Source organism: Alteromonas sp. KUL17, assembly GCF_006538305.1.
GTDB lineage: Bacteria > Pseudomonadota > Gammaproteobacteria > Enterobacterales > Alteromonadaceae > Alteromonas > Alteromonas macleodii.
Genome location: NZ_BJKJ01000014.1, coordinates 1 through 115,343 on the forward strand (window position 1 = coordinate 1; position 115,343 = coordinate 115,343).

General features: G+C 44.7%; 102 protein-coding genes (1 of these 102 running past the window's edge). 41 read left to right on the top strand and 61 right to left on the bottom strand.

All coding sequences use genetic code 11. The features are described 5' to 3' along the window. Window positions 1-115 precede the first annotated feature (115 nt). On the bottom strand, window positions 116-1,312 hold the full coding sequence (locus KUL49_RS12950; protein WP_131137549.1) for an Nramp family divalent metal transporter: 1,197 nt from the start codon (window positions 1,310-1,312) through the stop codon (window positions 116-118). A 253-nt stretch (window positions 1,313-1,565) separates the two neighbouring features. On the opposite strand from KUL49_RS12950, the gene KUL49_RS12955 reads away from it, so the two are divergent. Beyond that, window positions 1,566-2,267, top strand: a complete 702-nt coding sequence (locus KUL49_RS12955; protein ID WP_131137550.1) for a UPF0149 family protein — start codon at window positions 1,566-1,568, stop codon at window positions 2,265-2,267. 61 nt (window positions 2,268-2,328) lie between these two features. Here the strand turns inward: KUL49_RS12955 and KUL49_RS12960 are convergent, their stop codons facing one another. The 3 genes from KUL49_RS12960 to KUL49_RS12970 all read right to left on the bottom strand — a co-directional run bounded on the left by KUL49_RS12960 (window position 2,329) and on the right by KUL49_RS12970 (window position 4,823). Further along, window positions 2,329-2,520: a hypothetical protein gene (locus KUL49_RS12960; RefSeq protein WP_014950582.1), complete on the bottom strand. Its 192-nt coding sequence runs from the start codon at window positions 2,518-2,520 to the stop codon at window positions 2,329-2,331. Between the two features lie 196 nt (window positions 2,521-2,716). Continuing rightward, window positions 2,717-3,145: a CopD family protein gene (locus KUL49_RS12965; RefSeq protein ID WP_014950581.1), complete on the bottom strand. Its 429-nt coding sequence runs from the start codon at window positions 3,143-3,145 to the stop codon at window positions 2,717-2,719. A gap of 1 nt (window position 3,146) precedes the next feature. Then, the gene (locus KUL49_RS12970) at window positions 3,147-4,823 is read right to left on the bottom strand and encodes a chloride channel protein (protein ID WP_131137551.1); all 1,677 of its coding nucleotides are present in this window, start codon (window positions 4,821-4,823) and stop codon (window positions 3,147-3,149) included. 106 nt (window positions 4,824-4,929) lie between these two features. Between KUL49_RS12970 and KUL49_RS12975 the strand changes: the two genes are divergently transcribed. Then, window positions 4,930-5,637 carry a DUF6776 family protein gene (locus KUL49_RS12975; protein WP_131137552.1) on the top strand — a complete coding sequence of 236 codons (708 nt, stop codon included), beginning with the start codon at window positions 4,930-4,932 and terminating at the stop codon, window positions 5,635-5,637. A gap of 58 nt (window positions 5,638-5,695) precedes the next feature. Here KUL49_RS12975 and KUL49_RS12980 read toward each other — a convergent pair whose 3' ends face one another. Next, entirely contained in the window at window positions 5,696-6,931 is a 1,236-nt protein-coding gene (locus KUL49_RS12980; protein ID WP_131137553.1) for a putative manganese transporter, read from the bottom strand. Between the two features lie 76 nt (window positions 6,932-7,007). Continuing rightward, window positions 7,008-7,457, bottom strand: a complete 450-nt coding sequence (gene azu / locus KUL49_RS12985; protein WP_131137554.1) for an azurin — start codon at window positions 7,455-7,457, stop codon at window positions 7,008-7,010. Window positions 7,458-7,647: 190 nt separating this feature from the next. Here azu and KUL49_RS12990 point away from each other — a divergent pair, with 190 nt between their 5' ends. From KUL49_RS12990 to minE, 5 genes are all read left to right on the top strand, one after another. Then, window positions 7,648-7,986, top strand: a complete 339-nt coding sequence (locus tag KUL49_RS12990) for a hypothetical protein (RefSeq protein ID WP_131137555.1) — start codon at window positions 7,648-7,650, stop codon at window positions 7,984-7,986. A gap of 152 nt (window positions 7,987-8,138) precedes the next feature. After that, complete coding sequence (locus tag KUL49_RS12995; protein ID WP_131137556.1) at window positions 8,139-9,512, top strand: lyase family protein; 1,374 nt, start codon at window positions 8,139-8,141, stop codon at window positions 9,510-9,512. A gap of 352 nt (window positions 9,513-9,864) precedes the next feature. After that, window positions 9,865-10,647 (top strand): septum site-determining protein MinC, encoded by a 783-nt coding sequence (gene minC, locus KUL49_RS13000; protein WP_039235299.1) that lies wholly within the window; start codon window positions 9,865-9,867, stop codon window positions 10,645-10,647. A 30-nt stretch (window positions 10,648-10,677) separates the two neighbouring features. Further along, window positions 10,678-11,487, top strand: a complete 810-nt coding sequence (gene minD, locus KUL49_RS13005) for a septum site-determining protein MinD (RefSeq protein ID WP_014977272.1) — start codon at window positions 10,678-10,680, stop codon at window positions 11,485-11,487. Further along, a complete protein-coding gene (gene minE / locus KUL49_RS13010; RefSeq protein ID WP_014950572.1) occupies window positions 11,487-11,747 on the top strand; it encodes a cell division topological specificity factor MinE in 261 nt (86 codons plus the stop codon). The genes minD and minE overlap by 1 nt, the downstream gene beginning before the upstream one ends. Before the next feature lie 48 nt (window positions 11,748-11,795). On the opposite strand, the gene KUL49_RS13015 is transcribed toward minE, so the two are convergent. After that, the gene (locus KUL49_RS13015; protein WP_131137557.1) at window positions 11,796-12,629 is read right to left on the bottom strand and encodes a polyphosphate kinase 2 family protein; all 834 of its coding nucleotides are present in this window, start codon (window positions 12,627-12,629) and stop codon (window positions 11,796-11,798) included. Between the two features lie 248 nt (window positions 12,630-12,877). Here KUL49_RS13015 and erpA point away from each other — a divergent pair, with 248 nt between their 5' ends. Beyond that, on the top strand, window positions 12,878-13,222 hold the full coding sequence (gene erpA, locus KUL49_RS13020; RefSeq protein WP_014950570.1) for an iron-sulfur cluster insertion protein ErpA: 345 nt from the start codon (window positions 12,878-12,880) through the stop codon (window positions 13,220-13,222). A gap of 191 nt (window positions 13,223-13,413) precedes the next feature. After that, a complete protein-coding gene (locus KUL49_RS13025; protein WP_014950569.1) occupies window positions 13,414-13,986 on the top strand; it encodes a glutathione S-transferase family protein in 573 nt (190 codons plus the stop codon). A gap of 72 nt (window positions 13,987-14,058) precedes the next feature. On the opposite strand, the gene KUL49_RS13030 is transcribed toward KUL49_RS13025, so the two are convergent. Beyond that, window positions 14,059-15,051 carry a D-2-hydroxyacid dehydrogenase gene (locus KUL49_RS13030; protein ID WP_131137558.1) on the bottom strand — a complete coding sequence of 331 codons (993 nt, stop codon included), beginning with the start codon at window positions 15,049-15,051 and terminating at the stop codon, window positions 14,059-14,061. Between the two features lie 155 nt (window positions 15,052-15,206). On the opposite strand from KUL49_RS13030, the gene KUL49_RS13035 reads away from it, so the two are divergent. Then, a complete protein-coding gene (locus KUL49_RS13035; protein WP_041449864.1) occupies window positions 15,207-17,018 on the top strand; it encodes a PLP-dependent aspartate aminotransferase family protein in 1,812 nt (603 codons plus the stop codon). 200 nt (window positions 17,019-17,218) lie between these two features. Next, window positions 17,219-17,665 (top strand): SRPBCC domain-containing protein, encoded by a 447-nt coding sequence (locus KUL49_RS13040; RefSeq protein ID WP_014950566.1) that lies wholly within the window; start codon window positions 17,219-17,221, stop codon window positions 17,663-17,665. Between the two features lie 100 nt (window positions 17,666-17,765). Here the strand turns inward: KUL49_RS13040 and KUL49_RS13045 are convergent, their stop codons facing one another. The 5 genes from KUL49_RS13045 to KUL49_RS13065 form a co-directional block, all read right to left on the bottom strand. Then, complete coding sequence (locus tag KUL49_RS13045) at window positions 17,766-18,887, bottom strand: alkene reductase (RefSeq protein ID WP_131137559.1); 1,122 nt, start codon at window positions 18,885-18,887, stop codon at window positions 17,766-17,768. 164 nt (window positions 18,888-19,051) lie between these two features. Then, on the bottom strand, window positions 19,052-19,690 hold the full coding sequence (locus KUL49_RS13050; RefSeq protein WP_131137560.1) for an Hpt domain-containing protein: 639 nt from the start codon (window positions 19,688-19,690) through the stop codon (window positions 19,052-19,054). Window positions 19,691-19,698: 8 nt separating this feature from the next. After that, window positions 19,699-24,273, bottom strand: a complete 4,575-nt coding sequence (locus tag KUL49_RS13055) for a response regulator (RefSeq protein ID WP_131137561.1) — start codon at window positions 24,271-24,273, stop codon at window positions 19,699-19,701. Further along, entirely contained in the window at window positions 24,236-25,264 is a 1,029-nt protein-coding gene (locus KUL49_RS13060) for a two-component system response regulator (RefSeq protein WP_207308458.1), read from the bottom strand. Before KUL49_RS13060 ends, KUL49_RS13055 begins: the two co-directional genes overlap by 38 nt. A 350-nt stretch (window positions 25,265-25,614) precedes the next feature. Continuing rightward, window positions 25,615-26,928: a carbohydrate porin gene (locus KUL49_RS13065; protein ID WP_373995658.1), complete on the bottom strand. Its 1,314-nt coding sequence runs from the start codon at window positions 26,926-26,928 to the stop codon at window positions 25,615-25,617. A gap of 502 nt (window positions 26,929-27,430) precedes the next feature. On the opposite strand from KUL49_RS13065, the gene fucP reads away from it, so the two are divergent. Next, complete coding sequence (gene fucP / locus KUL49_RS13070; RefSeq protein WP_131137564.1) at window positions 27,431-28,768, top strand: L-fucose:H+ symporter permease; 1,338 nt, start codon at window positions 27,431-27,433, stop codon at window positions 28,766-28,768. Window positions 28,769-29,014: 246 nt separating this feature from the next. Continuing rightward, complete coding sequence (locus KUL49_RS13075) at window positions 29,015-30,268, top strand: SLC13 family permease (RefSeq protein ID WP_131137565.1); 1,254 nt, start codon at window positions 29,015-29,017, stop codon at window positions 30,266-30,268. Between the two features lie 63 nt (window positions 30,269-30,331). On the opposite strand, the gene KUL49_RS13080 is transcribed toward KUL49_RS13075, so the two are convergent. Together KUL49_RS13080 and KUL49_RS13085 are read right to left on the bottom strand one after the other, a co-directional pair. Further along, window positions 30,332-31,534, bottom strand: coding sequence for an anhydro-N-acetylmuramic acid kinase (locus KUL49_RS13080; RefSeq protein WP_131137566.1), 1,203 nt, complete (start codon window positions 31,532-31,534; stop codon window positions 30,332-30,334). A gap of 7 nt (window positions 31,535-31,541) precedes the next feature. Next, the gene (locus KUL49_RS13085) at window positions 31,542-32,867 is read right to left on the bottom strand and encodes an OapA family protein (RefSeq protein ID WP_131137567.1); all 1,326 of its coding nucleotides are present in this window, start codon (window positions 32,865-32,867) and stop codon (window positions 31,542-31,544) included. A gap of 316 nt (window positions 32,868-33,183) precedes the next feature. Here KUL49_RS13085 and tyrS point away from each other — a divergent pair, with 316 nt between their 5' ends. The 4 genes from tyrS to KUL49_RS13105 all read left to right on the top strand — a co-directional run bounded on the left by tyrS (window position 33,184) and on the right by KUL49_RS13105 (window position 36,704). Beyond that, window positions 33,184-34,383, top strand: coding sequence for a tyrosine--tRNA ligase (gene tyrS / locus KUL49_RS13090; protein ID WP_069944833.1), 1,200 nt, complete (start codon window positions 33,184-33,186; stop codon window positions 34,381-34,383). A gap of 371 nt (window positions 34,384-34,754) precedes the next feature. After that, complete coding sequence (locus KUL49_RS13095; RefSeq protein ID WP_131137568.1) at window positions 34,755-35,462, top strand: hypothetical protein; 708 nt, start codon at window positions 34,755-34,757, stop codon at window positions 35,460-35,462. Window positions 35,463-35,532: 70 nt separating this feature from the next. Beyond that, window positions 35,533-36,060: an RNA polymerase sigma factor gene (locus KUL49_RS13100; protein WP_131137569.1), complete on the top strand. Its 528-nt coding sequence runs from the start codon at window positions 35,533-35,535 to the stop codon at window positions 36,058-36,060. Then, window positions 36,057-36,704: a hypothetical protein gene (locus KUL49_RS13105; protein WP_242633830.1), complete on the top strand. Its 648-nt coding sequence runs from the start codon at window positions 36,057-36,059 to the stop codon at window positions 36,702-36,704. Before KUL49_RS13100 ends, KUL49_RS13105 begins: the two co-directional genes overlap by 4 nt. Before the next feature lie 15 nt (window positions 36,705-36,719). Here the strand turns inward: KUL49_RS13105 and KUL49_RS13110 are convergent, their stop codons facing one another. The 12 genes from KUL49_RS13110 to gltB all read right to left on the bottom strand — a co-directional run bounded on the left by KUL49_RS13110 (window position 36,720) and on the right by gltB (window position 50,316). After that, window positions 36,720-37,073, bottom strand: coding sequence for a DUF1428 domain-containing protein (locus KUL49_RS13110; protein WP_014980153.1), 354 nt, complete (start codon window positions 37,071-37,073; stop codon window positions 36,720-36,722). Window positions 37,074-37,170: 97 nt separating this feature from the next. Further along, window positions 37,171-38,529, bottom strand: coding sequence for an FAD-dependent oxidoreductase (locus KUL49_RS13115; RefSeq protein ID WP_131137570.1), 1,359 nt, complete (start codon window positions 38,527-38,529; stop codon window positions 37,171-37,173). Window positions 38,530-38,559: 30 nt separating this feature from the next. After that, window positions 38,560-39,165: a GNAT family N-acetyltransferase gene (locus tag KUL49_RS13120; RefSeq protein ID WP_131137571.1), complete on the bottom strand. Its 606-nt coding sequence runs from the start codon at window positions 39,163-39,165 to the stop codon at window positions 38,560-38,562. Beyond that, a complete protein-coding gene (locus tag KUL49_RS13125; protein ID WP_014950552.1) occupies window positions 39,162-39,563 on the bottom strand; it encodes a DUF2721 domain-containing protein in 402 nt (133 codons plus the stop codon). The genes KUL49_RS13120 and KUL49_RS13125 overlap by 4 nt, the downstream gene beginning before the upstream one ends. A 136-nt stretch (window positions 39,564-39,699) precedes the next feature. Further along, entirely contained in the window at window positions 39,700-40,104 is a 405-nt protein-coding gene (locus tag KUL49_RS13130; RefSeq protein ID WP_014950551.1) for a rhodanese-like domain-containing protein, read from the bottom strand. Window positions 40,105-40,237: 133 nt separating this feature from the next. Continuing rightward, window positions 40,238-41,161, bottom strand: coding sequence for a cobalamin-binding protein (locus KUL49_RS13135; RefSeq protein ID WP_181412773.1), 924 nt, complete (start codon window positions 41,159-41,161; stop codon window positions 40,238-40,240). Next, complete coding sequence (locus KUL49_RS13140) at window positions 41,161-42,105, bottom strand: cobalamin biosynthesis protein (RefSeq protein ID WP_061095782.1); 945 nt, start codon at window positions 42,103-42,105, stop codon at window positions 41,161-41,163. The genes KUL49_RS13135 and KUL49_RS13140 overlap by 1 nt, the downstream gene beginning before the upstream one ends. A 1-nt stretch (window position 42,106) precedes the next feature. Further along, window positions 42,107-42,808: a 5'-methylthioadenosine/adenosylhomocysteine nucleosidase gene (locus tag KUL49_RS13145; RefSeq protein ID WP_014950548.1), complete on the bottom strand. Its 702-nt coding sequence runs from the start codon at window positions 42,806-42,808 to the stop codon at window positions 42,107-42,109. A gap of 164 nt (window positions 42,809-42,972) precedes the next feature. Further along, window positions 42,973-43,560: a DUF2726 domain-containing protein gene (locus tag KUL49_RS13150; RefSeq protein ID WP_131137572.1), complete on the bottom strand. Its 588-nt coding sequence runs from the start codon at window positions 43,558-43,560 to the stop codon at window positions 42,973-42,975. A gap of 209 nt (window positions 43,561-43,769) precedes the next feature. Further along, the gene (locus tag KUL49_RS13155) at window positions 43,770-44,219 is read right to left on the bottom strand and encodes a hypothetical protein (protein ID WP_131137573.1); all 450 of its coding nucleotides are present in this window, start codon (window positions 44,217-44,219) and stop codon (window positions 43,770-43,772) included. Between the two features lie 201 nt (window positions 44,220-44,420). After that, complete coding sequence (locus KUL49_RS13160; protein WP_131137574.1) at window positions 44,421-45,836, bottom strand: FAD-dependent oxidoreductase; 1,416 nt, start codon at window positions 45,834-45,836, stop codon at window positions 44,421-44,423. Between the two features lie 13 nt (window positions 45,837-45,849). Beyond that, window positions 45,850-50,316 carry a glutamate synthase large subunit gene (gltB, locus tag KUL49_RS13165; RefSeq protein ID WP_131137575.1) on the bottom strand — a complete coding sequence of 1,489 codons (4,467 nt, stop codon included), beginning with the start codon at window positions 50,314-50,316 and terminating at the stop codon, window positions 45,850-45,852. Window positions 50,317-50,974: 658 nt separating this feature from the next. Here gltB and KUL49_RS13170 point away from each other — a divergent pair. From KUL49_RS13170 to KUL49_RS13190, 5 genes are all read left to right on the top strand, one after another. Beyond that, entirely contained in the window at window positions 50,975-51,910 is a 936-nt protein-coding gene (locus KUL49_RS13170; RefSeq protein ID WP_131137576.1) for an N-acetylmuramoyl-L-alanine amidase, read from the top strand. 99 nt (window positions 51,911-52,009) lie between these two features. Continuing rightward, the gene (arcB, locus tag KUL49_RS13175; protein ID WP_131137577.1) at window positions 52,010-54,364 is read left to right on the top strand and encodes an aerobic respiration two-component sensor histidine kinase ArcB; all 2,355 of its coding nucleotides are present in this window, start codon (window positions 52,010-52,012) and stop codon (window positions 54,362-54,364) included. A gap of 173 nt (window positions 54,365-54,537) precedes the next feature. Further along, complete coding sequence (locus tag KUL49_RS13180) at window positions 54,538-55,092, top strand: PH domain-containing protein (protein WP_131137578.1); 555 nt, start codon at window positions 54,538-54,540, stop codon at window positions 55,090-55,092. After that, window positions 55,092-56,798, top strand: coding sequence for a PH domain-containing protein (locus KUL49_RS13185; RefSeq protein ID WP_131137579.1), 1,707 nt, complete (start codon window positions 55,092-55,094; stop codon window positions 56,796-56,798). The genes KUL49_RS13180 and KUL49_RS13185 overlap by 1 nt, the downstream gene beginning before the upstream one ends. A gap of 101 nt (window positions 56,799-56,899) precedes the next feature. Further along, window positions 56,900-58,477 (top strand): sodium/solute symporter, encoded by a 1,578-nt coding sequence (locus KUL49_RS13190; protein ID WP_131137580.1) that lies wholly within the window; start codon window positions 56,900-56,902, stop codon window positions 58,475-58,477. Window positions 58,478-58,487: 10 nt separating this feature from the next. On the opposite strand, the gene KUL49_RS13195 is transcribed toward KUL49_RS13190, so the two are convergent. The 6 genes from KUL49_RS13195 to KUL49_RS13220 form a co-directional block, all read right to left on the bottom strand. Beyond that, entirely contained in the window at window positions 58,488-59,744 is a 1,257-nt protein-coding gene (locus KUL49_RS13195; RefSeq protein ID WP_014950537.1) for a response regulator, read from the bottom strand. A 121-nt stretch (window positions 59,745-59,865) separates the two neighbouring features. Beyond that, the gene (gene prpF / locus KUL49_RS13200; protein ID WP_101565673.1) at window positions 59,866-61,047 is read right to left on the bottom strand and encodes a 2-methylaconitate cis-trans isomerase PrpF; all 1,182 of its coding nucleotides are present in this window, start codon (window positions 61,045-61,047) and stop codon (window positions 59,866-59,868) included. 623 nt (window positions 61,048-61,670) lie between these two features. Continuing rightward, window positions 61,671-64,262 carry a Fe/S-dependent 2-methylisocitrate dehydratase AcnD gene (acnD, locus tag KUL49_RS13205; protein WP_131137581.1) on the bottom strand — a complete coding sequence of 864 codons (2,592 nt, stop codon included), beginning with the start codon at window positions 64,260-64,262 and terminating at the stop codon, window positions 61,671-61,673. 17 nt (window positions 64,263-64,279) lie between these two features. Continuing rightward, window positions 64,280-65,404, bottom strand: coding sequence for a 2-methylcitrate synthase (prpC, locus tag KUL49_RS13210; RefSeq protein WP_061486459.1), 1,125 nt, complete (start codon window positions 65,402-65,404; stop codon window positions 64,280-64,282). A 234-nt stretch (window positions 65,405-65,638) separates the two neighbouring features. Further along, entirely contained in the window at window positions 65,639-66,517 is an 879-nt protein-coding gene (gene prpB, locus KUL49_RS13215) for a methylisocitrate lyase (RefSeq protein WP_131137582.1), read from the bottom strand. Window positions 66,518-66,582: 65 nt separating this feature from the next. Continuing rightward, complete coding sequence (locus tag KUL49_RS13220) at window positions 66,583-67,245, bottom strand: GntR family transcriptional regulator (protein ID WP_131137583.1); 663 nt, start codon at window positions 67,243-67,245, stop codon at window positions 66,583-66,585. A 784-nt stretch (window positions 67,246-68,029) separates the two neighbouring features. Between KUL49_RS13220 and KUL49_RS13225 the strand changes: the two genes are divergently transcribed. Continuing rightward, window positions 68,030-70,348: a TonB-dependent receptor gene (locus KUL49_RS13225; RefSeq protein ID WP_131137584.1), complete on the top strand. Its 2,319-nt coding sequence runs from the start codon at window positions 68,030-68,032 to the stop codon at window positions 70,346-70,348. A 125-nt stretch (window positions 70,349-70,473) separates the two neighbouring features. Beyond that, window positions 70,474-70,746, top strand: coding sequence for a hypothetical protein (locus tag KUL49_RS13230; protein ID WP_039226219.1), 273 nt, complete (start codon window positions 70,474-70,476; stop codon window positions 70,744-70,746). A 390-nt stretch (window positions 70,747-71,136) separates the two neighbouring features. Here KUL49_RS13230 and KUL49_RS13240 read toward each other — a convergent pair whose 3' ends face one another. From KUL49_RS13240 to KUL49_RS13285, 10 genes are all read right to left on the bottom strand, one after another. After that, window positions 71,137-71,757, bottom strand: coding sequence for a DNA-binding response regulator (locus tag KUL49_RS13240; protein ID WP_014950528.1), 621 nt, complete (start codon window positions 71,755-71,757; stop codon window positions 71,137-71,139). Continuing rightward, window positions 71,754-72,944, bottom strand: coding sequence for a sensor histidine kinase (locus tag KUL49_RS13245; RefSeq protein WP_131137585.1), 1,191 nt, complete (start codon window positions 72,942-72,944; stop codon window positions 71,754-71,756). Before KUL49_RS13245 ends, KUL49_RS13240 begins: the two co-directional genes overlap by 4 nt. A gap of 16 nt (window positions 72,945-72,960) precedes the next feature. Further along, the gene (locus KUL49_RS13250) at window positions 72,961-73,290 is read right to left on the bottom strand and encodes a multidrug efflux SMR transporter (RefSeq protein ID WP_014950526.1); all 330 of its coding nucleotides are present in this window, start codon (window positions 73,288-73,290) and stop codon (window positions 72,961-72,963) included. 28 nt (window positions 73,291-73,318) lie between these two features. Next, on the bottom strand, window positions 73,319-73,915 hold the full coding sequence (locus tag KUL49_RS13255) for a hypothetical protein (RefSeq protein WP_075176855.1): 597 nt from the start codon (window positions 73,913-73,915) through the stop codon (window positions 73,319-73,321). A 125-nt stretch (window positions 73,916-74,040) separates the two neighbouring features. Continuing rightward, window positions 74,041-75,423 carry an MFS transporter gene (locus tag KUL49_RS13260; RefSeq protein ID WP_347400301.1) on the bottom strand — a complete coding sequence of 461 codons (1,383 nt, stop codon included), beginning with the start codon at window positions 75,421-75,423 and terminating at the stop codon, window positions 74,041-74,043. 19 nt (window positions 75,424-75,442) lie between these two features. After that, window positions 75,443-76,018 carry a BON domain-containing protein gene (locus KUL49_RS13265; RefSeq protein WP_014950523.1) on the bottom strand — a complete coding sequence of 192 codons (576 nt, stop codon included), beginning with the start codon at window positions 76,016-76,018 and terminating at the stop codon, window positions 75,443-75,445. A 289-nt stretch (window positions 76,019-76,307) separates the two neighbouring features. Further along, on the bottom strand, window positions 76,308-76,904 hold the full coding sequence (locus KUL49_RS13270) for a phosphoheptose isomerase (RefSeq protein ID WP_014950522.1): 597 nt from the start codon (window positions 76,902-76,904) through the stop codon (window positions 76,308-76,310). Between the two features lie 177 nt (window positions 76,905-77,081). Further along, window positions 77,082-78,170 carry a glycosyltransferase family 4 protein gene (locus KUL49_RS13275; protein ID WP_131137587.1) on the bottom strand — a complete coding sequence of 363 codons (1,089 nt, stop codon included), beginning with the start codon at window positions 78,168-78,170 and terminating at the stop codon, window positions 77,082-77,084. A 182-nt stretch (window positions 78,171-78,352) separates the two neighbouring features. Next, on the bottom strand, window positions 78,353-78,694 hold the full coding sequence (locus KUL49_RS13280) for a YraN family protein (RefSeq protein WP_131137588.1): 342 nt from the start codon (window positions 78,692-78,694) through the stop codon (window positions 78,353-78,355). Between the two features lie 4 nt (window positions 78,695-78,698). After that, complete coding sequence (locus KUL49_RS13285) at window positions 78,699-80,699, bottom strand: penicillin-binding protein activator (RefSeq protein WP_131137589.1); 2,001 nt, start codon at window positions 80,697-80,699, stop codon at window positions 78,699-78,701. Window positions 80,700-80,840: 141 nt separating this feature from the next. On the opposite strand from KUL49_RS13285, the gene rsmI reads away from it, so the two are divergent. From rsmI to KUL49_RS21205, 4 genes are all read left to right on the top strand, one after another. Beyond that, on the top strand, window positions 80,841-81,677 hold the full coding sequence (gene rsmI / locus KUL49_RS13290) for a 16S rRNA (cytidine(1402)-2'-O)-methyltransferase (RefSeq protein WP_014950518.1): 837 nt from the start codon (window positions 80,841-80,843) through the stop codon (window positions 81,675-81,677). Between the two features lie 98 nt (window positions 81,678-81,775). Then, window positions 81,776-82,039: a hypothetical protein gene (locus KUL49_RS13295; protein ID WP_014950517.1), complete on the top strand. Its 264-nt coding sequence runs from the start codon at window positions 81,776-81,778 to the stop codon at window positions 82,037-82,039. 271 nt (window positions 82,040-82,310) lie between these two features. Further along, window positions 82,311-82,616, top strand: coding sequence for a putative rhamnosyl transferase (locus tag KUL49_RS21200; RefSeq protein WP_258312649.1), 306 nt, complete (start codon window positions 82,311-82,313; stop codon window positions 82,614-82,616). A 26-nt stretch (window positions 82,617-82,642) separates the two neighbouring features. Continuing rightward, a complete protein-coding gene (locus tag KUL49_RS21205) occupies window positions 82,643-83,146 on the top strand; it encodes a putative rhamnosyl transferase (RefSeq protein ID WP_258312651.1) in 504 nt (167 codons plus the stop codon). Window positions 83,147-83,375: 229 nt separating this feature from the next. On the opposite strand, the gene nspC is transcribed toward KUL49_RS21205, so the two are convergent. The 4 genes from nspC to KUL49_RS13320 form a co-directional block, all read right to left on the bottom strand. Beyond that, the gene (gene nspC / locus KUL49_RS13305) at window positions 83,376-84,506 is read right to left on the bottom strand and encodes a carboxynorspermidine decarboxylase (protein ID WP_131137590.1); all 1,131 of its coding nucleotides are present in this window, start codon (window positions 84,504-84,506) and stop codon (window positions 83,376-83,378) included. 176 nt (window positions 84,507-84,682) lie between these two features. Continuing rightward, window positions 84,683-85,885 (bottom strand): saccharopine dehydrogenase family protein, encoded by a 1,203-nt coding sequence (locus KUL49_RS13310; protein WP_131137591.1) that lies wholly within the window; start codon window positions 85,883-85,885, stop codon window positions 84,683-84,685. 300 nt (window positions 85,886-86,185) lie between these two features. Then, window positions 86,186-86,596 carry a hypothetical protein gene (locus tag KUL49_RS13315; protein ID WP_014999348.1) on the bottom strand — a complete coding sequence of 137 codons (411 nt, stop codon included), beginning with the start codon at window positions 86,594-86,596 and terminating at the stop codon, window positions 86,186-86,188. 458 nt (window positions 86,597-87,054) lie between these two features. Next, a complete protein-coding gene (locus tag KUL49_RS13320) occupies window positions 87,055-88,095 on the bottom strand; it encodes an AraC family transcriptional regulator (protein ID WP_242633831.1) in 1,041 nt (346 codons plus the stop codon). 99 nt (window positions 88,096-88,194) lie between these two features. Between KUL49_RS13320 and KUL49_RS13325 the strand changes: the two genes are divergently transcribed. Continuing rightward, window positions 88,195-88,623 carry an SRPBCC family protein gene (locus KUL49_RS13325; protein WP_131137592.1) on the top strand — a complete coding sequence of 143 codons (429 nt, stop codon included), beginning with the start codon at window positions 88,195-88,197 and terminating at the stop codon, window positions 88,621-88,623. Further along, entirely contained in the window at window positions 88,610-89,422 is an 813-nt protein-coding gene (locus KUL49_RS13330; RefSeq protein WP_131137593.1) for a sterol desaturase family protein, read from the top strand. Before KUL49_RS13325 ends, KUL49_RS13330 begins: the two co-directional genes overlap by 14 nt. A 77-nt stretch (window positions 89,423-89,499) precedes the next feature. Here the strand turns inward: KUL49_RS13330 and KUL49_RS13335 are convergent, their stop codons facing one another. Together KUL49_RS13335 and KUL49_RS13340 are read right to left on the bottom strand one after the other, a co-directional pair. After that, window positions 89,500-89,745 carry a DUF4282 domain-containing protein gene (locus KUL49_RS13335; protein ID WP_014950508.1) on the bottom strand — a complete coding sequence of 82 codons (246 nt, stop codon included), beginning with the start codon at window positions 89,743-89,745 and terminating at the stop codon, window positions 89,500-89,502. 171 nt (window positions 89,746-89,916) lie between these two features. Then, window positions 89,917-90,846, bottom strand: a complete 930-nt coding sequence (locus tag KUL49_RS13340; RefSeq protein ID WP_131137594.1) for a 1-aminocyclopropane-1-carboxylate deaminase/D-cysteine desulfhydrase — start codon at window positions 90,844-90,846, stop codon at window positions 89,917-89,919. Window positions 90,847-90,953: 107 nt separating this feature from the next. Between KUL49_RS13340 and KUL49_RS13345 the strand changes: the two genes are divergently transcribed. The 3 genes from KUL49_RS13345 to KUL49_RS13355 all read left to right on the top strand — a co-directional run bounded on the left by KUL49_RS13345 (window position 90,954) and on the right by KUL49_RS13355 (window position 93,082). Next, the gene (locus KUL49_RS13345; RefSeq protein ID WP_131137595.1) at window positions 90,954-91,610 is read left to right on the top strand and encodes a chalcone isomerase family protein; all 657 of its coding nucleotides are present in this window, start codon (window positions 90,954-90,956) and stop codon (window positions 91,608-91,610) included. Between the two features lie 60 nt (window positions 91,611-91,670). Continuing rightward, window positions 91,671-92,231: a DUF3833 domain-containing protein gene (locus tag KUL49_RS13350; protein ID WP_014950505.1), complete on the top strand. Its 561-nt coding sequence runs from the start codon at window positions 91,671-91,673 to the stop codon at window positions 92,229-92,231. 212 nt (window positions 92,232-92,443) lie between these two features. Next, window positions 92,444-93,082: an RpiB/LacA/LacB family sugar-phosphate isomerase gene (locus tag KUL49_RS13355; protein ID WP_131137596.1), complete on the top strand. Its 639-nt coding sequence runs from the start codon at window positions 92,444-92,446 to the stop codon at window positions 93,080-93,082. A gap of 108 nt (window positions 93,083-93,190) precedes the next feature. Here KUL49_RS13355 and KUL49_RS13360 read toward each other — a convergent pair whose 3' ends face one another. The 3 genes from KUL49_RS13360 to aceK all read right to left on the bottom strand — a co-directional run bounded on the left by KUL49_RS13360 (window position 93,191) and on the right by aceK (window position 97,298). Next, entirely contained in the window at window positions 93,191-94,591 is a 1,401-nt protein-coding gene (locus KUL49_RS13360; RefSeq protein WP_131137597.1) for a HAMP domain-containing sensor histidine kinase, read from the bottom strand. Beyond that, a complete protein-coding gene (locus KUL49_RS13365) occupies window positions 94,588-95,268 on the bottom strand; it encodes a response regulator transcription factor (RefSeq protein WP_131137598.1) in 681 nt (226 codons plus the stop codon). Before KUL49_RS13365 ends, KUL49_RS13360 begins: the two co-directional genes overlap by 4 nt. A gap of 299 nt (window positions 95,269-95,567) precedes the next feature. After that, window positions 95,568-97,298 (bottom strand): bifunctional isocitrate dehydrogenase kinase/phosphatase, encoded by a 1,731-nt coding sequence (aceK, locus tag KUL49_RS13370; protein ID WP_131137599.1) that lies wholly within the window; start codon window positions 97,296-97,298, stop codon window positions 95,568-95,570. Window positions 97,299-97,477: 179 nt separating this feature from the next. On the opposite strand from aceK, the gene KUL49_RS13375 reads away from it, so the two are divergent. After that, window positions 97,478-97,876, top strand: coding sequence for a response regulator (locus KUL49_RS13375; RefSeq protein WP_131137600.1), 399 nt, complete (start codon window positions 97,478-97,480; stop codon window positions 97,874-97,876). A 104-nt stretch (window positions 97,877-97,980) separates the two neighbouring features. On the opposite strand, the gene arsB is transcribed toward KUL49_RS13375, so the two are convergent. The 6 genes from arsB to KUL49_RS13405 all read right to left on the bottom strand — a co-directional run bounded on the left by arsB (window position 97,981) and on the right by KUL49_RS13405 (window position 102,565). Then, window positions 97,981-99,021 carry an ACR3 family arsenite efflux transporter gene (arsB, locus tag KUL49_RS13380; RefSeq protein WP_131137601.1) on the bottom strand — a complete coding sequence of 347 codons (1,041 nt, stop codon included), beginning with the start codon at window positions 99,019-99,021 and terminating at the stop codon, window positions 97,981-97,983. Between the two features lie 23 nt (window positions 99,022-99,044). Beyond that, window positions 99,045-99,812 carry an arsenical resistance protein ArsH gene (arsH, locus tag KUL49_RS13385; protein ID WP_131137602.1) on the bottom strand — a complete coding sequence of 256 codons (768 nt, stop codon included), beginning with the start codon at window positions 99,810-99,812 and terminating at the stop codon, window positions 99,045-99,047. Beyond that, entirely contained in the window at window positions 99,812-100,279 is a 468-nt protein-coding gene (locus KUL49_RS13390; protein WP_131137603.1) for an arsenate reductase ArsC, read from the bottom strand. Before KUL49_RS13390 ends, arsH begins: the two co-directional genes overlap by 1 nt. 171 nt (window positions 100,280-100,450) lie before the next feature. Then, window positions 100,451-100,795 (bottom strand): metalloregulator ArsR/SmtB family transcription factor, encoded by a 345-nt coding sequence (locus KUL49_RS13395; protein ID WP_039226273.1) that lies wholly within the window; start codon window positions 100,793-100,795, stop codon window positions 100,451-100,453. Window positions 100,796-100,937: 142 nt separating this feature from the next. Beyond that, complete coding sequence (locus tag KUL49_RS13400) at window positions 100,938-101,627, bottom strand: hypothetical protein (RefSeq protein WP_131137604.1); 690 nt, start codon at window positions 101,625-101,627, stop codon at window positions 100,938-100,940. Window positions 101,628-101,797: 170 nt separating this feature from the next. Then, complete coding sequence (locus KUL49_RS13405) at window positions 101,798-102,565, bottom strand: hypothetical protein (protein ID WP_131137605.1); 768 nt, start codon at window positions 102,563-102,565, stop codon at window positions 101,798-101,800. Window positions 102,566-102,738: 173 nt separating this feature from the next. Here KUL49_RS13405 and KUL49_RS13410 point away from each other — a divergent pair, with 173 nt between their 5' ends. Both KUL49_RS13410 and KUL49_RS13415 read left to right on the top strand, forming a co-directional pair. Beyond that, the gene (locus KUL49_RS13410) at window positions 102,739-104,037 is read left to right on the top strand and encodes a sensor histidine kinase (protein ID WP_131137606.1); all 1,299 of its coding nucleotides are present in this window, start codon (window positions 102,739-102,741) and stop codon (window positions 104,035-104,037) included. Next, complete coding sequence (locus tag KUL49_RS13415; protein ID WP_131137607.1) at window positions 104,034-104,678, top strand: response regulator transcription factor; 645 nt, start codon at window positions 104,034-104,036, stop codon at window positions 104,676-104,678. Before KUL49_RS13410 ends, KUL49_RS13415 begins: the two co-directional genes overlap by 4 nt. Before the next feature lie 54 nt (window positions 104,679-104,732). On the opposite strand, the gene KUL49_RS13420 is transcribed toward KUL49_RS13415, so the two are convergent. After that, window positions 104,733-105,890 (bottom strand): S-(hydroxymethyl)glutathione dehydrogenase/class III alcohol dehydrogenase, encoded by a 1,158-nt coding sequence (locus tag KUL49_RS13420; protein ID WP_014950490.1) that lies wholly within the window; start codon window positions 105,888-105,890, stop codon window positions 104,733-104,735. A gap of 188 nt (window positions 105,891-106,078) precedes the next feature. Between KUL49_RS13420 and KUL49_RS13425 the strand changes: the two genes are divergently transcribed. From KUL49_RS13425 to ung, 5 genes are all read left to right on the top strand, one after another. Then, a complete protein-coding gene (locus KUL49_RS13425) occupies window positions 106,079-106,957 on the top strand; it encodes a LysR substrate-binding domain-containing protein (RefSeq protein WP_110288208.1) in 879 nt (292 codons plus the stop codon). Window positions 106,958-107,250: 293 nt separating this feature from the next. Continuing rightward, on the top strand, window positions 107,251-109,716 hold the full coding sequence (gene thrA / locus KUL49_RS13430) for a bifunctional aspartate kinase/homoserine dehydrogenase I (protein WP_131137608.1): 2,466 nt from the start codon (window positions 107,251-107,253) through the stop codon (window positions 109,714-109,716). Between the two features lie 170 nt (window positions 109,717-109,886). Next, on the top strand, window positions 109,887-110,831 hold the full coding sequence (gene thrB, locus KUL49_RS13435; protein ID WP_131137609.1) for a homoserine kinase: 945 nt from the start codon (window positions 109,887-109,889) through the stop codon (window positions 110,829-110,831). Window positions 110,832-110,949: 118 nt separating this feature from the next. After that, on the top strand, window positions 110,950-112,233 hold the full coding sequence (gene thrC, locus KUL49_RS13440; RefSeq protein WP_131137610.1) for a threonine synthase: 1,284 nt from the start codon (window positions 110,950-110,952) through the stop codon (window positions 112,231-112,233). Next, a complete protein-coding gene (gene ung, locus KUL49_RS13445; protein ID WP_131137611.1) occupies window positions 112,233-112,904 on the top strand; it encodes a uracil-DNA glycosylase in 672 nt (223 codons plus the stop codon). Before thrC ends, ung begins: the two co-directional genes overlap by 1 nt. A 253-nt stretch (window positions 112,905-113,157) precedes the next feature. Here the strand turns inward: ung and KUL49_RS13450 are convergent, their stop codons facing one another. Together KUL49_RS13450 and pgi are read right to left on the bottom strand one after the other, a co-directional pair. After that, window positions 113,158-113,334, bottom strand: coding sequence for a DUF3545 family protein (locus KUL49_RS13450; protein WP_012519516.1), 177 nt, complete (start codon window positions 113,332-113,334; stop codon window positions 113,158-113,160). A 362-nt stretch (window positions 113,335-113,696) separates the two neighbouring features. Then, window positions 113,697-115,343, bottom strand: the 3' portion of a protein-coding gene (pgi, locus tag KUL49_RS13455; RefSeq protein ID WP_131137612.1) for a glucose-6-phosphate isomerase. It continues 3 nt past the right edge of the window; 1,647 of the gene's 1,650 nt are visible here — the last part of the coding sequence; its start codon lies beyond the right edge, outside the window; it ends in the stop codon at window positions 113,697-113,699.

Consider the following 115,343-nt stretch of genomic DNA (forward strand, 5'->3'; position numbering starts at 1 on the left):
GCTCAAATGGTACAGCTCCATAGTTGACGCAGCCTGGGCCGGAGGCATATGAAATTAAATTCGTGGGGATCCCTCAGGGTCAGAGTCATGACTCTGACCCCCTAATTTGGGGCTGTTAGCTAAATACGCCGATTAGTTTATACAGGCCTAAACCAATCACAGTACCCACTACTAGAAAGCCTGCCAGGTTACTTTTCCATGTGTTTCTAAATTCACCCAGTGCGGTGCTTTTATTCATAACGACCAATAGGAAAATGGCTATAATTGGCAGTAAAAGAGCATTAGTCGCTTGAGCAAACAAGATGGCGGGTAGGGGCTTAAAGCCAAGTGCTGCAACGCTGACACCCACTACAATGATGATAAACCATACCGCTTTAAAGCTCTTGCTTTGCATATCGTCAGAAAGCCCCAGAGCTCCTGTTACCGCATAAGCGGCTGCTAGCGGCGCAGTGATAGCACTGGTTAAGCCTGCGGCGAATAACCCTAGTGCAAAGAACCACTGAGCTTTGTCACCTAAAACCGGTTTAAGCTGTTCGCCCATGTTTGAAGCGTCCATAGTGGCAGCTTGATTGAAGAACGCCATCATTGCTGTTGCCATTACGATAAGCGTAATAAGCCCACCCATACTAATAGCTCTAGCAGACTGGTTTCGGCACGCGACGACCGCGTCTTGTTTATCTTGGCCTTTCGATGATTTTGCAACTAGGCTCGCGTGAAGAAACAAGTTGTAAGGCACGATGGTGGTACCAATAAGCGCCAGCACCGTGGTAATGGCGTCAGCGTCCAGCCGCGGAGACATTAACTGACTAAACATCGCGGCGATATCAGGTTTGGCTACTAACAGCGTGATAAGAAATACGCCAGCCATAATAAAGACGAGATAAACCAGTACTGTCTCTATCCACTTGTAGCTGCCCGACCAGAGTAAAACTATAGCGATCGTGCCCAAAATACTGGCCCAGGGGCCAATGCCTATACTGATAAATGCGTCTAGGCCGATTGCTGCGCCGGTTAGGTTGCCCGATTCATAGGCTGCGTTGCCAATGCCGATAGCACTGACAATAAGCACGATAAAAAGATTCTTTAGCCATGGCTTGTAAGCCATGTTTTTCATTGCACTGGCTAGGCCTTGGCCGCTGGCCACACCTAAACGCGCAGCCATGTCTTGCAATACTATGGTTGCGAATATGGAGAAAAGGAGCGCCCATACTAGGTGAAAGCCAAAGCTTGCACCTGCCAGACTTGCCGTAGTTACTGTTCCAGGGCCAATAAAGGCGGCCGCGATGATGTATCCTGATTTATCTTTTGCCATTGCAACGACTCTTAGTTAAGTTTTGCTATCATGACAATAGGTAGGCGAGCACGCAACAGTACCGCTAAACCAATACAGTAACAGATTGGTTTTAAACCTATTGTCGCGTACCCAGAGTAGAAGTTTGTTGTTTACTCTTTACCTTATTCCCCATTATTTTGGGTAGATAAAAGGTTACAAAACATGCCCTCTACAAAGTGGCCGCGCAGACTACCGTTTCATAAAAGAGAACGCAAATTAAAATAGGATGGTAATGGTGAAAGATGGGTTTCCAATAAAAACAATCAGCGGTATTGTTTCGCTTCCCAGTTTCGAGAATGTGCTTCCGAATGCTTATTATGTAGATGGAATGATCTTTGCCGTTGCCTCCGCACCAGAAATTCCCATGCCCGAACAGTGGATGCCGTGGCTCATACAGTCTAGTGACAGCCAGCTTGTAGACAAAGACGTAGATAAGCTTGCTGATACATTAATGAATGGCCTGCGGGCGCATTTGGATTTTATGCGTCAGGAAAAGTCGCCCATGCCTAATGAATTAACCGTTGCGATAGAGGTGCAAGGAACGACGAGGCCTTCGAAAGAGCTCGAAAGCTGGCTAAATGGGCTTTTACACGTGCACAAGCAATTAGAACCTGTGTGGCAAAATGCGTGGAACCATTGGGAAAAGCATTTAGAAAAAAGTAAGGCGAACAAGAAAGACTGTGACAGTAAAGAGCCTGAGGAAAAAGAACCTGCAGAAGCTCGCCTGTCTCGATGTTTAAAGCTTTTCTCAACGCTTGCTAATATTGAATTAGCTTTGTCTTACAGAAACGACAAACAAGCTGCTCAGCTTGAAAGTAATATAAATATGCTTGTTAAACAGCTTCCTTCGGTGCTGGCAGATTACACTAAATTGTCAGGGGAGCTAGCAGGCGCGTTACCCAATCAATTTGAAACTTTTAACAAAGTAACCTAGGGGCAAGTTTCATAGCTGGGAGCTACAGGAGAAGCAAAAAACAAAAAGCGCTAATTCAAAACTAGCGCTGTCTTTGTTGTTGATGTCGTTGATTCAACGTGTGTTTAAGCGAAGCGGTATAACTGTCTAGTTCAAGCTTTGCCTTTTCGTATTGCTCGTTAAGAAGCCGTGAAGCAGGCTCCCTCATAAGCGCCTTAAAGGCAATGTCTGTCTGCTTGAGCAAATGCTTGAGGTGTTGATTACTGTCATCCATGTAAAGAATTCCGTTAAAAACAATTCGTTAAACCCGAGAAACAGCAGGTTCTGGGCGACTATGTGCAATGCTTACAACACTCTCAACAACAAGCTTAAAATTACTTATAACACTACACAGCAGTACTGGTTCCTTGAGTACTGACTTTTCAATAGCTTTGTACGTGCGCCTTTACTATTTAGTTTGGCTGAAACTTTTATAAAGGTTTTACCACAGCCAGGCAAACGATGGCGAGAATAATAAGCACCGGCGCTTCATTTAAAAAGCGATAAAAGCGCGGAGAGTGTCTATTTTCGTCGCGTGCAAATTGCTTCATTAACTTAAACAAATAGAAGTGATAGCCGTAAATAGCAAGCAGCAGCAGCAACTTTATGTGAAGCCACCCCGACATTTTAAACCAAGTTCCACCATAGCTGACAATAAGCGCAACGCCGAATGCCAGAGTTAACAAGGCGAATGGAGTAACAAAGAACCATAGGCGACGTTCCATGACCTTAAATTCGTCTTTTACCACTTGAGATTTCGTTGTCGCGTGATAAACGAAAAGTCGCGGTAAATAGAAAAGTCCTGCCATCCAAGCCAGCATGAAAAAGATGTGCAGCGCTTTAAACCATAAAATGTACATACTAATAATGAGCCTTTTGTAAGAAGCTTTGTAAGATATTCCACGTTACTACGCCAATAATATCGTTTAGCTCCTGATCGTAAATATAAACTGCGCCAGAGCGCGAGTTTTTAAGGTGTTCGTATACTTCGTGCAGCGTAGACTGCGCGCTAATACCTTCCATTTCGTAATAGTTTAACGCTGTTGCATCGTGTTCCAAACTCACATTGTATTGGACCAGCTTATACTGCACATCTATTTCAAATTTTAACTTCTGAATGACAATTTTTGTTGGATCGCTTTCTAAGTAGTTAATTAACGCTTGCTCTGGCGCATCGTGAAATAGCTTGTAATCTGTATTCATCGCCGCAAGCACACCTGTCTTTTCAAGGGCTTCGCGAATAGATGAGATAGCGTAAGGGAGATTTTGATAATCAAGCTGGCGTATGAAAATAGAGCGGTTGCCAAAGAACTGCGTTGAAGTCACATAAGCAGGCACGATGACCAGCATGGCTGGTAGAATAATTTGTGGGCTGTACGATAGCTCCATAACCGCGGAAAGCGCTGCAAGAGGCGCGTGTAATACAGCGGTCAACATGCCCGCTATACCTAACAGGGCGAAGCTGTTGGTAAATTCGGGTACGTCAATAAAGTACGACAGTGGCAATAAAAGTACGGCGCCAGCGAGCATGCCAATAACCATCACTGGGCCAATGATCCCTCCTGGAATACCGAGGCCAATAGCAAATACCGCCAAGATAACTTTAAACACTAAAGTAGAAACCAACAGCAGCGCGCCGGGGGAGCTATCAAATAAGTGCTCAACATCAATAAAGTTGGCGCCAAGGGCTTCAGGTATAAACATACCAATAGTACCGGTAATTAGCGCCGCAAGTATTAAACGCCACACCATGGAAACCGGCCTGAACCACGTCATCACCCGCATAAGCTGGCTATTGAATAAAACTGCCAGCATGCCTAACAGAATGCCTAGTAGCACCAAGTAAAAATACATCCACTGGCTAAATGCATTAAACGATAAAAACGAAAGCTCGTTTACTTCCCCAAATACAATGCGAGTGAGCACAGAGCCACAGGCAGCAGCCAGCATGACAGGGACAAAAATATGTATTTTGTATTCCCTAAGTACCACTTCCATCACGAATATTACGGCAGCAAACGGGGTGTTGAATGATGCCGAGATCCCTGCCGCAATGCCGCAGCCTGCAAGTATTCGAATACTGTTATAAGGTAAGCGAAGCCATTGCCCTAAGAAACTACTGCCTGACGCGCCTAAATGAACGGAAGGGCCTTCTCGACCAACAACGAAACCGCCGGCCAGGGCTAGCATGCCCCCAAAGAACTGGTTAATGGTGGTTCTAAATGGAATATGACCGTAATAGTACTTCACTCGATGAATAACAAAGGGAATACCTAATCGGTAGTGCTTGAAGCCCGTAAGAAAGGCAATAAATAGAATTAATCCTACACTGGTAAATGGCATGATAAGCCAAACCAACCAGTCATAGGTAAGCACCGACTGAAGCGACGAAACGCCTGTTTCTTGTAGCCATTCTACGCACAGCCGAAACAGTATAATGATAAGCGCCGCACAGGTTCCCCCTACAATGCCCAGCATGCACAACTGAATGGATGTGCGTGGATGAGCTACTTCCTCTCTTAAAGCCTGCAAGCGCATGTTGTGGTACAGTAGATTAACGTGAAAAGAAGCTTACCATAAACACCTAAAATTCATAATGTTTAGAGCGCCTTAGCGCACGGTGTTTTTTGTTGATGTAGATATTATGACGACAGATCAGTTAAAAGAAGTTTTAGGCAACTACAAGTGGACACTGTTAGTGGCGCTTATTATGTTTGCGATGATTGGTTTCGGCTATAAGCTAGCGCGAATTATTGACGAAGGCGACAGCAAGAAAGTACAGGCTCAGCAAGAAACGATTGCCTTATTATCAGAAGAAAATAATGCGTTAACCACAAAAGTAAATCAGCTTGAAGTCGCCATGGAGCTTTCCAAACTTGAAGCAGAGAACATTACTAATTCGTTAAGTGAACAGAAAAAAGAGCTTGAGGCCCAGCAAGAGCTTTTAAGTTTCTACGAAAGGGTCATGGCACCAGAGAAAACCGACGACGGCTTTGCTATTGAAGGGGTAGAGGTCTTTAAATTAAGCGAAAATACTTATCAACTCAGGTTGGTTTTACTGCAGTCTAAACAGAAAAAAGCAGTGATAAACGGCAGTTTAGAAATTGCCGTAGTCGGTCAGCGAAACGGTGAAGCGATCACGCTGAAATCGGGCGAATCGAGCCTGCTGGCAGAAGATATCAAATACCGCTTTCGCTTTTTCCAAGCCGTTAACGTAACTCTCACTATCGAGGAAGATGTAAATCCCGAAACCATTAGTTTTTCTACAACGGTCTATCAATATAAAACTCGTAAAGGGAACTATGAGATAAGCGTGCCGTGGAATGAAGCGCTTTCTGTCGAAATAGAGTAATCGCTGTAGGGCAGCGCTATCCTAGCCGTTAATTCAACCTTTTAACGCATCGAAAGCTCTATTCAAACAAATACCAGTAGCCATAACCCACAAGAAACGCAGGAATAGCAGAGTATACTGTGGCAATAAGCGCTGCTTTGGGTGAGAGCGCAATGGCGGGAAACAACGCGTCGCCGTCATTACTTATTGCATTGCCAAGTTTTGCGGAAAATGGAACTGCGCCATTAAGGTATAAGCTGGTTACCAATATCTGTGGACCGCAACCAGGTAAGAAACCAATGACAATGGCTAGCCCAACTAAGCCGGGACCCATGGATTGAAGCAGCCCAGCAATGTCTAGCCCAAACCAGACAACAGACAGCTCGAACATAAGAAAAGCGAGTACTACCCATGCCAATACAAACTGTGTGTCTAATGCGGCTTTCTCTCGCCATTTAGGCGGAGGCGGAATTAAATCCTCTTTTGTAATCGAAGCGTACCCGCTTCCCGAACCACACAAGGACCATAGTCCAAGGCTCGAAATACATAACGCTGCGCCAATCAGCGTTAGGGTGCGTTCACTGATAGCAAGGTAGCTATGTACAGGAAGTTGAAACGCCAAGCCAAGCGCAATCGCCAACGAGGGTAAGCTCGCAATCATCCAGAATACTTTAGAAAGTGATATGGCTTTGTGGCTTACTGTTTTGGGTTTATCACAGTTTTGCGATTGTTGGAGCGCACCATCGGCTTCAGGAGCTTGGTAATTATGAAATTTATTGACCACCAGCCCCGTCATTGCACCCACCGTGACGCTGACGGCCATTACGGTTAAAGCATCTAACGGCGCTTGGGCGAGTAACAGAAATGCGGCATCGCCCATCGTGCTGGTTAGCACTGCCACCACGGCTCCAAAGCTTGTCACACCTCGTGTGTACTGAGTGACAACGATGATAGCACCACCGCAGCCTGGCAGAGCACCAAGTAGGGCAGATAATCCTACCTCATGTACAGGGTGCGCTTTCATATAATTACCAATAGCATCGGCTGAAACGCGCAACGTGGCGACGTAATAAAGCGCAAGCGATGCATATACAAACGCTGCCACTTGAAAAAATGCATCTGACAATACCGACAAGGTAACTGCCCGGGTGCTGTTATAAGTAAGAAGAATGGCTATAAACAGCGGCATCAACAGCCGTTTGTTTGCTAAGTGAGGAATAATCCTGTTTCGTGATAGGGCGTCAGAAAAAGAAGGTAAGTGCTTATACCGGACCACCGCCTTAGCGCTTTTTGATGTGTGAGACGCCGTATTCATTGCAACTACACCCTCGACTTACTGTTATCCATGTTTAAGGCGTGCCGAAAACGACACGCCTTGGTATTTCAACGCCCTAGCTTGAAAGGGTAACCGTGCCTTTCATGACGCCGATGTGGCCGGGGAATGAACAGAAGAACATGTATTCTTCATCTTTGCTTAACCCTTCAACAGAAAAGGTCGTAGAAGTCTGTTCACCGCCGCCAATAATGTCAGTCGCGCCAATTACACGCTCATCGTCTGGCTTAACGTAATTGTTGTCTAAACCTGCACTCATACCGTCTGTTGCCACTGCTTGTCCGTTGGCTTTTGTTGTCATTACCCAGTTATGGCCCATGGCTTGTTTAGGCAACTGACCTGTGTGCTTCAAAGTCACGGTAAACTCGCTACAACTCGCCGGGATAACAACGTTCGACGTGTTGAACTGCATGGCATCGTTTGATTCCACAGTCACTTCGCATTCGTTAGCAAGTGCACTTGAGGCCATAAGGAAAAGGGTGGCGCCACCAAGTAACTTCTTGATCATAAAAAATGTCCTTTGAATGTTGATTAACTTTACCTGCAGGAGGTATTAGATGATTCAATTTTCATTACGAAAAAGAATAGCACTGGATCATTGTAAATGCTAACGATTATCATTTATATTAAATTATTGTGTAGAACAAGCTCTTTTGTATTTATCGAGCTTTTTATTTTTAGATGCATGAGGAATGCATATGTCTTCGATACGACATACAGCTCAACGCGTTCGAATTGGATACAAGGACGATGTGCTGAACACTGTGTTTTTAAAAAATTATCTAGATGGCGTGACTTGTGTTGCCAATTTATTGCTACGCGATAGAGATAAATTTTCGGTCTATAAAAATGCGGTTGAGGTGCTTTATGAAACCGTGTGCGATCCGCTGGTCAGTCAGCAATGGCGGCATAGTTGTTTAGATCATTTGTACAAGCCGTTGCTTAAAGCCGAATGCTACGCGCATAACGAGAGTGATCGAATTGCGCTTGCGAGAATAAAAATAGATATGAATACGCGAAGGCCTGTTGACCTTTGATGTTCAGCAAAGAGCAACAGGCCCTAGTACCCATTCTTTATAATTCACTGTCTAGGGTGCAGTGTTTTAATGCCATCAGCCTTAACAGGGCTCTGATAAAAGCGTGGCAACCACGCCGAAAAACTAGCTATATCAACACAAGGATACGAGTCATGACAGCAACACGCACAGAACGCGACAGTATGGGCGAGCTACAGGTCCCCGAAAATGCACTCTACGGCGCGCAAACTCAGCGTGCCATTCAAAACTTCCCTGTAAGCGGGCAGCGCATGCCCGAAGCCTTCGTACGCGCGTTGATTACAGTAAAAAAAGCCGCAGCACAAGCCAACATGAAACTCAAAGTGCTGGATAAAGATCGCGGCCAAGCCATAGTTAAAGCCTGTGATGAGCTGTTGGCACTTGATGATGTGATGCAGCATTTTCCCGTTGATATATTTCAGACTGGTTCAGGCACCAGCACAAACATGAACGCCAACGAGGTCATTGCTCGCTTAGCCTCTCGTTATTCTAGCGAAGAGGTTCATCCGAATGATCATGTAAATTACGGGCAAAGTTCAAATGATGTGATCCCTACCACCATTCATGTTAGCGCGGCTATTGCATTGTCAAACGAGCTTATACCGGCCGTTGAAAGTTTAGTTCGTACTATTGAAGTTAAAGCAAAGTCGGTAGCGCAATACTGCAAAACCGGACGCACTCATCTCATGGATGCGATGCCTGTAGGCATGGATCAAAGCTTACTGGCTTGGGCTTCTCAGCTTAAGCAGCAGATTAAAACCCTGCGCGCTGTGCAGCCAGCTATTCAAACCCTTGCCCAAGGAGGCACTGCCGTGGGAACAGGTGTAAACGCCCATGCGGATTTTGCTACGACATTTTCAGATGCGCTAGGGGAGCTGACCGACATTGCGTTTAAGCCCGCTGACAATTTCTTTGCATTGATTGGCTCTCAAGACACAGCAGTGACGCTTTCCGGTGCGACAAAAAGTTTAGCCGTCACCCTCATGAAAATTGCTAATGACTTGCGCTGGATGAATTCTGGGCCTTTGGCTGGTTTAGGTGAGATTGCGCTGTCTGCGCTACAGCCAGGTTCATCGATTATGCCCGGCAAGGTAAACCCGGTTATTCCGGAAGCAGTGGCGATGGCTTCAGCACAGGTAATAGGTAACGATACGGCGATTACCGTAGGTGGGCAGTCTGGGAATTTTGAGTTAAATGTAATGCTACCAATGATTGCCAGCAATTTGCTTTCAAGTCTGTCGCTAATGACCAACAGTGCGACGCTAATCGGCGAGCAGGCGATCGAGGGCTTTACTGTAAATCAAGATAACATTGAAGCTGCGCTTTACAGAAACCCCGTGCTCGTCACCGCGCTCAACCCTGTTATTGGCTATGCTAAAGCCGCAGAAATAGCAAAAACAGCCTACAAAGAAAACAAGCCTGTTATTGATGTGGCTGAAGCGATGACAGATATCCCCAGAGGCGAGCTAGAATCACTACTAGACCCGAAAAAACTTACCACACCTTAAGCGCTGTGAGAAAACGAAGATGATAAAAAGTGCGATCTACGATCGTACTTTTTTTGTGGTGAAAGAGACGTTTGTATACAAACAGGACGCACTAAAAACTCGCATAATTTACGCTTGATTAAAAACTGCTCAACGATTGGCACGTTCTTGGCTTGTTCTAGGGTTATTATCAGGGTAAAACGTGTTTTAACCGGTATACAGTTGCTGTATGCGAACGGGATTTTTGATACAGTGACGCAATAAATAAATTGTATAGCTGCGTAAGACAGCAACAGACACTAGCGCTAATAGGTTTTGCTTATTGTCATGGCTAATTGCTATGAGGAAAGTGACGCCTTTTCGGGAAGAAAAAATGACAGAAACTTGCTTTCGCATGAAGGGCACTACGCTCACCAGTATTGTGTTAGAAGTAATAGATTTTGAGCCAGATAATTTTGAAGCTCAGTTATCTCAGAAGGTCGCGAGCGCGCCGCAGTTCTTTACCCGTTCCTCACTGATTTTACATTTGATAAAGCCTTTATCTGCTACAGAGTTCGAGCTGCTGGTGGCGCTATGTCGTCGACTGCAATTGCAGCCCATGGCCGTGAAAGGTGAGGTGGCAGAGCTGAAGCCCACTATCAATGATTTGGGGTTAGCCGATGTAAGCCAAAGCAAATTTACAGACAGTGCCCTTCGTTCGCACAAAGCGAATGGTAGTGAAAACAATAACGGAAGCGGCGAAAACCCGTCTCAAACCGCACAACAAGATCAAACCGTTTCAGCGCCGCCAAAAAGTGAACCGGCTCCTGCAGCCGCAACCACGCTCAAACCTGCCAAAGTAATTAACCGTCCGGTACGTTCTGGTCAGCAAGTCTATGCCGAAGGCGGAGACTTGGTGGTAACGGCTTCTGTAAGCGAGGGGGCTGAACTGCTTGCCGATGGTAATATTCATGTTTACGGCACCCTGCGCGGCCGCGCGCTGGCAGGCGTAAAAGGCAATACGGGAGCCCGTGTATTTTGCCAGTCGTTAGACGCGGAGCTTATTTCAATTGCAGGGCAATTCATTATGCACGAAACCGTGAAAGGTGAATGCTGGAAGAAACCTGCACAAGTATATTTAGAAGAAGAAACATTACGTATAGAGCCGTTGGCTTAATGCTTTGTACGCACTAATAGGAAAGAATAGATGGCAAAGATTATCGTAGTAACCTCAGGAAAAGGTGGTGTAGGCAAAACTACATCGAGTGCAGCAATAAGTACGGGACTTGCGTTAGCAGGCCATAAAACGGTAGTGATCGACTTCGATGTGGGCTTGCGAAACCTTGACCTTATCATGGGATGTGAACGCCGCGTTGTTTACGATTTTGTAAACGTCATTAATAAAGAGGCCTCACTTAAACAGGCACTAATTAAAGACAAAAGAACGGAAAACCTTTTCATTCTTCCGGCATCACAAACTCGCGATAAAGACGCGCTTACCGTTGATGGTGTGCAGGCCGTATTAGATGAGCTTAAGAAAGACTTTGAGTTTATTATCTGTGATTCGCCAGCGGGGATTGAGCAAGGCGCACAGATGGCGTTGTATTTCGCTGATGAAGCCATTGTGGTTACTAACCCTGAAGTGTCGTCTGTACGTGATTCAGATCGTATTTTGGGTATTCTTCAAAGTAAATCGATGCGCGCAGAAAAGGGCGAACCGGTTAAAGAACACCTTTTATTAACCCGATACAACCCAAGTCGTGTTGAAAGTGCTGAAATGCTAAGTGTTGCAGACGTTGAAGAAATTTTGGCGATTCCACTATTGGGTGTTATTCCAGAATCTGAATCGGTGCTGAAAGCATCTAACCAAGGTCAGCCGGTTATTCTTGACGAAGAAGCTAATGCAGGACAAGCTTATGCTGACGCTGTAAAACGTCTGCTAGGCGAAACTGTTCCACATCGTTTCCTAGAAGCAGAGAAGAAAGGGTTCTTTAAGCGTCTGCTAGGAGGGAAGTAATGGGAATTTTCGACCTGCTCAAAAAGAAGCAAAAGCCAAGCACCGCAGCGGTCGCCAAAGAGCGGTTACAAATCATTGTTGCGCACGAACGTAAAAAGCGGACAGAGCCTGATTACTTGCCAATGATGCAGCAGGAAATTATTCAGGTAATTCGCAAATACGTGACGATTGCTGACGATCAAGTATCAGTACAGCTAGACAATAACGATGATTGCAGCGTACTTGAATTGAACGTGACTTTGCCAGACAGCAATAACTAAGGCTTAATCGCTTAATTAGTTATGGCTGCCTGCCAGCGTTCTTTCACCTTAGCCGCTCATTAGATCTTCATCGACATCTAGTTGTTTGGAGGCTAGCGCGATTAAACGCTCATCAAGTGGAGGCGGAGAGATATCTACGCCTTCACTGAGTTTGTCGATAACGGCGTCAAGTACGTTAACCCTTGCTTGCCACTTAAACTCTCCGTTAATTACATGCCATGGCGCATAACGCGTGTGGGTGTGCTTGAACATGTCATTTGTAGCTTCTACGTAGGCGTTTCGCATCTTGCGGTTATGCAAGTCTTCTTCGGTTAACTTCCAGCGCTTGAAAGGATTATGCAGCCGCTCTTCAAATCGCTCGCGCTGTTCCCTTGACGAAATATGCATAAAGAGTTTGATAATACGAACCCCGCTGTCACTGAGCGTTTTCTCAAATGCGTTTATTTCTTCATAACCGCGCTGCCATACCTCTTCATCAACCAACTTATCTACTCTTTCTACAAGCACTCTTCCGTAATGTGAGCGGTCAAATATTTTAAGTGTGCCAGGGGAGGGGATGTGTTGCCAAAAGCGATAGAGAAAGTGTTTGTCTTGGTCTTCTTTTGCGGGCTTTGCCACAGGAAATACACTCACGCCACGAGGGTCTAATTTCTCAGTAATACGCCTTATAGCGCCGCCTTTCCCTGACGCATCCCATCCTTCAAACACAATAAGTGCTCGTTTTTTCTGATGAAAGTAAGATTGCTGAACGTGAAAGAGTTTTTCTTGCTGTTTCACTAACGAGTCTTTGTATTCTTCTTTGCTCGTAAAGCGAGACTGTCCGAAATCGTCAAACAGCACTGGGGTAGAAGAAGGTAATTGGGAGTTGTCGGTTGTACTCATATGCCGCCCCTTTATTCGTGTATCGTCAATATTTTAGATACGTTGACCACACTGCTATTTTCTATCTGTTAGTGTTAACTAGTTTACTTAACTTTTCTATCTCAACGTGTCACTTAACAGAAATGCCGTTAATGTGCAGTAACTTGAATCGTTAAGTTTTGCCCCAATTATTGCTAACTATCCGCAAGTATTAGATAATTGCGACCAAGCACAAAGTGCGAAAGCACGAGGTTAATGTAGAGGTGGGTATGTCTGTAGAAACGGCGTTGCCAATTGAGTTTTCAGACGCTGCAGCAGCGAAAGTGAAAGCCCTTGTTTCAGAAGAAGAAAATCCTGATTTGAAATTACGTGTTTACGTAACAGGTGGTGGTTGTTCTGGCTTCCAATATGGTTTCACGTTCGATGAGAAGGTGAACGAAGGCGATATGACCATTGAAAAAGACAGCGTAACTATGGTTGTCGACCCGATGAGCTTACAATACTTGGTCGGTGGCATTGTCGATTATGTAGATGGTCTGGAAGGTTCACGGTTTTTAGTTCAAAACCCAAATGCCACGACGACTTGTGGCTGTGGTGCAAGCTTTAGCGTTTAAGGGCTTAAGCTATACACTACTACGCTTTTTAAGCGTTGAACGTTCAGCTTTGAGCGCTTGATGTTAATACGATAGGCATACATCGCATCATTTTGTATGCCTGTCGGTTGTCTTGTTCTTAACACTTCCTTTTATTTTCAAATTCCGGCTACACTGATTTCATAGAACGACTACGGTTTAGGACAGCGTTTATGAAATTATATGGCTCCACCACTTCTCCCTACGTGCGCCGCATTCGCATCGTACTTGCGTCTACAGAACATGAATTTCTTAATCTTCAAATTTTTTCAGGTGAAGATCGCGAGTTGCTCGCCTCTCGCAACCCTACGCTTAAAGTGCCTTGTCTTGAAGATGACGGCCAAATGATTTTCGACTCTCGCATTATTTATAACTACCTTGCCGATAAGCTTGATCACGAAGGGTTAAGTTGGGAAGAAGAGAATCAACTAACCCTGATTGATGCAGCTAACGACTCCTTTGTTCAGCTTATGCTGCTGAAACGTTCAGACTTTGATATTAGCGAAGACAAAATGTATTACCGTCTTCAAAACGAGCGAATTGAAGCTGTGTTAGATGCGCTGTCAAACCAGCTTGATGCGGGTGGATTTAGTGGTTGGACTTATCCCGAAATCTGTTTGTACAGCATGATTGACTGGGTACTTTTCCGTGAGCTACACAGCATGAAGGATTATCCTCAGCTGTTATCGTTTCATGAAAAGCACCATGATCGCATTGAGATAACGGCAACTGACCCTAGAATTTAAGCGTCAGCGTAACTAGCTACAGACAGGCTGTATTTTAGCCTTGAATGGATGACGAGAAGGGCTATTTAAACACTAATAGCCCTTTGCAAAATCAAACTGATAATTAAGCGATTCACCGTTGATGTAACGCAGCGCATTCTCTAAAAACACGTCGGCTACGTCGCTTGGCTGTGATTCCGCTGCAGTGTGAGCGGTTACTGAAATACGAGGGTGCTGCCAAAACGAATGAGCGGGGTCGAGAGGCTCGTTACGAAAGACGTCCAATACTGCATGGGCCAATGCGCCGTTGTCTAAAGCTTGCAAGAGCGCATCGTCGTCAACCGCACTGCCTCGCCCTGCGTTAATAAATACACTGTGGGGTTTCAGCGCACTAAAAAATTCGTGAGAAAGCATGTTTTGCGTAGATGGCGTGTCGGGCATTAAATTCACCACGTGGTCACATGCTCTGGCAAACGCTTCGATAGTGTCGGGTGTATAAACAGCATCGGCACCTTTCACTGCTTGCCCGCTTCGGGTTAAACCCACAACGCTCATACCCAATGCGTGAGCAACGGGAATCAATGCTTGCCCAATACTGCCCAGTCCAGCAATGCCAAGTGTTTGTCCATTTAGCGGCATACGCTTTGATGCTTCCCAAATTGGCTGGGCGGCACGCTGGTTTTGCTCAAAAGCCTTTACGTTTCTGGCATGCCCAAGCAAGTAAGCAAAAACATATTCCCGCATTAGCTTACCAAAAATTCCCTTTAGTCCGGTAAGTATGTAGTTCTTCTTATCGGCATTTAGAAGGGGAGCATTGCCTGCCCAGGTAGACTGACACCAGGTGAGTGCTGAACATGTATCAATGATTCGAGACGCAAGGTCGGGGTCTGCAAGCAGTACCGTAACGGTTTCTGGATTTACATCTCCTGGGCATTGAGCAATTTTTTTAAGCGTTAAAAGCGGGAGACCATCAGCGCCTATGAAGTCGTTATTATCTGCTATTCTTTGGCGAATCGCTTCGGCAATATCATTCGACTCATCGCTCAAAATAGTCAGTTCAATCCTCTTTGAACTCCTTGCTGTCATTTGCTTAACACTCCTAAAGTAAACTTTTCTTTCCTCTGTCTGACTGCATAATCGTAATGCCAATTGTTCTAAAAATGTGATTTAGGTTTTACATTTTTGTAAACAGTGTTGGTGTCATGTACATGCACCTGAAGTCAATTTGCAACGGAATCGCTATGCAGTCAGAAAACAAATTCCAAAACTCAACAGATGTTGATGTAACGCACGCTAAGGTGCTTTCACCTAAGCGTAACACGACCCAAGCCGAAACAACGCAGGCTTTAGTTGAGGAACAATTATCTCATTTCGGTATAAATGCTGAGAGCGACTACGGTAGGGCACTCGCCAACACCGCTCATCACTTATATGGTGCTCAAGCAAGCGTTATGCAGCTATGGGATATTACGAGTAATACGCTACAAGGACTTGATAAAGAAGACAGACTGGCTTATTTCAACGCTAAAAAGTTTCTGTCTTTTCAAATTGCCAAGATACTGGATACGTTGCAAAACCCATTTCGTGCCACGTACCAAAGTTTGTCGAGTGGCAATGGCTCGCAAGGGCACTATCCACTGTTCGACAATGTCACGGCACTTTTTTCTGCAACACCGGTGGTGGTAAGAACAGCGACTTATGTGTATGCCTGTACTGAATGGGTCGACGACGCGTTTCAAGGCAAAGAATTTACTCACCAAATTTATTCACGTCTGTTGAACCCAACGAATATTTCCCTTGCTAACGCCATTGTGGATATGGAAGCGGGTCCTTACGCTGCCGAATATCTAGCCTGGAACTTCAACTCGGGCATGGCTGCCATTGATGCGTGTTTATCAAATGTTCTTAGTCATGGCGATGTACTGATTGTTTCGAGGAACGTGTACGGCGGAGTGTACCAGCTACTTCATGATTATTTCGCCCGCAGCAACCGAATGGACATACAGATTGCGTGGTTTGACGGTTATGACGCACAGAGCTTTGCAGAGTTCATGCAGCAAACTAAAACTGAACATGCGTCGCGTTTAAGCAATGGTGCGAAAATGCACGTGTATTTAGAGTCGCCTTGTAACCCACATGGTTACGTATTGGATGTGCCTGGGATCTGTGAATTAGCGCATGCACAAGATGCGTTGGTAATGTTGGACTCCACCCTTGCGACACCTGTACTGCACCAGCCACTTCAGCATAAAAACAAAGCTGCACGACCTGACTATGTGATCCACAGCTACACTAAAGATTTGTGTGGTAGCGGTGCTACCACTGCAGGCGTAGTTATTGGCGAAGGGCACCGCATGTTCCAGCCAAAAGGCAGTTCAGCAAATGGTGTTGATTGGTCACAGACCATGTTTTGGGATGTGTACTACATCAAAGGTGCGTTCTTAGATTCTGAAAAGGCCTTTGATGTATTAAACGGCATGAAGACCTTAGAGCAGCGCATGATGACCAAGGTCATCAATACGCAAGTGTTTACTGCATTTTTGAATGCCCACGATCAAATTCGCGTTAACTGTCACGCACTGCCTGAACACAGTAATGCCGGTTTGCGTGAAAAGCAGCATACACACGGCTGGCCGTGTACTTTATTCACGGTTGATATGGCGCCGGCAAACCTTCCTCGCGATGTATTTGTGCGGTTCTTCGATGCCTTAGAGCCTGCATTCAGCCACCAAGTGAGTATTGGCCAGAATAATACGATAATTTTATGCCCGGCGCTGACCTCTCACTCTGAGCTCAGCTCAGACGAGCAGAAGAAAGCAGGGATAGAACTGACGACTATGCGTATCGCCATGGGTACCGACAACGTTAAACAGCTCATTGCCCACTTTATGCTAGCCGCCAAACATTTTATCGAGCCTCATGTTCCAGGATTTTGTGAAAAGTTTATGGCAAATGCCGACATCGACAATCTGTATTTGTCGGTAAGTGAAAGAGTAAGTTCACAGCACTTTGGCAGCAAGGCCAGTATGGATTCACTGATGAAAGGTGCATAGGTTCATTTTTTAGCTCAAGAAGTTGCTTTGAGCTGTCGATAAAAAATATTGAGGATGTTCTCCTTCTCCCGGGCCTTTCCTTACGCGGGCTCGGGATTTTTTATTTATAGCAAAGGTAAATGACGCTAGAGCGCCTAACTTTTGTTATAAGGTAAGATAGACACAGATCTTTAACGTCAAAGAATATCTAAGGCAGCCTTATGCACGAGTTTAAAATTGATGTAACGCTAGATGCATCATTGCCCTTTGTTTTTGCAGCATTTCACGAGCCTGAATATCTTAGTGAGTGGTTTGCACCGGGCGATTGTTCGGTCACACAAATCATGAGTGATTTCAAGGAAGGCGGTCGCTATCGCATAAAGATGATGGATCCCAGCGGTATTGAAATGTCATTAACTGGTGAGTATGTGACTATTTTAGCGAACGAGCAGCTGTCGTTTTCCTGGGCGTGGGAAGATGATATGGAAGAGTCGGTGATGACATCAGTGGACATTCACTTCGAAAAGACCGAAGAGGGGAATGTAAGGTTGGTGCTCATTCAGCAGGGCTTTCTCAATAAGCAAGAGTGCGATCAGCACAACTACGCGTGGATGTCGTGTCTAGAAAAACTTGCCGTATTAGCCGCTAAGAAAAAGTCGTTTAACTAAGGCCATATTAAAATAGTGAGAACGCGTTAGCATTACGCATCGTGTTATCTCAAATAACGCTTTTGAAAAGGGCAGAGCGCTAGGCTCTGCCCAAAGACAATCAGGTCAGCGAAGTCATCGCGTCTTTCCCACTCTTCTCGCGGTAGGTTTCAAAATCGTTGTAGCCTTCAACACCACCTCCGTACCACGATGATGGATCGTCAAAGGACTCGAGAGGGTAATTATGCTTAAATCGTGTCGGAAGATCTGGATTCGTGATCCAAGGCCTTCCGAACGCAATCATGTCACCATCGCCGTCAGATAAACGTTTCTCGGCTTCTTCTTTGGTGTAGCCACAGTTTCCAATGATCATACCGTCGAAAAGCGCTCTAAATTCAGCAAGGGTCATGGCTTCGCCTCGTTCATGGAAGCCAAAGGCCAAGCCATCCATTACGTGTAAATAACCTATCTCCAATTTGTTTAGCTGTTGGGCAACAAAGGTAAAGGTTTCACGAAAATCATCGGCCCCCATATCGTTAAATACACCGTTTGGCGATAATCTCACGCCAACGTGCTCTTTATCCCACACGCTCAATACTGCATCCATCACCTCGTCCAAAAAGCGGTAGCGGTTATCGACACTACCACCATAATTATCGGTGCGCTGATTGCTGCGGCTATCCAAAAATTGATTGATGAGATAGCCATTTGCAGCATGAACTTCCACACCGTCGAATCCGGCTGCCTTGGCGTTAACGGCCGCTTTTTTGTAGTCTTGTACTGTGCGTTTTATATCGTCAAAGGTCATCGCCTTTGGCACTTCGTAAGGTTTCTTGCCTTTAGGCGTGTGAATTTCATCCCCTTCAATTTTTATTGCTGATGCAGACAGGGGCAAATTTCCATTGTGGAAGTCGCTGTGTGATGCGCGTCCAGTATGCCAGAGTTGCAAAACGATTTTTCCACCGGCCTCGTGCACTCTATTGACCACCGAGCGCCAGCCCTCGACCATGTCGTCGGTATAAATTCCGGGGGTATCAACCCAGCCAATGCCTTCTTCTGAAATAGCCGTTGCTTCAGTAATAATGAGCCCTGCATCTGCGCGTTGTACATAGTGATCGCCCATAATTTTATTGGGTATGCGATCGGCGCCAGCTCTACCTCTCGTCATAGGGGCTAATACCATGCGGTTTTGCAATGTATTCTCTGCCCAATCAAACGAGCTAAAAAGTACTGAGTCTGTCATTTCAATCCCCATATAAGTTACCTAAAAACCTAGCTCAAACTACCTTTAAACGCTTTGAGAGCTAGGGGCTTCGAGACCTAGTAGATACTGATCAAACGTTTGTTTGGATTGCTTTGATAGGGGCTTTGCAAAGGTGCAATGTAAAAACACTGTTTTGCTAATGCTTAACTAAGTTCGGATTGGAGTGAACACGTGTGAACGAGTGCGGTATCGAAGTCAAAAGATTGGAGCGCTTTTGAGATAGCTACGAGCTGAGTTTTCACGTTTTTCGAACTTTCGAAATCTACATTGCCAACCGATGAAATAAGATCTTCGACCACATAAACAGCCTCAGTGTCATAGTCTTCGAGATAAGTTTTTAATTCTTCGAGTTTGCTTGTAATAGCACTAGATATAAGAGGATCGCTGTTCTTTGTGTTATTCGGCTCAGAAAAAGAGGATAAATTTGAAAGGCTCTGCAATACAATATTCAATTCATCTAAGGTTTTAGCGAGTGTTTCACGAACCGCTTTTTTACCCAAGCAGGCCTGCTCAAGTTCGTGAGAGCTTGAATATAGCGCTTTAGCCCCGATAGTACCCGCTAAGCTTTTTAATGTATGGGCTTCTCTTGTCATTAATTCTGCGTCGTTAGCACTCATTGCGGTGTTAAAAGAAGAGCGAAAGTCTTTGTATCTGTCATAGAATTTAGAAAGCTGCTTCCTATACAGTTTACTATTATTGTTAGTAGCTCTTAGCCCGAACGAAATATCTATACCCTTTAAAGCAGGTATGCTGTTGTCAGACTTTATATCTTGTTTTTCGATATCTAGTGCTAGCGTTTTTTATTTTTTACGATACCAAGAATAGTTTGATACATAAGGGGGACATCGATGGGCTTAGCGATATAGGCGTTCATGCCAGAAACATAGGCTTTTTCAATGTCTCCTTTCATAATATTGGCCGTCATGGCAATAATGGGGAGCGCGTCGCTATCATAATGAGTGCGAATTTTCGAGGTTGCAGTGTATCCGTCCATGATGGGCATTTGACAATCCATAAGTACACCGTCGAAATTCTGCTCAAGAACAAGTTCGTAGGCTTGCTTACCATTATCTGCAGTAACGACATGTGCACCTGCACTTTCCAGTAGTTCCAATGCCAGTTCTTGGTTCATGTCATTGTCTTCAACAAGCAAAAGATTTAGACCTGTTAGTTGTGCGCCTTCTTGAACCTTTAACTCCGATGGCGTAGAAGGTAATTTTTTAACGCATTTAGTATTAGTTGCTCCAGTAATAGTGTTTAGTAGCGTGGAGGGAGTAACGGGCTTAGTTAATGCGTCTGCTAATTTAAGCTTATGGGTAATTTCTTGCACGTCGTCTAAACTATGTGCGGTTACTAACACTATTTTTGGTTTATGCGTAATGGTGTCGCTTTCTCTGATCGCATTTATAGTTTCGATACCGTCCATACCCGGCATTTTCCAATCCATCAAAACCAGATCAAACTTAGCGTCTAGGGTTTGCTTTTCAAGCCTTTTAAGTGCATCAATACCACTCTCGACCAGCTCGTGCCTTATACCGAAGTTTGTTAACTGGTTGCGAAGTACATGTCTTGCTGTTTCGCTATCGTCAACTACAAGCACGCGAATTCCTTCGATGTCAGTTTCGAGGTTATGGCGTTGAGTATTACAAGAGGTTCCTAGCTTCACATTGAAGAAGAAGCTGCTGCCTTTTTGATACTCGCTTTCTACCCATATTTTACCGCCCATGAGCTCTACTAAATCTTTTGAAATGGCAAGCCCTAATCCTGTACCGCCATATTTTCTGGTGATGGAAGAGTCTGCCTGGCTAAATGAGGAAAAGAGTTGCTCTTGTTGAACCTCCGTCATTCCAATACCATTATCGGATACACTAAATAGCAAGTTAATGGCGGAATCACTTTCCTCTTTAAGAGAAACTTTAAATATAACTTCGCCTTCATTATCAGTGAACTTTACTGCGTTGTTTCCAAGATTCAGCAATACTTGCTGAAGTCTCAATGGATCGCCAACCACCTGAAAGGGTACTCGTGGCTCCATATCTATATATAACTCTACGTCTTTCTCCATCGCTCTAATTGCTAGTGCATTGGTAACGTTGTTAAATACATCGTCAAGATTAAAATCAACGTTTTCTAGGCTCAGTTTTCCTGCTTCAATTTTCGAAAAATCTAAAATGTCGTTGATGATACCCAACAAAGACTCAGCGCTTTTATTTACCTTCTCTATGTAATTCCGCTGCTTAGGTGAAAGTTCTGTAAGCAGTGCTAGATAGCTCATACCAATAATTGCATTCATTGGTGTTCTAATCTCATGAGACATATTCGAAAGGAAGTCTGATTTGGCTTGTGTAGCACTTTCTGCACTATCCTTCGCTATCTCTAGTTCTTCAAACGTAAGGCTATTAGATATAGCCACTGACGCAAGGCTAGAGACGATACGTAAAATTTGGAGTTGCGCTTTGTCAAACGCATTAGTCTTGTCCGATTGAACGGTCAGCACACCGAGTAAATTGTTACCTGACATGAGAGGTTGGCATATGACCGAATTGGTAAATTCTCCGTTCATATTTTTATTTGCTGGCATTGCTGCGGTAGACCAGTCGCTTTTGTCTAGAGCAACGAATTCTTTGTTTTGAGCAATTGTCCACTCTAAAGCGCAACCTACATTCGAAAGGGGTAATACGTAGTTTTCTTTTCTCGTTTCCTTCACTACAGACAAAATGATCTTTACCGCTTGAGTTTGCTTATCGTAGAGACCTATCGCGAACGTTTCGGCATTAAATGCAATCTTTAACTGTCGATAGAGCAAATTAACAATACTCTTCATTTCGCCTGTTGCCGCAATATCTTTACCTATATCACTCAACACAAAAATATCATGGGTTTTCTGTTCTATTTGCGCAGAAAGGTACTTTTCGGTAGCGTGATGACGCTTCACTCTATTATTGTAAAAAATAAAAGCGAGTAAGATGCACAGCAAAGGCCCAAGCGTTTTGAACCATATTGTTTCGTACCAAGAGGGAAGTATTTCAAAATCCAAAGTCTGCGGCTGGTTATTCCAAATGCCGTGATTGTTGCTGCCAATCACTTCAAACCGGTAACTTCCCGGCGACATTTTTGCAAATGAAATAAAATTCTTGTCGGTAATGTCGCCCCATTTTTCACTATAACCAACCAGCCGTGTTCGATATCTGTTATCTTCATTAGCGTAGAAATCTAAAGACGAAAAAGTAAAGGATATCTGTTTATAATCTTGATGAATTGACAGACGTTTTGAAATGGGAAAAATATCTTGCCCATCAATATCCACACCTGTTATTGCAACAGGCGGAACAATATCATTCACCTCTACTTCAGCCGGGTTGAAACCCGTCAACCCATCAATGCTTCCGAAATAGATGTAGCCGCTAGGCATTGATAGCGCCGATCGGGGAAGAAAACTATTACTGTGAAGTCCGTCATTAGTGGTGAAATATTGGAAAGAGCCTGTCTCAGGGTTTAAATGGTAAATCCCCTTTGATGTGGCAAGCCAGAGCATGCCTTTCTTATCTTCAATGATAGACATCACTGAAAAACCTATTCCGTCTATATTGATCCTATAGGGTGTAAAACTGTTGCTAGACGTAGAGAATTTGGATACACCTCTGTTGGTAGCAAACCAAATTGTACTTGGGTCTGATTGAAACGCATCATTTATATGATTGCTAAGTAAAGAGGTGTTTGTATTTTCTGTTGTGTAGTGAGATATATTTTTCGTCTGGTAAGCAATTTTGAAAAGACCATCGCCGTGTGTTCCTACCCATACGTTACCTTCGCTATCAATAAATGAGAACTCAATATCAACATCCGATAAAAACGTCTGAACTTTATTAGTGCTTGGCTCCCAGCGAGTGAGGTGGTTATTTCCAGCGAGATTGAGCCAAAACCAACCGTCTTTATCAATACTTAGCCATTCAATAGTCGCATTATTGTTTTGTGCCCAATCAAGCTCTTGTTGTTCAACGGTCCCATTAGAGTCACTAATTTTATATAACCCAAAATCAGTTGCTAGATATACAACACCCTGTCTGCTGGTTTGTATACTGTTCACTCTTAGCCTATTTAACCTTGATAGGCTCTCTTGGCTCATGTGAGGTACAAACTTTTCGTTGCCGTCAAAATGCACGAGGCTGCGCCCTGTACCCAGCCATATACCTCCATTTTCTGCAGGTGACATTGAAATCACTTGTGAAAAGAGTCCCGCTAGAGGTTGGTCGCTCAATATGTCTGTCCAACCTCTGAAAGCATGGGGGCGAAAATATACTTTCTTTACTCCTGAATAGCGGGTGGCGGCCCACATGATATCGGTTTTATCTACATAGACTTGTCTTACATCTCGGTTTTCCATTAACGCCCAGCGCCCATTATCAGCAGGCACAAAGCGCATTTGTGATAGGCTATATTTGTAGACTCCAGCAAAGGTAGCCAGTAATAAAAAGTCTTGGTGTTTTGATATTTGAGTAATACTAGGAATCGTACCCTCGGGAAATGGAATCATTTCGTAACGGCTACTGCTAGTGTCGAAATACCCGAAGCTTGTTCGGGTTGCTAACCAAATACGGTTATTTTTATCGATAAAAACTGAACGGACCTCCAGGTGATCTAATCCGTTTTGATTAGATGCTTCAAGAGTAAACTCGCTGGAATTTAACGCCTTTTTATATAGGCCGTTAGACGTACCTATCCAAATTCCACCTCTACTATCTTCGGCAATACTCCAAACTCTATTTTCTCCTGCCTTATCAATACTTTTGTCTATATCTGAAAAACGAATGAACTGCTGAGCATCGCGATCAAACTTGTTCAAACCAGCGCCGTTAGTACCTACCCATAGGTCACCGTTTCGAGATTCAAAAAGGGATTGGACTTTATTTGCTCCAAGGCTATAGGAGTTATCAGCGTCATGTTTATAGTGAATAAATTGCTGCGTTTCTTTATCAAGTAAATTGAGCCCTCCTCCCCAGGTTCCTACCCATAATCTGTTAGCACTATCCACTAACATAGTGCTAATACTGTTATTGGAAATTGAACCTTCATCTTGAGGGTCATGCCTGAAAGAAACAAACTTATAGCCGTCGAAACGTTTGACACCGTCAGCAGTTCCAAACCACATAAATCCGTTTGCATCTTTTTGTACGCTATATATCTGAGGACTTAACAAACCATCACTTAGCGAAAGTGTTTCTATCCTTTCTGAAGCAAAAGCGGCTTGGAAAGTAAGTAATAGATAACAAAGAAAACTAATGCTCAGTATGACCGCATTTATGCAAAGGGAGCTTTCTCTACAACGGTTAGTCAAAACTTTCGTCTCTAAAACGTTTTTGAACACTTCTTACTTCATCAAGGCATGACAGGAAAAGTGGCACCAGTTCAGGATCGAAATGTTTACCTGCTTCGGACTTTATGAGGTCAATGACCCTTTCTTCGCTCCACGCTTTTTTATAAGGACGTTCACTTGTAAGCGCATCAAAAACGTCGGCTATTGATACTATTCGGGCTGATAGAGGAATGTCTTTACCTGCAAGACCATTAGGATAGCCTGTACCATCCCATTTTTCATGGTGACAAACAGCAATTTCTCTTGCCATATTTAACAATGGCTCATCGCTATCACCAATTATTTCACCACCATACACGGCATGATTTTTCATGACCTCCCACTCTTCATTGTCAAGCTTACCTGGCTTCAACAAAATAGCATCGGGAATGCCGATTTTGCCGATGTCATGCATGGGCGCAGCGTTGTGTAAAAGGTCAACCCATTCTTCGGACATGCCTAAACGCTCTGCCATAAACTTACAAAAATAGCTCATTCGGATAACGTGCATACCCGTTTCATTATCTTTATATTCAGCTGCTTTACCCAATCTATGGATAACTTCTAATCGAGTTTTATGCAGATCTTGTGTACGCTGGGCGACGAGTCTTTCTAAGTGTCGGGACTGATCATAGAGTGCCAAGTGCGACTTTATTCTGGCAGAAACAATGGGAGGGCTAATAGGTTTAGTAATGTAGTCAACTGCACCAAAATCGAACCCTTTCTGTTCATCAATTACTTCGGATTTAGCGGTTACAAAGATGACTGGTATTGATGCTGTGGACACATCTAATTTTAGTTGGCGACATACTTCATACCCATCCATTTTAGGCATCATTACGTCAAGTAATATGATATCAGGCTTGTTATTACTGCGTGCTATTTTGAGTGCCAACTCCCCATTTAGGGCGGCTTTTACCTTGTACTCGTTGCGTAAAACAGCTGACAGCAATTCAATATTTTCCGGTATGTCATCTACGACTAAAACGGTCTGTTTTTCGATATCAAGCAACGATAACTCTCCTTAGTTAAAGTTTACTACGTGAAATACATTTACATGCTTGTGCACCAACGGGAAATGTTGAGCGCTACTTTTTATAAAGTGGATGTTTATTATTCATCATTACGCGCGCAAGAGAAAGGGCTTTCTTCATGATGATTAGCATTTCAAAGTAACTTTACCAAAGTTATTAAAATAACTCTGGAGTCTAATGATGTCGTTTTAGTGAATAAATTGGCTAGGTATTACATGTTTAAAAGGTTTGACTAAGCGCGATTAACGAAGACTATAAATTTCAGTTAGAAGAATAGAGCAAACGATATAAATATAATCCTCTTGCTCTATATTTTTGTTTAGAGCAAAGCCGCTAGGTTTACGTCGAACCTTAAACCCAGAACAATCGCATCATCAAGTGCCATGGCTCTGTCGCGCTGTGCGAATTGGTCGGGGTTTATAATGTAGTGAACGTTCGGCTGAATTCTTACGTGGTCATTGAGTTGATAACCATAACTTAGCTCTAACATGGTTTGGCTGCTTGCTGGTGTACCAACCCCGCCGTTTATGCTTCTTAATAAACGCTGATCCTCTAGCGCTTCGTCACTGTACTGTTGACGGGTAAATACGAAGCCAATGGTATCGTTAGGGCGTGAGGCCAGTGTGCCTCGTAATACAAAGCCCGCTTTTATATAGTAGTCTTCAATCAGTTCGCCCGAAGTACCGGTTAACACGGCACCGAATAGTGTTAACCCTTCTTTCGTTAGTGGGTTAGGACGAGTAACAGTTTGTTCAAAACGTGCGAATATACCCGAACGACCGTTTCTAACAGCGTAATCATTGCCTGACTGCGCCGCATAGTTGCCCTCCTCATCAAAGACAGGGTCGGTGTAGTCTGCGCCATCGTACCAACCGCCAATTTCATAGCGTCTTGGAAGTTCGTCATTGTCCCACGTAGTTTGATATCCCAGAGTGAAGGGCACCACAACACCTGTAGCCTCATTAGTCGCCCAATCGAAGACGTGATCGCCTAGGTCTTGATGACTGGTGTTATCTTCATAGACGCCGGTATGAAAGTACGTTTTTTGCGAAAGCCAGTATTTCGCATGGCCACCCCAACTCGAAACCGGCCACCAAGTAAAGTTACTGGTTCTAAATACAAAGGTTGGGTTCCCACAAGCAGCATTGGTTTGAAAGTACTGACAAAGTTCAGAGCCTAAAAAACTGATATTCGCTACTGTACGGCCACCTTCTAGTTCTAAATCGCCATCTAAAAACGAGGAAGAAATCGTAAACCGTGCAAGACGGGTATTTTGGCCGCCAAAGATTTCTTGTACGGACGTACTGTTCCCAATGTAGTGCTCGGCTAAGTTTTTGCCGTGTCGGTTTGTCATAGCAATATGGATTTTGGTGTCTTTCCAGCCCGCTAGCGTATTTAAATCTAATTCTCCACCTACAAAGAGCTGACCAGCATAGGCACTGCCTCTGCGTTCACCACCGTCAATATTGGTGGCTGACTCACCCGTATAACTTGCTTGAAAGTCAAACGCGTCTTGAAACTTACTTTGTGATGCTGACGCAGTGGCGGCAACAATGGCGGTGCTTGCGAAGAGCGCTGTTTGCAAGCCTGTCTTACATCCAGAAAAGCGACGGGTAACTGTAGGTGTTTTCATCATTATTCTCTCAATTAAAAATGTTTATCAACCGCAGCTTGTTATGAGCGTGTGACTGATGACATCTACGCATTTGTTGCTAACTCCTTGTTGACGCGAGATAAATCAGAGTTAGCTAACGTTACAACGCGTTAACATATGCTTGTTTTGAACGAAATCTAACTAACCTTTGTTATTAAATCAACCTTGTTTATTTATTTCTTTTGCTACATTTGTGTGTTTTTCGTTAATAGTTGGAAGATGCGATGGCAATATTTCAAGGTGACTAGAAAGCTCCCTGTGAGGCTTGCTATCTTGGTTATGTTGTTGTCTATTAGGAAATTTTTAAAGGAGGTTTTATCCGTTTGACAATAGTCACGCATTGTTTGTTAACGGTCGTCTAGATATAAAGTCTAATTTTTAACGTAATTTGAAATAAGTAAATTAAATTGATTTATTGACAGGGGTAAAGAGCAATGCTTAAATTGGTTAACTAATTTTTTACAAGCGAAAGGCCGTTCTTATGAAAAACAACGCCCCTTTGGTTTCCAAAGACACATTGATTCCCTTTGTATTGTTAACGATTTGCTTTGCTGCATGGGGTGTGGCTGCGAACATGACAGACCCTTTGGTAAAGGTATTTAGTAAAATATTTACCATGTCGTCTTTGCAATCGGCATTGGTTCAATTTGCCTATTATGGCGCGTATTTTTGCTTAGCCATCCCTGCTGCTTTTATCAACAAGCGCTTTTCTTATAAAACAGGTGTATTGACCGGACTGGGCTGCGCGGCCGCGGGGGCATTCTTGTTTTATCCTGCAAGCCAAACCATGACTTACGGCTTTTTCCTTGCTGCACTTTTTGTATTGGCTGGTGGATTATCCATTCTGGAAACGTCGGCGAACCCTTACGTCATGGCGATGGGAAATCAAAAAAGTGCGACACGCCGTTTAAATCTAGCTCAAGCATTTAATCCCGTTGGTACTAATTTAGGTGTGTTTTTGGCTGCAACGCTTATATTGCCAAACCTGAATCAGGCATCTGCACAAGAGCGTGCCGCCATGTCGGTAAGCGAGCTTAAAAACCTGATAGGGGCTGAGCTTGATGCGGTAATGCTTCCTTATGTAGGTATGGCATGTGTACTCGTTTTGGTTTGGGTTGCAATCTTCCTGATCAAAGCGCCAATTCAAGAATCGGTTGAGTCTAGTGTGGAAGACGTTAAGTTGGGCGCTTCGCTTAAGCGGTTAGTAGCCAACAAGCATTATCGGTTTGGCGTATTGGCTCAGTTTTTTAATGTCGGAGCACAAACTTGCGTGTGGACCTTCACCATCCAATATGCAATGAAAGCGACAGGTGGCAACGAAGTGAGTGGTGGTGAAATTTTACAATACAGCATGATTGTATTTCTAATTTCTCGCTTCGTGATGACGTGGGTTATGCAGTACCTCTATCCAGCTAGACTGCTAATGATCATGTCACTGATTGCCATGGCGCTATGTATCTTCATGACACAGTCTCCTAATTTAGCAGGCGTAATCGCATTGGTATCTATCTCTGCCTGTTTATCACTAATGTTTCCAACGATTTACGGCATTGCGCTTGAAGGTCTGGGGGAAGACACTAAGCTAGGCGCAGCAGGCCTTGTAATGGCCATTCTTGGTGGAGCTATCATGCCGCTGTTCCAAGCCGCCATTATTGATAGCGCAGGTGTTGTTGTGTCATATATTGTTCCAGCTATTTGCTTCTTGCTAGTAGGTGGCTACGGCTACTTCGACATGCGCGCCAAAAAGAGCAGCGCTAAGCCTCAGTCCGAAATAGACGCAGATGCCCTTAAAAAGGTGGAAATGGGAATAGCTAAATAGTATTTCTTCAGAAACGTGTACGGGGACAGTGATTCTATCACTGGCCTTTTTTGTATATTGAATACGTTATGTATTCCACTTTTTGAGCAATGCACTCAATTAGTTAACAGCATTTTTTCACCGTATTTTCATCAGTTTAGTGCATGTTGAATATAACTGATTTTTCCCCTTGTATAGCGCTGAACACCTGCTAAAACATGAACAGCAATAGTATAATTCACCCCTGACAATTTGGGAGTAAAACGTATGCTGGACTATGTGCTCATTGGCATAGCGGTAATGGCATTATTGGGTGTGGTATTTGAAGAAGTGCTACACGTGAATAAGGCCAAAACCACATTATTTTTCGGAACATTCGCATGGATCCTTCTTTTCATAGATGCGAATAGGGGCCCTCACCTAGCAGAGCTCAATGAACACCTCATAGAAAACATAAGTGAAATATCCACCCTCTGGTTATTCCTTGTAGCGGCAATGACTTTCGTTGCTTACCTTAACCGCAAAGGCATGATTGAAAACATGTTAAACATTATCATGCCGCAAAAAATAACCCTCAAAAAGCTCATATTCTTTACCGCTATTTTTAGTTTTTGCTTCTCCTCGCTAGCTGACAACATCACAGCGACCTTGGTGTCTATTGCCATGGTTTTATCCTTGGGTTTGCCCTTTAACCAAACCATGCGATTTGCCGTGCTAGTGGTATTTGCGGTGAACTCTGGGGGCGTGTCGCTAATAACCGGGGATGTCACCACTCTTATGATTTTCTTGGATGATAAGGTCACTATAACTCAGCTGCTCTTACTTATTATTCCTTCACTCACAGCAGTACTATTCCTAGCGTTACTGTTGAGTATAGGTATGAAGGGGGAAGTTAAATTAAAAAAAACACGCCATGAACTTAGGCCGGTTGATTACGTAATTGCGGGAATATTCCTGTCCACTATTGTACTGACGTTAATTGCCAATGTGCTTTTTGCTATTCCACCTATGCTTTCGTTTTTAGCGGGTATGACGGTTATGTTTTTAGTGGCTCCCTTTATGGGAGAAGAAAAATATGATGATCCTATCTTGGACTATATTCGCCTAATAGAATTCGACACGCTTCTGTTTTTCCTTGGGGTGTTGCTGCTTGTCGGTATGCTCGATCACATTGACGCATTGGGCGCACTTTTACATGTATATAGCGTAATGCCTTCAACAGGGGCCAACTTTGTGATGGGGGTGTTGTCTTCCATGATAGATAATGTGCCATTAACTGCTGCGTTGTTAAAAGCGGACATTGCCATGTCGACAGCTGAGTGGATGGCGTTCACGTATGCAGTAGGCGTGGGGGGCTCGTTACTTATTATTGGCTCATCAGCAGGTATTGTTACCATGAGTAAGGTTAAGGGCCTGACGTTCGCCAAATACGGCAAGTTCGTGTTGCTTCTTCTTGCAGCGTATAGCGTGGGTTACGCGTTGGTATTGGTAATGGCGAATATGTTTGTTACGGCAAGTTAAGGTGGTGACGTTGCTTTTATAAACAGAACCAATAAAGCGTTTGAGGGTGATAGCCTGTCGCCCTTATGCTTTTTTATATAACGCTCCGAGTACCGTGGCTTTCGAAGCCCCTGTGACTTCAGGCACGTTGCCTGGAATATCATTCATATACGCATGTGCAAACCACGCAAATGCTGCGCCTTCAACGTGCTGTGGATGGATGCCCAGAGCATGGCTGTCTGTTACTACATAATCACTTAACGCATTGCTCAAGTTATGCATTAATGCTTTATTGAAAGCGCCACCGCCACACACTATAACTTCGCTTTTTGCGCCTTCTTTATTTGTTTTAGGAAAATGCTTCACAATTTCCTGAGCGATAGTGCTACCTGTTAGCGAAAGTAAGGATGCTTGCACGTCTTTAGGGGCTAAATTATTGTTCTTTTCTTCGCTTTGCAGCTCTGCACTAGAAGGGAAGTAATCGGCGAGCGCATTACTTAACCAATTAATATTGAAATACTCTCTGCCAGTACTTTTAGGCGCAGGCAAAGCGAAGTAATCATCCAGTAAGAGCCTGTCTAACAGACCTGAGTGACAATGCCCTGACGCAGCCCATGCTCCATCTTTATCAAAGCTTTTATTTAAATGAAGACTTATCCACTGATCCATCAAGGTGTTACCTGGTCCGGTATCAAACCCTTTAGGTGGCGAAGCATCTTGTTTTGGCGCAAGCAGTGAAACGTTTGCTATACCGCCAATGTTAACGAGTGCTCGGTGTTTATCATCACTGGCAAATACTGCATTGTGAAAAGCGGGCACTAAGGGAGCTCCTTGACCACCAAGGGCAATATCTTTGCGCCTAAAGTCGGCGATAACATCAATACCAGTAAGTACTGCGATGGTATTCGGATCGCCTATCTGACAGGTAAATCCGCGTATGGAAGATTTTGCAAAATGTGCTGACAGTACATCAGAGTTCGGGTGATGGCGTACGGTTTGGCCGTGCGAACCAATAGCTGTGATATCTGAGGCGTTTAACTCGTTTTGTTCGAGCAGCTCAAGTGTTACCTTCGCGAAGGTTTCAGCCACCAGTCGGTCAGCGATAGCTAAGCTGTTAAGCTCGTCGGGGCCTTCAATACAGAGTGCGTTGAGGGCACTGAGCAGTTCTGAAGAATAGGGAAGAGAATGGGCGGCCAAAGTGGTACAAGAGTTTAGTGAGATGTCGCATAAGACGGCGTCTACGCCGTCCATGCTAGTACCAGACATCAGGCCAATATATTTAGCCATGCAGTCGCTATTTCATTGCAAGCATAATGCGCTTGTTATTGTCTAGCTGCTCTTGGCGTATTGCTGCAATTTCCATAAACCTTTCTTTCTCTTCCTTAGCTATGGGCAGCGCCTTTGGTAACTCTACCGTACGAGGGTTTCGGTGAACACCATCCACTAAGAACTCATAGTGAAGATGGGCGCCAGTAACCATACCTGAACTACCTAGATAGCCCACGGTTTGGCCTTGCTTAACCGTATCTCCTACTTTCACTGCACGCTTTTTAAAATGAAGATACTTGGTCGTATATTTCTCGCCATGCTGAATGAATACATGGTGACCGTTGTATTTATCGTATCCAGCTTTAATTACTTTACCGTCACCCGCAGCCATAATTGGCGTACCGACTGCTGCAACATAATCTGTACCGCGGTGCGCTTTCCAACGCTTTTGCACGGGGTGGAAGCGAGCTTTTGTGAAGTTAGAGCTTACATATCTAAAATTCACCGGCGCACGTAAGAAGCTCTTACGCATACTGCGCCCTTCAGGCGTGTAGTATGTGCCATCTTCGTGAAGAATAGCGCTAAAATGCTCGCCTTGGTTGGTAAACTCCGCTGCAACGATGTCGCCGTAACCGACAAATTCACCGTCGATGTATTGCTCTTCGAATACTACGTTGAACGTATCGCCAGAACGGATCTCAATGGCGAAGTCGATATCCCAGCCGAAAATACCCGCCAAATTCATAATTTGGTTGCTGGTTAAGCCTGCATCACTGGCGGCGTTCCAAAAGCTTGAGTGAATTTCACCTTGGGCGAAGTTGTAGCGAATGTCTACATCTCGCTTTTCAAGCTCAGCGGTTAAGGCGCTGTTCTCATCCGACGATTCTGGACGTACAAACAGGGTTTCAGTCGAAGACAATTTGTACTTTAGCTCGCCGAAGCCGCCGTCTTTATTCGCTTTAAACGATAGTTCATCGCCGGGCAATAAAGTAACCAGCGTTTTTGTTAGCTCTCCTGCCTGCGTTACGTTATATACGTCACGCGAAGTGAAGCCAGCACGCTTAAATAGCTTTGCTAATGTATCGCCACTGCGCACCTTGTACGTCTGCCATGAAGATTCTTCTTCACCAGAAAATACGTTGGTTGACGGCGCAATATGAAGCTCCACCGGATAGCGGACACCCGCATCCAGAATGTGTGCTTCTTGATGGCGACTGGCTTCTACTGGTTCACTTGGAAAAAGAATAAGCCCACCCAGAAATAAGCTAGCTACTGCTAACCCAGTTCTGTGCTGTTTCGGTAATTTTTTAAATAAATTGAGCGCTTTAGAAGCGTCTAATTTCTTTCTCATACTACTGCCCACCTGAGAAATGTTATGTGCACAACACTATTTCACATACGTTGCTTAAAAATGCAACTTTTCTCATTATATTGTTAGCGCAAATTGTTACACCCAATAGCTCTTATCATGAAGACTATTTCTTGAGTTTACTGAATACAGTCCACGTTAATTCAGCACTCTATTTCCACGTTAAAAGCTGTTGGGTTTAACAACATGACTGTTTGTAATCCGTTTTTTGACGCGCAAACCTTTTAATGGTTCCGTTGTACGCGTAAAATGCCCGCCAATATTGAATATACAGTTTTTTTAAGAGTGTGACGTACAAATGAAAGATTGGCAAACAGCGCTAGCTGAGATTAAACGGGGCGTTGATGAAATACTCCCCGAAGAGGATTTAATTGAAAAACTAAAATCCGGCAAAACCCTAACCATCAAAGCGGGTTTTGATCCAACTGCGCCTGATCTGCATCTTGGTCACACTGTGTTGATCAACAAGTTGCGTACATTCCAGCAACTAGGCCACAAAGTTGTTTTTCTTATTGGCGATTTTACTGGCCTAATTGGCGATCCTACAGGTAAAAATGTAACACGCAAGCCTTTAAGTAAAGAACAGGTATTAGAGAACGCGAAAACGTATCAAGAACAGGTGTTCAAGATCCTTGATGAAGATAAAACGGAAATACGTTTTAACTCAGAGTGGATGGACGACCTTGGTGCGGCGGGCATGATCAAACTTGCTGCAAGTCAGACGGTTGCTCGTATGCTAGAGCGCGATGACTTTAAAAAGCGTTATAACAACGGTCAGCCAATTGCTATTCACGAGTTTCTGTATCCGTTAGTGCAAGGTTGGGATTCTGTTGCGCTAGAGTCAGACGTTGAATTAGGTGGTACTGATCAGCGCTTTAACTTGCTAATGGGTCGTGAGCTTCAAAAAGAGCAAGGCCAAAAGCAGCAATCTATTGTAATGGTTCCGCTTCTAGAAGGTCTAGACGGCGTTCAGAAGATGTCTAAGTCTTTGAACAACTACATTGGTATTACAGATGCGCCAAACGATATGTTTGGTAAAGTGATGTCTATTTCTGATGATTTGATGTGGCGTTACTATGACCTTCTAAGCTTCCGACCGCTAGAAGAGATTGCTGAGCTTAAAACTCGCGTTGCTAACGGTGAAAACCCACGTGATATTAAAATCATGCTGGCGAAAGAAATTATTGCACGCTTCCATGACGACGCAGCGGCAGAAGGCGCGCATCAGGACTTTATTCAACGTTTCCAGAAAAACGCTATTCCTGACGACATGCCCGAGCTTGAAATTGCATTAAGTGATGAAGGTATTGCCATTGGTAATTTGTTGAAAGAAGCTAACCTTGTAGGTTCGACTTCAGATGCTATGCGCATGATTAAGCAAGGCGCAGTTAAAATTAACGGCGATAAAGTGGAAGACACCCGCTTAGTAATCACCGAAAAAGGTGAAAATGTGTATCAGGTGGGTAAACGCAAGTTTGCGCGTATTACGCTAGCCTAATGTTTTTCTGATAGTTTTTGAAAGCCCGCTTAGTTAAGCGGGCTTTTTTTTGCCTGAAATATGAGTACTAGAGGAAAGTAGGGCGATTATTTTTTTAGAAGGCCCTAACTACTCATACAAAGTTGGCTTCAAGCCAAATTTAAAAGTGGGGATATTGGCTTTAACGTTTATAAGTGATTGTCGCTAAACGTTTTTTATTTTTCTTACTTTTTTTTGAAAAATTTTGTCAGGTTTTTGCAATCGCTATCGTCTATAGGGGAAAAATCAATCAATAAACCCAACTGTACGATAAGCAGTTAACGCGTAGCAGGCTGGGATGAAAAAACAGTGAAACTCAATACTAACGCTTACGCAATGCAAAGGATAAAAACATGACAACGGTAACTTCAACTCGTGCAACATACCATCAAGCTAACAAGAGCCTTCCTGCGAAGGAAGCGTTCACATGGCTGAAAGAGGGGTGGCAGCTTTTTATAAAAGCACCTTTCAAATTATTGGGGCTTTCTTTTGTTACTTTATTTGCCGCGTGGCTCATTCAAGCGCTTGCAGGGCCAATTGGCTTAGGCATATCGAAATGGGTAGGTCCGCTTCTGGCTACCGTAATGTGGTTGGCCATTGCCAACTTAGCAGAGAATAACAAGCTGAGATTGTCGGGCGGTACACTGCGCTCATGGACAAATGTCGCTTTGTGGAGTTTGACCGGGCCAGTGATCGCATGGATCCAATTTCAAATTGGCGCTATGTTAATGGGCGCAGATTCAGTGGCGGCGTTAGCAAATGGTGTTGTAGTAGATGTACCCGCTTGGAAGGTCGGGCTAATGATGGGCTCGGCAACACCAATAAATTTACTGCTTTTATTTGTACCTATGTTGCTTATTTTAAAACATCGCTCAATCCCAGCATCTTTTACAAATAGTATTGCTGCAGTAGTGGGCGCTTATAAGCCGATGTTGATAATAGGTGCCCTGATTTTCTTAACAGTTGCACTTGCGCCCTATACTTTCGCATTGTCGGGATTAGTGTTTGGCCCTATTGTTTCATGTATGTGCTTTGTTGCCTATCAGCGCTTATTTCGCTAATCAGCTAGGAAGCGTAATTCAACTGCTCACTTAAAGCGTGGAATTAAAAAATAATAAAAATGGAAATGCAGTGAAAGAAACCATTCAAATAGAAAAACTGCTTAGTGAATACACGCCGCTCATGGCGCGTATTGCGGCAACATTTGAGGCTAATAAATCACTTCAAGATGAGCTGATACAAGAAATGTCACTGGCGGTTTGGCGCGCTTTTGAAGGAGCTTCAAAAGGCAGTGATAGTGGCTTTCGCGGTGAGGCAAGTGTGAAAACGTTTGTTGCTAAAGTCGCGCATAACAAGGCGGTTGATCACGTGATTAAAGAGCAGCGGCGTCAAGAGTTTACCCATGACGGCGAGTTTTATTCTTCTCACACAACCAGCGCCAGCTCATCTCGGGATGCCACGTTACAAGAGAATGCGATTGATCTCATGACAGGCTTACGTCAGCTAGAAATAAAGTATAGACAGGTGCTGGCATTGCTTTTAGAAGGTTTCAGTCAGCTGGAAATAGCTAATATGTTAGGTATCAAAGAGACTGCCGTTGCTAAGCGAGTAAGCCGCGCCCGCCAACAGCTAACGCAGATAATGGAGCAACAGCCTTGAGCGAAGATAAAAAAGCCTTGAGCGAAGATAAAAAAGCCTTGAGCGAAGAAAAATTAAGTATGGCCGAGAACAGCACGCAAATGAACGAATTAGATAAGCAACTCGCTCAGTGGCAGAGTGCCTACAAGGATGCAACCCCTTCAGTAGATACAGATTCACTGATAAAAGAAACCAAGAGCGCAAGATTTAAACTTAAACTAAAAGGTGCCGTTGATTTGGTGCTCGGGCTAGCGGTTTCTGTGTGGTGTTTAACTTTGGTGTTGTTCGAGCCACTTAGCACGTATCAATTTTTGCTTTTCATGGTACTTACACCTATTCCCGCCGCTTTCGGGGCATGGGGATATTGGGTAAGGCAAAAACAGTGGAAGATCCAGACGTTAGACGTTCAGTCAATGTTGGCGTTTAAACAAAACCAATTAAAACAACAATTACATTACTGGAAAATCAGCCTCTATGGATGCTTGGCTTTGTGGTGTGGATTGCTGGCACTCGCCGTCTTTAATGTACTGATGTTTAATGCCTTCACACTGTGGGGAACACAGCTTTTGATAAACAGTGTGGTCGTTTTTATCGTATACCGCCGGTACAAAAAGTTAGCCGCCGACTTGCCGTCGGCGTTAGCGAAAATAGACGATATGAAATAGCGAAGAGCTGTACCTTTATAATTCAAGAATAGGAGCGAAGCCCCCATAAATAAGGCGCTTACCGTCGAAAGGCATGGGGTTTTCGTTTTCCTGCATTCTGGGATCTTCCATCACCTTTTTCCATGCAGTATCTCGTACTTCTTTTGAAGGCCAAAATGCAATGGAAAACACCACGGTTTCATTTTCTTTGGCTTTAACAGCCATCGGGAAAGACGTGACTTCCCCTTCAGGGACATCGTCACCCCAAGCTTCAAGTATTTTAGTCGCACCATACTCTTTAAAAATATCGCCGGCGAGTTTGGCGTGCTCAATGTATAACGCTTTATTTTCAGTGGGAACGGCTACAGCAAAGGCATCGATATATGACATGAGGTGACTCCGTCAAAGAATAGATACCTAAAATAGCCTAATTTATAGACAGTACGCAATGCTTAACATTAAGGTGAATCGTAAATTATAACCATTACTAGCGTTCTGCTATTTTCGCCCATTGGTACAAGCCATGCAGTGCCAGCCTTCTTGCTTTCGCAAAGGGGTAGGTTTTCAAAGGAGAACGATAAAGGGGAAGCGATAAATCGACGTCATTGTTACCCATCATACGTTGAGCGAGTCGCTGCCCCGCAAACGCGGCAAAAGATACGCCCGAACCGCAATACCCCATGGCGTAACCGATATTACCGCTAGAGCGGTTAGAATTGTTGCCGCTAACCTCATTGTCGATAAATATCCGCGGCATGCTGTCTAACGATACACTTACCCAACCACTCCAAAAATAATCCATGGCTATACCGCTAAGTGAAGGGAAACTTTTTACCATAGCGCGGTATAGTCGCTGTTTCTCTGACGCGTTATCTGCATCTTTACCTTTTACGGCACCACGACCGCCGAATAATAATCTGCCATCTGGCAAAACACGGTAGTAGTATTTCATCATCCGTGTATCCATAAAGCTCATTGGCGTGGTTAGGCCAGACTTTGCGCGCTGTTCGCTACTCAATGGCGCAGTGACAAAAATGCTCGACTGAACAGGAAATTGCTTATTGTCTACGCTGTCATGAAAGCGCTTAGGGGTATAAGCATTAGTAGCAATGAGTATGTGTTTGGCCGAAACTGACCCGCTGGGTGTTGCGACAATATATCCGGTCTTGTGCTTTTCAATGCGAATGGCTGGCGAGTCGTAAAAAAGCGTTGCTCCAAGCTCCTTTGCTACTCTTGCATATTCGCTTACTAATTTTAAAGGGTGTAAGCATGCACCCTTTAGCTCAACGCCACCATACGCCCCTTCAATACCAAAGCGCGCAATAAGGTCTTTTTCACTAAGTGGAGAGCTCGGCACATTGAAGTGTGACTCAAGATGCTTAGCACTGGCACAGAGTAGTTCGGCTTGCTTTGGGTTATGCGCCAGTTTTAAATAGGGTCCTTCTACCAAATCGACCTGTATATCAAAGTCTGCAATACGTTGGTTAAGCAGGTGTACCGCGCCATCAAACTCGCCCTGCATAGCTTTGGCGATGTCACGACCCCACTTGTCCTCTATGGCGCTTAAGCTCAATCGGCCGCTACCCGAGAGGATAAAGCCTCCGTTGCGGCCCGCACAACCAAATCCCGGTGAATTCGCATCAAGTAGCGTGACTTCTTGATTCGCTTGAGCAAGTGTGATGGCAGCTGAAAGACCGGTATAACCACCACCAATGACGAGGTACTCAGTGTTTACCTTCTTGTTTAAAGGCGGCAGTGTTGGTGGTTTGTGTGTGGCATGCCAGTAGCTGTTTGCCGCGGGTAACATTGATGAAACGCCGCGTGAAATAAGAGGATCGTAGGTCATAGAATAAAAACGTTTTTACCTTTGGCGTACTTATGGAGCTTGAAATTGAAGTAGCATTTCCGCACCTTCACACTCGCAATAACCCTCGCATACAGGGCAATCGTAGCCTTCGTGAATAGATGCGTAGCGCCATTTATTGGGGTGTTTCTTGATAAGCTGCCCCCCATTTTTAATGAAGTACTTAAATGCGCTGTTGCCAGGGCTTGCCAACCAAATATGTGCTAAACCCGCTTCTGCGCCTTGAATTTGCGCACATTCAATCGATTTACTTAATAGTCTGCTGCCAATTCCACAGCCCTGCATTGCGGGGTCTACCGTATTACATTTGAAATAACATACGGTATTTGGATCTACTGGCCAAAGGGAAGGGCTGCACCACTCATCTGCTTCCCATTGCGTATGCGCAAAGGTGAGCCTGAAACCAACAACTTTTTGTTTGTATAGGGCTACCCAGCTAGCATTAGTATTGCCAACAAAGCTCTTTGCATAGTAATCAGCAAGTAGCTCGTTGGTTAGGTAGTTATCTCCGTGCACGTGATTGCCAAGAGCAATCACCCCTGCAAAAAACTCAGGCGCTAGAGACTCGTAGCTGATATCACTTTGAATTATGTGGCTCAAATGATTTGTGGGCTTCATACTTTTTCTTTACGCGGGGCGTTTTTCATCCCGTCAAGGTGCACATCCAAGGCTTCAACTGATATCAATATTTCTCTTACCGACATCCATAGTGAATACAGAAGTGATACTAAACTTGCAGCAAACACCCAGTTTCCTACCTGTTGATAGGTGAGGTATATCGCTAGCATGGATACTACACAAAGAAAAAAACTACCCACACCTGCTATTTGCATTCGCTTAATAAGTTGAATACGTAATCGAAGGTTTTTTATTTGTGCTTGAGTATTCTCATCTCTCTCTTCTTTTGAAAAGTTTCGGATAATAGTTGCAAGCGTCAAAAAGCGATTGGTATAGGCTAGAAGCAATAAAGAAATCGCCGGAAATAACATGGCCGGAGTAGCAATATCTATTTTCATGGGTGTTTCATACAATCGTCGAGTAAAAAGAGTGTATCACAGGGGCTCAGTTACACACAGTAATCAGCCAAGAGGTTGAACTTACAACATCTTTAGTGCCAAAGACTAATACGAAGGAGAAGGCGGAATATTGAGTCTACATTCGGTCAACTGTCATGCCAGCGGCACTCCAGCCTAACATATCGCCTTCTAAATGCATGACTTCAGAAAAATCGAGTTCTTCCAATACTTTCATTGCCAGTTTGGCTCTTCTGCCTGAACGACAATAAATGATAATAGGCTTGTTTTTGTGGCCTTCTAATTCGCTAAGGTAGTCATTGATATTTTCATGGGGCATATTTACTGCGCCAGGAATGTGACCATCGGCGAATTCTTGCGGAGAGCGAACATCAATAAGGAGCCAGTCGTTGTTTGCAACTCGCTCGATAAGGTATGGTGATGCGGCAACAGAGGCTTGCGCGGTCGCTTTCGCTGTGCACTGAAGCGACACAAACAATGCAACACTGATAACAACTAGAAAACCCGCAACAACAATCCGCATGAATAAAAACTCTTACCTTTTTATAGAAGATTAGAACCTGCTCTTATTCTGTTACACAAAGGCGCTTAAATTGAGCCAAGTCGGTGTGTATCAATTGAAAACAGCCCAGCAGGTCTAGACTTAAGTATAACGCTTATGCGCTTTCTTTAATACCTTTACAGAGTACTTTTAGTTCATTTATTAATCGCAATGAAAACCGACTGGTGACGTCTGGATCCACAACAATTAAGGGGGCTTTGAGGAAAGAGCGATGATCACGCCAGAATACCTCAAGTTCTGAATGCGTACTTTTAGATGCCGCAATGAGTGCATGAGGTTGGCGAGTAAGTACATCTTTTAATGCGACTTGAGGATAGTCTACAGGACTGTCTGCAAATAATGTTTGAGCACCACACACATTCAGCAGTTGGTTACCCCACGCGTTGGGACCGATGGTCATAAGTGGAGCAGTCCACGAATAATAAAATACTGGTATAAGCGAGGATTTGTCGTATTTACTTCGAAGTTCGGCTAGTTCCTTGAGAAAATCATTGGAGAGCTGGGTTGCCTGCTTTTGCGTATTTGTAAGTGCCCCAAGCCTTTTAATTTCGCTGGCTATATCAGTGATATTTTCGACCTTGCTGCTAAATACGTTTAGACCCATCGAGGAAAGCTTATGGATATCTTGCGGCTTATTGCCTCCATCCCATGCAAGAATTAAATCAGGTTCTAACGCCACAATGGTAGCGATATCGGCACCTTGAAAATCCGCCACCCGCTTAATATTTTTCGCGGCGTCAGGATAATCGCTATAGTCGCTTACACCTACAAGGTTAGGGCCTAAGCCCAAACTAAATGCCCATTCGGTAAGGTGGGGCGCAAGGCTGACTATCTTTAGCTCGACGGAATTTGATAAGGCGCTTGATTCCGAGCTTGGTGCAACATCGGCAGAAGCAAATTGATCTGAATGAGCTAGGTGCTTTGTCTCGGCATCTGATTCTGAGTTAGCAAATGTGAGAAGAGGTAAATAGCTTAAAATTACAAAAAAAATGGTTTTCATCATAACTGCTGTTTTCATTAGGCTACGGCCATTGCCAGCATAGCTAACGATGCGAAGGCGCTAACCGCAATCATGGCATGAGTAACCGTATTTTTGGCTGTCAACATGTGAGAGTACTTTACCTCGTTAGCGCCTCCCACGCGGGTGTATCGAATCTTCTTGTTGGCATAAATTGCTGGGCCGCCGAGTTTAATATCAAGCACACCGCCCATAAGCGCAAGCAGTAGCGACGTTTTATCTTTCACTGGGGAGCGCTTTATGGCGCGAAACCCTTTAATAGGATGGCTGACCAGTAGTGTTGCTAGACCACCAATGACCGCGGGCGGCATATTAAGTAAGTAAACAAGATTGCGTACGGGTTTGGCAAAGAAAGTCATTGCAGGGGTTCGGTAATGCCACTGCCAAGATGTGAGCAAAAGCAATCGATAAATGAGTGCGCCTATGGGACCTGCCACTACAAAGTAGAAAATGACGCCGCAATAAAGATAAAGAAACTTCAGCCATAGCGATTCTATCGCGGCTTTGGCAATTCCTATATCGGAAAGTGAATCGCATTGACGTGCAGTAATGGTTTGCGCCATTTCACGTGCGAGTGATTTTTTATTTCTTCCCACACTCGCCAGCACTTTTTTGTACTGTTGACGCTGGTAACCGTAGTCGAGCAGTGCGACAAGAATAATCGCCTCAAAGAATACGGGGTATTGGGCCATGTACACCAAGATAGCAACACATACTACCAATGGCGCAAGAAGAACTAGGGCGGCTAATGAGCCTGAAATATAGTGCTGAGACCTACCGTATTCGCGAGAGGGCACCACTTTGCGCCCCATTTGCTGAACGAGGTAGCGCATGAGCGTTAATGGATGAGTACTTTGGGGCCAGCGCCATAATGCGTCAACGGCGATAGCCAGCCAAAGTACGAATAGCGACTGGTATTGCGGGTCGCTAATTACCTCTGTCATCTTATTTTGCGAGGGCCTTAATCATTGCCATAACTAATTGTGCTGAGTGTTTAGCGGCAGTGTCTAGATACTCTTTAAAGCTCACTGACGACGTTTTTCCTGCAATATCCGACAATGAACGAATGACAAGGAAAGGCGTGTCGAGCATATGGCAAGTTTGACCTATAGCTGCACCTTCCATCTCAACCGCTTTCATGTCTGGGAAGTTTTCACGCAGTTCTGCTACAGCTTCGTCGCTACCGATAAACGCATCGCCCGTACAGATTAAACCTGTTGTCGACTGAAGCGACGTAATGCCTGTGGCAGCACTACGAGCGGCTTCCATTAACCTTGTATCGCAACGGAAATCTTCAGGCATACCTGCGCATTGACCGAGCTTGTAGCCAAAATGGGTTAAATCGGCATCATGGTGAATAACGTGACTGGCGATCACTAAATCACCGATGTTTAGATTCTTGTCGAAACCTCCGGCAGAACCGGTATTGACAACAGCATCAGGGGCGTACTGTTCGATAAGTACAGTAGTAGCAATTGCTGCAGCCACTTTACCAATACCGCATTTTACTAGCACCACTTCTATGTCGTTAAGTGTACCTTCGTAAAACGTCAGGTGCTTCCACTGGGTTTCTTTTACATTCCAAAGTGACGCTTTAAGTAGCGCAACTTCTTCGTCCATTGCACCTAAAATACCAATTTTTTTCATAACTTTACCGACGGAGTTGAGGGAGTTTAACGCGTGAATACGCTGTTGAATGCGTTAATTGTATAAGGAAAACGGGCAAACTGACAGAAAAATGCCTCTGTTACCGCTATTTGAGAGTAAGAAAATAGCAAAGCAACAAAGGCCAGGGGAAGTGGGCTTATGTCTTAAGCGGCAGCTGGTCTGCTTGAACGCACTGGGCGAGTCGGGCGCTTTGGTGGCTCTGGATTATGCGTTGGCAGCTGTGCCATTTTTTGCTGTAAACGACGATATGGAATGAGTTTGTTTTCCAAACACTCGCGAATATCGTCAACGGTATAACCAGACTTCACTTTAATTCTTGCGTGAGGAAGGCCGGCAGCATCAAGTGCTCCGGTTACAAACCAGTCTTTTTGTGATTTATAACCATCTTTGCCTTGGCTATGAACTAAGTCGATAGCAAGAACAGGACTCATGTCGTGTTTATCTACTAATACAAAGTCGAGCTGTCTGCTAGAAGCTCTGCTGATGGCTTGGCTTGCCGTCTTTTTATTTGCAGACTGGCGAACCGCCACTAAATCGTTAAGACGCACACGGCACACTATGCGAAACTCTCTTCCCATAGCCTGTTCGATAAAGTTTAAAAAAGAGTGCTCAACGGGGGTGAACAATTGCGGCTTTCGCCTAAATGGAAATGCGACACCGCCGTCTGACAACTTTATGGCACCCAGTGCAACGACAATAAGTAACATCATTAGAATAATTGCCAATTCCATCGTAACCCTCGCAAATATCAATAGTTAAAGCCCACGGAATGCATAATAAAGAAGCCCGCTAAAGTATTTATATCGAAAAAAGCTTGGGCTCCGTTTGCAGTTTGAGCGTCATAAAAATGACACTCACTGTTACCGTGGAGTAGTTATTGATGATTTTGCAAAGCAGATGCCAACATGAGTAGAATTCGTAGTTGTCTTGCTAAAAGGGCTTATTTCGTTGTGGATGTAACAAGAATATCCACTTGAGAGCCAGTATTATCTGGACTGATTATTACTCTGACCCCTTTATCTTCTGAGGATAACAACGTGCGGCCGCTAACTGGCGTGTGAGTTTTTAAAGCGGGGTGCGCCGTTTGGTAAACATTCAGTAATTCACTCGGGGAGCGAGGAGAGTGGTAAACCATTACTGCTGTCTTGCTTTCGTCAAATGCTTGGCATTGTCTTGCATCATCAGAAATCTTAACTTGCTGAAAATCAGAAGGGCAAGACATGATGCTTGGCTTACTAGGTGAAGAGTTGACGCTTTGTTTCTTGGTTTGATCGTTAACTTGCGCATTTAATGAAGCGTCAACAGCAATGGTATCAGCTAAGCTGGCATTGCTCGCTGCTATCGCCAGTGTTAGACAAAATGTAAGTTTCTTAATGTTTAAATGCTGCATAGATAGATTCTTCACCCGATGTGCGATGTCTTTAATTGCTTAAACGATAGTAGAGTCGTAACGCTCGCGCTTCAACTAAACCTTGGTCTATTAACGTATACTTTTAGCATTTTCCGTATCATCGAAGTGTGCATAAAAAAAGCTCGATAGCAGAACTATCGAGCTTTTCGTGAATGGACAATAGGCCTTAGTTAGCGAAGGTTAAACGCCAATATAGTCCATAATCCCTTCTGCGGCTTTACGGCCTTCGTCGATAGCAGTAACAACCAGGTCACTACCACGCACCATATCACCACCGGCAAATACTTGCGGGTGAGAGGTCTGGAATGCAAATTTGCCAGCCGACGGCGCACGCACACGACCTTTTTCATCAAGCATAATGCCGAAGTCAGCAAACCATGGCGCAGGGCTTGGCTGGAAACCAAAGGCGATAATTACCGCGTCAGCTTCTAGTACGTGCTCTGAACCCTCTACTTCAACAGGGCGGCGGCGTCCATTGGCGTCAGGCGGCCCCATTTCAGTTTTAACCAGCTTAACGCCACACGCTTTACCATTTTCGTCTACTGCGATGTCTAGCGGCTGAAGATTAAATTTAAACTCAACCCCTTCTTCTTTTGCGTTAACAACTTCGCGGCGAGAGCCCGGCATGCTTTCTTCATCACGGCGATATGCACAGGTAACTTGTGCAGCGCCTTGGCGGATTGACGTGCGAACACAGTCCATCGTGGTATCACCTCCACCTAGTACTACTACGCGCTTGCCTTTCATATCAACAAAGTCAGCGGGGTCCTTTTCAAGGCCCATTACGCGGTTGGTGTTGGCGATAAGGAAAGGAAGTGCATCATATACGCCTTCAACGTGTTCGTTGTCGAAGCCACCTTGCATCGACTTGTACGTACCCATGCCCAGAAATACTGCATCGTATTTATCAAGCAAATCCTGGAACTGGATATCTTTACCAATTTCAGTGTTAAGTACGAACTCAACACCCATCTCGGTAAAGATTTGGCGACGTAGCTTGATTACGTCTTTCTCTAATTTAAAAGACGGAATACCAAATGTAAGTAGGCCACCAATTTCTTCGTATTTGTCGTAAACAACAGGTTTAACACCGTTACGAACCAGAATATCAGCACATGCAAGACCAGCAGGGCCTGCACCTACAATCGCCACTTTCTTATCGGTCCATACCACGTCAGACATATCTGGGCGCCAGCCCATTTTGAATGCCGTATCGGTAATGTATTTTTCAATACTACCAATGGTAACAGCGCCAAAATCATCATTCAGCGTACATGCACCTTCGCACAGTCTGTCCTGTGGACATACGCGGCCACATACTTCAGGCAAGCTGTTGGTTTTGTGAGACAATTCCGCAGCTTCTAAAATGCGGCCTTCATTTGCCAAGCTTAACCACTGAGGAATATAGTTGTGCACGGGGCACTTCCATTCACAGTATGGGTTACCGCAGTCCAAGCAGCGATCTGCTTGGCCTTCGGTTTGAGATTGGCTTAGCGGCTGGTAAATTTCCGCGAATTCATGTTTACGTACCATGATCGGCTTTTTAGGCGGATCAATACGTTCAACATCGACAAATTGATATACGTTTTTTGCCATAAACTAAATCCTCCTACTGAGCCTGAATGCGTAATTCAGCACTTGAACGACTGATGTGACCAAGCAAGTTTTTCACATCACTGGTTTTCGGCTTAATAAGCTTGAAGCGTTTCAGCGTTGCGGCGAAATCAGTAAGCAGAGACAATGAGTGCTCGCTTCCTGTTTCTTCGTAATGCTGATTGATTAAGCCACGTAAGTGTTCAGCAAGAATTGCTTTATCTTCAATTGGCATTACATCGACCAGTTCGGCATTCACGCGGTTATCAAGGTCGTCGCCATCATCCATAAGATAAGCAAAACCACCTGTCATACCTGCACCGAAGTTAACACCAACCGGACCAAGTACAGCTACAATACCGCCTGTCATATATTCACAGCCGTTATCGCCAATGCCTTCAACTACCGCAATAGCACCAGAGTTACGTACGCCAAAGCGCTCGCCAGCACGGCCAGCAGCAAACAGCTTACCGCCTGTTGCACCGTAAAGGCAGGTGTTACCCATAATGGCACTGTCGTGGGCGTCATACGAGATATCGCGCGGCGGGTGGATAACAAGCTTACCGCCAGTCATACCTTTGCCTACATAATCATTGGCATCGCCTTCAAGATGCATATGTAGGCCGCCAGCGTTCCACACACCGAAGCTCTGACCCGCTGTACCGGTAAGTTCAACCTTGATAGGTGTATCTTCAAAGTCGTGGTTACCGTGGTGTTTAGCGATTTCACCTGATAGCAATGCGCCGACAGAGCGATCCGTATTGCGGATTGGGTATTTAAGGGTAATAGATTTACCGTCAACAACCGCTTGCTGGCCGTCTTTAAGCATCTGCGCGTTCAATTCACCTTTATCGACAGGCGCGTTAGTCGTTTGTGAGCAGAACAAGCGCGTATGGTCGCCTGCTTTAGGCTGCGCTAGCAACGGAGACAAATCTAAACGGTTTTGCTTAGCGGTAATGCCGTCTAGCACTTTAAGTAGCTCTGTGCGACCAACAAGGTCGTCGAACTTAGCAATACCCATAGACGCCATGATTTCACGCACTTCTTGAGCAATAAACTTGAAGTAGTTCATTACCATATCAGGTAAGCCAATGAAGTGGTCGTCACGCAGTTTTTGATCCTGCGTTGCAACACCGGTCGCACAGTTGTTCAAGTGGCAAATACGCAAGTATTTACAGCCTAAGGCAACCATTGGTCCTGTACCAAAACCAAAGCTCTCAGCGCCTAAAATACCGGCTTTTACTACGTCTAAGCCTGTTTTCAAACCACCGTCGGTTTGAACGCGTACTTTGTGACGTAAGCCGTTTTCAATAAGCGCTTGCTGAGTTTCAGATAAACCAAGCTCGAACGGACTACCCGCATACTTAACTGATGTTAGCGGGCTTGCACCTGTACCGCCGTCGTAACCTGAAACTGTGATAAGGTCGGCATAGGCTTTCGCTACACCCGTTGCAATGGTGCCAACACCCGGCTCAGATACTAGCTTAACGGATATAAGTGCCGTTGGATTAACCTGTTTCAAGTCGAAAATTAGCTGTGCTAAATCTTCAATTGAGTAAATATCATGGTGCGGAGGCGGTGAAATAAGGGTTACACCCGGCACAGAGAAACGTAGCTGTGCTATGTACTTATTTACCTTATCGCCTGGAAGCTGACCACCTTCACCCGGTTTTGCACCCTGCGCCACTTTAATTTGAATAACGTTAGCGTTAACCAAATAGTGAGGCGTTACGCCAAAGCGACCTGAAGCCACCTGTTTAATTTTGGAGTTCTTTTCAGTTCCAAAGCGAGAAGGGTGTTCGCCACCTTCCCCTGAGTTAGACTGTCCGCCCAAGCGGTTCATGGCTATCGCCAGTGCTTCGTGCGCTTCAGGGCTTAGTGCACCAATTGACATCGCTGCTGTATCGAAGCGTGGAAATAAGTTTTCCGGTGCTTCAACTTCGCTAATATCAATAGGGTCGCAATTAGGGTTTATAGCTAGCAAGTCGCGAATGTGCGCAGGCGCACGCTCGTTAACAAGCTTGGCATATTGCTGGTAGTCGTCGTAGTTACCCGACACCACAGCCTTTTGAAGCGTACTGACTACGTCTGGGTTATAGGCGTGATATTCGCCACCGTGCACGTATTTAAGCAAGCCGCCGTGATCGACAGACTTACGCTTAAGCCATGCAATACGGTTTAGGTTGATAAGGTCTTGATGGAAATCATCGAAACCCGCACCTTGAATGCGTGAGGTTACACCTTTGAAGCATAGCTTCATCACTTCGTTGTTAATACCCACTGCTTCAAACAGTTTAGAGCTACGGTAACTAGCAACGGTACTAATACCCATTTTCGACATGATCTTATACAAGCCCTTGTTGATACCCTTACGGTAGTTCAACGTGGCCTGCATAGGAGAAATATCTAGCTCACCTTTTTCACAAAGCTGCTCAATAGTTTCATATGCAAGGAATGGGTAAACCGCAGTGGCACCTAGGCCAATCAACACCGCAAAATGGTGTGGATCGCGGGCACTTGCTGTTTCAACAACAACGTTAGCATCGCAGCGCAATGACTTTTCAACTAGGCGACGCTGTACCGCACCAACTGCCATAGCTGCAGGGATAACCAAACGATTTTGCTTAATGTTTCTGTCAGACAGAATAACGAACGCAGCACGCTTGTTTTTAACCAGCATCTCTACTTCGTTACACACGCGCTCGATGGCTTTCTTTAAACCTTCTTGCGGTGCATATTGAAGCTCCACGACTTCTGAATAGTAGTTGTCTGGGTTAAATTCGCGCAACTGTTTAAGGTCGGTATACATTAGTACTGGCGAGTCGAACAATACGCGGTCGGCGTAACCTGAGGTTTCGCTAAATACGTTTTGCTCGCGGCCAATACAGGTTGCCAACGACATAACGTGGTTTTCACGTAGCGGATCGATTGGCGGGTTAGTTACCTGTGCAAATTGCTGACGGAAATAGTCGTAAACCGTACGCTGACGCGAGGACATAACCGCCATTGGCGTGTCATCACCCATAGAGCCAACGGCTTCTTGACCGTCTTTCGCAAGTACTTTTACAACTTGTTGAATTTCTTCATAGCTGTAGGCGTGTAGCTTGTGATACACCGCCATGGCATCGTCGTCAAACACACGTTTACCAATTAATGACGCATCAAGCTTTTCAATTGGTGTAAGTCGACGAATATGCTTGTCTAGCCACTCTTTATAAGGGTGACGTGCTTTTAAGTCTTCATCAATTTCAGTAGAGCGCCAGATTTTGCCTGTATAGGTGTCTACAGCAAGCATTTCACCTGGGCCTACACGGCCTTTTTCAATTACATCGGCTTGCTCGTAATCCCAGATACCTACTTCTGAGGCTAGGGTAATGAAACCGTTCTTAGTGATAACGTAACGTGCAGGACGTAGACCATTTCTATCAAGGTTACAGGCTACGTGGCGACCATTAGTTAAAACGATACCCGCTGGGCCGTCCCATGGTTCCATGTGCATAGAGTTGAACTCGTAAAATGCACGAAGGTCATCGTCCATGGTTTTGTTGTTTTGATAGGCGGGTGGAACAAGTAACCGCATGGCACGGAATAAATCCATACCGCCGGCTAAGAATAGCTCCAGCATGTTATCCAGTGATGATGAGTCTGAACCTTCAGTATTAACAAAAGGTGCTGCATCTTTAAGGTCTGGAATAAGTGGCGTTGCAAATTTAGCTGCACGTGCCATGGCCCAGTCGCGGTTTCCTTTGATGGTGTTAATTTCACCATTGTGCGCAAGGAAACGGAAAGGCTGAGCAAGAGGCCAGCGCGGTAATGTGTTTGTTGAAAAGCGTTGGTGGAAAACGCAAATTGCGCTTTGCATACGCTCATCGGCAAGATCGTGATAAAAGGCAGGTAAGTCTTTCGGCATTACCAAGCCTTTGTAGATCGTTACCAAGCCCGACAAACAAGCTACGTAAAAATCGGGATCTTTCTCAAGACGTTTTTCAGCGCGGCGGCGGATCATATACAAACGACGCTCAAGGTCGCGTTTTCTCCAGCCTGCTGGTGCGTTCACAAATACCTGTTCAATTTGTGGAACACCCGTTAGCGCTAATTCACCCAGTACTGAGTGGTCGACAGGCACTTCGCGCCAACCCACTACTGAAAGTGTTTCTTTTTCTAGTTCTTCATTAAGTACTTCACGCGCGGCTTGCGCAAGTACCGGGTCCTGACTTAAGAAAATCATGCCCACGCCGTATTTTTTGCTGAGTTTCCAGCCATTTTCTTCGGCGATTGCATGGAAGAACGCATCCGGTTTCTGTAGTAATAAACCACAGCCGTCACCGGTTTTCCCGTCGGCGGCGATACCGCCACGATGCTGCATACGGTCTAAACCGTGAATAGCAGTCGTTACCAATTCGTGACTGGCTTCCCCATGAGTGTGAGCAATTAAGCCAAACCCACAGTTGTCCCGGGAATCATTGGGATTATATAAACTCATCTCTTAACTCCTTCAACCTTTTGACTGGGCAAGGTATGCGTTGCGTGTAGATGCGCCTAGGTTTGCGTATCACAACATTATTAGACGTCTTTTAAGCCTGCGAGCGGTATTGCTTGCGGCGTGCGCCTTTCTTGTCGTTATTTATTATTAGAGGATTCCAGTCGTTTCCGCATTTTTATGCATTATTGCGATGCGGGCCGTACAAAATACCCACATTAAAAACTAAAATCAAACGCTAAAAGTATAAGCTTTATAGTGAATTCGTATAAATATAATTAAGTACTTAAATATCAATTGCATACATCGTCTTATTTATGTTTGTAACAAAAATGTTATCAGCCAATAAATGGAGATAGTTTAGCTTCATCAAATGATATTGGTTCTCATTTATATTTTATCGGTGAATAATTATGCGATTCAATCGTTGTTTTATGTTGTCAAATGGCGTTTATTTGTATTTTTATTTAATTGTAAAGACAAGGTTCCACTTACATAAGTACTTTGCTATATTGGTTAAAAATCATTCGCGTGTAATGTTATTGCTCATCACTGCAAGACTTGATACGGCATTCGTTTTATTTTTAAGGGTGTATAGGTGACGGCTACGGAATAAAAATTCACTGAAAGCACATGCTATCTGGCCAATAAGGGCTATTCTATGAAAGCACTACACGCAACATCTATTTATTCCTTTGAAATAGAAGACCATTTATTGAACGGCGAAAACGTGAGTTTTAAGCCCTCTCCAAATACCTCTGGATATTTCCAAAGCGGTAGCCCCGATACCATCGTTATACACTTTACGGCTGGCAGTAGCCTGGAGTCCTCTGTAAACGTATTAACCAATGCAGACAGCGGTGTGTCTGCTCACTTTGCCGTAGGGCGAAATGGCGACATTGTTCAAATGCTATCGACTAATAAAATTGCGTGGCACGCGGGAGAAAGTCACTATGAAGGTCGCAATGGCTTAAATCGGTATTCTATTGGTATTGAACTAGACAATGCGGGCCAGCTTAAGGATAGAGGAAACGGCGCGTATGAAAGTTGGTTTGGTGAAATTTACGATGAGCATGAAGTGTTAGTTGCGCAACATATTAATCAGCAGTCAACCGGTTACTGGCACAAGTATACCGAAATACAAATTTCGAGAACGCTTTCACTCTGCAAAGCGTTGTGCAGCCATTACAATATTTCTACTATTGTTGGGCACGATGAAATTGCGCCGTCTAGAAAAGTCGATCCCGGCCCCGCTTTTCCTATCCAAAAATTCAAGGCTGCCGCCTTAAAAGGTAATAGTGAACAGTGGGCGACGGAAGCGAGCGAAACGAATTCACAACGCGAAGCGCATGATCAAATACAACGGGATAGTGTCAGCGCAGTAAAGCGAGTGGCTAACGTAAGTGCTAATTCATTGAATGTAAGAAAAGGACCCGATATTACTTTCTCAAAGATCGAAAATGGATTGAACAAGGGAGAGGTACTTAAAATACTGGAAAAGCAAGGAGAGTGGGCGAAAGTGTCTTACACAAAAGTAGGGTGGGTAAATACTCGGTATATAAATGAAATTACCGAAAAGTCACCTTTCAAATCCTGAGGTCGTCCAGGACGGTAGATTCCCGCTTTGACAAACCGCATTCCCGAAAAGGGGAAAGCCTGATAGGATACAGGCAAAATAAGTTTAGAATAGACGTACATGCATTCAGATACACCAAACGATTCTTGGGCAATCCGCTTTGCTCAATTTGTTCAGCGTTTTGGCACTCTAAAGCTCAGCATTTTGTTTGTTGTTCTTTCGCTGGTGTTCACGCTAGGCGGTTCCTACGTGATACGCGTAAGTATGGGAAGCCAGGTTCAGCCCGATGACTTCATCAGTGCTGTAGTACTGACCATGTTATCTGCGCCTTGGGTACTTTATTTCTTTAGTGAGTTAATCAAGCAATTAGAAAACTCACGTACCAACTTAAAGGAAGTGGTAAGCCAGTTGGAAAGTTTGCGTGAAGAAGATGTCTTTCTTAACCGCGAACTTCAAAGCAACATCAGACAGCTTAATCACGAGATAGAGCAGCGCAAGCAAGCACAAGAAGAGCGTGAAGCGCTTTTTAAAGATTTAGAAAAAGAAATTCAAGATAAATCCGAACAAGAAGCACAAGCACGCCGCTTATCCACACTGTTACGTTCCATCATCGATGCTTCGCCAGACTTAATTTACTATCGCAATGAAGAAGGTCGATTTGCTGGTTGCAATCGCATTGCCGAGTTGATGACAGGCAAAACTGAGCAAGAACTGCTTGGCTTAACGCCAAAAGATGTATACGAAGAAGAGCTAGCTAGGCAAATTGTAGCGAGTGATCACGAAGTTCTAGAAACCAACGCCAGTATCACTGAAGAGCTGTGGCTTCGCTTTGCTGATGGACGTCGTCGTTACTTCGAAATGAAGCGTGTACCTTTCTTCGATAAAGACGGTAATCGCCTTGGCTTGTTGTCGTTCGGTCGAGACATGACTGAGCGTAAGCAAGCTGAAAATGCTGCTGCAAAAGCAAGTACCGACAAAACTCGCTTTATCGCAACCATAAGTCATGAGCTACGCACACCGCTAAACGGTATTGTGGGCTTAAGCCGTATGCTGCGTGATACCGAGTTGAGTGAAGAACAATTTAACTGGGTAAGTACGATATACGCCAGCGCTATAACATTAGGTAATATTTTTAACGATATTATCGACCTTGATAAGTTAGACAGAGATAAGCTTGAGCTGAGTCTAAAAACCATATCGTTGAAAGACTTTACCGAAGAACTTAGCAGCATTATTCGTCTACTTGCAGCCGACAAACAGCTAGAGCTTAAAACGACAATTAACGAGCCGCTTCCCCGTCTTGTTGAAATAGATGGTACGCGCCTTCGTCAGATATTATGGAACATCCTGTTTAACGCAGTGAAGTTCACACAAAAAGGTCACGTAAGTCTAACGGTTTCATCGACGAAACCTGATGGTGATAAGGCGTATGTAACATTTGTGATTGAAGACACGGGCGTAGGTATTCCTGAAAGCGAAATTGATAAGATTTTTGCCATGTACTATCAGGTTGATCACCCTGACCACCAATCGGCCACAGGTACCGGTATTGGATTGGCAATTTGTAAGCAAATGGTCGACTTGATGAAAGGTGAAATTCACGTTTCAAGTAAAGTGGGTAAAGGCACCCGTTTTGAAATTGTGTTGCCTGTTCAAATTTCTAATAGCCCGATGAAAGTCGCGCAGCTTCAAGTGACAGGGCTCAATATCTTGTTAGTAGAAGATATTGAATTGAACGTAATGGTCGCTAAAGCCTTGCTCGAGAAGCTTGGCCAGAAAGTCGATGTAGCAATGACCGGTCAAGAAGCCATAGACAAAGTCAGGGAAAACCAATACGACCTTATCTTGCTTGATATTCAATTGCCTGACATGACAGGATTCGATGTGGCAAGTACGATTATTGAAGAAGATCTGGTTATGCAAACGCCTATCGTGGCGCTAACGGCAAACGTCATTAAAAAGCGTGATGAATACTTAGAAAACGGTATGGATGACGTTATTGCGAAGCCGATCAAAAAATCTCGCGTTATCGAGGTGTTTAACGAGCTGTTCCATGCACCACCTGCACCGCTTGAAATTGATGGCGAAGTAGAGCGCCCTGAACCTAACAAAACATTAAGTAACATTTTAGATATGGACTTGTTACAGATGTTAGTTGATACCATAGGGGATGAAATGGTGCGCGCTAGCGTTAAAGTATTCCAAGAGAAAATGCCTGAATACATGGAAATACTGCAGCTAAGCTTAAGTGCGGACGAAAAGTCAGAAGTGTGCTCACAGGCTCACAAAATTAAAGGCGCCGCTGGCTCTGTTGGCTTGGCTCGCGTACAGCGTATAGCTAATCAAATTCAACAGGGAGACCACCCAACATGGTGGGAAAATGTCCATGATTGGGTAGAAGAGCTACAAATGGCCGTTCAGCACGACATGAAGGCACTACACGATTGGCTGAATGAACAGCAGGTTGATGACTAGTTAGCATAACGCGCTCTTTAATAGGTAACGTAAAAAGAGGGCTTGCCCTCTTTTTTGTTATAAAAACTGCGCTAGAGAAAGCGGTCAGAGCAGCGTTGCTAAGTAGCTAAGCCTCTCCTTAAAAAAAGCGGCAGGCTGATCTTATTTATACAGTGGTAAAAGGAATTAATGCGATGACAATTAGCGCACAACAAGAAACCGTGTTTTCAAATAATCAGCTCAGTGTTGAGGAAATTCCCTCACTTAAAACGCTCGCATTACTTCCTATATCCAAAAAGTACCGGACACTAAATATCCTCTCCATTGGATTGATAGCCTCAGTGCTAATAGGTATTGCTTCTGCGTTACGATTCCAAAGCTTTTGGTCATTGCCAGAAGGACTGCTGCAAGCCTACCCGTATGTTGTTGCTGGTATCGTCGCTGTAGGCTCTCTATGGGCGCTGTACCACTTTTTTGCTGATGTACGCATATTTTATGCGATTCGAGAGCAAGACATCAGTAAGCAGTCAGGGCTAATTTTTAGAAAACTCTCGTGCCAACCTATTTTGCGTGTTCAGCATGTAGAGGTTAATCGCGGTCCATTGGACAGGTGGGCGGGTCTTGCCTCACTTCAGGTGTTTTCGGCTGGTGGTGAAATGCACACGTTTGAAATACCTGGGTTAAGCATTGAAAGGGCAGAGCAGTTGCGTGAGTTCATTCTTGCTCATAAAGACATAGGTGCACGCTAATGACGGTATCAGAAACGCCCTCACACCAAGCGCCTACACTTAATCAGTCAAAAGAGCTGAAAGAAGATGCTGTGCTCAAATCCCATGGGCAGGATGCTAATATGGAAGAACCGAAACTTAAAGTAGAGACGGGTGATGAGTGGCAGCGCCTCTCTCTAATTTCTATTTTGTATTTTACTATTCGCAATTTTACCAACTCGGCTCAAGTGCTTATTTATACCATTCCCGCCTTAGCCATATCGTTCAATATTTGGGATAACCTGCTGTCGCCTGAAGTACTAATCGGTGCTGGAATCCTCTTTCTATCTACCAGTGTCAGCGGCGTAATAAGCTTTTTAATGTACAAGTTTCGCGTGCACAACCAGCACGTTGAGATTCATCATGGCGTGTTTCAACGCCGCTATACCAACTTGCCCTTGTGGCGTATTCAAAACGTTAAGATAGAACGCCCTTTTTATTACCGACCTTTTGGGTACGCGCTAGTGGTGCTTGATACCGCAGGAAGTGGGAAAGAAGAAGCTAAAATTGTAGCGGTTCCTGAAGTTTATGCTGAAGCGCTAAAAAAGCAGGTGTTGTATGAAAAAGCGCTGCACGATGAGGGTGACCTGGATTGTTTGCCAAATGAAGATTTATCCGACGAGCAGAGTTCGTCTTTTCCCTCGCCACGAACACGCGCTAAAGCGGTAGATTCTTCCCATTCAAATGAAGAAGTATTAAATCGACGGTCCGTGAAAGACATTATTATTCACGGTATCACCAACAATCGCGTGTGGATCATACTGGGTGCTGCGGCACCTTTCTATGACGATGTGTTCGGTCTGGTTTCAGAGTGGTTAGCCGATAAAGGCTTGCAGCTTAATCAGCTGGTTGGTGAACAAACGGTTGCGTGGTGGCAATTTGGATTGTATGCCTTTGTCATTCTCATGATGCTTATGGCGTTAGTGGCACTGCTGAGTGTTGGTGGCGCGCTTTTCACTTTTTACGGCTACACACTTTCACGAACAGGTGATCGCTATATCCGTCGCAGCGGCTTGCTTAATAAACTGGAAGTCAGCATGCGAGCTTCACGCATCCAAATGATTACGGCGAAGCAAGACTGGCTGGATAAAATACTAAAGCGGGTGAATTTGTATTTTGAGCAGAACTCAACGGCTGGGCAGCAAATGCAAGAACTGATGTCGCCAAATAAGCTTATTGTGCCATCGGTAACCGAAGATGAAGCCTTCGCGCTTAGTCAAGAAGTGATGCCAGGATGTGACCTGCGAGGTCAAGATTATCAAACCATTAGTAAGCGATTTATTACTTTTTGGTTGCTTGCGGGCTGGACGTTGCCTTTTATTACCTTTTTCACCATAGGCGCTTTGTCGTCCCATCTAGATATTATGCTAGGTTCACTCGTTGTCTTTTGTGCGGTATCGCTGTTACTCACGCTTAGGTGGTGGCGATGGGGTATAGCCTACGACAGTAAGTACGTTTATATAAGGCGAGGTAGAATAGGCATCGACTATCAATGCTTTGAGCCCTATAAAGCGCAGCAAGTTATCGTTAAGCAAAGCGTGTTTATGAAGCGAAGAAAACAGGCCACCGTTAAGTTTGTACTGGCTTCGGGGGCGGTGACTGTGCCGTTTCTACCAGAAGATTACGTTAATAAACTAGCAGATAGTGTGCTATTCGAGGTGGAGTCAACCAGAAGGTCTTGGATGTAACGTACACTATTTCTTTGAACGCTGCTTTTTTATACGTTTTTTATGCAAATAGACCGAGTTTATGTAATGGTAGGTATTTAGTTGCTTAACCTTGCGTCTATATGGATATTCTTGATTACAGTGTCATCGCGATTTACCTCATCACGTTACTCGTCATCGGCTTTAGCTTGCGTGGACAGCAGTCAAAGAAAGACTATTTTCTCGCTGGAAGAAGCTTAAGTTGGAAACCGCTGTTACTTTCAGTGATGGCGACGCAACTCTCGGCGGTCAGTTTCATTTCCGCTCCTGCATTTGTCGGCTTCCGTGAGGGTGGAGGGCTGATTTGGCTCTCTTATGAACTAGCAGTTCCGTTAGCCATGCTTTTACTCATTAGCACCGTGTTGCCTACATTATACCGAAGCGGTGTGGTGAGTATTTATGACTATCTTGAGCGACGTTTCTCTACCTCTACCCGTATTTGTATCAGTGTTGTATTTCAATTTAGCAGAGCCTTCGCTACCGGCTTAATGGTTTACGCGCTATCCATTATATTGCAAGGAACCATGCAGGTTTCATCCACGCAGGCAATATTACTCATTGGTGTGATTACCGTTTTGTACTCCTTACAAGGAGGCATGAAAGCAGTTGTATATGGTGACGCGGTACAAATGGTTGTCATCGTTTTGGGCACAGCTATCTGCATTGCTTTTGGTCTTAACGCATTAGGCGGTTGGGAGCATTTTTTACAGTTACTTCCAAGCGAGCGGGTCTCTACCCTTAATTTTTCATCTCTGGGTTTTGATGGTGATGGCTTCGGCTTTTTTCCTATGGTGCTAGGTGGCGTGATCCTTTACGCCTCATACTACGGTTGTGATCAATCAGAAGCACAGAGGGCATTGTCAGCGAAATCGGAAAGCGATCTTAAAAAGATGATGTTAGCCAATGGCATTTTTAGGTTCCCCATAACACTTCTATATTGTTTAGCAGGCTTGGTGGTCGGCACACTAGCGTTTAACGACGCCAACTTGCTATCGCAAATTCCTAAAGATAATCCGGACTGGCTTATGCCGGTCTTTATTCTTAATTATTTACCTCATGGGCTTATCGGCTTGCTTGTGGTCGCTATTCTTGCTGCAGCCATGTCATCACTGAGCTCAGCAATAAACTCTCTTGCCGCTGTTTCGCTTGAAGATTATTTCAAACTCACTCGGAAACGCGCAAAACCTGAAGGCTACTTGAGTCATGCTAAGTTAGCGGGCTTGCTTTGGGGAGGGATTATTTTGCTGCTTTCGCTCAATGCTGGCGATATAGCGCCTACCGTAATAGAAGCGGTGAACAAAGTGGGCTCTGTTTTTTTTGGTCCTGTCTTGGCTGTGTTTCTACTTGGCATGCTAACGAAGAAGATAAATGCCACACAGGTCAATACCGGCCTGATGTGTGGCGTGCTGACTAATTTGTCGTTCGCATTTTTTGTCGAGGACGTGTTTTGGTTTTGGTGGAATGTAACGGGGTTCGCGAGCACAGTGATACCCGCTATTATCTTGTCTGTTTTGTCAGCTAATGATGAAAACGATACAGCGACGATCACCACCTCTGGTCAACGACGCTTACTGATTGATAAGCCGATTGCCACCCTATTGCTTGGCTATTTTTGCTTATTGGTCGTTGTTTGCTACTTAATGCCGCGTTGGCTGCAGTAGACTCAGTGATTTACGCCTCTACTGTTTTGGCAACTGAGTCTCTCAGAATAATCTGATCTTTGCCCGCGTGCTTAGCTTCGTATAAGCGCGCATCAGCCACTTCTAACTGCGACTCCAAGCACTTGTGTTCCTCGGTACATACGCCGATACTGCACGTGATATTGAACTTGTGATTGGTAAAAATAGTAGAGCGCACTGCATCCATAAACGCTGAAAGCGCAGATAGATACACTTTAGGTGGCCTTACCGATACCACTGTAAATTCTTCACCCCCATAGCGCACAATAAGATCGTCGGGGAAGTAATCTTTTAACAATGCTGCAAATTCCTGCAATAACATGTCACCCGTTTTATGGCCGTAGGTATCGTTTACACTTTTGAAGTTGTCAGCATCGATCATAGACACAATGACATCCTTTCTCGACGCTTTATTGGCAAATAACTCCTCTGCTTTTTCGTAGAGAAAACGGCGATTGTATACCTTGGTTAGCGGGTCTAAGTTTGCTGAATTTCTAATGGTTTGAATCATTTCCTGTGATTCAAGGTTTTGCATAATTCTGCAGTAGAATTCTTCGTGATAAAACGGTTTGGACAGGAAGTCATTGGCGCCGCTTTTAATGAATTTCGAGGTCAACACGCTGTCGCCGTTTGCCGATAAACCGATAAATACCAAGTCTTGCATGCGTTTTTCGTGGCGTATTGCTTTAACCAGTTCATAACCGTCCATATTGGGCATACGGTGATCGGCAATAACCATTTTAATATCGCGGTGATTATCAAGCTCTTCCAACGCTTCTAAGCCATCGTTCGCTTCATGCACCTGAAATTGGAATTTGCGAAGTAATGAGCAAATGTGATTTCGGCTCGTTCTAGAATCTTCCACCACCAACACTTTGGTAGTGAGATTCTTTCTTAAACGGTCTACAAGTTTAGACACTTGAAGGTATGAATAGCGAGACTCTTTTGTAATGTAATCCAGTACGCCCTGATCGAGTAACTGAGCACGGGTAAATTCGTCGAAATTCCCAGTAAGTACGATGGTTGGAACGTTGTAGGAAAGTGCAAGCTCAACGCTCTCGCCGTTGGGAGCGTCGGGAAGGTTTAAGTCGACGATGGCTGCCAAGTATTCGGTGTCACTCTCGAGGGCACTTTTAGCTTCCGCAAGATCTTCGCACAGATCACACGTAAAGTGAGGATTATCCTCAATAAGTTTGTTTACAATCTTTCGGACAGTGAGACTGTCTTCTACTACAAGAACTTTATACATGTGATCTACTCTCGGCACTTAGGCTTCGATAATAACCAATTATAGACAAAAAAGCCCTCAAAGAGAGGGCGTTTTATACTTATGTCTAAATAATTTTATTCTTATATAACATTGCGTTGTACTAACTTTGTTCAGCGGGAACACGCACGGAGCCTTCCATCAAAATACGTGCGCTTCTGCTCATTACAGCTTGCTTAATTTGCCACTTGTCGTCTTCAAACGTAGCTCTTGCTCCTACTCTAAGCGTTCCAGATGGATGCCCAAAAGTAACCGAGTCTCTTTCGTCGCCGCCAGCTGCGATATTTACAAGAGTGCCGGGTATCGCCGCAGCCGCTGCGATCGCGACTGCTGCCGTGCCCATCATAGCATGATGAAGTTTCCCCATAGACAGTGCGCGAACCAATACATCAATGTCCGAACCCAAAATATCTTTGCCACTGGAAGCTTGGTAACCTCTTGGAGGTGCAACGAACGCGACTTTTGGTGTGTGCTGCCTGTTTGCAGCTTCACCCACATCATTGATGAGCCCCATCTGAACCGCGCCGTGTGCACGAATTGCTTCGAACTTGGACAGCGCCTCGGAGTCGCTGTTTATATCATCCTGCAGTTCAGTGCCTGTGTAGCCAATATCTTCTGCGTTGATGAAAATAGTCGGAATACCCGCGTTTATCATGGTCGCCTGAAGTGAGCCTACGCCTGGAACTTCAAGTGTGTCGACTAATCGTCCTGTCGGGAAGATTGCCCCTTCACCGTCAGCTGGGTCAACAAAGGCTACTTCTACTTCTGCGGCAGGGAAGGTGACACCGTCTAGTTCAAAGTCGCCCGTTTCTTGTACTTCCCCGTTAGTCATTGGCACCTTAGCGATAATGGCTTTGTTGATATTGGCTTGCCAAATGTTGACGGTGGCAATGCCGTTTTCTGGTAATTTACTTCTATCCACTAGCCCATTGGTTATCGCAAATGCGCCTACGGCTGCCGTTAGGTTTCCGCAGTTTCCACTCCAGTCTACGAATGGCTTGTCTATGGCTACTTGACCAAATAGATAGTCGACATCGTAACCTTCACGTTCACTTTTGCTTAAGATAACGGTTTTGCTGGTACTTGATGTAGCACCGCCCATACCGTCGGTTTGTTTACCGTAAGGATCGGGGCTGCCAATTACGCGCAGAAGCAGGGCATCGCGCGCCGGACCTGGCTTTTGCGCGGCTTCTGGCAAATCGGTTAAATTGAAAAACACACCCTTACTGGTACCGCCACGCATGTAGGTAGCCGGTACTCGAAGTTGTGGCGCATACTTTGTCATGTTTTTTCCTTTGTTGTTTTGAAAGGTTGAAAGCTGTTTGTGATTTGAAACACGCTGTGAACACATCCATGTGAGCTCCCCAGCCGCATCCTTGCGGCTGGAGGGTTTCAAATCACAAACAGCTTCCAACCAAAAGTAATAAACTCTATCGAGAGGGGAGGTCTATGCCCCGAAGGTTTCAACCGTGCCTCAACGCACTCTTAAACTAAAACCATTTTAGTCTGGAGAGAAGTGAAGGTTGTTCGTGATTTGAAACACGCTGTGAACACATCCATGTGCGCTCCCCAGCCGCATCCTTGCGGCTGGAGGGTTTCAAATCACAAACAGCTTCCAACCAAACTAGCTGATACTAGCTACGGAGGAGGTGGATTAGTTTCAGGGCCTTCAACTCGCAAGTATGCGAGTTGGGAGCCTATAGGGACGTATTTAGGGCGTGCCCTATGACTAACTTATCTCCCAGCTAAGTAAACTGATGCAATATTGGCCGAACTTAAGTGGGGGAGGTGGGTCAGTTTCAGGGCCCTCAACTCGCAAGTATGCGAGTTGGGAGCCTATAGGGACGTATTTAGGGCGTGCCCTGTAACTAATTCACCTCCTCCCACTGAAAGGTCTTCCTATCACAATCAGCTAGCTTCAGCTTCTAAGAAGTCCTTGGCGAAGCGTTGTAATACGCCGCCTGCGCTGTAAATCGAGACTTCTTCTGCAGTGTCTAAACGGCAGGTTACCGGCACGTCTAGTTGCTCGCCGTTTTGACGGTTCACTACCAGTGTTAGCGTTGCACCTGGTGACGGTTCGCCGCTTACGTCGTACGTTTCTGTGCCATCTAGTTCTAGTGTTTTACGTGTAGTACCTGGTTTAAACTCAAGGGGTAATACGCCCATACCAATTAGATTAGTGCGGTGAATACGTTCGAAACCTTCAGCTACAATCACTTCAACACCCGCAAGGCGCACGCCTTTGGCTGCCCAGTCTCGTGACGAGCCCTGACCGTAGTCAGCGCCAGCAACAATAATCAGCGGCTGTCTGCGGTTCATGTAGGTTTCAATAGCTTCCCACATGCGCATAACTTCTCCTTCTGGCTCAACGCGCGCCAGTGAACCTTGCTTCACTTCACCGTTTTCAAGCACCATCTCGTTGAACACTTTCGGGTTCGCAAGGGTAGCGCGCTGTGCGGTTAAGTGGTCACCACGGTGTGTAGCATACGAGTTAAAGTCTTCTTCCGGTAAGCCCATTTTATGAAGGTATTCACCTGCCGCACTGCTGGCTAAAATAGCGTTTGAAGGCGACAAGTGATCGGTGGTGATGTTATCTCCCAAAATAGCCAGTGGACGCATACCTTTCATGGTGCGCTCAGCATCCATTGCGCCTTCCCAATAGGGCGGGCGACGAATGTAGGTGCTCATTTCACGCCAGTCATAAAGCGGGTTAATGTCTTTTCCGTAGTCAACGCTAAGGTCGAACATTGGCTCGTACACTTTTCTGAAGTGCTCTGGCTTCACCGATTTCGCTACAATAGCGTCAATTTCTTCGTCGCTTGGCCAAATGTCTTTAAGCGTTACTGGGTTGCCTTCTTTGTCGGTGCCCAATACGTCTTTTTCAATATCAAAGCGCACGGTACCGGCGATGGCGTAAGCCACAACCAGTGGTGGCGATGCTAAGAATGCTTGCTTTGCGTAAGGGTGAATACGGCCGTCGAAGTTACGGTTACCCGACAATACTGCTGTTGAGTAAAGATCGCGGTCGATGATTTCTTGCTGAATTTTCGGGTCTAGCGCGCCGCTCATGCCGTTACAGGTAGTACAGGCAAATGCTACAACGCCAAAGCCTAAATCTTCCAACTCGCTCATTAGGTTAGCTTCTTCAAGATAAAGCTTAACGGCTTTAGAGCCAGGCGCTAGCGAGCTTTTAACCCACGGCTTGCGGGTTAAACCGCACTCGTTGGCGTTGCGTGCAAGCAGACCTGCCGCAATAACATTGCGCGGGTTAGATGTATTGGTACAACTTGTAATAGCTGCGATAATAACCGCGCCATCAGGCATTTTGCCTTCTTCTTCATCCCACTTCGCAGCAATGCCGCGAGTTTCTAAGTCGCTGGTAGGCAAGCGAGCGTGAGGGTTCGAAGGGCCAGCCATGTTACGGCCAACAGCAGAAAGGTCGAACGTAAGCACGCGCTCGTATTCTGCTGTTGCTAAGTCATCTGCCCATAAACCGGTATGCTTGGCGTATTGTTCAACCAATGCAATTTGCTTTTCTTCACGTCCAGTCAGGCGCAAGTAATCAATGGTTTGCTGGTCAATGTAGAACATGGCCGCAGTGGCGCCGTATTCCGGCGTCATGTTGGAAATGGTAGCTCGGTCGCCCAGCGTTAGGTGCGACGCACCTTCGCCATAAAATTCCAAATACGCAGATACCACACGCTCTTTACGCAAGAACTCTGTTAATGCTAATACAATGTCGGTTGCGGTAATGCCTGGCTGTGGTTTGCCGGTAAGTTCAACACCTACAATGTCTGGCAGACGCATGTAAGACGCACGGCCTAGCATAACGCTTTCCGCTTCAAGGCCGCCAACGCCCACAGCAATTACGCCAAGTGCATCAACATGCGGCGTGTGGCTGTCGGTACCTACTAGTGTGTCTGGGAATGCTACGCCATCGCGAGCTTGAATAACCGGTGACATACGCTCCAAATTTATCTGGTGCATAATACCGTTACCCGGGGGGATAACATCCACGTTTTTAAATGCGGTTTTTGTCCAGTTGATAAAGTGGAAACGGTCGTCGTTGCGTCTGTCTTCAATAGCGCGGTTCTTTTCAAACGCGTCTTTCTCGAAACCAGCATGCTCTACCGCTAGTGAGTGATCCACAATCAGCTGTGTTGGAACAACAGGGTTAACCTTCGCCGGATCGCCGCCTTTTGCTGCAATAGCATCGCGAAGCCCCGCTAAGTCTACCAGTGCCGTTTGGCCCAAGATATCGTGGCACACCACGCGGGCAGGAAACCACGGAAAGTCTAAGTCGCGCTTGCGGTAAATAAGCTGCTTAAGCGAATCAGTTAGCATTTCAGGTGCACATTTGCGCACTAAGTTTTCAGCCAGTACACGCGACGTATAAGGCAGCTTGGCGTAGGCGCCAGGCTCAATAGCATCTACCGCTTCACGGGTATCGAAAAAATCGATACCCGCGTTTGGAAGCGGTTTACGGTAATCAATATTCATAAAACCCCAACCTTATCTTAAGCGCGTTCGCTAATAGCTGGCACTGGGCGTAGCTCTTCGCCTGTGTATTCTGCTGATGGACGAATAATACGGTTGTCAGCGCGCTGTTCCATAACGTGTGCTGCCCAACCCGTTAGGCGCGACATTACGAAGATTGGTGTGAACAACGGCGTAGGGATACCCATAAAGTTATACGCAGAGGCATGGAAGAAATCGGCGTTACAGAAAAGCTTCTTCTCGCGCCACATCACTTCTTCACAGCGAACAGACACAGGGTAAAGTACGTCGTCACCCACATCAGCAGCCAGTTTTTCAGACCATTGCTTAATGATCTCATTACGCGGGTCAGACTCTGAGTAAATCGCGTGACCAAAGCCCATGATCTTCTCTTTGCGCTCAAGCATACCCATCATTTTTTCTTCAGCATCATCAGGTGAAGTGAAGCCTTCAATCATTTCCATAGCGGCTTCGTTAGCACCGCCGTGAAGTGGACCGCGAAGTGAGCCGATAGCACCGGTTACGCAAGAATGCATATCAGATAAAGTTGATGCACAAACACGTGCAGTAAAAGTAGACGCGTTAAACTCGTGCTCTGCATAGAGAATTAGCGAAACATGCATGACTTGCTCGTGCAGCTCACGAGGCTTTTCGCCATGAAGCATATGTAGGAAGTGACCACCAATTGAGTCGTCATCGGTTTCAACGTCTACGCGCACGCCATCGTGCGAGAAGCGGTACCAGTAACAAATGATGCTTGGGAAACACGCTAACATACGATCGGTAACATCTTGTTGCTGGTCGAAGCTGGTTTCCATTTCAAGGTTACCCAGCATTGAACAGCCCGTGCGAAGTACGTCCATTGGGTGGGCATTTTTTGGAATGCGCTCTAGCACTTCTTTGAGTGCTGTTGGAAGACCGCGCATACCGCGAAGCTTAGTTTTATAAGCATCTAGCTCAGACTGGTTAGGTAGCTTGCCCTTAAGAATAAGGTACGCTACTTCTTCAAATTGACAGTTTTGCGCTAAGTCTTTTACGTCGTAACCACGATACGTTAAACCAGAACCTGATTTACCTACGGTTGATAATGCTGTTTTGCCTGCAACTTGGCCGCGTAAACCCGCGCCACTTAACTGTTTAGCCATCTTGTTGTCTCCGGTCTTGTGTAATTTGTAAGGTACTCTTAATTGAAAATAGTGAGTAATTTGGACGCTTGAAGTTGGCGGGCACATTGGCTGCAGGGGCAAAGCTCAGCCCCCTGCCACGCCGTGAACCCATCCATGGGGGCTCCGCCTCGGCATCCATGCCTCAGAGGGGCATGGAACTGTACTTCACCCCTGCATCTTCGTGCCCGACAACTTCAATCTGAATTTATCTGTTTACTGATTTTTGCCTTGGGCGAATAGGGCATCTAACTTTTGCTCGTATTCGTGGTAGCCAAGATAATCGTACAATTCCATACGAGTTTGCATGCTGTCGACAACGGATTTTTGGTCACCGTTTTCAAGTATAGATTTGTACACCATTTCTGCTGCTTTATTCATGGCACGGAATGCACTTAATGGGTAAAGCACCATGTCTGCTCCCCATTCGCCAAGCTCTTCTTTGTTCCATAGTTCGGTTTTGCCGAACTCAGTAATATTGGCAAGGATAGGTACATCTAATGCTTCTGAGAATGCGCGGTAGTGCTCTTCAGTTTGAACTGCTTCTGCAAATATGCCGTCAGCACCCGCTGCTACGTAGGCTTTTGCACGCTCAATGGCTTTGTCTAAGCCTTCTTGCGCAAACGCATCGGTGCGCGCCATAATGAAAAAGTCTGGGTCAGTTCTGGCGTCAACTGCAGCTTTTATGCGGTCTACCATTTCTTCTGTGCTAACAATTTCTTTGTTAGGACGGTGACCACAGCGCTTTTGCGCAACCTGGTCTTCCATATGAACTGCCGCCGCGCCTGCTTTTTCCATATCGCGAATAGTTTTGGCAATGTTAAATGCGCCGCCCCAACCTGTGTCGATGTCTACCATGAGCGGAAGATCGCATGCGCTGGTAATGCGCTGAACATCTGCAATCACATCATTAAGTGACGTCATGCCTAAGTCCGGTAGGCCATAAGACGCATTCGCTACACCACCACCTGAAAGATAAATTGCTTGGTGCCCAATGGCCTTTGCCATCATGGCAGTATAGGCGTTAATGGTGCCGACAATTTGTAGCGGTTTGTTGTTCTCTAATGCGGTTCTGAATTTCTTTCCTGCACTCATGATAATCACTCGCTTATTTGAAAGTAGGGTAGAGGTGAATTAGGGTTGAAGAAGACTGAGTGGTGTTAGCCATTATTAAGCTTCTTCTCAATATTGTTTTTTGAATAAAGTATGTGGCGACGCATTAGCATTTCAGCCAGTTCCTCGTCGCGATTAGCAATGGCGTTTACGATGTGTCTGTGCTCATCAAAAGCAGTGCTTACGCGAGGGCCAGCCATACCGAGCTGTACGCGATACATGCGCACTAAATGGTAAAGCCCGTCTACAAGCACACTGATGAGATGATCGTTTTTACTGCCAGTTACAATTCTGTAGTGAAAGTCTACATCGCCGGCTTCTTGATAATAGCTTTGGCCGTCTTTCACTTTGTCGAAATGGCTATCTAGCAGCGCCTGCATATCGGCAATCTCATCATCGCTCATGTTGCGTGCAGCTAAGCGAGCGGCCATACCTTCTAGCGCTTCGCGCACTTGGTATAGCTGAATTAGGCCTTCTGGAGACAGGGCAACCACTCGAGCACCTACGTTAGCCTTGCGTTCAACAAGGTGGCAGGTGGCAAGACGGTTTATGGCTTCACGAATAACGGCGCGACTGACTTCATACTTTGTCGACAATTCCATTTCACTTAGCTTGCTGCCCGCTGAAATAACGCCCTCAACAATATCCTTCCTTAGTTGAAAGAAAGTGCGGTCGGCATTGGTGATGGCTTGTTCGCTTTTTACTAACACTTTACATCGTCTTTAATTAACTAATGTCGACAATATAGGCCTGTTATAGGGTTTTTTCAACCTTTTTAGTATGAATTGTCGACAACGGGCGTAAGCTTTTGGTCTTACAGACGTGTTTAAAACTATTGCTTAAAACAGGTGTAGAAAGCTCTGGCTCTATCTGAACATAAACGACAAACTAGTTGTCGGATCTAGCTTTCTCGCGCTATCACTGCGGGGGTGAAAGTTTGGTAAGCGTATTGATTGGAATTATGTATCGTAACCTGCATCACAACAGAAATATCTGTAATGAGTTAGTTGATTAAAGTTTGTCCATTTGGTCTAGGTGTTGATTGATCGTTCTAAATAGACTTCATTAGGTGATTGTTATGTTTATTTGTTTGATATTTAAACGCTTTTTTGGATTTTGAAGAAATCGTAACCTTGCTGCTTAACCTAACCAATTAGTCTAATTTTAAAGTTTTATTTTAGTAAAAGTGTAATATTTTACTTTGCAAGATCACAATCTAACGGTAACATATCGTTCCAGTCTTCAAGCCTAAATTCTTCTACTGAATTTTAGAGGGCTGGGAAAGTAAGTTCTACTTTTAAAGCAGAGTTTTATTGAAAGTAAGTTTGTAATGTTTTATTGCGACTTACTTTTTTATTGCCTGTAATCCAGTATAAGCACAAGGTTATGTGCGCCTCTTAAATTAGTGAGTTTAGTCTTTCAAAGTTCCAAAGAAGAACTTGAAGCAATCTAAAAATATTATTACACCTAACACTCACGCAAAGGGGTTATACCATGAAAACCAATACTGACGTGTCTAAGGCACTCGCCAGTAAGCTTTCACCTGTCGCACTAGCAGTAGCGATGACCGTTCCAGCTCTTTCAAACACTGCCGTTGCTCAAGAGGCTGAAGCAACCGAAGAACAAAAGTTTGAAGCCATTACCGTTACCGCGACAAAACGCCCTCAAGTTATTTATGAAGTGCCAATTGCTATCAGCGCCTTTGACGGCGACAAGTTAGCTTCTCAAGGTATTACTGACCTGACTGACGTTGGTAAGTTTGTACCAAACCTAAATGTTACTGGTTTCTCTGCTGGTCACACGTCTTCAGTTAACCCGTTTATTCGTGGTATCGGTCTTCAAGATCACCTTATCACCACCGACCCTGGTGTTAGTGTTTATGTAGACGGTGTTTACCTAGGCCGCCAAGTTGGTCAAAACTGGAGCCTAAATAATATTGAGCGTATTGAGGTACTTCGTGGCCCTCAAGGAACGCTATATGGTCGTAACTCAATTGGTGGTGCAATTAACATCATCACAAAAGAGCCAGACCAAGGTGATGTAACCAAAATCAACACTGAGTTTGGTACTCGCGGTCGCGTAAAAGCAGACCTTTTTGTTAATCATGCCCTATCAGAAACTGTTGCGTTCAATATGAATTTGGCATTTAACAAGCGTGATGGCCTTGGTGAATTTATTAACGTGCCAAATGCTGAATACGACGTAGGTGAAACTGAAGATATTTCAGGTCGTGTTTCGCTTAAGTGGGAGCCATCAAATGACTTCCGCATGGTATTAACTGCAGATGCTAACAATGGTGATGGCGGTCTGCGTCCGTATACTGTGCTTATTGATGAAGTGCCAACGGGACGTTATTACACAGGGATAGATGGTAATGGCGACCCTATTCCAAGCGGCCCGTTGAGAAACACAGATGTTATTCCAGCTGGTACAGACCGTTATGATAATGCGACTAGTACTGAAGCAGTTACGGGCGTGTCAAACGAAGCACGCGGCCTCTCATTAACTACTGAATGGGATATCAACGACGACTATACGGCAAAAGTGGTAGCGAGCCAGCGTACGTCGAAGTACAAAGCAGGTCTTGACGATGACGGCACGGCGTTCTCATTAGACCAGTTCCCCGAGCGCGGCGAAGCCGATCAAACATCAATCGAACTTCAGCTTAACGGCTATATCAACGAATATACTGACTTTGTAACCGGTCTTTACTACTTTAACGAAGAGGGGAGTAACCGCCAGGGTGACGATTCTAACTTTAATGGCGGCCCGAACCTTTTACAACTTGACCAGGAAACTACTTCAAAAGCTGTGTATTTAAACATGCGTCACGACCTCACTGATGATCTAAGTGTTTCTGGTGGTATTCGCTACACAGAAGATGAAAAAGACGCGTCTGCAAATGTATTTGGACCTTTAGGTACAATTTCCGATTCAAACGATTGGAACGAAGTAACATGGGAACTCGCCACTAACTATACGTTTGATAATGGCCTAACTGGTTACGCTACTATCCAGACTGGTTATCAAGGTGGCCAATATCCTGCTCGTCCATACTTCCTTATCAGTGAGTTCGCCGATGAAGGTGGTTTCGGTGCGTTGGGGAGTGGTGACCAAGTTGCTTTAGAGGCAGCTGTAAATGCGGTAGTTTCTGATAATGACTTTAAAGCAACAGATAATATAACTGCGACAAACTACGAAATTGGTTTAAAGGGTCGATTCACCGAGTATCTTGATATGAGTATCTCGATATTCAACACCGAGTATGAAAATCTACCAGTACAGTTTAGTGAAACAACCGAAAGCGGCTTTATTACACGCGTCATTCCTACCGAACAAACTTCTAGAGGTATTGAGTGGGATGGTACCCTTAGTCTTGGGCAGTTCTCACTCCAAGGAAGTGTTGGCTTTATCGACGTTGACGTAGATGAAGTTGTAAATAGTGACGGTGCTATTCTGGCTGATGTTGCGCCTCTTACACCTAAGTGGACAGTAGCTATTGCACCAAGTTACGAGTTCGAACTTGGTGACGGTAGTTCGATTAGGGCTCGTATAGACTATTCATGGCGCGATGACATGTATGGAGAGCCTTTGTCCGCGCCTGAGCGGATGACGAAGCTAGAGAGCCGAGAGCTAGTGAACTTTGACATTGCTTATACACCAGCAAATGATGCGTATACCGTAGCGCTTTATGGTCGAAACATTTTTGATGAGCGTTATGATAACGCGCGTTTAAATACGAACGACTACATCCTGCAAATTCTAAGCAACGACGCAAGCGAGTTTGGTGTTAGGTTCTCAACTGAATTCTAATAGCTACAACGAGTTACAATTATAAAGCCAGTCTAAAGACTGGCTTTTTTTGCTTATTTTTTCTTGTTTTATCTTCATTATTAGCATAGTTTTAAAACTGTTCTAAAAATGCCCAGCAACTATTTATGAAAGTGAAAGCACTTTACGGTATTGGTTTTCTTGTTGTTAATATGCTTTTGTCAGGGTGTACCTACACGGTGTATTTACCCGACGATGAAGATATAAACGCGAAGAAAAACGGCAAGGTTGCAGTTGCTAAACCTGAATTTGGTAACCAATGTCGTTATAGCGGAAACGGTGAGTATGGCGCGTGCCCAACGTCAAATAGTGAAATGGTTGGAACATCGTGTTCTTGTCCAACACCTTCAGGGCAGATTATGGGAACGGTGTCGAAATAGAAGACGTGCTTTTGTAGTAAGTAGGGCCTTTCAATCATACGGAGATGGAGCGTGGGATTGTTTACCAGTTTTAAAAAATCGCGGTTAGAAAAAAGTTTAAGAAAAACGAATGGGTAATCATTCAACCTATTCCGTTCGCTCAATTTGAACAACTTATCGTAGACCATGTAGACGGAGGTTGGGAAATAGAAGATGACTATGAACGGCTCGCTGAAACGACCGCTAAGTGGCAGTGTGAATTACGCAAAGGTACGAGTATTTTAACCTGCGTATGGACCGCCAAACAGCAAGGTATCGTATACGGTCCCGAACGCGTGCTTACCGGTTTGTCTGAAAAGCTAAATATACCGACGTCTACAGCAATTGCTACGACGTGGTTTTAAACCTTTATTAGAGCCAACCTTTTTGTTTAGCTATGCGAGCAGCATCTACGCGGTTGGTCGCATCGAGCTTTGAAATAGCCTCTGAGAGGTAGTTTCTTACCGTACCTTCAGATAAAAACAGCGATTGAGCAATGCCTTGGGTTTTAAGCCCTTCTGAAGCAAGTTTTAGTGCAGACATTTCTTTTTGCGACAGTGGATTGTTGTCGTCAAGAGCCATGATGGCGAGCTCAGTCGAAATTACCTTTTCTCCCGCAGAGACTTTGTGAATGGCATCTATCAGGTAGTCGCTGTCAGACTCTTTCAATATAAAACCCTTAACCCCTAAACTTAATGCACGCTTTATGTAGCCTGGTTTAGAAAAGGTAGTCATTAATACCACCTTGGTATTGAGATTTTGCTTTGCAATGTGGGCGGCTAGATCTAGCCCTGAAACCAGCGGCATTTCAATATCGCTCAAAATAATGTGTGGTGCAGGGTTATCATTTAAATAATCAATGGCTTCCTTTCCATTACTGCACTTTTCAACAATGGTTAAGTCGTCTTCTAATGACAGAAGCATGGCAATGGCATCGCGAACCAGCGACTGATCTTCAACAATCAAAATAGTAGTTGGCGCTTTTGAGTTCATAGGGAAGCCTTATGTGACAAAGCTTGCTCGGCAGTAAGCTGAACCCTGACAATAGGGTGGGGAAGGAAAGAAATGTCCACATCCGCATGAATAGACGCCGCGCGTTCTCTAATTCCCATTAATCCGTTTCCTTCTTTAATTGATGCGGTGTTCTCAACTACGCCATGATCTTTATAGGTCATTTTCACGGTTTGCTCATTAACTTCAAGACCAAGGGATACCGCGTTACCGTTTGAATAGCGCAAGGTATTGGTTGTCAGCTCTTTGATAATAAGCGCAAGCTGGCTTTCTTGTTTAGCGCTTAAACGTGCTTCAGCGCCGCCTTCAATATCGGTTGTAACATTAAAGCCGTTTTCTTCTAACAGTGATTTGTCTTTTGCTATTTCATCGCTAAGAGAAAGCTGCTTGATATCTGACACTGCTTGACGAATATCACTCAGTAGCGCTTGAGAAAGCTGTGCCAGCGCTTTTACCTCGCGATGCGCGTCTTCAATCTTATCTTTGCTTATAAGTTTATCGGCCAGTTGTGCCTTTAACGAAATAGAGCTGAGTGCGTGACCCGCAACATCATGTAAGTCTCTGCCTATTCGCTCACGTTCAGCGATCGCAGACAATACTCGTAGTGCTTCGGCCTGCTGGCTCTCTTTCAGACTATGGAGCGTTTCTTTGCGCTCCATAACACCAAACCCGAATAGCACTAAGCTGTTGAGCAACGAAGCACTTAAAAGAAAATGTGCGTTATTAAATACGGTAATGTGCAGTGACACGAGTACCAGCATCATCACGCCTATGCTCATTATGCCTGTCTTGAGCGAATTGTAATAACCTACGATAAAAGCAATAAAGCCGATAATGGTTGCGCCACCAGGGTTTTGAAAGCTGCATGCTACCGAAAGTAGAAACATGAGTAGCAAATAAGTGGGCAGTGTTTTAACAGGCTGGTTTATGGCTTTAATGTAAAGAATGACAAAGCTAAGGTATCCCAGGGTTTGAAGCACCCATGTTTCGATGGGAAGAGGACGGGAAATAATAAGTGGAACAAAAAAGAACAGTGAAAAAAACAAGCTTCCGTGAGACCAGCGCTTTTTCCGTCCACTTGCCAAAAGGGGCATGTCAGGCGCGGCGCTCTCGTTTTTGACGGCAGGCACCGCGCTGTTACTATCTTGTATGCTTTTATTGCTGAGCATTGTGAGTACTTCGTCCCTACTGAAATACAACGGCAGACTTGCTAGTAATTAGCAGCGTACCAGAGATAATCAACATAATACCCAGCACGGCATAAATGTCGAAAGTTTGTTTCCAAAATACCACCGAAGCGGCGGTGATAAGTGCGATTCCCATGCCCGACCAAATGGCGTAGGCGACCCCAATTCCCATATTCTTTAAGACCATGGCAAACAGCATTCCAGATATCGCGTAGAAAAAGATAGCGCCGTACCCAAAAGCCCATTTCTCCCATCCGTTCGACATTTTAAGCAGCATGGTAGCGGTAACTTCGGTGATAACTGCAACTGCTAAAAGTAAATAAGTCATAGTGCATTCCTTCTTAATTAAAGTGAAATTAGTTAGATTTGATTGATTGAAAACGGCGTTCAAGGGTGATTAATGACACAATGTAGACAGCGACAATCACAGCCGATATTGCCTCTACCCTTGCATCGGGAAACAAGTACCAGGCGGCGACGATGCCGAAGGTTCTGGTTAGGGTGTGAAAGTAGCCTATCCAGTGTTCGATAGCCCATGATAAAGGCATCCACATCAGGCCTGCGAGAATGCCAATACTCAAAGGGACGGTGGTGTGGTCGATGGCTGCAACGGGAAGCGCAATGGCAAATACCATTAGGCTCATGATCATGCCAACGAAGAAAAGACGATCAAAACTGTTCTTTGCCGCCTTCTTGGCAAAAAATCGCTCACCGGTGAGGTAGGAAAGGCCTGCACCGAGGTAGAAGATGGCACCTGTGCCGATATACAGCAACCAGGTTATGGTTAATTCAGATACAAAGGGAGCGCTGATACCAAGCAGAGCCCAAACAACAGTGCCTGCCAGCGGCATGGCAATGAATCGGTTCTTTTTAAAATCTTCCCGCTGCTGTTCCAATGGGATGGAAGCATTCTGAACGGGAGTTATTGACGAAGCGTGAGATACTTGTTCCATGAGCTTTACCTAATGTTGTAATGTCTATAGGTAAAGTATGCCGAGGTACCTCAGATTGCGTTAGTCACAAACGTCACCAATCGCGTATGACAATTGTCATCAGTTCACTTAATGAAGCCTATTAACTAAGTCTGTCGTGCTTTTTTCGCTTTTCGTTTGTTTAACACTGAATCACCATCTTCCTTAGACAGCATTAAGCTATCGTAAATGCTGACAAGTGCTACTGCGGCCATAAACATCATAGATAGCGTAAACGTTTGTAGGTTTGGCATATTGGCACTTTGTCCAAGAATGAATGCTGCAGCAGCGATAGCGAGCGCAGAAAGGGTAATACCAAGACCGCGGTTCATTTGCATTAAAATGGCGCCTAGTGTGTTTGCGTCTCGCATTTTATTGGGGGGGACGTCGGCAAAAGCAATGGTGTTTATTAGCGTTAAGTGCATTGAGCGAGTAATACCGTTAACAAATAAAATAACGGCAATAGTAAATGACGATGTGGAGTGATTTATCATCGCGAGCGCCACAAAACCAAGGGCGATGAGCACGCCGTTTACTACAAGCACGCGTTTGAAGCCGAAGGTATTCATGATCCACGTTGTCGCTGGCTTTATCGCTAAGTTTCCAGCAAACAGCCACAGCAACAGTGAGCCGGCTTCTACAGGTGAGTAACCTAATCCAAGCTGGAGCATGAGTGGTACAAGAAACGGTGCACTGCCAAGTGCGACACGCATAACAGAGCCGCCAAACACAGTAAGCCGGAAGGTTTTGTGTTGCATCGCATCGAAAGAAAATAGTGGATTCTTGGCCGTTTTTACGTGTTTGACTGCCAATACCATGAGTACTAAGCCAATAGAGATGATGCCAAGTGGTCGAATAAGCTTGTCGCTGGTACTCGCTAAAAACTCGATCCCCGCCATAAACAGCGCAAAGCCGATGCCGGTGAGCAAAAAGCCTTTAATATCGAATTTACCTACATTGCCTTTGATGTTTTTAAGGAGATACAGTGATGAGATGATAGCGATTATGCCCAGTGGAATATTCATATAAAAAATCCACTGCCAGCTGAAATGAGTGGCGATGTAGCCGCCTAGCACAGGGCCTAGTAGCGGTGCGCTTAACGCAGGCCAGGTTATAATGGCCACGGTTTTTACCAGCTTTTCCTTTGGCAAGTCCCGCAGAACCACTAATCTTCCCACGGGAACCATCATTGCCCCGCCTAAACCTTGAAGAATGCGAGATAAGGTAAATTCGAATAAGCTGGTACTCAGACCACAAAGCACCGAGGCAAAAGTGAAAATGGCAATCGCTGCTACAAATATAGTGCGTGCGCCAAATTTATCGGCTGCGTAACCACTTAATGGAATAAAGAGTGTTACGGCTACCAAGTATGCCGATACACCAATAGATAGGTGGGCTGCCGGCACATTGAAGTCGGCAGCAATGACAGGTAACGCCGTGGTGATAACCGTGGCGTCTAAAATTTCCATAAAGAGTGCCCCTGCAACCAAAAGGGCAGTGGCGAACTCTCTATTGAACAATTTCAAATGCTCTAACTACGCGCGCGACACCCGTAATATTACGAGCAATATCTACAGCGGCTGTGGCTTCTAAATTGGTTAACCGACCCATCAGGAATACTTCTGAATCTTGAACCACTACCTTAACTTGTAGAGCAGGCACTCGTTCGTCTGCCACAATTTTAGTACGCACTTTTGACGCTAACCACAGGTCGTTGGCTTGTGTGCCTGCACCTATCGCCTCGCCAATTCTAATTTGGTTGTGAATTTTTTTGATATAGCTTACTTCTTGGGCACGGCGCACAGCTTCGTCAACTAAGCCTTGGTTTGGCGCTTGCCCGGTTAGCAACGCTACACCGTTATAAACATCCACTTGAAGGTTAGCCTGCTCTTTAAGCGCATCGCTTTTCGACCATTGATACGACACCGCAGCATCGGCATTTTGGTCATCAAGCTGCGTGCCCACAGTACGTCTGTCATTAGCCACTTTCGCAGCCATAGCGCCTGCAGCTCCAACGGCCACTACACACCCTTGTAATGTAAGAATTAGGGCTAATAAAGAACCCAGTAGTCCCAAATTTTTCACTTGTGTCCTCGCTATCTGTTTTATACCAATCCGCATAGATCATTGCCCACTCAGAAGGCGCTGGCAAGCTTCATAGCAAAGCGTGGGAATGCAGGAATGGCTGTTCCCTTTCAAATTCCCAGAATGAAGCTAGGAAGCTTGCCAGACCTTCCCGAAGGGCGAGTTTAAAATGTTCGTACTTTTTGTTGTGTCACCTTGATGTAGAACCACTATACCTACTGTAACACGCCGCGATTACGAACATTTTAACTCTCGCTGAGTGGGTAATTATCTATGCGGACTGGTATTACTACTCGTCGCCGTGATCGGCAGGGAATAAGCTGTCGTCAATGCATTCACATAAATTGTGAATTACCAGTAAATGAACTTCTTGAATACGCGAAGTGCGGTTTGACGGTACGCGAATTTCTACATCATGTTCACTTAAAAAGCCCGCCATTTCACCGCCGTCTTTGCCAGTAAGCGCGACAATGGTCATATCGCGAGATAATGCCGCTTCCATCGCTGCTATGACGTTACGAGAGTTACCACTGGTTGAAATAGCCAACAGTATATCTCCGGGTTGGCCGAGCGCTCGTACTTGCTTCGCAAATATTTCTTCGAAGTTATAGTCATTCGCAATAGACGTCAGGGTTGAGGTGTCTGTGCTTAATGCGATTGCCGGTAAGCTGGGACGGTCGCGCTCGTAGCGATTGAGCATGTTGGAAGCAAAATGTTGCGCATCACCTGCAGACCCGCCATTACCACAGCTCAGTACTTTATTACCTCTAATTAAGGCTTCAACGATCATGTACGCCGCTTTCTCAATATGCTCTGGCAATATTTCCGATGCCGCTATTTTGGTTTGTATGCTCTCGGTAAAATTCGCTTTTATCTGTTCAATCATGTGTCATCTCTTTGTTTTCACCAAATGGCAGACCATTTAGTGAAATTTTTTGCGCTGCATTACAGCGCCTTGATTTTTGTAATGGCCAGTATCTGAAAGTCAGAGGTTTAAACTGTTGCCTCAGCGCGAGAGAAAAAGGCCTAACGTTTATCGCTCGCGATAATCAACCCGCATTTTTTATTGAAGCGTGCGAAAAAACTCAACCAAGTTTCTTGCTTCATCTTCAACTTTAAAATTTTTCACAACGTGTTCGCGTCCGGCTTTGCCCATTTCTGCGAGTTTGTCCATATCTGAAAGCAGCAAATCCATCTTTTCTGTGACAGCTTGCTGGTCTTTGGTAGGAACAATATACCCGTCAACGCCTGGCCTAACGATGTCTTCCCATGCGCCCGCCTGAGTAGCTAATACCGCAGCTCCAGCACTCATGGCTTCAGGTACAGTTAATCCAAACCCTTCGTTATAGCTAAGCGCGCTTACTAGTGACAATGCACTGAAGATTCTAGGAATTTGCTCAAACGGCAGCTCACCGGTGAAAACAATTCGGTCGGTTAACCCGGCTTCAGAAATTTTTTCTTTTAGCTCGTTAACAAACTCTTGGTTACTTGATGATATGGCACCTACAACTACCGCGTTCACGTCAGGGTATTTGGGCAATACTTTGATGCACGCTTCAACAAATAGGTGAACGCCTTTTTGCTCTCTAACTCTGCCCAGAATACCAATGCCGTACTTGCCGCCGTAGCCTAATGCTTGCCATGCTTCTTGCTTGTTTTCTGCTGGCGTGTAGTTGTCTATTTGCACACCGTGGAGATTTATCTTGGCGGGGGGCTTATTTAGATATTTTGCAGAGCGATTACTCATTGCAATAACCGCATCCATTTTATTGCTTAACCACACCGTAGAAGCCGAACGCTTTCGCTGAGCGGCAGAGCTAAATACAAGCTTTATCTTGGCGCGAAACACGTATTTGAGGATCACACCCTGAATCATCTCGTCAACGCGACGTGCATGAAAAATTCGCCACTTACCATTACTAAGCGGGCGTCGACACATTTTTGCGACCTCCCAAAAAGTTATAGTCATTGATGGGTCTGGAACAAAATGCTTGCCCATTATCCGCAAATTAATCATATGCTTCTGTAGCGATGTTACTTGCAGCATCGTAGACGTTACGCCAGAAAAATTAGAGCTGGAGTTGCCGACTATTAGCTCTATTTCTTGGTTATCAACGCTGCTGGACGAAACCTTGTTGTTGGGATGACTCATTATTTGTGGGAACCTAAGAAACTTTCATCAAACCGATGAAGGGTTGCAAATCATAAGATAAAACAAACGGAATACTTCTGACATAAAGACATTTTCATCAATATCGGCCGCGCTCATCGTTGGCGTACGCTTCTAGTCCTCTCTGGGGGGACATCAGTTTAAAAGCTGGATATTGTCAGTCTTTAGCCCACGTTCTTCAACCACTGAAGGTTGTCTCCGTCTATGGCAACAACGTCTATTCGCAGAGAAGTAGACGCTGGATTTAAGCCATTATCTAACAAATAGAAATCAAACGCAGCCTGAATTCGCTGGAGCTTTTTGGCAGTCACAAACTCTAGAGCACTGCCAAACTGATTTCGTCTTCGGTATTTAACTTCAACGCACACTATGGTGCTGCCGTCTTGCATTACAATGTCGAGCTCGCCACGCCGAGTGTGGTAATTTCGACATCGAAGAGTAAGGCCTTGTTCCATCAGATATTTACAGGCCTTGTCTTCTGCTGCATTCCCTTGCAGTGTTGACATAATTTTACTCCGAAAGCATTTGAACTTTTTCGTTACGAATAATTGCCTGAGGCTGTTTGCGTATTACTTCACCTTGTTGATTAAGGGAAAGTGTACCCGTTAACCCTTCGTGTGAAAGATATTTCAGTGTGTTAAGCATGCCTAGCTGAGGCAACAACTGATAGGCATCAAAACCGAACGCAAATAAACGTTTTTGCATAGTATTTTGATTTTGCCAAGCCTGTTCAACCTCCTGCTGAAGAGGTTGCCAACTATGTGAAGGCATTAACCAAGGCATGTCGATAAAGTGCACATTCTGCAGGTCACGCCATTGGTTTTTCCCGCTGTCGTAATCCATTGAACGAGAGGTGGCATACACGGGGACTTGTTTGCCATCGTATGGGTTTAAGCTCGCTTCGATAATGGGGTTAAGCAGTTCTGTGTCTTGAGGTGAGGCAAATGCAACAATGGCATCAATATCACGCCTACTGCGAGGCATATTGTACACTTCATCATTTGTCATGTACTCAATTTGATTGATACGTTCGTTGCTTTGCGCCACATCTAGCGCCTGTGTAATTCCCTCTCGAAGTGAATTACTGTCGTTAAACGATACCGACGTTATGTTGGCTCGCTGCTTGTTTTCCTGATTGTTGAGTATTCGCCAGTGCTTTTTAAAGGTGTCGTCCATTCGCTGGTACAGACTGCTTTGTGCGGCAATAACGATAGGCGCACGATATCCTTTATTAAAGATAAATTCAGCAAGCTGCTTAGCTTCATCTTCTGGTGCTAGCCCGTAATAATTCAGCGAGGTAGGCAAGCCTAATGAGTGGAGTTCATTTTGTGTGTCATCACCTGCGAGACCTGTACCAGAGGCAAGAGCATCATCGGCTATCGCCGGATTAGATGATCCTGTTGCCAACCCTTTAGCAGACGCATTGTCTGGCAATTCGTCAGGCCTGTTTAATGCAAGTACGTTCACACCAAGCGGCAAACTGGGAATTAAACGCTCAACAGTGTCTTTTAAAAGAGGGCCAATGATGAACTTGGTATCGCCAATTTCGCTGAGTAAATGCTGTGTATCCACTTCGTTGGTGTCGATAAAACGAAGACGAGGTAGAAGGTGTTCATCTTGGCGCTTTTCAACATCGGTGTAATAAGCCGCCATGATGCCATTTTTAACGACTTGTCCTGTGCGAGCTAACCTGCCAGAAAGTGGTAGTAAAACCGCAATATCGTTGGCGCCAGCATCGGTAAGCTGGGTTGCTTCAATCACGTTTTCAGGCAAAGCGTTTTCTAATACATGACCGCGATAAACCTGCTTGAATTGCTGCAGGCTTTTGGCTAATTTTTCCGGTGACGACGCGTTTTCTTCGGTTAGTTCGCGAAGAGTAATGAAAGGAGACAGGTCGGGATAAGTACTGCCCACTGAATCAAGTGACGATGCTGGAATAGAGGTAATCCACTGCCAAACTTGTTGCACTTTTTCATCGTCAGTAAGATTGGTCTTTAATACGCTATTTGCTGCCGCAGCCAGGTTGCCTTGCTGCGTGAAGAGCTGGGTTTGAAGCTCCGCTTTTTGAAATGCGGTTTCGCCTGTACCGGTTACGCCATCCAACATAGCCAGTAATTCTTCTGCCGAGGCATCAGGCATTCCCGCATAGGCTTTGGTTACCAGAAGGGAGTAATAAGATTGATTTACCCCTGAAATTCCGTCTTCTTTTACCTCATATAGCACTTGCTGAGCCAAAACGGGCTGTTGATTTTGAAGGTACAGGTCAGCCGCTTGCAGCAACAGCGTATCGCGCTGTTCTTTGTTGCGGGTGCGCTCCCATACTTTTTTTGCTTCAAGGAGTTTGTGCTCAGGTGTGACGTTATCTTCAACCTGTGTAGTTTCAATTGGGGTAGGTTCCACTACCACAGGCTTTGACTGGGTTTTAGGAGTACTTCCACAGCCCGTTAGCACCAATACAGAAGCGACGGCTGATAGCGTAAAGATTTTTCCAGCTTGTCCAATATGACGCACAGTTTCATTCCTTTTACATCGTTATAGGCCAAGTTTATCTTAACCAGTGTGAAAATCTACGCTTGCCAGCATAATCTGGACTAATGGCGTGATACACTTATCGCATATTCTTCAAAATTAACGTAAGACTTAATCACTGTTATGACAGACACCGCCACCTTATATATTGTTCCAACACCTATTGGTAATTTAGACGACATAAGTGCCAGAGCAATACGCGTATTAAGTGAAGTAAGCTGGATCGCTGCCGAGGACACCCGTCACAGCGCTCGACTCTTACAGCACTTTAGCATTGGAACGAAAACTCTTTCTCTGCACGAGCATAACGAAGATAAGCGCACAGCAATGCTTTGTGAGCGTTTAAAGGGCGGTGAGTCGGTAGCATTAATAAGTGATGCTGGAACACCGTTAATCAGCGACCCGGGCTTTGTTTTGGTACGCAAGTGCCGTGAGCAAGGTATTCCGGTTAGCGCTCTGCCGGGCCCATGTGCTGCAATTACAGCATTAAGTGCTTCGGGACTGCCAACAGACAAGTTTATATTTGAAGGATTTCTACCGGTTAAAGTGCAGGCACGTGAAAGCGTGTTGTCAGCGCTAATAGATAGAACGTTCACCACAGTTTACTATGAAGCCCCACGACGAATTTTAGACACCGTTACTGATATACAGCGCGTTCTAGGCGAACGCCAGATTGTTGTAGCGAAAGAGCTATCCAAAACCTTCGAAACCTACGTGAGTGGCAGCGCGCAAGATGTAATTGATTATCTCAATGCGGATGTTGCGCACCAGAAAGGCGAATTCGTCGTCATGATTGGCCCCGCGAAGGTAAGTGACCAGGCGATACCTAGTGAGGCAATGTCGTTGCTAAGTGTTTTGTGTGAGCACATGCCGCTTAAAAAGGCCGCGGCGGTGGTCGCCACTCACTATGACTTGAAAAAGAATGCGCTTTATCAAGCTGGGCTAGACGCAAAAGCGTAAACACGTTGTTGATCTTAAGGGCCTTAGAATAAATACAAAGGAGTGTAATTCACGTCAACTGCCCAGTTCAAAAAGGACTGAGGTTTATGGAGGCTCATATGACAAAAACACTCAAAATTACCATGTCAGAAGGAAAATGGTTAGTTGATATATTTTCTCAAGCTAACGACTCAGGTGTTTACGACTTAATCCACCCTAATACCTTTGCGGAAGTTTCTCTTAATGAAGGCGAAATGTACGGCTTTCGTTATAGCCTGCATGGAAAAGCAGGAACGTCATTTAAAATTGAGTTAGATGACGAAGTACTGGCTGAAGGTGAGATAGACAAATCTGAGGCGGCGTCGGGAAGTGGAGTTGTATAGTCACTAACCCCATCGCGCCGCCATAAAAAATCAATGCGCGATGAATTCCTACGTTGTTTACTTGAATGCTAAGGCCTCGCTTCGACCTGAAATCAATTCAGTTTTTCCTTTTTCAGGAAATAATGTGAGCGAATTAACGTTTTGTGGGTCTTAGTTAACAAAGAAAAAGAAAAAATGTCGTAAAAGAATAGTTTTTATTGGTATTATTTCAATATGCCTTTTGCATTCTTTTTCTTTGTAAATTCATTTTCTTATATTCAACGGCATTATCATGTTTCAGCATTTCATATTAACGCGCTTTAATCTTCGAAAAAAAGGTTGGGATGAGACCAAATCTCAATCCAAAGTTTTAACTGATAGCTGGATGGAAAACAGATTGAAGCTGTTTGAGCAGTACTGTTATTCGTCTATAAAATCTCAAACGGTAAAAAACTTTGAATGGCTAGTATTTTTCGACACGAATACACCAGAAATTTATCGCGAAAAAATAAACGAGCTAGCTTTAAAATTCTCCAATTTTATCCCTATTTACGCAGACGGAATGGAAAACTTTTACCCGTCTATAAAAAAGAAATAGCGTCCAGATTAACAGCCCCCTTTCTTATTACGACGAGGCTTGATAACGATGATAGCCTTCACCAAGACTTCGTTAAAGAAGTACAGAATCAATTTTCAGAGCAATCTTTTATGGCAATTGACTTTGTTGACGGATATACGCTGCAGGTAGCGCCTCGTGTAAGGCTAGGCCTGCACTCACATGTGCATAATCCGTTTATGAGTTTAATTGAAAAAAGTAAAGATTTTAAAACCATCTGGTATCAAGAAAGGCACGGATATTGGAGTGGTGTAAAAGAACTGACGCCTATCAGAGGAAAGCGAATGTGGATGTCGATTATTCATTTTGAAAACAAGGTGAATGAATATAAAGGCTATGGAAATGTTCCAAAAGAAAGGGTTGAAGATTTTAATTTACACCCTGCTGCCCTTGAAGACGTTATTGCAAACGTTGAAGATCCCAAAGTCAGTAGAAAAAGCGCGCTAAAGCATAAAATTAAGACAAATTGGAAGGTGAATTTTAAGCTGATGAAGAGGGCGTTATTTTCTTAAGTAGTTATCTAAAACTACTTAGTGTTCGCATCAGTCTTCTCTGGTGACTATTAACTCATATTTGGGTTTAATATTAACCCGAGAAAAATGAGGGGTTCATTGATTAAGGTGAATCAGATAGTAGGGAATTTACTGTGTGAGCCGTGCAAATTAGCAAGCTGTTTGTTTAATCAAACAGCTTGCCCGTAAAACGGCTCATTAACAATTAGCCAATTACAAAAAAGGCTAATTAAGACAAACGACCTTTAAAGTCTTCGTAGCTGAATTCGCGAACCAGCTCAAAGTCGCCGTTAGAACGCAGGATGCCGATAGCAGGATGCTCTACACCGTTGAAGAAGGTGGTTTTCACCATGGTGTAATGCATCATGTCCTCAAACTGTAATCGATCGCCGGCCTTAAGCGGCGCATCGAATGAGTAGGTATCAATGACATCGCCTGCAAGGCACGAATTGCCACCTAGCTTCACATTATATGCTTTTTCATTAGGCATACCCGCGCCCAAAATTGTAGGGCGATAAGGCATTTCCAGCACATCTGGCATATGTGCAGTAGCTGAAATGTCTAGAATAGCGATATCTCCGTCATTTTCTACCATATCAACCACTTCGCAAATTAATGGCCCTGTCTGCCATGCTACCGCAGACCCTGGCTCAAGAATTACGTCTAGGTGTGGGTAACGGGCTTTAAAGTCTTTTAGTGTGTTGATGAGGTGCTCAACATCATACCCTTCACGGGTCATCAGGTGCCCGCCACCTAGGTTTAACCACTTTAATTGACCAAGCCATTTGCCAAAACGCTTTTCAATGGCTTCAAGCGTGCGTGCAGTAGCAAAAGAATCACACTCACAAAGGTTGTGGCAGTGAAAACCTTCAATACCCGATAAGTCTACGCCTTCTAGCTCACTAGCACGTATGCCTAAGCGAGAACCTGGTGCAGCTGGGTCGTACAGTGGCGTATCTGCTTCTTGATGCTCAGGGTTTATACGAAGGCCTAACGACACGCCTGCTAGCACGTCTTTATGCGCGTTCCACTGGGTCAAACTATTAAAAGACAGGTGATTAACAAGACTCGCCAATTCCTTTGCGTCATTAACCTTGTACGCAGGAGAATATGCGTGCACTTCTTTACCCATCTCTGCAGCAAGTTTCGCCTCCCAAACCGAACTGGCCGTTGCTCCGTGTAAGTACTGTTTGATGATGTCGAAGCAAGACCACATAGAAAATCCTTTAAGCGCCAAGATAATGCGCGCGCCAGATTCGTCTTGAACCCGTTTCATCAGCTCAAGGTTTTTAATTAATTTTGCTTCTTCCAGCACGTAGCAAGGAGAGGGAATATCAGTACGTTGAGTTAAATCGGTCAATGGGATAAAGCTCCAAAAAATAAAACGGCTTTCAACATTTATCAAACGCCTAATGTATTACATTACAGGTCGTAGCTCAAAACTACTCTGTATCCTACATTCCAGTAATCTGATCTAGATTTAAATAGTGGCGTTAATAAAAAAGGGCGCTTGAATTAAGCGCCCTGATGTTTCAATTATTTAGTGAAAGGGCTACCTTCACATTCGAGTACGTGCCATGGCAGACCATGCTCGTTAAGCATATCCATGAATGGGTCTGGATCGAATTGTTCCATGTTCCATACACCTGCTTCTTTCCATGTGCCGTTAAGCATAAGCGCTGCGCCAATCATCGCAGGAACACCTGTGGTGTAAGATACTGCTTGCGCGCCTACCTCTTCGTTACATTTCGCGTGGTCACAGTTGTTATAGATAAAGATAGTTTTTTCTTTGCCATCTTTAATGCCTGTGATGTAAGTGCCAATGCACGTCATACCGCTATAACCTTCAGCAAGTGAGCCTGGGTTAGGAAGTACTGCTTTCAAGAACTCTAGTGGTACAATCTTCTGGCCTTGGAATTCAACTGGCTCAATGCTAGTCATACCAATACCTTCAAGTACACGCAGGTGGTTAAGGTAAGCATCGCCAAAGGTCATCCAGAAGCGTGCACGCTTAAGGGTAGGGAAGTGCTTAACAATAGACTCTAGCTCTTCGTGGAACAACAGGTAAGATGCGCGAACACCAATGTTTTGATAGTCCAGATCTTCACGTACGCTTAACGGATCGGTTTCTTTCCACTCGCCGTTTTCCCAATAGCGACCGCGTTGGGTAATCTCACGAATGTTGATTTCAGGGTTGAAGTTAGTCGCGAAAGCCTGGCCGTGATCGCCCCCGTTACAGTCTACGATATCAAGATAGTGGATTTCGTCGAAGTAATGCTTAGCTGCATATGCTGTGTAAACGTTAGTTACACCTGGATCAAAGCCACTGCCAAGAAGGGCCATAATGCCCGCGTCTTTAAACTTGTCTTGGTAAGCCCACTGCCACGAGTATTCAAATTTCGCTTCGTCTTTAGGCTCGTAATTGGCGGTGTCTAGGTAATCAGTATTAGTTGCAAGACATGCATCCATGATTGGAAGGTCTTGATATGGCAACGCAAGGTTGATTACTAGGTCTGGCTTTACTTCGTTGATAAGTGCTTCCACTTCTTTTGCGTTGTCAGCATCAACAGCGAAAACACCCTTAACGCGATCTGCACCTACTTCTTGCTGTAGCGCTTCACACTTAGATACCGTGCGGCTTGCTAAGTAAATTTCGTCGAAATGTTGCGGTAAACGTGCACATTTTTTCACAGTTACCGACGCAACACCGCCAGCACCAATAATTAAAACGCGAGACATAATAACTAATCCCTAATTTTGCTAATGAATTTTGGGCTGAATGCTAGCAGACCAATGGGATTTGGCAAGCAAAGACAGCCCATGACAGTACAAAAAATTTTAATCGTAACAACGAATGTAAAAGGTATTGCACACCTACTAGCGGCCTACCTTTCCAAGGCCTCATTATTGACCGTTTATGGTCTACGCCGAGATACGTCGTTCAATAGAAGTTTGAGCTGATACGAAAGCAGACACGTTTTTAAAATTAATAACGTGTCTGCAATTCTGCTCGGTTTAAAATATAAAGTCGCTCGAATTTCAGCGGGTAACCGTATCAATTGGTGGCGATATGACTACCTTATCATCAACTTTGTAATAAGGGTAAAGAATCAAACGCTCTTCATGATTTGGTGTAGCAGTGGCTATGGCAATGGCGTCGAGGGTTTTACTGTCTTGGGTATTAACCGCCGCAGCATAAACCAATACGCTGTAGCTGTTTGTGTCGGTGGTGGTATCGATAATTCGCCACTGAAGCTGCTCGATAAGCTGTGACTCTCGCTTCTTACCTTGTGTTTCGTCGTTGAAAATACAACCTACTCGGCCGTTTTCATAGATGGCAGCAAAGGGGTAAAACACATCGCATACGGGTAACATAAGCTCACATAAGCTTAGTGACTTCGACACGAGTACGTTTAATGGCGTTGGCAATGTAACTGGACGGTCGATCATAGCGCATCTCCTGTAAGTTAGCGTTGCTGGACACTTGCTAATACCTACGCTTACTGCGTCACATTAGTTTAATATTCACCATTGCGATAGCTAAACATTACCATTTCATACTAAGAGACTAACCTAGGGCCTGTTGACCTTTGTTGTACATTTTTGCAGCGGTCTGTGTGCCATCTAGACAAGGCGAATGTTTGACGGTTTAGTGGTTCTAAATCGAGAACATTCAACGCAGTATAGATGGCACAAAGGCGCTGCCCGAAGGGGTCGTTATGGAAGCCTTTTACTCTTTGTCACAGTCCTTTAACTTAGCCCGCTAGGCTTGCAGGACTGTTTCGCGATTAAAAGGCTTCCATTTAGACCAAAATTCGTACACCAAAGGTCAACAGTCCCTAGAGCGATTGCTTTTTATCGGTTGTTTTTCAACGCGACTTAATAGTTCGGCGATGAGGAAGTGGACATTAGCTGTAAGGCGCTAAAAGTTGTTTTTGGTATTTCAGTGGTGTTGTTGAGTACCACTTTTTAAAGGCGTGGGTAAATGATGATTGTTCCTGAAACCCCAATAAATCTGCGGTATCAGCGATGGAGTGATGTTTCAGCAAATCATCTAAGCGGGCTTTGCGTTCGCTATTGAGAATTTGTTGAAAACTAGTGCCACTTTGCTTCAATTTTCGCTGTAAGGTGCGCGGACTGATAAAAAGTGCATTGGCTACGCGTTGCTGATCGCAGCCTTTTAAGGTTGGATTGGCTTTTAAAAGCGCAACGACTCTATGACTTATGTCTTCATGCTGATTAGCGTAGAACTGGCTATTGGCACATTGAACACGGTCGCCGCCTTTGCTCGCCATTAGTTCTTCTTCGGATACTTTTACGAGCGCACTAAACATCGCTTTGTTCTCGCTGGTAAATGTAATATGTAAAAGGTGCTGAGGAAAAATAATGGCGTTGGTGTTGGCGTTTTCAACCACCTCACAATTGAACCACATCGCTAGCATGGCTTTTTCCGAATCGCTCAAAGGAAACGTAAAGGTGATGGCATTCAGTTTACAGGCAGAACCTAATATCTTGTAGACAGTTGCTACCCAGGCTGTGGTGTTGCGCAATACCATCTGCTTGCAATCGGCGCTTTTGGGTACCCACTCAACGCGGGTATTGTCAGGTTCGAAAAACACGCTAGTGGTGCCGATGTCAGCGACTAAAGCGTCAAAGCGGGTAAGCGCATTTATGGCTTGAGCCAAGTTTTCGCAGCTTTCAACAAGGTAACCCAGCACCCCGTAATCTTTCGCCTGAATATGTTTACCTAATTCAAAACCAAATAACGAATTGTTGGTTAATGCGACCCCTTGGTTTAACAGCTCAACGTATACATCCATATCAACACGTGAAGAGCCAGACAGTGAGTCATGCTTTTGGGTAGTTAACGAAACATTGTCGGCATTAACGCCTAAGCTAACTAAATAGCTCACCGTACTTTGGATATAGGCTGAGGAAACTGATGGCATATGCTTGTCGCAAAATAACAAAAACACTGTCGCATTAACGCAAGATAAAATAGAAATGTCAATTTATGCTAGGAGCCGTCAAAAAAGGAAATAACGTAGATGGTTAACGTTTACTACCAAAAAAATATTGCTGCCATGCCCAAAGAACTGCGCGATACGCTGCTTGATCACCAGAATTTAAGCGATTTTTTCAACGCGTCATTTAAGGTATTGAAAGCAGAAAATGATAATGAGATTAGCGGCGGAAAGGGCTGCGTAAGAGAAGTCACTATTCTGGGAGTACGCTTTAAAGAAGAGATTGTTCACGCAGATACAAACGGCATTGAGTATAGAGTGGTTGATGACTTCCCAGTGAAGGCGCACAGGGGCGCTATTGCGTTCACGTCACAAGAAAATGTTACAAAGGTTTCTTATCGCATAACCTGTCGCGCCCCCTGGTACATACCTAGCTGGTTACTGTCGCGCCTACTGCAAAACGATATTGAGCAATGTCTAGATAAGTTAGGAGCACGCTTTGATCCCCGTTGAACTTATTTTGCTAGGCTTGAGCCCCGTATTTCTACTGTGTGTTTTTGTTGAATTTAAAAAAGCACGACAGTTTTACAATGTAAAAGACAGTGTGAATAATGCCTTACTTGCACTACTTCACCAGGGCTCTGATGCCTTAGTATTGCTTCTACTAATGCCTTTTTTTATTTGGTTGCACCAGTTTTCACTATTTAAAGTAGAGCTTAGTGCACTGTCACTTTTTGCAGGTTTTGTCCTACAAGACTTTTTGTATTACTGGTTTCATCGCGCGTCACACAACATACACTGGTTTTGGCTAGCGCATGTGGTACATCACAGTTCAACAAAAATGAATTTTACTACGGCTTTCAGGCAAAGCGTTTTGTATCCGTTTGTGGGCATGTGGCTCTTCTGGGTACCCATGATTCTTGTTGGTTTTTCGCCAAGTCTGGTCTTTGCCATTGTCGCTATCAATCTGGCGTACCAGTTTTTCGTGCACACTCAAACGATTGGACACTTAGGCTGGGTAGAGCGCATCTTCAACACGCCTACGCATCACCGTATTCATCACGCAACGAATAAACCTTACATTGATAAAAATTATGGTGGCGTACTTATTATATGGGATAAGTTATTCGGCACGTTCGCTGAAGAAGACAAAACGATAAGGATAAAGTACGGCATTTTAGGAAAAATGCCTAAGGACAATCCACTTAGCGCCAACTTCAGTCAAATAGGTGTGCTTCGTGAACAGCTTCAACACGCAAAAGGGATTAAAGCAAAGTTAAAGCGGTTGTTTGGCTATCCTGTCGCAGATTGATACTAATGGTCTTACACAATCAAAGTACTAGATGGATTGCCAGCGCTACCTAGAGAAGCGCTAGCCTTGGTATAGCACTATTCTTTACTAGCAATTTTCTGAAGGTTGCTGTGAATTTTGAAAAGTACGATAAGCAGTTCGCACCATATTCTTGCGCCAATACAGCCAGACACGATAATAAATAGGCCGTATACAAAACTCGCGTCGTACCCTACAAACATCGTTGTGACGCCACTTACCACAGATCCTAAAAGCAATAGCCAGTACACGAAAGTGATAATCTTAGGGGTTAACATTGAGTCGAAGAAGAAAATATCTTTCATAATCATTCCTTGATGAAGTTTGCAGGTAGCAAGCGCTAATGTTTATGCCGCATCCTGCGACAAACTTCTTGTTGTTATCGTTGTTTAGTGTTTAAAAGAATTGTGAGCAAGCTCACAGGGATAGTTGTAACACCGAAAGGTAGTGAGCGCAACACTCTGTTATAAAAGGTTTTATCTTGCGCCTTGCAAGCCGCCTGTGTGCAGTACAACAATGCGTGACCCGTCTTCAAACATACCTTTGGCCAGCATATCTTTAACTGCCCAAAAGGCTTTGCCGGAATAAACAGGCTCGATATCAAAATCGAAAGTATTATTAAAATCGTTGCAGAAGGTTTGAAGCTCATTTGGCGCTTTGGCGTAACCACCGAAGTGGTAGTTGTGGTCAATATGCCAATTTGACCGCCCAAGCGAGGCTGGAAGAAATTGTTCGACTAATCCTTCTAAGTAGTCTTCACCCTTCAGCACGCCAACACCGACAGCGTTGCAACCAGTGTGATGGAGAGTGTCTTTCGCATTATTTTCATTACGTTTATTCAATGCACTGACTATTCCCGCCAAAGTGGCCCCACTAGCGACAGGAGCGACAATAAAATCAAAGTCTATGTCGATTTCATCAACCATGTCCTTTATCCCTTGAAGCGCTTGTGCTTGGCTTCCGCCCTCAGGAATGATCATCGCGTCAGGTTGCTGCTGCTTAAGATGAAGTAGATATGCGCTATCGTTTCGCTTTTTGTAAGTGACTCGGTCTACATAGTCGATACGGGTGCCCCAACTTTTCAAATCCTCAATCATGGGTGTAGGTGCAGCGCTGTAGTCACCGCGAATAACGGCGTTAAAAGGAATGCCCAATTTATAACAAACAAAGCCTAGTGCATGCAGGTGGTTAGAAAAACCGCCGCCGAAACTCACAATCGTTTTTGGCAACGGGCTGGTGAGCGCATGACTTAGCTTTCGCCATTTATTACCTGACATTACAGGGTGAATAGCATCATCACGTTTAACAAATAGCGATACCTTGCTGGCACCTTCCCAATTTGGCTTAAATGGGACTAGCGGTGAGGGCAGGGTTAATGACGATTTAAATACATCAAGGGGAAGCACAACGAGAGCCTAGTGTCAGTTGATCAAATGTGTGGAGGCAAGAGTATAACCAGATAGAAATTCAATAAAAGACCTGTAATGTTTATTACGCTAATAAGAGCATAGTTATGGTTATCAAAATGTATGGCCTATTTCGCCAGTTGAGAGCTAAATCCTTACCAATGCGCCCAGAAAGTGCCAGTGGTGTGTGGGGATATTCGATGTATAGCGCTAGCATGGCTGCGAAGATGTTTTCCATCATTCTTTTTGTTTCGTTATCAACAAGCGGGCTAATCATGTCAAAGAATGCGGTTGCGCAAGAGCCAGATGCAAAGCACATCAGCAATTATGTTCCCAATGCAAAGCTCGTTGGAAAAGGAATGTTCTCTTACTACTTCTGGGATGTGTATACCGGTGAGCTTTATGCGCCTGATGGCGCTTACCAAAACCAGCCCCCCTTTGCACTAAAGTTAACGTACCAGCGAGACTTGGAAGGCAAGAAAATTGCCCAGCGTTCTATCGATGAAATGAAAAAGCAAGGAGACCTATCGGCTGACGACTCAGACAAGTGGCTTTCCCTAATGAATAGTATCTTTCCTGACGTCAGCGAGGGCGATGTCATTACCGGTATCGCTACGAAAGATGGCACGAGTGTGTTTTACGTGAACGGTGAAAAGGCTGATGAAATTGAAGACAAAGTATTTACACAGCGTTTTTTTGATATCTGGCTAAGCGATAAAACGTCTGAGCCAAAATTTAGAAAGAAGTTATTGGGAAACGGATAAGGGCAACGCTTTATTAGCATTACGCCAAGTCTATCTCGTCAATTGATTAAGGTTGCGAAAGTGATAAAGAATACGGTGAAGTTTGTTTTAGGAATCGGAATTGCCGCTTTAACGGTGGCAGGGCTATCCGGATGCTCTGTTTCAGTCGATGGTGAAGACTACAGGTCTGTATCGCCTGTTTTCGATATTGAGCAATTTTTTGATGGGAACGTTAAAGCCTGGGGCATTGTTCAGAACCGCTCGGGCGAGGTGGTGCAAAGGTTCGTAGTAGACATCGATGGTTCAGTAGATGGCGATACGTTAACCCTTGATGAATCCTTTAATTACGGTGTGGGCGACGGTCCAACGTCCCGTACTTGGACCATCGTAAAGCAGAGTGATAATAGCTATGTGGGTCGCGCGAGTGACATTGATGGTCCAGCCAAGGGCACAAGCTTTGGCAACGCATTTAACTTTCATTACGAGATGGATTTGCCGGTGGATGACACTACCTATTCAGTGACGTTTGACGATTGGTTTTGGGCATTTGACGACAGTACTATGATGAACCGTTCGTATATTCGTAAGTTTGGCATTGTGATGGCAGAAGTCACCATATTTATGCAAAAACAAACAGACTAATACGCCATTAACCTCGTTTTTGAAAAATGCTGGCCAGTAGATTTACTGGTCAGTGAGTTGTTACTCGTCGGCCCTCCATCTTCATATATTTCCGTTTTCGTTTCACATTTGAAACTAATCGACATTTACTTTGGCATTACCCGTGAGGTGGCATTTCGTTCCATGCTAATGTAAGCGTTTAATTCGTTATTTTTCTTTGCTTAGGAGCGTTCATGAAAGTTGCATTGATGATGGAAAACAGTCAGGCGGCTAAGAATCCGGTAATATTAAATGAGCTTACAAGCGTGGCGGACTCACTGGGACACGCTGTATTCAATGTGGGTATGAACAGCGAAACTGATCACCATCTTACCTATGTGCACTTAGGCATAATGGGAGCTATTCTACTCAACTCAAAAGTTGTCGATTTTGTGATTTCAGGCTGTGGTACGGGTCAAGGGGCTATGATGTCATTGAATGCTCATCCAGGCGTATTTTGCGGTTATTGTATCGACCCTTCAGATGCATTTTTGTTTAACCAAGTTAACAATGGAAATGCGTTAGCGTTACCTTTTGCAAAAGGCTTTGGATGGGGCGCTGAACTTAATGCGCGTTATATCTTTGAGAAAGCGTTAACAGGCGAGCGTGGCGCGGGCTATCCCGTTGAACGTAAAGAACCTCAAGTACGAAACGCTGGTATTCTCGCAGATTTGAAACGTGCGTTGGCTCCAGAGAGCTACGTCGATTCACTGAAAAAAATGGACGTTGAACTGGTTAAAACAGCCGTATCTGGCGAGCGTTTCCAGCAGTGTCTATTTGACCACGGTCAAGATGAAGAGATTAAAGCGTACGTGAAGTCGCTGTTAGCGTAAGCGACTGGCACAAATCACAACGTTGAAAATGTAGGATAAAAACGCTGATGCTAAGAAAAAAGCGTCAGCGTTTTTTATTTTTTGTCGACAAAAGCAATAGTCCAAAGTTTAACGCTTAAATGTAAATACCACACCTAACCCGTGCCCTTTAACTAGCGGGTCGTGAATAAACCAAATGTGGCCGTCGTGTAACTTCACAATGGCAGACACAAGCGATAAGCCCAACCCATTTCCCTTACTGGTTCTACTGCCGTCTGCCCGATAAAATCGGCGCTCCAGATTCACAATTTCATGTTCTCCCACGCCAATTCCCGCATCGTTCACGGCAATCACGATATGACTTGCTGTGGTAGAGAGCTTTACGGTGACCACACTTTTTTCGTTAGAGTACTTTATGGCGTTGTCTAACACGTTAGCTACAGCTTGAAATAGCAGGTTAGGATCGGCAAGCATTGTAACTGCATCGAGCTCGCTCGATAGGGTAATGTCGCGCTCTTCTGCAAGGGGGTGATACAGGTCAACCACGTCCTCTACGATGGCGCGTACGTCAGTGGAACAAAAGCCTTCTTTCTTATTGGTGGTTTCAAGCCCACTTATGCGTAACAAGCTGTTAAACATGTTTAGAAGGTTGTCGGCTTCTTGAGTTGTATCTTCCCTTAGTTGAGTGTCTTCGATTTTTTCTAGCGTGTTACGAAGTCGAGATAATGGAGTGCGAAGGTCATGGGCGATGCTATCGGTCACTGACTTTATATTGTTGACTGAACTCTCGATAGTATCGAGCATTTGATTAAACACAAATGACAAACTGCTCAGATCGTCCCAATTACTGTCAATTTCTAAACGCTCTTGCAGGTTTCCCGTTTTGATAATCTTATCCGCCGTTTGCGACATGCGGTTAATTCGATTAACCACGTAAACGGCTATAGCGAAGCTCAGCACACTCAAGGTACAAAGCAACACCACAATGATCCAGCTGAACGTTTTACCAAACCACTGTGCGCTGTATAAATCGTCAATGCCACGACCAACGTAAAGCACTTGATCGCCAAGGGTTACTTCTCTCATAAGTGCTTGGCGCAGCGTTTTTCTCGTTGTGCTATTGGGGCGTGTGATAACTATTTCTGCGGTAGCAAAACTGGCGCCTTTGTGGCGCTCAAGAACAAGGGGAATTGACGACAAATTGCCAGCCACAACTTGTTCATCTTTACTCAGTGCAACAAATGAACGTAGGTGGTCGGAGGCTGAGGTGATTGTTGAGCCATTTGGCGAATGTTGGCCATTGTCTTTGGCTATCGCTAACTTAACCGCGTCAATACCGAGGTTTTCATAGAGAGTAATAAGCGCGTTTGTTTTGGCATTAACGGCAGCATTCGATTCCGAAATAAACAAGTCGCTGCTCGTTAATCGCCAAAAATAAACAATTAAAACAATGGCAATACAAGCTAGAGTGGTGAGCAATACGCCTACGCGAAAACTTGAACTACGCGTAAAGTCGCGTATTGCTATCATGCAAGCCCATCCGCTATTCGATACCCTGTGCCTCTTACGGTTTCGATAAGCGGGACATTAAACGCCTTATCCACTTTTTGACGCAAGCGGCTAATGTGAACATCTATCACATTCGTTTGCGGGTCGAAATGATAGTTCCAAACCTGCTCAAGCAGCATGCTTCGCGTCACGACTTTACCCTTGTGACGGAGCAGGCATTCAAGCAATTGAAATTCTTTAGACTGCAGGTCGATCTCTTGATCGCCACGCAGTACTTTGCGGTTAACCAGGTCTAGAGTGAGGTCGCCTACTTTTATCAGCGTTTTGTCTTCACCTTTTTTGTTACGACCTGCAAGGCCCTCAACGCGAGCAAGTAACTCTTCAAAGGCAAAAGGCTTAGTTAAATAATCATTAGCGCCTGTGCGAAGGCCTTTGACCTTGTCTTCAACCTGACTTTTTGCACTCAGTAATAAAACGGGCGTTGTGTTGCCTTCTTCGCGAAGTTTTTCTAAAACAGAAAAACCGTCGAGTTCGGGCAGCATCACATCCAGAATTACGGCGTCTAATTCGTTACTTGACGCCTGTTGGTAGCCTGATGTTCCATCACCTACAGTAATACATTCATGCCCTTCACCCAATAGTCCATTTGCAATGTGCGAGGCAACCTTTGGATCATCTTCTACAAGTAGCACTTTCATTATTACGCTTCTTTTGTTTATCAACATTCACACACTTGTTTGGCGTTGCTGTTGCCATTATGTGGCGATTAATCGTCAGCAAGCAAAATCAAGCAGTCGCAAAGCAGTATCGCTTTCACATGCTTTTACGAGTGTTAAGTAACGAAACGATCACTTTTAAGCTTTTTCGCATGTAGCGACAATTTGTTCAGGTGTCTAGTGCCCTAGGGGGCGCATGCACAGTGCATTGGCTTGCTCTACACTATTGAACTACACTGGGGCCCCGGTCAACGTGCACCTTAATCAAACACTTAACTTAGTTAGCCTCTGTCAAAACGCATGCTGGCGTTATAAGGCGTGAAGTGTTGAACATCGCCTCGTGCACATTTTTCCTGAACTTCGTGCCAATATTCAGGGGTCATCAAATCACCGTGTAACGATTTAAGTATATCTTTGAACTTGCGTTTACCTACAATGAAATGCTCAAACTGTTCAGGGAATACGTCGTTAGGCGCTACCGAGAGCGTATCAATAGCATAAGGATCGTCAGATTTCGGCAGGGATCTAAAATTGCGCTCATTCATTAAACAAATTTCATCATAGTCGTAGAAAATAACGCGGCCATGACGGGTAATACCGAAGTTTTTATGTAGCATGTCGCCAGGAAATATGTTGGCCATGGCAATTTGCTTAATGCACAGTCCAAGCTCATCTAGTGCACGGGTAATTTTCTCTTCATCTGTTTCTTCTTGTAGATACAGATTAAGCGGCGTCATTTTCCGTTCAATGTACATGTGTTTAATGATGAGTTCAGATTCAGTGAATTCTAAGCTCGATGCACACGTCTCTTTGAGTTCATCAATTAACTCAGGCTCAATTCTGTCTAGCGGAAACCTAAAATTCACATATTCATGAGTGTCGGCCATTCGGCCCACACGGTCTGACATTTTTACGAGTTTGTAGCATTCCTTAACGTGCTCACGCGTGATTTTTTTGCTCTCTGCAAACTCGTCTTTAATAATCTTAAACACCACGCCATAAGACGGAAGATGGAAAACCATCATGACCAGGCCTCGAATGCCCGGGGCGGCCTCAAATTTGTCGTCCGACTCGTCCATGTGCTGCAAGAAGTTGCGATAAAACACTGTTTTACCGTGCTTGTAGTGTCCCATTGCCATGTACAGCTCGAAGTGCTTTTTATTGGGGAGAAGCTCTTGAAGAAAGGCGGCAACTTCCGCAGGGTTTTGAGTGTCAGCCATAAAGTAGCTGCGAGCAAAACCGAAAATAACGCTTAAGTCTGTGCGATCAGTTAGCAGCGCATCCACAAACATATGGGGTTCGTTATAGCGTCTCATAGCGATAACAAACGGCAGCGTTTCGTCGGGCATGCAAATTCGCCCAATCAGGTAAGCGGCTTTTCCTCTAAAAAACGTAGGCTTAAGGATTTCCACAGCTTGAACGCTGGCTAGCTGCTCCTTATTCAACCGAGCGCGAAGCGCGCTTTCAAGGTTCTGTAGGTCTCGCTCGAAGTTTTCAAATGGAATGTTGTATCGATATATCTTAAAAATTGACTCGTACATTTCACGCACCGTGGTGGTGGTGTCGAAGCTGTTAATCACTTTGTCTCTGTCTTGCCCGGGTAAGAAACAGCGGCTGGGCAAGACAAACATCATATCGTTATCGATTTTTCTATGTTTAAACAAGCGGCCAATTACAGAGTTGTAAAAGGTTTCGGCTAGCTCAAACTGCGGGTGGCCTTCTAGCTGTAATGCAAATACTTTCTTAAGCTCTTGCCAGAAAGCGTCGTCTTTTTGATGTACTTGAGTTAGCTGATAAATTTCGGCGACAGCATCTGACAGGCTTTGCTCGTAAATGGTTATTCGCTCTTTAGAGGCAAGCTGAGTTTCTTTCCAATTTCCTTTTTCGAACCTTTCTTGAGCGCCACGAGTGATGCGGGTGAACCATCGATAACTCTTATCGAAATGAGACAAAATTTGATAGGCAACCTTTCTTACCAAACTCTTGTCTTGGCTAGTAGCTAACTCTTGCATGGTCTTGTGTTCCTTATTTTGTTACTCGCTATATCTACCACAAAATAGATAGCTTGAAGAGTGAAGTCTGGCGCAGATAGCGATTAAGTTACCAATTATCAGACACTTTTTTGTTTTATTATACTTTCGTTTAATGTATTCTGTTGGCGGATTAATAACCAATTATAAGTTTGTATTTGATGGGTTTTAATATTCTTATTTGTGATGACTCGGCGCTGGCGCGAAAAATGGCGAGAAGCAATTTGCCAGATGGCTTTGCTGAAACTATTTACGAAGTGTCAAATGGTATGGACGCGTTGGAAGTATTGGCTCATCACACAATAGATTTGGTTTTACTGGACCTGACCATGCCTGTTCTTGGTGGTATCAGTGTGTTGAGTGAAATAAAACGCCGTCAACTAGAAACGTTTGTTATCGTCGTGTCTGGCGATATTCAGCCAATGATGCAAGAAAAAGTGATGTCTTTAGGTGCACTGGGTTTTATTGAAAAGCCGATAAAGCGAGACGTACTAACGTCAGTTTTGCAGCGCTTTGGCTTTATTCTTCCCGATACTTACAAACCAGCGATTGCGGGTTAAGATTTTAACGACTTATAAAGAGCGTTGTAAAAAGCGTTGATAAAGGTTGATGAGAAAAATTGATGAAAAGGGGCGAACTGCGGTTCGCCCTTTTTCATATGCGCTTAGTCAAACCAGTGGCGCGTTTTGTTCGCAAACCACACTAGCGAAAGCATAACGGGCACTTCAACTAATACACCCACCACAGTGGCAAGTGCTGCGCCGCTGTGTAAGCCAAATAGTGAAATGGCTACGGCTACTGCCAATTCAAAGAAGTTTGACGTACCAATCATACATGCCGGCGCTGCAACATTGTGCGGTAGTTTCATGCGTTTTGCTGCAAAGTAGGCAATAGCAAAAATACCGTAAGTTTGTATTAGCAGTGGTATCGCAATAAGTACGATATCTTGGGGCTGCGATAATATAGTTTCTGCTTGAAGGCCAAACAAAATAACAATAGTAAGCAGTAACCCAATTACTGAGAACGGCTTAAATTTACTTACTAGCGCGTTAACAGCGTCATTTCCTGAACCTGTTTTCTGCGCGCTGTTGTTTTTGTTTTCCAAGTGGCGGCGCGTTATATAACCCGCGACCAACGGTAATACTACATAGAGCGCTACAGAAAGAAGCAGTGTGTCCCAAGGAACAGTGATATCTGTTACGCCAAGCAGCATGGCGGTAAGTGGTGCAAAGGCAACGACCATAATAAGGTCGTTTATCGATACCTGCACCAGCGTATAGTTAGCGTCTCCTTTTGTTAGGTGACTCCAGACAAAAACCATGGCAGTACAAGGAGCAACGCCCAGTAAAATCATGCCGGCAATGTATTCAGTAGCGGTTTGCGGGTCTACCCAGTCGGCAAAAATACCTTTAAAGAATAGCCAGCCCAAGAGCGCCATAGTGAATGGCTTAATAAGCCAGTTAACCACGAGTGTAAGCACTAAGCCTTTTGGTTTTTTACCCACATCTTTAATAGAGCCGAAGTCTATTTGCACCATCATTGGGTAAATCATTAGCCAAATAAGTACTGCCACTACAAGATTTACGTGTGCATATTCAAGCGCTGCAATAGACTCGAATACGCCAGGCAAAGTATAACCTAGGCCCACCCCCGCAATAATGCAAAGACCAACCCACACTGATAAATAACGTTCAAAGAACCCCATTTCTACTCACCTTTGTCTTAATTTTACAGCGATTTTTGATTAACACGCTTACTCACTTCCTCTGCGCTTTCAACGCGCTCGGAATAGCGATCAACTAAAAAGTCCTTGTTGTCGCGGGTAAGCAAAGTAAATTTCACCAACTCTTCAACTACGTCCACTATGCGGTTGTAGTAAGGGGACGGTTTCATGCGACCATCGTCTTCAAATTCTAAAAACGCTTTTGCTACAGAAGACTGGTTAGGGATGGTTAACATGCGCATCCAGCGTCCTAAAATACGCATTTGATTTACTGCATTAAATGATTGTGAGCCACCAGATACCTGCATAATGGCCAGCGTTTTCCCTTGTGTCGGACGCACGCCACCAAGGCTAAGCGGTACCCAATCGATCATGCTTTTCATAATGCCAGTCATGCTGCCGTGACGCTCAGGTGAACACCAAATTTGACCTTCAGACCACATCATAAGCTCGCGTAGCTCTTTAACTTTCGGATGTGACTCATCTTCAGTATCTGGCTGCGGCAATCCACGAGGGTCAAAGATTTTGGCTTCAGCGCCAAAGTATTCGAGCAACCGCGCCGACTCTTCAATTACTAGGCGGCTGTACGAGCGTTCTCGCAGCGAGCCGTAAAGTAACAAAATGCGCGGCTTGTGATCTGAGAACGTTGATGTAAAGTTAGCCATAATGGGCTTTTGCATTTGTTCCATTACCGCGTTATCAGAAGGGCTTTGTGCTGATGATATGTCTGGGCTTTCGGATACATTTGGGCTCATTGATTCACCTTTACTCATTACTGGGCACCTAATTTTGATAGTGCCTCTTTAAGTGCTGCTTTATCTAAGTTTTTCTCAGCAAGTTCTGCTAATGCCGCTACACGTTTTTCAATAATATCTATGGTGTTGTTGAATGCGGCGGCTTTCTCTTGCTCGCTACCTTCTAACTTTGACGGGTCTTCTAAGCCCCAGTGCACTTTAAGCGATTTACCGAAATAAACAGGGCATGACTCACCCGCCGCTGAATCACAAACGGTGACGACAAGATCAGCGTCAAAATCTTCAAATTCATCCCACGACTGACTTTGAAGCCCGTTTGTATCAAATCCTCGCTCTGCAAGGTATTTAAGAGAAAGAGGGTGTACTTCACCGACAGGCTGGCTGCCAGCACTACGAGCTTCAACATTGCCGTTCGAGGCGTTAGTGATGGCCTCGCAAAGAATGCTGCGGCAACGGTTGTGCGTACAAATATATAAAATCTTCATAAAAAACCTTGTTTAATGGTCGAGGCTACTGTGGGTAGCTGTAATAGATAGAATAAGACTTCGAAAAAACAGATACTTGGCGACGTATTAAGCTGCAATTAACACTAGGGCCTGTTGACCTTTGCTGTGCATTTTTGCAGCGGTCTTTGTGCCATTCAGAAAGTTTGGAATCTAGCAATTCTCGCAGGACAAATTCGCTAACGCCTCGCTAATATACTCATTGTTGTGAATAGCGGTGTTCTTAATGACCTCCAGCGCCCAAGCGGGTAGGTCAGGATGGAGCTGGTAATACACCCATTTGCCCTTACGAGTATCGAGAACTAAACCGCACTTTCGTAAGTCAGCGAGATGGCGTGAAATTTTGGGCTGGCTTAATTGAAGCGCATCAGTAAGGTCGCACACGCATAGCTCACCTTTTATGCTGAGCATTAAAAGCGTCTTTAAGCGGGTGTCTTCCGACAAGCATTTGAAAAATGTTAAAGGCTGTAGCTGCGCAGAATCAGAACAAGTCGACATAAATCACATCACATATGAAATTTCGTATGTGATGTATCGTATATGAAATTCCGTATGTGTCAATGATGAATCTGAAATTTCATATATGTTTGGTGGGGACGAGAGGGTCTTAGACCGCCATTATTCTCGGTAAGCCAGAAATTTAGTGGTTTTCAGGAGCGGCAGCCTCGAACGACATCGCTACTTCTTTACCGTTTACCTCATTGTAGTGGGCAATTACCTCGTTCATGAAGGCGAACCATGTTGGATTCGGGTGCCAAATAGCCATAAGGTCTTTTTTGGCAGCTTGTTCACTTTCTCCCAGTACGTTAATTCTATAAAGATAGGTAAAAGCGGCACCTCGCCAATTCAGTTTGCAGTGCGTGAGTACCTTGTCTTTTTCGATATCTACGCTTTGCATGAATGCTGCGTAGTTTAAAAAGTTGGCTAATGTGGGGCCTTCCCAATCAACGGGCACATTAAAGTAGTCGAGCCCTAATTCTGAGGTAGTTAAAATCTCACTAGCTCGATTTCCTGGGATCAAGTCTATAACGTGCGTCACTCCTTCCTCTTTTAACAAAGAAAGATGAGAGGCATCAGGCAAGCCCGAAGAATACATGAAGGGCGCGTTTTTTTGGAAGTTAGTGAGCGTTGCAAGTGTCGGTGTGGTATTCATTTGCGCTCGGTCACTGGTTTGCGGTGTTGAATTGTCTTCATGATATGCGTTCGCATGTGCACTTAAAACTAGCCCTAAACTAATACAGGCCGCACTAACAGCGAGACTACGCTTAGACGTTTGAAATGATAGTGTATCTTTCAATATTTTAAGTGCTGCTGATTGGTGCTTTTTCATAATTTAGCGCTCGATGTTCACACTGGTTAGTGATGGCGTTATTGCCATTTCTTACGTTACACATTTGATGGCTTGTTGTCCAAGTGGCAATGCCACCGTTATGTAAACAGGCCCTAACCGTGGCATTGATAACAACTGCTGAATTGAATTTTTATATATCACTTTTAAGTTTAACTTTTCACTACCTTAGGTTTTAAAGAAGACGTATTACGACCAGATGATTTTGGTTTGTATTTACAGCTAAGCCAGATTGAAAAAGGAACGCCTATAAGAGCAGGTAGAACCCAACTGACAATTTGCAGTGACGGCGAGCCTTCAAATAGTACGCGTCCTCCAAAGGCAAAAAATGCGGTATATGCTCCAATACCAGAACCAATGATATGCCCAATGTGCTCAGTTACCCACGCACCTGCCACGATGTTTTTTTGATAAACATAGCGCGCAATACCAATGGCATTTAACAGCGCGATAGGGGCAAAAATACAGGTTAACGTAATGCCGTACGTAATACCTTGATACAATGCAATAGAAGCTACAACAATAAGCAGAGCGGGTAGCCACAGATACTCGATAGTACGCAGTTGCTCAAGATTTTGCTTCGCTTTAAGCACCGCTACGGAATGCCTTACGTTGTTCCATACCAACAGGCTTAACATCAGCAAAAAGAGATATTGACCTCTAAGATAGGCAGTGAAATAAGCAACAGACTCAAAGTGCTCGGGCATTGTTGGGTAGATGACTAGCGGAATAAACAACACCATAGTAGAGCTGATAACGCCACTAATAGACGTAAATAGCATTGCTTTTATATAGTAACCACCAAATTGCTTGTGGGATTTTCCGCCCTTTTTCGTAAGACTAGGCACCCAAAACAGTAAAAGTGACAGAGCACCCGTTAAAATATGAAGCGTTACTATAAAGCCATGAATTGTTTGCATCTTGCTTTCCTTTGGCAATGAACAAAATTGTAGGCTTATAGTGATAACTTCACGAGATTGACAACAGTGCCAGAAGTCATGAAATAAAAAGTGACTTCTGGCCTATGCATTGAACTGTGTTTTTTGTCAAAGTAACGCTATAAGAACGAAAAGATATAGGTAGTCAGAAACGAATGAAAATCTCAATCCCTGCTCATTGGCGGGTGAGCATCGATATTGAGCGCGCATCTGCATGCATTACGTGGATGTTTGTAAGCGGCTCTGCACTTTACTTCTTGTATCATCAATACTCGTTCATGCATTGGCGAACCCTCTCTGCCATTGCTATTTTTTGCATGCTAGCTGTGACTTTTGTGATTGTCAGTAGGCATGACCACAGTATGCCTTCGTTAAGGCTGCCAACGTTATGGGCGATGTTTCTATTAGCGGTACTGTGCCAGTTTTTGCTTCCCTATGCTTACCTTGCCATCTTCATTGTAATTTGGTCCGCCATTCTTCCTTATTATGTTAATTGGAAAACGTGCGTCGTGCTTTCAATACCATTGGCTCTGCCCACAATCCTCATCCAAGGATGGGTGTGGCAAGAGCAGCAAGCTGTCTTAACCGGCGCGCTGTTTTGGACATTCAATTTATTTGCCATGATCATGTCAAACACGGCCATTAAAGAATCGAAAGCACGTGAAGAAGCTGACGCGCTTAATAGAAAATTATTAAGTACTCAGCAACTAATGAAGCAGGCGCTTACTCAAGATGAACGCCTGCGTATAGCGCGAAACATTCACGATGTTTTAGGGCATCATTTGACGGCGCTTACCATCAACCTTCAAGTCGCGTCTAGAAAGGCGGATTTATTAGAAAGCACTGAATCGCAAGCCATAAAGCAACACGTTGACCAGTCCCACAGTATCGCAAAGCTTTTGCTCTCTGATGTTAGAGAAGCGATTTCTGACATTCGGGAAAATGCGGCTATTGATTTTTCATTAGCGGTAAACGCACTAATTAAAGATTTGCCTAGGCCGATGGTAAATCTACACATTGACGACAATTTGATGTTAACCAACGTGCGAATTGCCGATTGCCTTTTGCGAAGTATGCAGGAGGCGCTAACTAACGTGATCCGCCATACACAGGCGCATTATTTTTCCCTATCACTGACGCAACACAATGGCGCTTACAACCTACTAATGCACGACAGTATGGTGCGGCATGCTGCAGATAAGAAACTCAGTGATGAGCAGCCAAGTAGCATACAGTTCTTCGACAAAGCATCATGTAGCTATTCAGAAAGCGCTTGTGCAAAAGGAGTTCGAAAGGAAGAGGGACCAAGGGCATCTGACACTTCAAGTCATGTGGTGGCTGGCAATGGCCTAAAAGGAATGCAGGAACGGGTTAATGAGCTAAATGGAACTATTAGCTGGCAACAAACTGAGCAGGGTTTTCGCATCGCAATTCACATACCGGAGGGCGAATGAAAACACGCCTTATTTTAGTTGAAGATCAAATGCTGGTAAGGGAAGGCATCAAATCACTTTTAGGGCTTGATGATAGCGTTGAAGTTGTTGGCGAATACGAAAATGGTCAGCAGCTCATTGATAGTGAAAACGCTTTAAACTGTGATGTGATATTAATGGATATTCGCATGCCCAAATTATCGGGTATCGATACTTTGCTTGCACTGAGTGATAAAGGGATTAGTACGCCAGTGCTAATGCTCACTACGTTTGACGATCACGAGCTGGTAAACGGTGCTATGCGCGCCGGTGCAAAAGGGTACCTGCTTAAAGATGTATCGCTAGAAACCCTGGTAGACACTATTACACAAATAAAAAATGGCAAAACGCTGATTCAGCCCGCGGTAACCGAAAAAGTATTGCAAGGCTTGAAAGGACTGAACGTAGAATTTGAGTCGTTTGAAAATCCAGAGCCACTTACTGAGAAAGAAGTCGAAATTCTCCATTTGATCGCTGCGGGTTACAGTAATAAAGAAATTGCAGATGCGATGTTCAAATCAACAGGCACCATTAAGAACCAAGTTTCTTCAGTCATGGCTAAGCTTGGTGTACGAGATAGAACGAGGGCAGTACTCAAGGCGTTAGAGCAGGGGATATTGTAATCGATAAAAGGAGAAGCAGAGCTTCTCCTAACGTGTTCCGAGCTAAGGCTTAAATTATTTATCCATATGCACAACAGAGCGGATACTTTCACCTTTATGCATTAAATCAAAGGCATTGTTAATGTCACCAAGACCCATGGTGTGAGTGATAAACTCTTGAAGACCAAAGTCACCATTTAGGTATTGCTCTACAATACCTGGCAGCTCTGAACGACCTTTAACACCGCCAAATGCAGAGCCGCGCCATACACGACCTGTCACTAACTGGAATGGGCGCGTTGAAATTTCTTGTCCTGCACCAGCTACACCAATGATCACAGATTCGCCCCAACCCTTGTGACAGCACTCAAGTGCAGAACGCATCACGTTGACGTTGCCGATACATTCAAACGAGTAGTCAACACCGCCGTCAGTCATTTCAACAATCACTTCCTGAATAGGCTTATCGAAATTCTGAGGGTTTACCACGTCAGTTGCACCAAGCTGTTTTGCTAGGTCAAACTTACTTTCATTAATATCAATACCAATAATGCGGCCGGCGCCTGCCATGCGTGCACCAATAATGGCAGATAGACCGATACCACCTAACCCAAAGATAGCAACCGTGTCGCCTTCTTGTACTTTCGCCGTTTTAAGCACGGCGCCCATACCGGTTGTCACACCACAGCCAAGTAAGCATACTTCTTCTAACGGCGCCGTTTTGTTTACTTTCGCCAGCGATATTTCTGGTAAAACCGTGTACTCAGAAAACGTTGAACAGCCCATGTAATGATAAATTGGCTCACCATCTTTAGAGAAGCGGCTTGTGCCGTCTGGCATTAAGCCTTTACCTTGTGTTTCGCGCACTGCTTGGCAAAGGTTAGTTTTGCCTGACTTACAGAACTTACATTCGCCACATTCTGCGGTGTAAAGAGGAATAACGTGATCACCAACTTCTACGCTGGTTACACCTTCACCGACCATTTCAACAATACCACCACCTTCGTGGCCTAGAATTGAAGGGAATACGCCTTCAGGATCATCACCGGACAGCGTAAATGCATCAGTGTGGCATACGCCAGTTGCAACGATGCGTACAAGTACTTCGCCTTTCTTAGGAAGCTCTACGTCAACTTCTTCCATCTTTAACGGCTCACCCGGGCCCCAAGCCACCGCAGCTTTTGACTTAATGTGCGTTTGACCTTCTTGCAACGAATCTTTAAACGATGTCATGTGATGACTCCTTAATCATAAATATACGATGATGTTTTATAGGCCAAAGTATAGGAGACGGATTACTAATGATAAATACGGTTTTAGTGAATCACTATTTCATATTTGTAATAATTGATTTGGCCAAATAGAATGTACTTAAATAAACCGCGCTGTGTTGAACAACGCTAAACTAACGAGTGGCGATAATGAAATATCTAGAAGGTATAGCCGAGTTTTGTGCCGTAGCTGACGTTGGCAATTTTACCGGGGCTGCAAATAAGCTCGACACGTCAGTGGCGCAGATAAGCCGTAAAGTCGCATCACTTGAAAAGCAGCTAGGCGTAAAATTATTACAGCGTACAACGCGCAGCGTATCGCTTACTGAAGCGGGTACGCAGTATTTTCAGCAGGCAATGCCCGCGTTAAAGGCGCTCGAAGATGCCCAGCTAGCGGTGAGCGCACTGCAAGCATCGCCGCAAGGGCTAATTAAACTTACCGCTCCCGTAGCGTTTGGCGAAGCATTCATAGCGCCATTGCTCAATACCTTTATGCAAAAGTACGCTGGCATTAGTGTGCAGTGTACGTTCTCCAATGAAAAACTCGATATTGTGGAGCTTGGTCTCGATCTCGCTATTCGTATTGGCAAATTAGAAGATTCGACACTTGTTGCTAAAAAGCTGGCTACACGTCATTTGTTTGTATGCGGTAGCAAAGACTATTTTTCTCAACACTCGATGCCAAAATCTCTACAAGAGCTTAAGGAACATACTTTGTTGGTAGGCTCCCAACCCAACTGGAGGTTCGTTGTAAATAAAGAAGTGCAAACGTTGCCAGTGCAAGGACGTGTGCGATACAACAGTGGCAACGCACTCTGTAGCGCTGCTTTGGCTGGATTGGGGCTTACCCAGCTACCTGGGTTTTATGTGCGTGAAGCATTGGCACGTGGCGAATTGGTAGAGGTATTACCAGAATATAAAGACAAGCAAGAAGCTATTTGGGCAGTATTTCCTTCCAATAGAAATGTTGCGCCAAAGATTCGTTTACTGGTTGATTTCCTTGCCCAAAATATCATGGATGATCGCTAGGAAAACAAACAAAGTAAGCCTTGTATGCCTTAATAAGCAATATTTCGTGTAGAGTGTTGCACTTTTTGCAATACAGTGTAGTGAAAACTGCGGTTGACATATAGACGTCTATACGGCAAATTGCTTGTATGAAAAAGATTCTACTTACTCGCACCACCATTATGTTAATTACCACCTTAAAAAGGGCGGTCGCTGACTAGTGCAAGTAAGCAAAAGACAACGAAAGCCCGCCTAACACAGAGCGGGCTTTTTTTTACACACGTTTTAGCATGCGTAACCTTAAGGAGCAGCATATGAAAGTCTTAAAGTTTGGGGGTTCTTCTCTAGCCGATGCACCGCGATACATGCGCGTTATGGAGATTAGCACGGCGACCCACCAAACCGACGGTGCTGCGGTTGTACTCTCTGCCCCAAAGGGGGTAACGAACGCGCTTTCACTACTATGTGAACAAGCAGCCGCGGGTGAAGATTTCCAGCCATTATTCAATAAGTTGAACGACACGGTTACCGGCATCGCCAACAACCTAAACGAAGAACTCGACGGGTTTGCACATACAAGCGTGGTAGAATTCATTAATAGTCACCTTTCAGTACTAAAACAGCACCTTGAAGGTATTAAGCTGCTTGGTGTTGCACCTGATAATGTCGCTGCCGGTATTCTAAGTATTGGTGAGTACATCTCGGTGACGCTTTTTAGCGCTATGCTATCTGCCAAAGGTATCGCTAATCGCGTTATTGACCCGGTTAAGTATGTGCTGGCCGAAGGCGATTACCTAGACAGCATTGCCGATGTGTCGCTTAGTAAAGCGCGCTTTTCAGATGTGCCTACTGACGGCAGTGAATTTCTGGTCATGCCGGGGTTTGTTGCTGCTAACGAAGCGGGCGAGAAAGTCACGCTTGGGCGTAACGGCTCAGACTATTCAGCGGCCATTTTAGCGGCGTGTATAGACGCAAATTGCTGTGAAATTTGGACAGACGTAGATGGTGTTTATAACGCTGACCCGAACCAAGTTGAAGGGGCAGTGCTGTTAGACAAGCTTACCTATCAAGAAGCGATGGAGCTGTCTTATTTCGGTGCCAAGGTACTTCATCCGAAAACTATCGGTCCTATTGCCCAACACCACATCCCTTGTTTGATCAGAAACACACTAAACCCAGCTGCGCCAGGTACGCTAATCAGCAATGAAAAAAGCGAGGTGTGGACGTCAGTTAAAGGTATTTCACAGCTTGATAACGTCACCATGTTTAACGTTGCAGGCCCTGGCCTTAAAGGCATGGTAGGTATGGCAAGTCGTGTGTTTGAGGTGATGTCGAACGCCAATATTTCAATAAGCCTTATTACCCAGTCTTCGTCAGAATACTCAATCAGTTTCTGTATCCAAAGTAAAGACGCCAGCCGAGCGTTAACGCTTCTTGAAGATGCGTTCGCGCTAGAGCTTCAAAATCAATTGCTAGACCCCATTGAAGTGCGTCATGACCTAGCCATTGTTACTTTAGTTGGTGACGGTATGCGTCAAACCAAAGGCTTGGCAGCGCGTTTCTTTAACTCGCTTGCCCAAGCGCGGGTAAACAACGTTGCTATTGCTCAGGGCTCTTCAGAACGCTCTATTTCAACGGTAATTGAAAGCAAGCGTGCTAAGAAAGCGGTAAAGGTTATTCACCAGAATTTTTTCTCTGACCGCCATACCATTGACGTATTCCTAGTAGGGTGTGGCAATGTGGGAACCGAACTGCTAGGTCAAATTGAAAAACAACAGCCGGCTTTGCTAAAACGCAATGTACAGCTGAGAGTTTATGGCATTGCAAATAGCAGGAAACTGCTGTTAAACAGTCAAGGGATTGATTTAAGCGGTGACTGGAAAGCGGCACTTGAATCGGCAAGCGAAGGATTAAGCGTTGAACGCCTGCATCAGTTTGCCAACGACAATAGTCTGGTAAACCCGGTGATTGTTGACTGTACTAGTCACGAAGCGATTGCACAGCAATATGTAGATATGATGGAAAGCGGTTTTCACGTGGTAACGCCAAATAAAAAGGCGAACACGAGCGCAATGTCTTACTACCGCAAGCTTCGTAAGACCGCGCAATCGACAAATCGTCAGTACCTTTACGAAACCACTGTAGGCGCAGGGCTACCGGTTATCGATAACTTGCAAAAGCTATTCAGCGCTGGCGACACCTTACATCGCTTTGAAGGAATTCTATCGGGCAGTTTGTCTTATGTATTTGGCAAACTTGAAGAGGGCATGAGCCTGTCGCAAGCGACACAAACAGCCAAAGACAACGGTTTCACAGAGCCTGATCCGCGCGATGACTTAAGCGGCATGGACGTAGCGCGCAAGCTGCTTATCATGGCTCGTGAAGCTGATTTAGCGTTAGAACTATCTGACATTGAAATTGAGTCTGTACTGCCAAAAGGTTTTGCCGAAGATTGTTCAATTGACGAGTTTATGCAGCAGCTGCCAGAGTTAGATGCGTCGTTTGGTGAAAAGGTTGAAGCGGCTAAAGCAGAAGGTAAAGTACTTCGTTATATCGGCAGCATTGAAGACGGAAAATGCAAAGTAAGCATTCAGGCTGTACCGGCAAGTAACCCTCTTTCGCAGGTAAAAGACGGTGAAAACGCGCTGGCGATTAACAGTGACTACTATAGCCCAATCCCTTATGTGATTAGAGGATATGGAGCAGGTGGTACGGTAACAGCAGCAGGGGTGTTTGCTGACATTCTGCGTACTATGCCGTGGAAGCAAATGGCGCACTAAGGGCTAAATAACGCTTAGCTTGCTTAGCGTAGATAGGCGGCTAAAGTAAGATATTCGAAGGTGTGACTTAGGCCAGTAATGTTGTGGCATCGATTTAAAGCGCTAATTTATTGAGCTAATTTGAAGCGCTAATATAAAGAGCACGCCACAAGCGAAGTAAGAGTAATAATATGAAAGCATTCACGGCCTTCGCGCCGGCATCAATTGGAAATGTGAGCTTAGGCTTTGACGTACTAGGCGCAGCGCTTGCGCCCGTTGATGGCACTAAGCTAGGTGATGAAGTTGAAATAAAGACGGCTGAGTCATTTTCACTAGAAACGGTGGGGCGCTTTGCTCACAAACTCCCGGGCGATGCAGACAGTAATATTGTAACCAAGTGCTATCACTATTTCTGTGAGCAAATGGAAAAGGCTGGAAAAACAACCTCTCCTGTTGCGCTTACGCTTCATAAAAACCTTCCAATAGGCAGCGGGTTGGGTTCAAGCGCAAGCTCTATTGTGGCAGCGTTTGCAGCGTTAAATGCTTACTTCGACACCCCGTTCGATGAAGATACTCTGCTTATAATGATGGGCGAATTAGAAGGCCAAATAAGCGGTAGTATTCACTATGATAATGTTGCTCCCTGTTACTTAGGTGGTATGACGTTAATGACAGGTAGCGATGCGCCTGTCACGCTGTCGTTGCCGTTAAACGACGAATGGTACTATGCCGTCTGTTATTCAGGCATTAGCGTATCAACGGCGGCGGCTCGCGATATCTTACCTAAACAGGTGGAAATGGCGACGGCACTAACCTTTGGTCGACAGCTAGGTGTGTTTGTACACGCCTTACATGTAGGTAACTTTGATTTGGCAGCATCGGTAATGAACGATGTTATAGCCGAACCTTACAGAAAATCGCTACTGCCTGGCTTTGATGACGCTCGTGCGTTTAGTGAGCAAGCGGGCGCGCTCGCTTTTGGTATTTCTGGCTCGGGACCTACGGTTTTTGCCGTGTGTCCAAGTAAAGCTCAGGCGGAAAAAGTCGCCGCCTATTTAACAGAGAACTATATTCAAAATGAAGATGGCTTTAGCCATGTGTGCCAAATACCAAGCCAAGGCACCATTGTTTCTTAAGGTACATAGCTTTTTAAGGTATATGGTTTCTTAAAGGCAAATGATTTCCTAAAAGCACAATTATTTTTTAAAAGATTAAAAGGGCAGAGTACTTGCCCACATAAAAAGGTAACAGCAAGTGGAATTGGTAAATTTAAAAGATTCATCGGACACAGCAAATTTTGCTGAAGCCGTTAAGCGGGGCTTAGGTAAAAACCAAGGGCTTTATTTTCCAGAGCATATTCCTACCCTAGACAATATTGACGAATTGTTGGAAAAGCCATTTGTAGAGCGCAGTATTGAAGTACTTCGCGCCCTTATCGGCGATGAGCTGAATAATGGCGAGCTAGAAGAAATTGTTCAGACCGCATTTGCTTTTGGTGCACCAGTTGAGCAGGTCAACGATAACGTATACTGCTTAGAGCTTTTCCATGGCCCAACGCTAGCGTTTAAAGATTTTGGCGGCCGCTTTATGGCGCAAACCCTGTCGCGTATTAGCGAAGGGAAGCCAGTTACCATTCTAACAGCGACTTCAGGTGATACCGGCGCAGCGGTTGCACATGCATTTCACGGCATCGACAATATCAACGTGGTTATTTTGTTTCCAAAGGGCAAGATTAGCGCGCTGCAGGAAAAGCTATTCACTACGCTAGGCGGTAATATTCATACCGTTGCTGTTGAGTCAGACTTTGACGCATGCCAATCACTCGTAAAAACCGCGTTTGACGACCCTGACGTACGTGAAGGCCTTCACCTGAACTCAGCAAACTCAATCAACATCAGCCGTTTACTAGCTCAGGTTTGCTATTACTTTGAAGCAGTAAGTCAGTTGCCAAAAGAGAAACGAGACCAACTCGTTATTTCAGTACCTAGTGGTAACTTTGGTAACCTTACGGCTGGCATGATTGCTAAATCGTTAGGTTTACCTATAAAGCGTTTTATCGCAGCAACTAACTTAAACGACACGGTACCTCGATACCTTAAAACCGGCGAGTGGGAACCTAAGGCGACGGTTGCGACCATGTCTAACGCAATGGATGTGAGTCAGCCTAATAACTGGCCGCGAATAGAGGCGCTTATTGAGCGTGGCTATATCGACAAAGCGTGTCTTAAAGGTGAGATGGTTGACGAAGAATATACGCAGCTTGCTATGCGTCAATTAGCGCAACAAGGCTATACCAGCGAGCCACATGCCGCGATTGCCTATCGCGCAGTAAGTCACGACTTAGAAGACGGCGAAATTGGTTTGTTCTTAGGAACAGCGCACCCGGCTAAGTTCAGAGAAACCGTTGAAAACGTGCTAGGTAATCCAATCTGCTTACCGAAAGCGTTGGCCGATGTAGCCGGTGAAGACAGCTTGGCGGTAGACTTGCCAGCGTCTTACGATGCGCTTAAGCAGCATATGTTGGACTTGCTGAAGTAATGACACAATCGGCTATGACATGGCAAACCGCGCTAAGCGATGAAAAGCAAAAAGACTATTTTGTTACGTTGCTTGAGCGCGTGAAGCACGCTCGTGAAGCGGGAAGCGTTATCTACCCGCCTCAGTCTGACGTATTCAATGCGCTTAAATACACGCCGCTAGACGAAGTAAAAGTCGTGATCTTGGGTCAAGATCCGTACCACGGTCCTAATCAAGCCCATGGACTTTGTTTTTCAGTAAAAGCTGGCGTTAAAACACCGCCATCGCTTAAAAATATGTACAAAGAGCTGTTGTCTGACATTGATGGTTTCACCGAGCCCAACCACGGCACGCTGACGTCGTGGGCGGAGCAGGGCGTATTGCTACTTAATACTGTATTGACCGTTGAGCAGGGCAAAGCACATAGCCACGCGAAATGGGGATGGGAAACCTTCACCGATAAGGTTATTGATGTGGTCAATGAGCACTGCCAAAACGTTGTGTTTCTTCTGTGGGGAAGCCATGCGCAAAAGAAAGGTAAGCACATTAACCGTGAAAAACACCACGTTTTACATGCGCCTCATCCGTCGCCACTCTCAGCACACAGAGGCTTTTTAGGTTGCAAACACTTCAGCCAAACAAACGAATACCTTATTGCTAAGGGCAAAGAACCCATTAATTGGCAGGTATAGTACTGGCACAAATAGCAGCTAGCCACACAGCAAGTGTGGTTGCCTTATTCAGGGCCTATCAATGACTCACTAGATAAATGCCTAAATAGCTATGAGACATGTTATGCGGTCTGGCCGCAATTAGGCACAGAGCATATTCCTTAGCTAATACGCTATTACATAGAGCCAGCGAAGAGACACCATGCTTGCAAGTGAAGCATTTACAGCACGCTAGAAAGTAAAAAGGCCGCCTGTGTAACAGGCGGCCTTCGTTTTATCTTTCCAGTGTCTCTAGCTCGTACTCGAAACCACAGTCGAGTTCGGCCAGTTCTTTTTCTAATTTGTAGCGATCTTGTAGCGCTTCGATTTCTCTCCACTTACGTTTTTTGCTTTTGGTTTTTGCTGGGCTTGCTTCGATGTCTAACATGGCAAATAGATCTGATTTATCCACTGGGATCTCCTTTTTATACCACTACAACTAATACAGAGTTTTTGTTTTTAATTCCCTCTGTACAATTTTGTATCACAGCCGCCACTAAAATAAAATAGTTTAATTTACCTTTTATTAACAAATTGTGACGATATGATGACAACGGTAAGGAAATGTCCAGTGTGTTTAAAGCGTGAACAATAACTGTATGTAATTGATCCTATTTGTTTTGTTAGTAATCAATTGTACAGTGTTACGGATATCAAAAATGTCTGTCGTATTGTCGATGAAAACCGCAACAAAAAACGGCTAGCTTTCGAAAAAGCTAGCCGTTCAGTTTGTTATTTGCACCAATTGGGTGATTTTAAATCACCTCGCATTCCTTATTTTGGTGCATTCGCTGCTCTGAATTTGGCAATCAATTGTTGTGTTGAAGCGTCGAAATTATCTTTGTCTGCCTCACCTTGAATGCCTGCAAGTACTTGGTTTCCTAGTACTTTACCTAACTCTACGCCCCATTGGTCGAATGAGTTAAGGTTCCAGATAACACCCTGAACGAATACCTTATGTTCATACATTGCAACCAGCGCGCCAAGTGTTTTAGGCGTAAGGCTATCAAACAAGAAAGTATTGCTAGGCTTGTTGCCAGGCATGGTTTTATGAGCGGCCAAGCGTTTACGTTCAGCGTCGTCTAGGCCTTTACCGTCAAGGTCTGCATAACACTCTTCAAAGGTTTTACCCTGCATTAGTGCCTGGGTTTGACCAAAACAGTTAGACGCAAGCATAGCGTGATGCGTGTCGTCCTGGTTAGGAACGTTAAGTGGCAACATGAAGTCTGCTGGGATAACGCCAGAACCTTGGTGAATAAGCTGATGGAAGCTATGCTGGCCGTTTGTACCTTCACTGCCCCAAATAATTGGGCCAGTAGGGTAATCTACGTGCTCACCTTCTTGCGTCACTTCTTTACCATTACTTTCCATATCTAACTGCTGTACGTAAGCTGGTAAGCCGCGAAGATAGTGGTAATAAGGCAGCAACACATGAGACTGTGCATCGAAAAAGTTTCTGTACCATACGCCTAACAGTGCAAGTAGAACAGGCATGTTTTCTTCTAGCGGTGCGGTTGTGAAATGGGTGTCCATGTCAAACGCACCTTCAAGTAAGCCTTTGAAGTTTTCAAACCCAAGGGCTAGCGAGATAGGCAGGCCAATGGCAGACCACAGTGAATAACGACCGCCTACCCAATCCCACATAGGGAAAATATTGTCGGCGCTAATACCAAACTCGGTGGCTGCTTTAACGTTTGAAGACACGGCTACAAAGTGTTTAGCAATATCTTCTTGTGTACCGCCAGACTTTAAGAACCAGTCTTTAGCCGTAAGTGTATTTTGAAGCGTCTCTTGGGTAGAGAAAGATTTTGATGACATGACCACCAAAGTTTCTTCAAAATCTACGCTAGATAGCACATCGTGAATGTGGCAACCATCAACGTTGGCAACAAAGTGAACTTTCACGGCATCAACGGTATGCGGCTTAAGTGCCTCGGTCATAATCTTAGGACCCAGGAACGAACCACCAATACCAATTGCCACAATGTGCTTGATAGGCTTGCCGGTATAACCTTTGTGTTCACCGCTGTGAACCGACGCGGTAAACGCTTCAATTTTTGCAAGCGTAGCATGCACTTCAGGCATGACGTCTTCGCCATCTACCATCACTTTACGGTCTGAGAAATTACGAAGTGCGGTGTGAAGCACAGCGCGACTTTCTGTTGAGTTAATCTGCTCACCAGAAAACATCGCGTCGCGAAGGGTTTCTAGTTTGCACGCTCTGGCAAGGTCGAAAAGTCCTTTAAGCGCGTCATCATTTACACGGTTTTTCGAGTAATCAAGAAAAATACCGCAGGCTTCAAGCTGCATCTTATCTGCGCGATTTGCATCTTGTGCAAACCAGTCGCGCATGTGCGCATCTTTTACCGTTGCAGCAAGTTCAGACAGCTTTTTCCATTCAGGAAGAGAAGTTAAAACACT

Bases quoted from the DNA above. Each gene is read 5' to 3' on its own strand.
- KUL49_RS12975 (WP_131137552.1), top strand. From the start codon at position 4,930: ATGACGACAGATCAGTTAAAAGAAGTTTTAGGCAACTACAAGTGGACA.
- KUL49_RS13080 (WP_131137566.1), bottom strand. From the start codon at position 31,534: ATGGCTAAATATATTGGCCTGATGTCTGGTACTAGCATGGACGGCGTA.
- minE (WP_014950572.1), top strand. From the start codon at position 11,487: ATGGGAATTTTCGACCTGCTCAAAAAGAAGCAAAAGCCAAGCACCGCA.
- arsH (WP_131137602.1), bottom strand. From the start codon at position 99,812: ATGAGTAAAGGTGAATCAATGAGCCCAAATGTATCCGAAAGCCCAGAC.
- KUL49_RS13275 (WP_131137587.1), bottom strand. From the start codon at position 78,170: ATGAGTCATCCCAACAACAAGGTTTCGTCCAGCAGCGTTGATAACCAA.
- KUL49_RS13365 (WP_131137598.1), bottom strand. From the start codon at position 95,268: ATGAAAGTGCTACTTGTAGAAGATGATCCAAAGGTTGCCTCGCACATT.
- gltB (WP_131137575.1), bottom strand. From the start codon at position 50,316: ATGAGTTTATATAATCCCAATGATTCCCGGGACAACTGTGGGTTTGGC.
- KUL49_RS13150 (WP_131137572.1), bottom strand. From the start codon at position 43,560: ATGGAATTGGCAATTATTCTAATGATGTTACTTATTGTCGTTGCACTG.
- arsB (WP_131137601.1), bottom strand. From the start codon at position 99,021: ATGGGGTTCTTTGAACGTTATTTATCAGTGTGGGTTGGTCTTTGCATT.
- erpA (WP_014950570.1), top strand. From the start codon at position 12,878: ATGTCTGTAGAAACGGCGTTGCCAATTGAGTTTTCAGACGCTGCAGCA.
- KUL49_RS12970 (WP_131137551.1), bottom strand. From the start codon at position 4,823: ATGCGCTTGCAGGCTTTAAGAGAGGAAGTAGCTCATCCACGCACATCC.
- KUL49_RS13190 (WP_131137580.1), top strand. From the start codon at position 56,900: ATGGATATTCTTGATTACAGTGTCATCGCGATTTACCTCATCACGTTA.
- KUL49_RS13225 (WP_131137584.1), top strand. From the start codon at position 68,030: ATGAAAACCAATACTGACGTGTCTAAGGCACTCGCCAGTAAGCTTTCA.
- KUL49_RS12960 (WP_014950582.1), bottom strand. From the start codon at position 2,520: ATGGATGACAGTAATCAACACCTCAAGCATTTGCTCAAGCAGACAGAC.
- KUL49_RS12950 (WP_131137549.1), bottom strand. From the start codon at position 1,312: ATGGCAAAAGATAAATCAGGATACATCATCGCGGCCGCCTTTATTGGC.
- KUL49_RS21200 (WP_258312649.1), top strand. From the start codon at position 82,311: ATGTTTCAGCATTTCATATTAACGCGCTTTAATCTTCGAAAAAAAGGT.
- KUL49_RS13320 (WP_242633831.1), bottom strand. From the start codon at position 88,095: ATGCCATCAGTTTCCTCAGCCTATATCCAAAGTACGGTGAGCTATTTA.
- KUL49_RS13400 (WP_131137604.1), bottom strand. From the start codon at position 101,627: ATGAAAAAGCACCAATCAGCAGCACTTAAAATATTGAAAGATACACTA.
- aceK (WP_131137599.1), bottom strand. From the start codon at position 97,298: ATGCAAGAGTTAGCTACTAGCCAAGACAAGAGTTTGGTAAGAAAGGTT.
- rsmI (WP_014950518.1), top strand. From the start codon at position 80,841: ATGACAGACACCGCCACCTTATATATTGTTCCAACACCTATTGGTAAT.
- KUL49_RS13245 (WP_131137585.1), bottom strand. From the start codon at position 72,944: ATGCTCAGCAATAAAAGCATACAAGATAGTAACAGCGCGGTGCCTGCC.
- KUL49_RS13185 (WP_131137579.1), top strand. From the start codon at position 55,092: ATGACGGTATCAGAAACGCCCTCACACCAAGCGCCTACACTTAATCAG.
- KUL49_RS13250 (WP_014950526.1), bottom strand. From the start codon at position 73,290: ATGACTTATTTACTTTTAGCAGTTGCAGTTATCACCGAAGTTACCGCT.
- fucP (WP_131137564.1), top strand. From the start codon at position 27,431: ATGAAAAACAACGCCCCTTTGGTTTCCAAAGACACATTGATTCCCTTT.
- KUL49_RS12980 (WP_131137553.1), bottom strand. From the start codon at position 6,931: ATGAATACGGCGTCTCACACATCAAAAAGCGCTAAGGCGGTGGTCCGG.
- KUL49_RS13335 (WP_014950508.1), bottom strand. From the start codon at position 89,745: ATGAAAGATATTTTCTTCTTCGACTCAATGTTAACCCCTAAGATTATC.
- KUL49_RS13095 (WP_131137568.1), top strand. From the start codon at position 34,755: ATGACAACGGTAACTTCAACTCGTGCAACATACCATCAAGCTAACAAG.
- KUL49_RS13240 (WP_014950528.1), bottom strand. From the start codon at position 71,757: ATGAACTCAAAAGCGCCAACTACTATTTTGATTGTTGAAGATCAGTCG.
- KUL49_RS13360 (WP_131137597.1), bottom strand. From the start codon at position 94,591: ATGATAGCAATACGCGACTTTACGCGTAGTTCAAGTTTTCGCGTAGGC.
- thrB (WP_131137609.1), top strand. From the start codon at position 109,887: ATGAAAGCATTCACGGCCTTCGCGCCGGCATCAATTGGAAATGTGAGC.
- KUL49_RS13120 (WP_131137571.1), bottom strand. From the start codon at position 39,165: ATGAAGCCCACAAATCATTTGAGCCACATAATTCAAAGTGATATCAGC.
- KUL49_RS13415 (WP_131137607.1), top strand. From the start codon at position 104,034: ATGAAAACACGCCTTATTTTAGTTGAAGATCAAATGCTGGTAAGGGAA.
- KUL49_RS12955 (WP_131137550.1), top strand. From the start codon at position 1,566: ATGGTGAAAGATGGGTTTCCAATAAAAACAATCAGCGGTATTGTTTCG.
- KUL49_RS13180 (WP_131137578.1), top strand. From the start codon at position 54,538: ATGACAATTAGCGCACAACAAGAAACCGTGTTTTCAAATAATCAGCTC.
- KUL49_RS13325 (WP_131137592.1), top strand. From the start codon at position 88,195: ATGGTTAACGTTTACTACCAAAAAAATATTGCTGCCATGCCCAAAGAA.
- KUL49_RS13030 (WP_131137558.1), bottom strand. From the start codon at position 15,051: ATGACAGCAAGGAGTTCAAAGAGGATTGAACTGACTATTTTGAGCGAT.
- KUL49_RS13125 (WP_014950552.1), bottom strand. From the start codon at position 39,563: ATGAAAATAGATATTGCTACTCCGGCCATGTTATTTCCGGCGATTTCT.
- minD (WP_014977272.1), top strand. From the start codon at position 10,678: ATGGCAAAGATTATCGTAGTAACCTCAGGAAAAGGTGGTGTAGGCAAA.
- KUL49_RS13315 (WP_014999348.1), bottom strand. From the start codon at position 86,596: ATGATCGACCGTCCAGTTACATTGCCAACGCCATTAAACGTACTCGTG.
- KUL49_RS13345 (WP_131137595.1), top strand. From the start codon at position 90,954: ATGGTTATCAAAATGTATGGCCTATTTCGCCAGTTGAGAGCTAAATCC.
- KUL49_RS13420 (WP_014950490.1), bottom strand. From the start codon at position 105,890: ATGACATCGTTTAAAGATTCGTTGCAAGAAGGTCAAACGCACATTAAG.
- KUL49_RS13195 (WP_014950537.1), bottom strand. From the start codon at position 59,744: ATGTATAAAGTTCTTGTAGTAGAAGACAGTCTCACTGTCCGAAAGATT.
- KUL49_RS13045 (WP_131137559.1), bottom strand. From the start codon at position 18,887: ATGACAGACTCAGTACTTTTTAGCTCGTTTGATTGGGCAGAGAATACA.
- KUL49_RS13405 (WP_131137605.1), bottom strand. From the start codon at position 102,565: ATGCAAACAATTCATGGCTTTATAGTAACGCTTCATATTTTAACGGGT.
- arcB (WP_131137577.1), top strand. From the start codon at position 52,010: ATGCATTCAGATACACCAAACGATTCTTGGGCAATCCGCTTTGCTCAA.
- KUL49_RS13395 (WP_039226273.1), bottom strand. From the start codon at position 100,795: ATGTCGACTTGTTCTGATTCTGCGCAGCTACAGCCTTTAACATTTTTC.
- KUL49_RS13310 (WP_131137591.1), bottom strand. From the start codon at position 85,885: ATGTCTCGCGTTTTAATTATTGGTGCTGGCGGTGTTGCGTCGGTAACT.
- KUL49_RS13025 (WP_014950569.1), top strand. From the start codon at position 13,414: ATGAAATTATATGGCTCCACCACTTCTCCCTACGTGCGCCGCATTCGC.
- KUL49_RS13110 (WP_014980153.1), bottom strand. From the start codon at position 37,073: ATGTCATATATCGATGCCTTTGCTGTAGCCGTTCCCACTGAAAATAAA.
- KUL49_RS13425 (WP_110288208.1), top strand. From the start codon at position 106,079: ATGAAATATCTAGAAGGTATAGCCGAGTTTTGTGCCGTAGCTGACGTT.
- KUL49_RS13115 (WP_131137570.1), bottom strand. From the start codon at position 38,529: ATGACCTACGATCCTCTTATTTCACGCGGCGTTTCATCAATGTTACCC.
- KUL49_RS13270 (WP_014950522.1), bottom strand. From the start codon at position 76,904: ATGATTGAACAGATAAAAGCGAATTTTACCGAGAGCATACAAACCAAA.
- KUL49_RS13355 (WP_131137596.1), top strand. From the start codon at position 92,444: ATGAAAGTTGCATTGATGATGGAAAACAGTCAGGCGGCTAAGAATCCG.
- KUL49_RS12995 (WP_131137556.1), top strand. From the start codon at position 8,139: ATGACAGCAACACGCACAGAACGCGACAGTATGGGCGAGCTACAGGTC.
- KUL49_RS12990 (WP_131137555.1), top strand. From the start codon at position 7,648: ATGTCTTCGATACGACATACAGCTCAACGCGTTCGAATTGGATACAAG.
- thrA (WP_131137608.1), top strand. From the start codon at position 107,251: ATGAAAGTCTTAAAGTTTGGGGGTTCTTCTCTAGCCGATGCACCGCGA.
- KUL49_RS13140 (WP_061095782.1), bottom strand. From the start codon at position 42,105: ATGACAGAGGTAATTAGCGACCCGCAATACCAGTCGCTATTCGTACTT.
- KUL49_RS13075 (WP_131137565.1), top strand. From the start codon at position 29,015: ATGCTGGACTATGTGCTCATTGGCATAGCGGTAATGGCATTATTGGGT.
- KUL49_RS13130 (WP_014950551.1), bottom strand. From the start codon at position 40,104: ATGCGGATTGTTGTTGCGGGTTTTCTAGTTGTTATCAGTGTTGCATTG.
- KUL49_RS13390 (WP_131137603.1), bottom strand. From the start codon at position 100,279: ATGAAGATTTTATATATTTGTACGCACAACCGTTGCCGCAGCATTCTT.
- KUL49_RS13085 (WP_131137567.1), bottom strand. From the start codon at position 32,867: ATGAGAAAGAAATTAGACGCTTCTAAAGCGCTCAATTTATTTAAAAAA.
- KUL49_RS13230 (WP_039226219.1), top strand. From the start codon at position 70,474: ATGAAAGTGAAAGCACTTTACGGTATTGGTTTTCTTGTTGTTAATATG.
- KUL49_RS13375 (WP_131137600.1), top strand. From the start codon at position 97,478: ATGGGTTTTAATATTCTTATTTGTGATGACTCGGCGCTGGCGCGAAAA.
- KUL49_RS13160 (WP_131137574.1), bottom strand. From the start codon at position 45,836: ATGGCAAAAAACGTATATCAATTTGTCGATGTTGAACGTATTGATCCG.
- minC (WP_039235299.1), top strand. From the start codon at position 9,865: ATGACAGAAACTTGCTTTCGCATGAAGGGCACTACGCTCACCAGTATT.
- KUL49_RS13015 (WP_131137557.1), bottom strand. From the start codon at position 12,629: ATGAGTACAACCGACAACTCCCAATTACCTTCTTCTACCCCAGTGCTG.
- KUL49_RS13155 (WP_131137573.1), bottom strand. From the start codon at position 44,219: ATGCAGCATTTAAACATTAAGAAACTTACATTTTGTCTAACACTGGCG.
- azu (WP_131137554.1), bottom strand. From the start codon at position 7,457: ATGATCAAGAAGTTACTTGGTGGCGCCACCCTTTTCCTTATGGCCTCA.
- KUL49_RS13170 (WP_131137576.1), top strand. From the start codon at position 50,975: ATGAAAGCACTACACGCAACATCTATTTATTCCTTTGAAATAGAAGAC.
- KUL49_RS13035 (WP_041449864.1), top strand. From the start codon at position 15,207: ATGCAGTCAGAAAACAAATTCCAAAACTCAACAGATGTTGATGTAACG.
- KUL49_RS13280 (WP_131137588.1), bottom strand. From the start codon at position 78,694: ATGTCAACACTGCAAGGGAATGCAGCAGAAGACAAGGCCTGTAAATAT.
- prpC (WP_061486459.1), bottom strand. From the start codon at position 65,404: ATGGCTAAACAGTTAAGTGGCGCGGGTTTACGCGGCCAAGTTGCAGGC.
- acnD (WP_131137581.1), bottom strand. From the start codon at position 64,262: ATGAATATTGATTACCGTAAACCGCTTCCAAACGCGGGTATCGATTTT.
- KUL49_RS12965 (WP_014950581.1), bottom strand. From the start codon at position 3,145: ATGTACATTTTATGGTTTAAAGCGCTGCACATCTTTTTCATGCTGGCT.
- tyrS (WP_069944833.1), top strand. From the start codon at position 33,184: ATGAAAGATTGGCAAACAGCGCTAGCTGAGATTAAACGGGGCGTTGAT.
- KUL49_RS13040 (WP_014950566.1), top strand. From the start codon at position 17,219: ATGCACGAGTTTAAAATTGATGTAACGCTAGATGCATCATTGCCCTTT.
- KUL49_RS13255 (WP_075176855.1), bottom strand. From the start codon at position 73,915: ATGGAACAAGTATCTCACGCTTCGTCAATAACTCCCGTTCAGAATGCT.
- KUL49_RS13065 (WP_373995658.1), bottom strand. From the start codon at position 26,928: ATGAAAACACCTACAGTTACCCGTCGCTTTTCTGGATGTAAGACAGGC.
- ung (WP_131137611.1), top strand. From the start codon at position 112,233: ATGACACAATCGGCTATGACATGGCAAACCGCGCTAAGCGATGAAAAG.
- prpB (WP_131137582.1), bottom strand. From the start codon at position 66,517: ATGAGTGCAGGAAAGAAATTCAGAACCGCATTAGAGAACAACAAACCG.
- KUL49_RS13135 (WP_181412773.1), bottom strand. From the start codon at position 41,161: ATGAAAACAGCAGTTATGATGAAAACCATTTTTTTTGTAATTTTAAGC.
- KUL49_RS13295 (WP_014950517.1), top strand. From the start codon at position 81,776: ATGACAAAAACACTCAAAATTACCATGTCAGAAGGAAAATGGTTAGTT.
- KUL49_RS13145 (WP_014950548.1), bottom strand. From the start codon at position 42,808: ATGAAAAAAATTGGTATTTTAGGTGCAATGGACGAAGAAGTTGCGCTA.
- KUL49_RS13410 (WP_131137606.1), top strand. From the start codon at position 102,739: ATGAAAATCTCAATCCCTGCTCATTGGCGGGTGAGCATCGATATTGAG.
- prpF (WP_101565673.1), bottom strand. From the start codon at position 61,047: ATGACAAAGTATGCGCCACAACTTCGAGTACCGGCTACCTACATGCGT.